Raw genomic sequence first — 115,343 nt, 5'->3', positions numbered from 1 at the left:
TGCTGGAATATCTATTTTTTCTATTTTCTGAAATAATCTATCTGCTTTATTGTTTTTACTTGTTAACTCTTTTTCAAGTTTCTTTATTTTATCTTTATTTTTACCTATTTTGATTTTTGTTTCTATCTCTTCAGCTCTTGACTTGAGTACTTCTGTTGTTTTTTGTGTTGAAGTTAGCTGCCTATACAACTTCTGCAATCGTTCTTTATCTTTTTTACCTGTGGTATCTTTAATAGCCTGTGTTACTTCAGCTAACTTGATTCCTATCATCTCATTAACTCGTGATATATTACTTACCATTCCTGCTACAATTTCAGTACTGCCTTTTTTCGGAGGAACTTCTGATTTAACCTGTGAGCTAGATTGTACTGCCTGTTGTTGCGGGCTGCTACTGCTAAACGATAATCTTCGTGCTGCCTTTGAGTTTGTGTTTATGTTTGGTGGTGTATTAGCTCCTAAACTATCATTTGGTTTAGAATCTGAAGTAGGCTGATACGGAGTCACCGGTGTTGATGATGGAGTACCAGGTGCCGTAGTATAATGTTCAGGTGATGTCAGGGTAGTATTTGGTGTATTAGGTGCAGTGATAAAACTATTTGAAGCTGGGCTAACAGTAGGCGAAGACGCTGTTATTATAATCTCTGGTTTTTGAGGCATTTGTTCTGTCGATTCAGGAGTATAAGTATTTTGACTTTGTTGTGTTTTTTCAATGCCTGCAAATGTTTTGCACCTAGTAATTGGTCGTACTTTTCTTGCTTTCCCGACATCAGACTTACTACGTGCTACCACTTTATAATGATCCTCTATAGGAACATCTTTTAATGGATTAGATGCCTTAGGTTTGTTAGATATTTTCATTTCTCTTATTTCAGATGGAGTATATGTGTTTATTTCTGGTTCCGGTACAATTACTGTTCCTATCTGCTGCGGGGTATTTGTCGTATCTTTGTGTCTGTTTAATTGTGACACGTGATTCAACAATTTATGACTGAGATCGATACGAAATGCTTCTTTACTCATCGCCATACCCTCAAAAGGTATTGCAGCTCCTACTGCAATAGAGGCAAGCAGAGAATATTTTAAAAATCTTGATTTTTTTAGTAAATGTTGTTCTGTTAACTTATTCATTACAAATATCTCAATTTAAATTAAAATTTCATGTACATAACGTAGGACATTATAATAAATAAGTTAATAAAAAGCAATATATTTGTTAATTTATCTTAACTTATAATTACAAGAGAATTTTGTTCTAATGATTGAAAATATAACAGATATAACGTATACTGTATTTTTAACTTTTGATAGGAAACACTGCGATACTTTAAAATAACTTTGGAAACAGAGTATAATAATTTAAATATTTGGTATTTTGTTATTTTTATTTACGGTATTTCGCTTGATTTTGAGCTTTCATTTACAACAAATTTTTCATTTTTTGTGTTTGTTTAATATTAACCTTTACTAGAAATTCTAATATATTTTTACAATTTACTTACTGAATGATTATTGCTTTTATTTTTGGCATATTCATCTCTAAATATCATGTAACAAATTTACATAGCGAAATGCTTTATAAAGCTATCATCACTAAAATTAGCGGTAAAATAGAATCGATAAAACCGACTATTATAGGAGGATAAGTAGTATTAAGTAACATAAAGATAGAAAAAATTAATCGTAACTTACAAAAAGTTAAAAATTAGTATACCGAAAAAATATATACAAGAAATTAGGGTAAATAACCGAATTACTTTGCTTGCTAAGCTCTATAAGCCGCAAAATAGTATACTACCCGGGGGTTATGATTTTGGTTTTTACGCTTATCTATCGGATATTGGAGCAAACGGCTATGCGATGTCTGAGCCGCAAATTATAGAACGTAATGAAACAAATTTTGATAGTTTTATTTATAGAGTGCGTTCCTATATTTATAATAATTTAATAGAAAAGATAAAGGGAATTTTGCAGCTGCAATATTACTTGGCAAGACAAAAGGTTTAAACAGGCAAATAATGCAGGATATGAGGCAAAACGGTATATCACACGTGCTTTGTGTTTCAGGATTACATCTATCTTTAGTTGTGATGATTATTTTCCTTACTACAAGGTTTTTATTAAATCTTTCAAATTATTTGGCATATAATTTCAATATAAAATTAATCTCTGCTTATTGTTCGCTAATAGGAAGCTTTGGTTATTTAGAACTAAGCGGTATGCAAATAGCAACGACTAGAACTTTTATTACTCCTGCAATTTTTATTTACGGTATTATATTTATCGGACGCTCTTGCTTTCCCCTTCATTCACTTGCAATTGCGGCTTTTATAATAATATTATCGTTAAATCCCGAATATATTTTTCATCCAAGTTTCCAATTATCTTTTATCGCCGTATTATCGCTTGTTGCCGGTTATGAATTTTACTTAAAGAATTCATGGTTACTTGGAGAAAAGAAAGGCATTTTTGGAGCAGTAAAATTTTATACAGCCTCAAATATTTATTCAAGCTTCTTAGCAAGCATCATAACGGCACCTGTAGTAATTAATCAATTCTTTATATTTGCTACTTACTCAGTACCAACTAACCTCATTGTCGTTCCGATAACGTCATTTTTTCTTATGCCTCTTGCTTTGTTAGCTCTGCCTTTTACCATGATCGAGTTTGATAACTATATCCTAAAGCTTATGGGATTCTTTATTGATATAATAATAAAATCAGCCGCCTATTTTAATAGTTTACCGGCTGCTGTATAGTATTTCGGTTATATTACCAATTTCAGCATATTACTCTTTTTTATTCGGCTTTTTTGGCTTTGTATATGGAAAACTGCTTGGCGTTTGCTTGGTCTTGCAATCATGGCAATATCTTTTATATTTATGTCCTACTCCCCAAAGCCGAAATTAATATTTGATGCAAATCATATGGCGGTAGGCGTTAAAGATAGAGAAAATAAACTAATACATGCTGATAAAATACCTGCTTTCAATAGAACTTACTGGGCTAATTGGTTTGGACAAAAAGATAGTATGGTGTTACCTTTAGAGAATAATATTTTTTAACCAACTACGGACAAAAAATTGTCATTAATAAAGATAATCATTGTGAGAAAGCTGAAATTCATATTAATCTCAATTATAAATCTAAATGCCGCGGGAGCTTAATAACGATTAATAAAGATTTTAAAAAAAGCCCTATTATACTTATCTTTTGCAATAAAAAGGAATGTACGTAAAATCTTAGTACCGGACTGTTCTTGTTCTATGTCATTCCCACTTGGCATTGTTATGTGGATACTAAGTCGTTATTGCAAGCGACTGTAAGGAGCGTGGCAATCCAGAAAAATAATAAAAAAATGTTAAAACTAGCATTTTTTACTGGATTGCTTTGTCAAAACTTACAGTTTTTCCTCGCAATGACGACTCAGTATCCACATAACAATGCCAAGTGGGAATGACATAAACGAGCCATATAACAAGGTCCAGTTTTTAGCTAGGATGACATCAAAGTCTTTTTAAAAACTATCCAATACTTTAGGTAAAATCGAATAATGCAAGTTACACACAAAATACTAAAAATCCCCTCAAAAGGATATAGAAAAATCTTGAGTCTCTTAAATGAAAAAGGACAAGCAAGACTTATAGGCGGCTGTGTACGTGATGCGTTACTAGATCTCTTGCATAACAAAACTAATAAAGAGGAATTTGAAGGAGACACGGAACGCAGAATCGCAATGTACATAAACGTACGTGAGGATTCGAGTACCGGATCGACGTACAAATTACCTTTAGAAGCAAGTTATCCAAGAGATCGACTTGAGAAAGGTAGCCGCGATATAGATATAGCTACTAATTTGACACCTAGTGAAGTAACAAATATTTTATCTGGAGCTAAAATAAAAACTATTCCGACCGGTTTAAAATTCGGCACGATTACGGCTACTTTAAATAATGAAAAATTTGAGATCACGACTCTTAGGAAAGATATTGAATGTAACGGCAGACATGCCAAAGTAATATTCACCAACGATTTTGCCGAAGATGCCGCAAGACGAGATTTTACTATTAATGCTTTAAGCTATTGTCCCTTTAAGAACGAGATATATGATTATTTTGAAGGGTTTAAGGATTTGCAGCAGGAAAAGGTTGTATTTATAGGGGAAGCTCTAGATAGAATTAAAGAAGATTATTTGCGAATTCTACGCTTTTTTCGGTTTTCTAGCTATTATGCGAATCAGCTTGATGATGGCAGCTTTAAAGCATGTAAAGCTTTAAAAGACGGCTTAAAAACTTTATCACGAGAGCGAATTAAAAGTGAAATGGATAAAATTATTGTTTCAAAAAGAGCAGCACAAATTTTAAAAGCTATGTTTGAAATAGGAATATTAGAACTAATATTCTCTATCCAAAATTATGAAATAAAATTTTTTGAGCAGGCAAATGATTTTAAATTAGAATTAGTTACTCGATATGCACTCTTATTATATTGTCAAAAAGATTTAAATTTAAAGGTCTTTCTAGATTGGAAATTCTCAAAACATGAAGCAATGCAAATATTATCAATAACGAACTTTCTGAATGACGCTAAATTTAACATGAAAAAAATTTGGTTTGAAAAAAAGAATTATAAGGAATATTTATTAGCAGCTAGAATAATCGGTAAATTAAATCATTCACAAGTAAAAGAATTTATTCTTAAATATGATGCGTTATTACGTCCTAAATTCCAAGTAAACGGTAATGATTTGTTAAATATGAATATAGAAAAAAAAAAGATAGGAGCAAAACTAGAATATCTAAAAAATTTTTGGATAGAGCAGGATTTTAAACCTAGTAAATTAGAGTTGTTGGCGAAATTATGAGAGCTAGTACGTCAAACCGTCATTGCGAGGAAAAATTGAAAATTTTGACGAAGCAATCTCGTGCCAAAATCCTGAGATTGCCATGCTCCTTTCAGTCGCTAGCAATGACGATTTGGTATCAATGCAAGCAAACCTTCACAGAGATGACATACCTAGCATTACTATTCCTTACATTCCTCAGCCTTACTAGCTATGCTAAGCCTAAGATAGTTGTAAGTATTACGCCAATCGGCAGTATTGTTTCGATGCTTGTTAAGGATAAAGCGGATATCGAGAGCTTAGCTATTAGTAGTGACTGTCCACATCATTATAATTTAAAACCTAGTGATTTAGTAAAAGTCAAAAATTCTGATATAGCAATTTATATTAATGAACAATTTGACGGTTTTGCCGAGAAATTAATTGATAATCATAGCAAAAACATTATAAAAATCAGTGATATTAAATCTTTAACCACTATAAAAGATAATTGGCATATTTGGCTTGATCTTAATAATGCTGTGATTTTACTACAGGAATTTGCACAAATATTTAGTGAAAAATTTCCTGAGCTACAAGAAGATATTAATAATAACCTTTCAACAGCACTTAAAGAATTAAATAAGCTACAAGAGATTAAAAATAATGAGCTTGCAACGATAAAAGACGTAATTTTATTAAGTGACAGTAGCAAGTATTTTTTTCTTAATACTAATATTAAAACTGCAAAATTATATAGCGAAAGTCAAAAAAGCCTCCGATATATAAGCAAGCTAGAAGATTTAATTAAAGAGTCTAATAACAAATGTCTTGTTTTAAGTAATGAACAAAATTCACGATTATACGACAAATTAAACGCTAAAATAATAATATTAAATAGCGAAAACTGGAATGTGCAGAATATAGGTTCCAACACTTTTCAGAATCAATATTTACAAATGATTTATCAAGTTAAAAAATGCATACACTAAATAGCGAAGAAAAGACAAAGAAGCTTGCAAAACTTCTAGCACAAAGCTTAAAACCAAATGATATAGTTTTACTTAACGGTGACCTTGGAGCAGGTAAAACATTTTTTTGTCGTGAAATTATTAAATATTTTTGCGGTGAAAATACAAGCATTATAAGCCCTACTTTCAACTTACTGCAAACGTATAAAGAATCTAACTTCACTATATATCACTATGACCTGTATCGTCTTAAATCACCTGAAGAAATTTATGAACTTGGATTTGAAGAGGCATTAAACGGCAATTTAATTTTAATAGAATGGTCTGAAATTATTAAGCATTTACTTACTCCGCCTTTAATCGAAGTAAATCTAGAAGTATTAGATAATAATAAACGTTTATGTAGTATAATAACAAATCATAAAGAAAATTCACAAGAATCTTCCCTTATTGATTTTTTACAAGATTCTCCGCTATTCGATACAAAACTTGATATTCAAAGAGATAAAAGCCCTACTAGAAAAGTTAAGTTATAATTATGAACTATTTAATTTTTCTTTTAACTAATTTATAAACTTCTCCATCATTTCTTTTTCCTATAAGAAAGATATTTAATATCTTATTTAAAAAATCCTTACTCTCTTCCTCTAATAAAAAACCACTTTTACTCGCATTTTTTGCTTGCATTGCCCAATACATATCTTCAAGCTGATTAATTTTCTCATATTCTTCATGTGATATAAGAACAACTATGAGCTTACCGTATTATTAATATCTAACTAATCAATTATCATGTAATAAAAACGCCTTTTCAATAGGAAGTAATTTTAATTCCGGTAACATCGGCATAATTAAATCTATTCCGGCTTTTTCGTTACTATTACCGTGTACCAATATAAAAGAACCATTTTGAACTTTTTCGCCTTTAGCAAGCCATGCATTACTCCCAAGCGGAATAAGTCCCAAATCTTTTAATTTTTCTATTAATGTTTGATCGGAAACTAATCCAGGAAAACGAAAGAAAGGTGACGGAGCAATATTATAACTTACTAATATTTTCCCTACTTCTAATACTTCATTTTCAAAATCATCTTTATTGGAAAGAAGGAAATTATCTTCAAGAGGTTTATCTTTAAAATAAGGATGACTAAATGAATGATTAACCCATGTTATTTGTAAATAACCGTTTTCTTGTTGTTTTAATAACCATAAGAATTCTTCTATATGCTTATTAATCCATAATCCTGAAACACATATAGCAATCGGAATAGGTTTATTTAGTTTGATCGATAATTCTACGAGCTTTTTAAAAAAATCTTCTTCAAAGCTTTTGGAAGAAGGACACATGTCAATTGTCAAGAACTGTCCTTTTACTTTATACATGCTACTCGTAGCACCGTAATTTTGTTGTATATAAGGTGTAGAGCTATATTTATTTAAAACTTTAATATACGGAGTTTTACTTAATTTTTTTAGAAGATTTTCTTTTTCTATTTTATTCGTAGGTAAAATTACCAGCTCTTGTAGGGCTATTTCAGTTTTAAAAGAATTCGGATCTACTAAAACGAAATATGATTTTTCATTATTTAAATAAGAACGAATAGCAATTCTTATTTTTTTATTTTCAGCAATTACAGGCAAAAATACCGGTTTATAATCAGTTATAATTACTGCTTTTTCACTTGCATAGCTTAAACTAAAAAACAATATTACAAAAATAAAACTTAAAATTCTTTTAATTTATTCATCTCCATAACGCTCGTATAAAATTCCGCAATTTTCTCTTTTACAGCTAGAGGATCGTTCATTAAATTAACAGCACCTCTAAACTCTGCTGAATTCGGTAAACCGCTACTATACCAGCCAATATGCTTACGTGCAATAGGTACGCCCACAGATTCACCATAATAATCAAGTATTGCCTCATAATGCTCGGTTACGATATCTAGCTGCTCTGCTATAGAGGGAGCAGATTTTTCTTCACCTGTTTTAAGATAATGATCAATTTGTGAAATAAGCCAAGGTTTGCCATATGCTCCTCTACCGACCATAATACCGTCTGCACCGGATTTTTGTAGGGCTTCTTTTGCCTTAGCAAAATTAGTAATATCACCATTAGCAATAACCGGAATCTTTACCGATTCTTTAACTGATCGTATAAAATCCCAATCGGCATTACCGGAATAAAACTGGCATCTAGTTCTACCGTGAACGGTAATCATCTGAACACCTGAGCTTTCAGCAATTTTGGCTAAAGTCGGAGCGTTTTTCGTATTATCATCCCAACCCATACGCATTTTAACGGTTACCGGCAGCTTAACCGCTTCAACGGTAGCTTCAAAAATTTTAGCTGCCAGCTGCTCATCCCTCATTAGAGCCGAGCCTGAATAACCGCCTACTACTTTTTTCGCCGGACAGCCAAAATTAAGATCAATAATTTTTGCCCCCATACCCTCATTCATTTTAGCAGCTTCTGCTATCACATTCGGCTCACAGCCTGCTAGCTGTACGCAAGCACTTGTTGCATCATCACGCATAATGGCACTTTTTTTTAGTGACTGCCTAGATTCCACAATCATTGCTCTACTTGCTACCATTTCAGAAACTACAAGCCCTGCACCAAATCTTTTCACTAATCTTCTAAATTCCAAATCCGTAACACCCGACATTGGAGCTAGTATAATATTTGAAGAAAGCTCAATATTGCCGATTTTGATCATAAAAACCGTTATAAAAATAAACACTCATGATATCATAATTAAGTATTTTTGTCTAATATTACTAATTAAGAATAGACAAAAGCCGATTAATCTATTATAAGCTTAAGTTATATTGCCTTATACCCTAATAAATGAAAGAATAGTATAGACGAAGATCAACTTGGAAAAGATCAAGGAGTCTGTAAGCCGAAGAGCGGAGCGTATACTAATACGTGAGTATCCGAGGACTTACAAAAACGACGAAGCCAAATTTTCAAGTTCATCGAGTATATACGGCCACGTAGCTCAGTCGGTAGAGCAAAGGACTGAAAATCCTTGTGTCGTTGGTTCAATTCCAACCGTGGCCACCACTATTCCTTACTTTAAATCCCGTTACGTTATTTTATGTCTTCAATTAAATTTCTATTGCATCTGTAAACTTATTTTTGTAATTTTAATTAACTTTAGGTTAATAAGGATAAATTATGTTTATACGTATAAAAAAATTTTTGGAATACATAAAGAATCAACACCTGAAGAATCAGATGAAATATTATATAATCAACTAAATATCTTTACTAGAAAAATTAACGTGTGTAATACACGCAAAAGATGAAGATAAAAAAGAAGTTGAAAAATTAATTGATAAAATAAAAAATACTAATTTATTTAATCAATCCGATGAGGATGGTAATACAGCCTTAATTTTAGCTGCTGATGCAGGTTTAGAAGAAGGTTGTTTAAAACTTATTCCCAAGATGTCTGACGAGGCTATATTAATACGATCGAGAATATACGTGGTCAGCCTGCATTAACAAAGGCTATGTGACGTGATTTAGATAATGTTTGTATAGAGCTTATTCCAAGAATGTTTGAGGAAAATATTAACTCTATTGATAAATTCGGAAGGACATTGTTAATGCTTGCATCCAAAAAAGGCATAATAGCAGTTTCTCTAGAGTTTATTAAGCTGCTGCCACCTGAGATGATTATTCGTGCTGATAATAATGGGAATATGGCTGCAAGCTACGCAGATACGGACAAAACATTTGCCGAGGTAAGGGAATTATTGCAAGAAAAACAACAAAACTTATTAAAAAATTTAGCTTCATTTCTAAATAAAACTTTTTTATAACAATAGTTTAGATAATTTTTTTAAAATTGCATATGCTACAAAATTCTATAAAAAAGTGAAAGTAAATAAGGAACTATTAGCATCTTATTTACAAGAACAAAATAATAATCCTGAATCTATTATAATAACGATGAATAATTTTATGAATTATTCCCATTTGCCATTGCAGGAGTATATACAACCGGAAATTCAATCGGATTCTAACCCCCCTTTTTTACATTTATCATGCTTACCAAATTAAGCAATATGTTGTATTATCTCCCACTTAGAAAATGAAAAATGGGGGATAGATGTTGAGTTGTCTGGAAAAAGTAGCGCTACATAGAATTAATAAAAAGGGACAATTTTGCCTTCATCTTTAATTTTTATGATGCTTATAAATTTTGTTATACAAAAAAGTATTACTTAATATACTGTCGCTTAGTGGAGCAAATCGTCTATACTCTTCTGCTTTCAAAAATTGCTCTTTCATTTTATCAAGAATTCGCATCCTCACCCCTCAAAATAAAATTCAATTCTTGAAAGCATTTGAGTATACTTGATGATTATTGATTTCAAAAATTGGTATTGCTCGCATGACTCGTTTTATGTCATTCCCGCTTTCGCGGAAATGACATCGAGTGGGTTTTTCGAGCCATGCAACAAAGCTTACAGTCGTTTGCAATGACGATATCAATTTTATTTTGTAATACCTTTTATGCTATCTGTAAAACAAGATTAAAGCGAATAGCGGGTTATCCACTCGCGTTGTTATAATACAAGGCTATCATTAATCGTTTACTCCTAGTCCTGCAAGCATTATATTCTCTATTCTCATCACATAATCATAAGTTGCAGAATAACCTGAATTTATTAATGCTTCTTTTTGTTCAGCTGTGATATCAAAACTTAAAGCTGATATATTATGATCATCAATAAAAACTGTTCTATCATGATTCTGAAAACAACTTATCAAGTCAAAGCTTGTGAGAACTTCAGCTAATGCATATAGTTGATCCACAACAGTAGTAGTATCCACAGACGGTTTAGGTTCTGTACCATTCTGATAAGCTTCTAATATTTCTTTATTGATTGTTTTAAACCCAAGAGTTTTATAATTTTTATTATCTGTTTGAGGGAGGCTTCGTGCTGCAATTTTATCATCAAACACCTCAACCAGGTAATTATTCGTAACTCCACCATCCACATATGTTGAAACTACTCCTTGAACAGTTTTTTGTACAGGCTGAAAATATATAGGAAAAGCCCCTGAAGCGTATACGAATTTTACGACTTTCTCATCAGGAGCATTTTCATAAGATAGAATTTCCGGAAATTGAGTACTGAGATTAGTACACACTACGTATAAATCTATATTTGTTTTTTGACTGTCATGTAGCTGTTTAAAAGTAATATCGGGGTCAAATCCCTTGTTTTTTAATATTGCCTTAAAAATTCTTCTAGATATTTCTCAGAATTTAACCCTCCGTAGAATACAAGATTATACACTTGGTCCTATTTACTAGTATGATCTGAAAATTTATTAAAATCAATTTTCTTAAGTATATCCTCAATTTCTTCCGGTTGATATCCTAGTGCTATGGAGAAAGCAGCTATTGCACCACCGGAAGCTCCAACTACTTTCTGGATATTTTTTTAAACACTCTTTGTCTTTTAATGCATTTAGAGCCCCTGCATACGCGATGACTTTTACTCCACCACCTGCAAAGGCTAAGTTCTTTATTTCTAACATTTTCAATACCTTGATTTAGTTAATATAATTTAGGCTTTATTAAAAGACATTAGATCATTATTAATATTTTTGTAAAAATTGATAAGATTTGTACTAAAATAGCTACAATACATTAATTTAATTCTTCTTAATAAAACGTAAATTAATATTTGTGACTTTTTATCTATTTTTTTCCTAGATCTTACAATCAAGTAGACGTTGTTGCGTGGATCGGTTTTTCCGTCATTGCGAGGAATTTGCATAGCAATTGACGAAGCAATCTCAGGAGTTTGTTATTATTTCATGAGACTGCCACACAGCCTACGGCTGCTCGCAATGACGACATCATTCTTTAATTAGCAATACCTTTTATTCCACCTGTAAATTTTGTTGCATAATAAAACTATCACTTATATACTGTCGCTAATGATTAATTTGCTTAAAGTTATATGGTAAGTAGTAATTTTTATAAAAATCTAGGGCCACGAAAACTAACAGCAATTATAGATTTTTTACACGATATTATAGCACCTCCTAAGATTGAAGATATAGCTATTCATGATATTAAAATTCTGCAGGAAGCATCACCAAATGATATTAGCTTTTTAAGCAATCCTAAATACTCCGAATTTTTAAAAACTACCAAAGCTGCTGCTTGTATAGTGCCGAAAAATTTTACGGGAGAAGCAAATCCAAATACTGTTTTATTACACGCCCAGAACTCATATTTTGCTTACAGCAAATTAATAGATTTTTTTTATGCTCCTATTAAATCATACCCTACTAAAATAATGAAATCCGCTATTGTTGCAGATTCGGCGACTATCGGAAAAAATTGTTATATAGGTCACAATGTAGTTATTGAAGACGATGTTATTATAGGTGATAATAGTATTATAGAAGCTGGAAGTTTTATAGGTAGAGGAGTAAATATCGGCAGAAACGCTAGAATAGAACAACATGTTTCAATAAATTATGCAATTATAGGCGACGACGTCGTAATACTTGCAGGTGCAAAAATTGGACAGGACGGGTTTGGATTTTCTACCGAAAAAGGCGTACATCACAAAATATTTCATATAGGAATAGTTAAAATCGGCAATAATGTTGAAATTGGTGCAAACACTACTATTGATAGAGGATCACTTCAAGATACAATTATAAAAGATTTATGCCGCATAGATAATTTAGTACAAATAGGGCATGGCGTCAAAATAGGTAAAGGCTCTATTATCGTAGCACAGACAGGTATAGCAGGAAGTAGCACGATCGGTAAATATTGTGCTCTTGGAGGGCAAGTAGGAATCGCCGGACATCTAAATATAGGCGACGGGGCACAGGTAGCGGCACAAGGCGGTGTAGCACAAAATATAGAAGCAGGTAAAATTGTCGGCGGCAGCCCTGCAATTCCTATTATGGATTGGCATAGACAATCTATTATTATGAAACAATTACTAAAGACCTCTAATAGCAAATTAAAAAAGTAGCTTGCTATTGAAAAGAGCTTTGTTGTTTACCTGAGTCGTCATTGTGAGCAGCCATAGGATACGGTGACAATCCAAAAAAATTAGCAAAAAGTGCTGATTTTAGTACTTTTTACTAGGTTGCTTCGTCAATTATTTCATAATTTCCTCGCAATGACGGAAAATTTACATTAAAGAAGAGATCTAAATAAATGATCATAGATATTACCGAAATCATGGATTGGATACCTCATCGCTATCCATTTTTATTAGTAGATAGAGTACTTAAAATCGATCCTAACAAATCAATAACAGGTATTAAAAACGTTACTGTTAACGAACCGCAATTTACAGGACATTTTCCGGCAAGACCTGTTATGCCCGGTGTTCTAATGGTTGAGGCTATGGCACAATTAGCTGCTATATTAGTTGCTAAATCTTTAGGTTCTACTAAGAATAAAGAAGTGTTTTTAATGACTATCGAAAATGCAAAATTTCGTAGAATTGTTCAGCCGGGGGATACTATGCATATCCACGCTGTTATTGATCAGCAAAGAGCTAACGTATGGAAATTTTCAAGTACGGTTACGGTCGAAGGTGAAATAGCTGCAGAAAGTAAGTTTACCGCAATGATTAAAGATAAAACATAGGGACATAGTGTCAAATTCTAATATCCATACTACAGCTGTAATTGCAGAAGGTGCAAAGCTTGGTAAAAACGTAAAAATCGGACCGTATTGTATTATAGGTCCTGAAGTTGTGCTTCATGACAATGTCGAGCTAAAATCCCATGTAGTAATTGAAGGGATTACCGAAATCGGCGAAAATACCGTAATCTATCCTTTTGCATCAATAGGTCAACCTCCACAAATCTTAAAATATGCTAATGAGCGATCAAGCACAATAATTGGCTCTAATAATACTATTAGAGAATATGTTACGGTACAAGCAGGAAGCCAAGGCGGCGGAATGATGACAAGAGTAGGAAATAATAATTTATTTATGGTCGGCGTCCATATAGGTCATGATTGTAAAATCGGCAATAATGTAGTATTTGCTAATTATGTAAGCCTAGCAGGTCATATTGGGGTAGGTGATTATGCAATAATCGGCGGACTGTCTGCCGTACATCAATATGCTAGAATCGGTGAATATTCGATGATTGGCGGGCTATCGCCGGTCGGAGCAGATGTAATACCGTTTGGGCTTGTAAGTAGCAAACGTGCGGTGCTTGAGGGCTTAAATCTAATCGGTATGAATAGAAAAGGGTTTGATAAAGTAAAGTCTTTAAGTGCTTTAAAAGCTATCGAAGAAATCTTCTCAGGTGAAGGTAATTTTGCTGAGCGTATAAAACAAGTTGCTGAGAAATATAACAATAATTCTATAGTAATACAAATTATCGATTTTCTTAATCAAGATAGTAGTAGAGCATTTTGTCGTTTTGAGAAGTAAATTTATTTAACTAGCGATATGTAACACTTTGTGTTACAATATCCTGATGCCAACTTATGGTTAAAACACAATGAAGAAAGTTGGTTAGATGAATGGAAATAATAGAAATTAAAAAAAGATATATTGTTGCTTGGTGTAATATCTGGAGATTATGGTAAACCTCGCCCCGCTGTTGTTGTTCAATCTAATTTATATAAAAATCATCCCAGTATAACAGTTTGCCTTCACAACAGATTTAATAGATGCCCCACAACTTTTCACCTGTTATTGACTCCTACAGAGCTAAATGGTTTTAATTTAGAATCTCATATTATGGTTGATGAAATTAGTGCTATAAGAAGTGATAAAATTCAAAAAAATTGGTGAATTATCACCTGAACAACTAGAAGAGTTAATTGAAGCTATTATATTAAATTATGGATGAATTAGCCACTAATTTTCTCATTTTTTCTTGCAAAGAGTTTTGGCGTAAACGAGTTTTCAAGCTCTTAAAATCAACTATTTCTGCATTTTGATTTTGCTGGCTACATGCAAAAATATATTTCTGCTCTCCTTTAACTTTTTGAATACATTGTCCGCAAATTCCTTTCATCATACATTGCATCGATGAATTAACGCTAACTATTATTTTTGTATTTTCACTGAATATTTCATTTTTTAGACTTTGCAATTCTTCTATTATTTCAGGAGAAGCATTAATTATTACTATATCCACTGAAACTAATTTACGGATTTTTATATCAGGATAGGTAACAAATATAACTTCATTATTATTTTCTTTTAGAACTTTTAATAAGCCTATATTACCGACTTCGAAATCAACAATAACTATTTTTTTATTTTGAGGTATTTCTAGCGGCGAACCTGTCGGTCCCATTAAAACTACTTTCTCATTTTCGGATAATGTTTTACATAAGCTAGTAGATTTACCGACTTCAAAAACTATAAAGCTAATTAAGCCTTTTTCTACATCAATATCGATAGGGCTTAAGGCTACAGGCTCTATTAACTTAGCAGCATCTTCAGAATAATTTTGTAAGCGAAAAAACTGTCCGAACTTAAAATTTTTAGCAGCAAGCGGCGAATGAATTATCAACTCACAAGTTTTATCATCTAAAATATTTATTTTATTAACCCTAGAAGTCAGCAAATAATCAAGCTGCGTACAAAAATCTTTATAACTACCTTTAAAGCTAGGATTATTATTTATAAGCTTTTTGTTAATAGCGTCGTACCCTTCTTTGGTACTAGCAAGAGCCTTCACTACACTACCCGAATATTTAGGATTACAATCACCGAAATAGCTATATTTATCCTCATCGAATTGAGTGTTATTTTCTATACCGATTGCCATAATCACGGTTTTGGTTTTGATGTCATTGCGAGGAAATGCGTAGCATTGACGCGGCAATTTTGTTAAGCCAAACTCCTGAGATTGCCACGCAGTCTTTGACTGCTCGCAATGACGGTTTCGATTCTCAAACTCCACAGATTCCACATGACCGTATTTATCAACATTAATCCTTAAAGGTTGCATATTTTCCTTAAAATCAACACCGAGTGCTAATGCATATATTAGCTCCTCGTGATTTAATTTATATGCCGGCGAATCTTGCAATCTTCCACGATAGTAGACAGTAGCACCCCCAAGCTTATTAAAAACCTTTCTTAATTCTTCATTATTCTTAGCTTCTTTAAACAATTTTGCATGAGCAATAAATTCTTCAGCTATTTCTTTATCTTCCTCTGTTAAATCTTTTTCTATATAATCTTCGGCAAATTCCTCTACTTGTTTTTTATAGTAATATAAACTTTCCGTTGCTGCGTCTAAGGAAGTAAGACCGCCGCCTATTACCGCAATCGGCATCCTAATTACCATATTAGTACTAGAATTTTTCAAAAATGCCCCTCCGTTTTGCAAAGTCATTAAGAAATCAGAAGCCGTTTTTACGCCCTTAGCTTCAAAATTTTCTATATCCAAAACTTTCGGCTGACCTGCTCCAATGCAAAAAGCTATATAATCAAAACCCAAATCGAAAGCTTGTTCTTTCGTTATATTAAAATCTAAAGCTACTCCGTCATAATATTTGAAATTATTATTTCTCTCTAATATTAGCCGCAATATATCGAGATTGTTTTTATCCCACCGAACAGTAATCCCATATTCCGCTACCCCTCCAAATCCTTTTGGCATTCTTTCCGATAACAAATTTTTATATTCATGCCAAAATTTTATAGGCTTATGAACGTCAAAAGGCAGTAGATTAATTCTTAAACCGTCAATAGCCACAACATTATGACCTGACCGTAATAAATAATAGCTAAGACTAAAACCTGCAGGACCAAGACCGGTAACTAAAATATTATAATTAGTAGGTTCTTTCGGAAGCGGTGCATAAATATTAAGTGGATTCCAACGAGTAAGCAGTAAATATATCTCTAAGCCGTAAGGTAATTTAAGTGTTTCTTCTAAAATATTTGATTCTATTAATGGGATATTTACCGAATCTTGCTTTTGGTAAATACAAGCTTTTGAGCAATCATTACAAATTCTATGACCTGTTGCTGCAACCATCGGATTATCAATAACGATAATAGCAAGAGCACTTAGGTTAAAACCTTGTGCCTTAACATAGTTCATTTCAGAAATTTTTTGTTTTAACGGGCAACCTTGTTTTAAATCCGTCATTGCAAGCAACTGCAAGGAGCGTGGCAATCTCGTCAAATCTCCTGAGATTGCCACGTCGCTTTGCTCCTCGCAATGACGATTCTGAGGTTGCAGTAATCCCTTAGAACAGCTATCCTTATCTTGCTTATGGCAATAAATACAATAATGAGAATGGTTTAAAGCTTCATCTAGATTTAAAAAAGAATCTGTATAGTCAAAATCTACTCTCTCATTTTTTTGATATTTTAATATTTTTTTATCGTCTATTAGATTTTCTTTATCTAGTTTTTGTGGGAGGTTGAATAGGATGTTATCCTGTGGCTTGATATTCTCACACAAATAAACCCTATACGCAGCATACCTAGCTGCTATGTCTAATTCTTCTGCAAAACTTTCTTCTGCCTGTTGCCATATAATTATTTGTTTGGCAAATTCTCTAGAAGTAAAATTCGCACCTATTAAATCAGTTAGTTTTAAATACACATCTTCAAAATCAATATCTTTTATTTTTTCCAGTGGATATTTTTTTACGGCAACACGTTGAACAAATTTTCTTTTACATTCATAAATAATATCAAAATCTTTATGTTTTAACCTTGATATCGTTATTTCTTTTGAAATACAAAATAACTCTGCTAAAAAATCGTCTAAATGAGGGGAAATTTTTAGCAAAAATTCGGAATAATCTTTTGGAATAATGGAGATAGGAGTCGATCTAAATAACATTAAATCTTTATGCAAAGATCTATCAGCTTTAAAGAGATAATCTAAAAATATTTGATCTAATTTTTTAAGTCCGGTTAAATCTAATTCATTAAAATCTAGATTAAAACCAAGTTTCATAAATAATAAATAACTCTTTTAGAAAATTGTCTATAAATTAAATAACTGATACAAACAGTAATAAATGCAACTATAATAGACTTAACTATCAGCATCATATCCGGTAATGTTCCGTCAATCACCAACGCTTGTACGGGTCTTATAACTAAAAAGAACGGATTAAATTCAAAATATATCTTTTTAGACTCCGGAATTAGCGAATATGGATAAACTATCGGTATACTCCAATAAATAACTCCAAGAATAACACTCAACATTTGCGGAATATCTCGAATATACGGCGTTAAAAATGCTACTGCGATAGAACCACTAATCACACATATTATTAAGGGCAAAATTAATATCGGCATAAATATTATTTGCCAAGAAAATTTTTCTGGAAATAATAAAATAAAAGCAAAATACATTGCCGAAAATGAGCAAATTAAAGTATATAATTGCCCTAAACTATCCGCAACAGGAAAAAAAGTCTTAGAAATTCTAACTTTTTTTATTATTTGATCACGTGTAACTAAAGAACTTGAACAAATCGTTAAGCTGCTTACTATAAAACTCCACAAAGGAATACCGCCGACTAAGTTCATTACCATAAATTCTCTCGGCTGTCTTAATAAAAAACCGAAAAAATATGAAATTACCATTATGTGAATAAAAGGCTGAATTAAACTCCATAAAGAACCTAAAAAAGAATCTTTATTTTGCCTAATTATAGAAGCTTTAACTAGTAATGCTATTGCCCGCCAGTATTTTTTAGAAAAAAAATACTTTATCATTTATGAATTTCCTTGTTGTTGGTTATAGATTTTAAACATTTCCGATGGTGTACCATCACCTATAATATTGCCGTCTTTTAATAAAATACATCTATCGCAATTATCTTTTATAATTTCTTCTTGATGGCTTACTATTATTGAAATAGGAGTATTTTTAAATTTATTCTTCATTAAACTAAGAGATTTTTCTATAAAATAGCTATCGCCTGCCGCAAAAACTTCATCAAGTAATAGAATCTGCGGATTTTGAAATATCGATACAGAAAAAGCAAGACGTGATAACATACCGGAGCTATAAATTTTTATCGGTAAATCAATTTTACTACCAAGTTCTGAAAAATCTATAATTTCTTTTTCAATTTTTTTGCTATATTTATCCAGCATATTATTATATAGCATTAACATTTTTATATTTTCACGACCAGTTTGCTCAGACTCAAAACCAACTCCCATATCTATAATTGCCGCAATATCTCCATGAACTTTGACTGTACCGGATTTTAACGGATATATTCCGGCGATTAACTTTAGAAACGAACTTTTTCCCGAACCGTTACTCCCTATAAAAGCTATTTTTTCTCCCTCATAACAAGAAAAATTAATATTGTTTAATATAGGTATATTTGGAGAAAGAGAGACTCCTTTTTTCAAGAAGAAATGCTTTAAACCTTGAGCTCTTTTATGAGTATCAATACCTTCAACATAACCATTAGTTATCTCTATAAATACTTTTGGATGGCTAAGTGACATAAATAAATATTAAATAGATTTATTAATCCAATCTAAAAGAGAATTTTTTTGTTGCAAACCTATTTTATTATCTTTTTGTTCACCATTTTTAAATAACATTATTGTTGGAATACTACGAATACCGTATTCTGAAGGAGTGTTAGGATTTTCATCAATATTCATTTTAAGTACTTTTACTTTGCCTTGTAATTCTTTACTGATTTCATCTATTATCGGTGTTAACATTTTACACGGTCCGCACCATTCTGCCCAAAAATCAACCAGTACAGGTAAATCCGATTCTAATACTTCCTTTTTAAAAGAGCTATCCATTACGTTATTTGCCATAAATTCCTCTATGTTTTTGTAGCATTGTCCATATGGCTTTTATGTCATTTCCGCTTTTAACAGCCTTATTGCATGACTCGTTTATGTCATCCCCGCCTACACGCGGGGATGACATTGAGTAGGTTTTTCAATCTATACAACAAAGTCGCTTTTAGCTAGGAATGACATAGTGTTGCTTTCGGATTCATAAGGACAACACCTATATTTATAAATAAAATTATAAAGTACAGGCTTCTACTTGTAAATAATGAAAATCTTTTTATTTATTATATTTATTTTTTCTATTATAATATATTCGCATTATTAAAGCTGCTGTTTCCTCTATTGATCTAGTCGACACATCAATTACCGGCCAATTTCTTTGATCACAAATTTTTCTGACTTCTAGGCACTCTTTTTGTACTATATTAAAATCCGTATAGCTTTTATTTTCGTTAATTTGTAATAGATTTAATCTAGCTTCTCTTATCTCAATTAACCTATTTGGATTAATAACGAGTCCTACTACCAATTGATCTATATCTTTTTCTATAAAATCAGGAAAGGGGCAATTATAAACATAAGGAATATTGGCAGCTTTTAAACCGTTATACGCTAGAAATACGGAAGTCGGTGTCTTAGAAGTTCTAGAAGGACCTATTAATATTATATCAGCCTCTGATAATTCATTAAGCATTTGTCCGTCATCATGTCTTATAGCATAATCTATGGCATTAAGTGTATCAAAATAAGTTTTATCAAATTTATAATTGTAATTCTGTTCTTTTTCTATTTCAATACCTGAAAAAACAGACATTTCTTTAATAATTTTACCTATTACAGAAATACATGGAATTTTTAATTCATAGCAAAATTTCGTTAAAGTTTTTCGGAGTTCTTGATCGGCAATCGTGTATAATACTATCCCATGTTTATATTCTATTTTACTTAATACTTCATTTAGCAATTCCAAATTTCTAATCATTGGCCAATGATATAATTTTGGTTTTACGGAAGTAAATTGTGCAAGGGCAGAATTTGCTGCATATTTTGCAGTTTGCACGGAAGAGTCTGAAACTAAGTGAATAATTAGCTTTGTCATACTTTACATATGTAATTGTGGATAAATTTTTTAATAACTTATTATTTTTCCTATTAAAACCTATTAAAAAATTCCTCAAATCCTTATTAAATCAAGTAAATCTAGTGTATTTTCTTTTAAATAAATAGTTTGTGGATAAAATTGTGAATAAATATCATTTTTCTTTGAAAAAATAGTCTTTTCTAAGCTATAAATGAATTTTACACTTAATTATCCACTTGTATAAATTCATTACAAACTTATGTGAATAATAATTAAAAATACCTATATTTTTAAGAAAATTTTAATGAAAATTTTGTTGATAACTCTGTTTAAAACATTTAATCTACATAATTCTATTTATATAAACAACAAATAATATATTTATTATTTTAATACTTTTAGTAATAGCATGAAGCAAATTATAAATCCATTAAAAGGAAATAATAATAAAGTACCTATTTGGTTTATGCGTCAAGCAGGTAGATATTTGCCGGAATATAAAAAAGTAAGAGAAACAACAAAAAATTTTCTAGATTTTTGTTATGATGTTAGCAAAGCAACAGAAGTAACCTTACAACCGATAAAACGTTATGGATTTGATGCAGCTATTATTTTTTCCGATATATTAGTTTTACCTCATGCTCTTGGATGGGAAGTGGATTTTAAAGAAAATATAGGGCCTATATTAAAGCAATTCAAATCACAAGAAGATTTTAAATATCTGCAAATCAATCCGAATTATAAATTAGAAAAGGTTTATGAAATAATAAAAAAAGTAAAAAAAGAATTACCATCCCCCATTTCTTTAATAGGATTTGCAGGTAGTCCTTGGACAGTGATGAGTTACATGTTAGAAGGAAAAGGAAAACAGGATTTTAAAACGAGCAAAAAATTCATATATGAAAATAAAATACTTGCTGAAGAATTATTAAATTTTATTACGGAAAAAACAGCTGATCATCTTATAAATCAAGCAAAATCTGGAGCAGATGTTTTAAAGCTTTTTGATTCATGGTCAGGAGTACTTGCAGAAGAGGAATTTACCGAATTTGTAATAGAGCCGACAAAAAAGATTATACTAAAAGTAAAAGAAGTTTTTCCAAAAACTCCTATAATTGCTTTTCCTAAAGGAGCAGGATTATTGTACGAAAAATTTATAAAAGAAGTACCGATAGATGTTTTAGCCGTAGATCAAATGGTTCCTCTTGAAAAAATGAAAGAGTGGAGTGATAAAGTAATAGTACAAGGTAATTTAGATCCGGTTGTATTATTAACTAATAAAGAAATTATTAAAGAAAAAACTTATAAAATTCTTCAGGCAATGAAAGGAAAGAATTTTATCTTTAATTTAGGACATGGTATTTTGCCTGAAACACCTACGGAAAATGTAGAATTTTTGACAGAATATGTTAGGTTATATGAAGAAAAGAATAGCAATAGTACTTTTTAATTTAGGCGGTCCAAAAAACCTTAAATCAGTTAAGCCTTTTCTATTTAATCTATTCTATGACAAAGCTATAATTAATCTACCAAATCCTTTGCGTTATATTATCGCTAAAATAATTTCTATTACTAGAGAGAAAAAATCTCAAAAAATTTATTCTTTAATTGGTGGTAAATCTTCTTTACTGCAGGAAACAGAGGAGCAGAAATTAGCACTAACTGAAAAGCTAAAGCAACTTATAAAAGAAGATTTCGCTATTTTTATAAATATGAGATATTCAGCACCGTTTGCTAAAGAAGTAATAGGTCAAATAAAAAAATATAATCCAAGCGAAATAATATTATTGCCTCTATATTCTCAATTTTCAAGTACTACGACAGGATCATCGGTTAAAAATTTTTTACAAAACCTTGATATTGATATTCCAATTAAAACAATTTGCTGTTATCCTCTAGAAAAAGATTTTATAAAAGCTCATGTTTCATTAATTAAAGAAAAACTATATGATAAAAATTTTCGTATATTATTTTCTGCTCACGGGTTACCCGAAAAAATAATAAAAGCAGGTGATCCTTATGGTTTTCAGATAAAAGAAACAGTACAAGCAATAGTTAAAGAATTAAATATAAAAGATCTAGATTATAAGATAACTTATCAAAGTAGAGTAGGACCTATAGAGTGGTTAAAACCTAATACGGAAGACGAAATAGAGCTAGCAGGAAAGTTAAAAAAAGACATAATTATCGTACCTATATCCTTTGTATCCGAGCATGTTGAAACACTAGTAGAGCTTGATATTGAATATAAATTAATCGCAGATAAATATGAAATTCAATATACCCGAATTCCGACACTTGGAACAAATAAAATTTTTATTAATAGTTTGACAAATATATTGCTACGATTTATTAATAAGGTTGATACTAATTTAGTTATGAGTAGCTCTAGTACAAGAATATGTCCAAACGAATTTACTAAATGTTTGTGTAAATTAACAAGTTAATAAGGAAAAGAATGGCAAGTTACTATCTATGGTTTAAGTCAGTCCATCTGATATCTGCTATGTGTTGGATGGCAGGGCTTCTTTATTTACCTAGAATATATGTTTATCATATCAAAGCTAAAATAGGTAGTGAGCTAGATAGTACTTTACAAGTAATGGAGCTAAAATTACTCAGATTCATTATGAATCCAGCAATGATTAGCACATTTATTTTTGGTTTAATAAATGCTCATATTTACGGGTTTGTTGCTCTTGATACTTGGTTTCACATTAAAATGTTTGCAGTATTAGTTTTAGTGATATTTCACGGTTTACTTGCAAGATGGCGAAAAGATTTTGCAAATGGTAAGAATGTCCATTCAGAAAAATTTTATCGCATAGTTAATGAGATTCCGACTATTTGCATGATTGTTGCAGTGATTATGGTTATAGTGAAACCATTTGACTAGTATACTCTTTGTTATTTGAAAAGGGATTGTTAAAGATATATCGTCATTGCGAGCAAGAAATAATAACAAACTCTAAGATTGTGTTTCGTCAATATTTTCTTTTGAAGTAAATTCTGCTACGAGTTCAGGTAGGCTCTTGTTAGTTTTGTTGGATATGTAGTTACTCCCGATTAATTAAACTAAAGCATTGCTTTTAAGCTCTGGACATTCCTATTATAGCTGACTTTTGGTAGAGATTGCTACAACCCCGAAATAGTGTTTTACTATTTCAGTTAAAGCTTATGCCTAACTTCCTTTGGTGGTTTTCAGTAGTCGACGTAGTAGGAGCATTGACTGATAGTAGTGACCCTGGAGCTTATTGAAGAAAACTAAAACAAAGGTTAAACGAAGAAAAAAGTGAGGTCATGACAAACTGTCACGGACTGAAATTAACTGCCACAGATGGAAAAAAATATATAACAGACTGTGCAAATACAGAGTCATTACTTCGTATTATACAATCTATTCCGTCTCCAAAGGCAGAACCATTTAAACAATGGCTTGCAAGTCGGTTATGAGAGGATTCAAGAAATTTCTGATCCGGAAAAGTCAATTGATAGAGCAAGGGATAATTGGAAACGACACGGTCGTAGCGAGAAATGGATTCAACAACGTATGATGGGGCAGGAAACACGAAATAAATTAACTGATTACTGTGGAAAAACCATGAAGTAACAAAAGAGAATGAATTTGCTATATTAACTAATATTATTCATCAAGAATGGGCTGGTATAACTTAAAGAACACAAAAATATTAAGGGCTTAACAAATCAAAATTTACGTGATCACATGAATGAAGCAGAATTAATTTTTACTGCTCTTGCTGAATTATCTACTTCGTCTCAGGTAGTAGAAACCAATAATGTAACAGGAATGGAAAAAAATAAGGTTGCAGGTAAAATAGGAGGAAGTATAGCTAAAAACGCTAAAACAGCCTTGGAAAATAAAACTGGTAAAAAAGTAATCTCAACAGAACATTATTTACTGCCTAAACTTACAAAGTAAAAAATTTTGTTATAGTGAAATGCATTGAATTAGGTGACATTTTTTAATTTTTAAATAATATATCTCATATCGTAAATGGGTTGGCATTCGCTATATCCTTAAAAAAAATTGGTTTTGTGGAAAATACTCTCACTTTTGACAGAAGTTTCAACACACCGAAATAGCATTTTGCCATTCCGGTTATGATTTTAAAAAAGTCAATTAAACTTTACTTCAGGTGGCAATGACATTAATATTGCTTCGACATTTCCATCGGTCATTAAGCCGAATTTAGTACCGCGGTCATATAGCAAATTAAATTCTACATATCTACCTCGCCTTATAAGCTGGTATTCTTTCTGCTCAGCTGTCCAAGGTAAAAATAACTTACTTCTAACGATTTCAGGATATACCGACAACAAAGTCTTACCTACGTCCTGTGTAAAGGCAAAATCCTGTTCAAAATTACCATTATTTAAGTAATCATAGAATATTCCGCCTACTCCTCTCGGCTCTTTTCGATGCTTTAGATAAAAATATTCATCACATTGCTTTTTGAATTTAGGATAATAGCTAGAATCATACTTATCGCACGCTTCTTTAAAAGCTGTATGAAACTTTACAGTTTCGTTTTGTTCCGGATAAAAAGGTGTTAAATCGCTACCGCCGCCAAACCAACTTTTAGAAGTTTCTATATAACGAGTATTAAAATGCATAGCGGGAATTAGCGGCGATTTAAGATGTGCGACTAATGAAATGCCTGTTGCAAAGAATTTCCCGTCTAGCTCTGCTCCTGGAATTTCGTTGCGGAATTCGGGAGAAATTTTACCAAATACGGTAGATATATTAACCCCGACTTTTTCAAATACTGCTCCTTTCATGAGAGACATGACACCGCCACCGCCGCCGTTACGTTGCCAGCTTGAGCGTACAAACTTAGCCGGTTTTAAACCTTTGGTTTGTGCATATTCTTCTTCGATTTTTTCAAATTCTTTGCACAATAAATCACGTAAATTAGTAAACCAACTACTTGTTATTTCTTTATTTTCTATGTTCATAATTATTAAGCAACGATTTAATTACTTTCCTCATCATATACATAATCACTAAAAATACGGCAGCAATGATCATAATATAAAAAGCCGGAGCATAAAATAAGCCTGTGCGCTCTACAAGCCAACGAGAAATAATAGGTGAAGTTCCACCGAATATCGCTATTGCAAAATTGTAGCTGAAAGCAACACCGGTAAACCTTTGTTCTGCCGTAAACAAGGATATAACGAGTATATAAGCTGTACCTGCTATGCTTCCTGCAAGCATACCAAGCATTGTAAGAGCTATAATTTGTTGCCACATCTCTTCTGTCGACATAAGTAACATGGTCGGTAAAATCAATATCAAGATAGCAACACCAACAAGCATTGCCATTTTAAATTTTCCGATAATATCGGCAGTACCGCCGGCAAGCGGCATCGCTATCATCGCAATAAACGAACTATACGCTAAATATGATAAAGCAATAGTATTACTAAGATGCATTACATTATAATAGAAAACATTTATATATGTTTTTACTAAATACATAACGCTGCTAGCGATAGCACCTATACACATAGTTAAAAACATCGATCTCCAAGCAGTTCTAATTACATTGGAAAAAGGTGCTTTAAGAACTTGTTTCTTTTTCTCAAGCATTTTAAAAATCGGTGTTTCCGATACGCGCAATCGCAAGTAAAATCCTGCAAGACCCATAAACCCGCCAAGCAGAAAAGCAAAACGCCAAGCAAAATCTATATGAGAGAAATAACGTTCTATTATAATACCGATAAGTGTTGCAATTAAGGTACCGGCGATATTTGAACCATGTACTAAACCTGCCGTAAAACCCGGTCTTAAATTTTGACGATGTTCAAGGATAAAAATAGCCGCTCCCGTTCCTTCACCGCTAATACATAAACCTTGAATAAGTCGCATTATAACTAGAGTTATAGGGGCATAAATCCCAATACTTGCATATGAGGGTATGAAACCCATAATAAAGGTCGGAATAGTCATACCTAGCATCGAGATTATCAAAGCGATACGTCTACCGTATCTATCACCGATATAACCGAATAATATGCCTCCTATCGGTCTTGTCAGAAAGCCAACCGCAAATACTCCAAGGCTTAGAAGAATTCTAATGAATTCTGATTCGCCTGGAAAAAAAACTTGTCCAATAATCAGCGAAAAAACTGAATATACCGTAAAGTCATAATATTCGAGTACATTACCTGAAATAGCAGATAAAAAAATGAACTTAGACCTATTATTCATCGAGCTTTAAATAACTTAATTACTAATTAGTTATTATAGACAAGTTACATAATTTATAAAGTGTAATTTATAATATTTAATTGTCGGTATTTTAATTCTTGTGGTGATAGTAATATGTTTTTGTGGTTATAAGTTCTTGTTTAATAAACAACCTGAATCAGTTGCAAATGATTTTGAAAAAGAATTAGCAAAATGTGATAAAGCTATAAAACAAAATCCGAATGATGCATATATTGGATATGGATTTAGACTAAGAATACTGGGACTTAGATTTCCTGAAAAATATGAGTTGGCCCTTGAAGTTTATAACAAAGCAATTGCACTAAACCCTAATCATTTTCAGGCTTATCTTAATAAAGGAGCGGTATTAATTCAGTTGGGAAAATACGATTTAGCTTTAGAAGCTTATAATAAGGCAATCGAAGTAGATCCAAGTCATCCTTATGCTTATAACAATAAAGCAGAAATATTAAGAAAGCTTGAAAAATACGATTTATCTCTTGAATCATACAATAAAGCATTAGAATTAGAGCCAAATGACTTTGAGACACAAGCTCAAATACAAGCATTAGACATGCAAAAGGCTAAATAATAGTAATAATTTATTATGACTATTATAACGTACATGATTAATTTGGTCATTATTATTATAATATACACGTTATAATGGTCAAGCACTTATAACCTAGTTATCCTCTAGTGGTACCGGAATTCCTACTTTTGTAAGTTTAGCTCCTTTTGGCTTTTTAATTCCTGCAAATTTCTGTTCTTCTTGTTGTTTTCGTAGTTTTTTTCCTATTTTTGCAGCTTCTCTGCTACCTTTAAGAGCACTTTTTACGGGCTTTGTGTTAATATTCGTAACACCTTTTGAAGTCTTAATACTTCAAATCTTTATCAAAATATTTTACGTTTGTAGCAATACTTAAATGGTAAACTCCGCTACCTTTTTGTATAAACTGATTTTGATTTTGTAAAGCTTTACCTTCTAAATCTAAGAATTTACCATCTTTACCAAAATCACCTACTTCTCCAACTTTTGTACCACTAAGATCATATGCGTAAAGTTTTTCTTCATGGAAATCTAGGTTGTTTAAAAAGTTCTCTATAGAATTCTTATCATTAGTAAAATTGCCTAATTCATGGGTGCCTATAATTTTCTCTTCTTTGCTTACTACTTTTTTCGTATTTTTAATAATTCCAAGATAGGCTAGAGCTTTTTTAAACTTACCCAAATTACGCTTTACCTCAACTTCTACGGGTCTAGAAAATTCTTTTTCTTTTACTTCTTCAACTTCTCCTATAACTAATTGCCCATCTATGGGGCTGTCCAGTTCATCTTTAAAATGAATTAATTTGGCATTTTACTCTATTTAAGTCAGTTTCTTCAGTTTGAAAATGTAGATGTTTTTTTCTGGCATAAATTCCTCCTTGAATAAATTGTGGTTTATTTTAAATGTAAAGGAGTAAATTAAATTTTTGCAAGAAGTTTTTATTGTTAGTTATTTCTCAATAAATAACAAATATTAAGAATTAAAAACTACTGTGCCATCCAGCCGCCATATATCAAGAGTCCACTACCTGTTATTGATGATGCTTTTTTATCACATAAGAATATTACTAAGTTTGCTATTTCATCAGCTTCTACAAATTTTTTCGTAGCTTGAGATTTAAGGATTACATCCCTTAACGCTGATTTTTCACTGATATGTCTAGCTTTAGCAGTATCTGCTATTTGATTCCTTACTAATGGTGTGTTGACGTAACCGGGACAGATAGCATTAACTGTAATATTATTCTCAGCCACTTCTAAAGCAACGGTTTTGGTAAGTCCAAGGATACCGTACTTTACTGCTACATATGCCGACTTGAAAGGTGATGCGACATATGCATGAGCGGAAGCGATATTAACAATTCGCCTGAAGCCGTTTTTTCATAATCTGTATTGCGTATTTTTTAGTATAGAAAGATGCTATTAAATCTATACGCAAAATTTGCTCCCATTTATCTTCAGGAAATTCATCGATAGGAGCAACATGCTGAATACCTGCATTATTTACTAATGTACTGTCATACCGTGGCTTGTACCAGCAAGCTAAATCGTCATTGCAAGCAGAGCCATAGGCTGTGTGGCAATCTCAGAACTTTGGCACTAGATTGCTTTGTCAATTACTTACGTAATTTCCTCGCAATGACAAGAAAATTAGAACCATGCAACAAAGCTGATCAAGTCACGGGATGACATATTTAATCAAGTAATATTTGTCTTTTATTTAAAAGTAACTTATATTAGATTACACTTAAAGAAATAATGTATAAATCTATGGAAATTGTTAATAGCGTTGATGCATCTGTATCTTGCCAGGGCAAAGAACCTCCATATGACCATCCGAAAGTTTATTTAGAGATAGATAAAAAAAAAAAGAAGTTATCTGCCCATATTGTAGTAAGAAATTTAAACTAGTAACAAAATGACTATAAAATTTCTGTCAGAAAGTACTATCAACCGAATTGCTGCCGGTGAGGTTATAGAAAGGCCCGCATCGGTAGTAAAGGAATTAGTTGAAAATGCTGTTGATGCAAGTAGTACTAAAATAGATATTATTTTAGAACGTGCCGGTAAAAATCTAATAATTATTTCCGATGACGGTATCGGTATGACTGATAAGGAATTAGAAATTGCTGTTGAACGTCATACAACTTCTAAGTTTGATGAAAGCGATTTTCTAAATATTAATACTTTTGGTTTTAGGGGTGAAGCACTGCCGTCTATTGCTGCTATTAGCAAAATGCTAATTACTTCTAAAAAACGAGATGCCGACAAAGCATTTCAGATTAAGTTAATCGGCGGCAATGAAAAACAAGTTACTATTTCTGTTCATAATGAAGGTACTAAAATAGAGATACGTGATTTATTTTTTGCAACACCTGCACGTTTAAAATTTCTTAGAGCCGATAAAACAGAGCTTGCAGCAACTGTAGGTGTGGTTAAGAAAATTGCTCTAGCACATCCTAAAATTTCTTTTAGTTTAACACATGACGGCAAGAATTTATTAAAACTAAAGGGACAAAATAAAGATGCTGAAACTAACCTAAAACAGCGTATAATTGATGTAATAGGTGATGATTTTATAAAAAACGCCGCTTATATAGACTTCAAAACACCTGATTTCTCTATTTGCGGCTATACTAGTAGCCCGACATATAATAGAGCTTCAAGTGAAGATCAGTTTTTATTTATTAATAATAGACCAGTAAAAGATAAATTATTACAGGTAGCTTTAAGGGTAGCATATCAAGATTATTTAGCTCGTGATCGTTATCCGATATGTGCTATATTCTTACAAATCAATCCGCAACTTGTTGACGTTAACGTACATCCGGCAAAAGCAGAGGTTAGGTTTCATGACCCGAATTATGTGCGAAACTTATTAATAGAAGCAATTAAAAATGCTTTAACAAATAAAAGCCATGTTACTTCTACTACTATCGCCTCTGATGCTCTTGAGTTATTTAAAAATCCTTTAGTTAACAAACAATCGCCAGTAAGTAAAGTTATAAACGTTAATAGTAAATCGGCAGATTATAGACCTACTACTCATTCTACACTTAATACAGTTCCTCAAAATCATGTTTGTCAAAAATTAATCGATACATTATCACATGCTAAAATAGAACAAGAAGTAGAAAATCGTATAGAACATGAACAGCAAACCCGTAAACAATATAAACTTGGGGCAGCTAAAGCACAACTTCATACGACTTATATTATTTCACAAACCGAAGATAGTATAGTGATTACCGACCAACATGCAGCACACAAACGTTTAGGGTATGAAAAAATAAAAGATTACCTTAAAACGGAAGAGTTAATCAAACAGCGTTTGCTTATCCCTGAGATAGTAGAACTGCCAAATGAAAAAAAAGCAGATTGTTTATATTACCATAGAGAAAAACTATATAAACTTGGTTTAACTCTAGAAAAATTTGGCGAAAAATCTATTATAGTAACTGAAATTCCAAATATCCTTAGAGATTTAAACGTACAAAAGTTAATTCAGGATCTCGCCGATCATTTATCGGATTTTAGCAAGAATATAGCTTTGACAGAGTTAATCGAGCATGTAACGGAAACTTATGCCTGTCATTACTCTATTAGAGCAGGACGAAAATTATCGGCAGATGAAATGAATGCCTTACTGCGTCAAATGGAAAATACGCTGCTTTCAGGTCAATGTAATCATGGCAGACCTACTTATATTGAGTTGAAGCTTAAGGATATCGAACGCTTATTTGGACAGTAACTCGTTTAATTTGAAAAATTGGTGTCATTGCGAACGACTGCAAGGAGTGCGGCAATCTCCGGAAATTAAAACTAGATTGCCACGCTCCTTTTAGTCGTTCGCAATGACGTATCTCTCTTTATTTTGCAATGCCTAGTTTTTACTTGACTATTTTTCAATTTCGTTTTATTCTGCTTTTCTTAGAATAATAAAATAATATCTTGATTTAAGGTGTCAGCTAATGGCAAAGAAAAATAAAAATGTTTTGGTAAGGCTAGTAAGTACTGCCGGCACAGGTGTTTTTTGGGTAAAGAAACGTAATCCGAAGACCCAAACCGAGAAGCTTTCTTTTCGTAAGTATGATAAAGTAGTTAGAAAACATGTTCTTTTTAAAGAAGAAAAAATAAAATAATTGTAAGTAATATAATATGGCAGTAAAAATTCGTTTAGCTAGAGGCGGTGCTAAAAAGCGTCCTTTTTACCGTGTAGTAGTAGCTAACGCAACAGCACCTCGTGACGGTGACTTTTTAGAAAAAGTCGGAACTTATGATCCAATGCTTGCTTCAGATAATAGTGAGCGTGTTGTTTTAAAAAAAGATCGTATAGAATATTGGCTTGGCACCGGTGCTAAACCAACTGAGCGAGTCGCAAAATTTATTGAGCAAGCGGGTGTTATTCTTCCTGAGAAAGTTAAAAAGGAAATGGAAGTGAAAGCAAAAAACCGCAAAGCTAGACTAAGTAAAAAGGAAGCTAAAGAAGCTTAGTTTATAGTGTATTTTCATCATTGCGAGCAGGCATTGACTGTGTGGATCAATTCAGCCCCTGTCATCTCCCGCTATTTGATTGCGGGATTTAGTAAATTTGACTATTACAAGTTATTTTTCTAGATATTGTGGTCAAGCCACGGGTATGACAGCACATATCTCTTCTCTATAATCATATTAATATGCCGGATTAGCTCAGTGGTAGAGCAACCGCCTTGTAAGCGGTAGGTCATCAGTTCAAATCCGATATCCGGCACCATCAAAATTTTTCTTGTCATACTGGGACTATCTTTATATAGATACCAAATCGTCATTGCGAGCAGCCGTAGGCTGCGTGGCAATCTCATGAAATAATAACACACTTACATACAATAGTGACATCCTTTAAAATTTTTATATATGATAGTAATCGATAAAACATCTTATAGAGCTGTGGGATTTGATAAACGTATTAAATTCCTAGTGCTACATTATACACAATGTGATTTTAAGCAGTCTTTAGATTTTCTAACCGGTGAAAAGTTAAGTAGCCATTATTTAATAAACAATGAAAATCCTGAACATATATTTCAATTAGTAGAAGAGCATGATAGAGCATGGCATGCTGGAGTAAGTTACTGGCAAGGTCATGAGCGTATTAATGATACATCAATCGGTATTGAAATCGTAAATCCTGCTTTTGAAGTAAATGCAAAAAACAATGATATAGTTTGGTTACCCTATTCGGAAAGGCAAATTAATAGTGTTATAAGTTTGTGTAAACAGATTATTGCTAGATATGATATTAGACCTACTAGAGTAGTTGGGCATTCTGATATTGCTCCAGGTAGAAAACAGGACCCTGGCCCGCTATTTCCTTGGAAACTATTATATGATAACGATATTGGAGCTTGGTATGATGAACAGGTGTTTAATAATCTATTGCCGCAAGTCGACATAACCGATATTGCAGCAATTCAGCAAAAATTTATTACATACGGTTATAAACTTGAAGTTACCGACATTTTAGACTCTAAAATGAAAGATATTATAATTTCGTTTCAAATGCATTTTCGTCCTAGTAATTTTTCTGGCGATTTGGATGCTGAAACCATAGCAATTTTAGATGCATTAATATTGAAATATAAATCTGAATTAATATGATAAGATTTATAACTATACCGGATTTTGCGGATTATCAAGTTATTTTGAAATTAATGGAAGATTACGTTAACAAAGTAATTAGTGATCATGAGCCGGAAATTATTTATTTAGTTGAACATTCGGAAGTATATACAGCCGGTACTAATTATAAACAAGAAGAATTATTAAATTACGGTGATATTCCGGTAATTTACACAGGACGTGGCGGTAAATTTACTTTTCATGGACCGGGTCAGCGTGTTATTTATCCAATTCTTAATTTAGATTCACCAAATCGACACAAAGATTTAAAGCTATATATAAAAATGCTTGAAGAATGGATTATAAATAGCTTAAATTATTTTGGAATTAAAGCATATCTTATTAAAGATAAAGTAGGAATTTGGGTAAAAGTAAGGAAAGATGAATTTGCTAAAATTGCTGCAATAGGTGTTAGAGTAAGAAAATGGGTTACATATCACGGTGTAGCTATAAATATTTCAACAGATTTAAGTAAGTTTAGTGGGATTATTCCTTGTGGACTTGAAAATTCTTTAGTAACATCTTTAAATCAGTTAGGGATTCATGTTGAAATGTCTGAATTTGATAAAATTATTCAAACTGAATTTAATAAAATATTTAAATGATCAAAAAATTTCTACTCACAATTTTTGCTCTTTGGGTCGGTGGTTTTGGTTATTATTTATATTTAATAAATTCTTATAAGCTTAATAGTAATACCACTAATGCAATAATAGTATTTGTAGGAGGAGGACATAAAATTGAAACCGGTATTGCTTGGCTTAAGGCAGGTTATGCACCTATATTATTTATTACTGGTATAGAATCTACAGAGCAATTAAAAATTTTGTTAAAGGAACGTAATGTTATAGAACAGCAGGTAATATTTGCTCCGAATAAAATAATGTCTGAAGAAGATAATATTAAGAAAGTGGTTGATTTTATTGTAACTTACAATCTTACTTCAATAATTTTAGTAGAGCATAATTATAATATGCCTTTTATGCTAAATAAGCTTGAAAAAGCGATTCCTTCTTCTAATAATATCTATATAGTACCATATCCTGTTTTTTCCAAACAAAAATATGATGTGTTATTAAAATCCTATCATCGTTATTTAATGAGTATACTCGTTTAATTTGCTTCTTTACTCTTTTCCAGTACAATATTTTAGAACGGCTACGTCAAATAATGCAGAAATTAAAGAGCCTATTATTACTGCAGCTCTCATAGAGTTTGAAGGGCAGCTGCTCTCAAACGTAAAATACTACCTATAAATAAACTTAGGGTAAATCCAATCCCTCCAAGTATAGCTATAGAATAAAATTTTAACCATGAAGTATCACTTGGTACATTACAGAGTTTAAATTTTACAAATGGATATGAAAATAGCATAATACCTAATTGCTTACCTACAGATAAACCAAATATTATCCCATAAATTAAAGCAAGTATTGAGTTGGAACAAATGCCTTTAAATGCAAAATATTCTAAAAGGATACCGGAATTCATAAATACAAAAAGCGGTAAAATAAAGTAATTTACAAAAGGACGAATTAAGTTTTCAAGTTTTTTAAAAGAAGTGTTAAATTCTCCTTTTATATTAACAGGTATAAAAAGTGCTATAATGGCTCTGCATAAGGTATCGTGAATACCTGACTCCACCATACTAATCCATAATAATAAACCTATAATTATATAATAAAATAATTGTTTAACTTGTCGATAATTCAATATAAACAAGATGAATATAATTATAGAAGAAATTAATAATGCCAGAGTATTGATTGTTTTAGCATAAAACAAAGCTAGTATAATTAACGCAAAAGCATCGTCAATTAATGAGAAACCTATAATAAAAGCTCGTAATTCTAAAGATATATGTCGGCTGAAAAAAGATAAAATACCAAGGACAAAAGCAGTATCAGTTGCGATAGGAATAGCCCATCCTTTTATTAATCCCGGTTTATCGTAATTAAAAAACATGTATATTAAGACAGGAATTACCACACCTCCAAGGGCTGCCGCTGCAGGTAATATTAGTTTTTTTATTTTTATGTTCACCTTCTACTAGGTGAAATTTCATCTCTAAACCTATTAATAAAAAGAAGAAAGTCATGAGACCGTCATTAACTAACTCTATAAAAAGTTGTTTTTTGTACTTTTATAAGCTTGTATAATTAAGTGTAAGAAGATACAATTATTAATTACAAAAAAATATCTAAGCAATTCTTATGTTAGCAGAACAGCAAACCGAATGGATTATCAGCAATAACCTTGTAAATAAGGGATGGCATATAGATAATGATACTAAAAAGAATGTTTATTTCCAAAAACCAAAATCAAAAACAGAACAGACAAGATTAAACGGAAAAAGACCGGATCATATCTTATATGAAAGTAATAATGATAAACCTATTGCAATAATAGAAGCAAAAAAGCAGGAGTGGATTTAATGCAAGCTTTAGATCAAGCAACGGAATATGCAAAATTGCTTGATGTACCTATAGTGTTCGCAATGAATGGAGCTGGAGCTTACTGCAAAACTCGTTTTTGTTGCTAATAATAAAGAGCTTATATTAAACGGTGATGAAGTAAGGGAATTACTACATGAAAAAGAATTATTATCTGCTTTTTTAGAAGCAAGCAGTAATGAAGTTTGGACTATACCGAAAGAAATTAAAGTATCACGTGAAGAATTAATATAGATATTTGAAAACTTGAATAATCTTTTAAGAAATGAAGGGCTCCGAGCAGAAATAGAAAGATTTAGCGAATTTGCAAATATATTATTCTTAAAATTATTAAGTGAAAACAACGAAAAATCCTGTGGAATAATATCAAAGCACAATCAAACGATGATATTATCGGTTACATTAATAGCTATGTTATAGAACAAATTAAGAATAAATACGGTGGTGATGTTTTTACGCCTATTTCTCTAGGCAATTACATTACTCTCCGCCACATTATCGATGCAATTGATCCTCTTATTTTATCTACGATAGATACAGATATAAAAGGCGACGTATTCGAGTATTTCTTAGAAAAAACTACATCAACGGAAAGTTGATCCTAAATTTAAAGAAACAATTTATGATCCTTTTTCGGTACCGGTGGGTTCTTAACTGAAGCTTTTAATTATATCAAAGAAAATAATATAATTAATACCGATGAAGATTTAGAAAAATTAAGATTTAATACATTATATGGGCGAGAGTTAACCAAAACCGCTAGAATCGCTAAGATGAATATGATTTTGCATGGTGACAGACAGAATTCAGCAAATAAATAGTCTTGAGAACCCTAATGATGTTAAACCCTTAACTGATCAGCAGTTAAAGTTTGATGTAATTGTTACTAATTGCCATTTTTTCTCAAGCTATCACTAAAAAAACTAGCAAAAACGGCAAAATTACAACAGAAAATCATATAACTTCTCTTTTTAATAACGGCATTACAAAAAATAACGGTGATGCTGCTTGTGTTTTGCATTGCCTGCAAAATTTAAAAGAGGGTGGTAGAATGGCATTGGTAGTACCTGAAGGGTTCTTATTCAGAAAAGACACCTCTGCTGTTCGTCAACTTTTACTATCAAAAGCAAAGCTGCAACTCGTTATCTCTCTACCGCAAGGTACTTTTTTACCTTATACAGGAGTAAAAACGTCAATACTTTATTTTATCGATGCACATAAACCGAATAATCAAAAAGAATATTGGTTTTATGAGGTTAAGAATATCGGCGTTACGTCTAGACAATAAAAAAAGAAAAATTGTCGGTATAAATGATTTAAACAGGCGAGGATGGAAAATTAAATTTATCTAAAATTCCTTTTATAGATCTCGATTTTTATCAAATAGCTAAAAAGGATTGGTGAAAAACAATGATATTTTAATGTGTAAAGACGGAGCATTCACGGGTAAAGTGTGTTTTGTATATGATAAAATTTTACCGCAAATAGGAGTAATGGTTAATGAACATGTTTATATTTTTAGAGGGAAACCGAATATTATACATCAATCTTATTTATTTTATTGTTTAAATATAGCGATTAAATCAAATTAATAAGAACTTAGCTTATAATAAAGGTGCTCAGCCTGGTTTAAATAGAGAACATATAAAACTCAATTTTATATTCCTCTTCTGTCTCTAGAAAAAACAACAGAAAATTATTGAAGAATTGAATAGCTATCAAAAGATAATAGAGGGGGCAAAACAGATAATAGATAATTGGCATCCTTATTTTGAAATAAATAAACAATGGGAAATTGTTAAATTTGGCGATATCGTTATCAATAAATTAAAAAGTAATATTTTATCTCTTGAGCATAAGGAGTATACAACATTAATAGTAGGTAAAAAAGGTAAAATGATTAACATTAATACTGCAATTAAGGGGGATATTCCAGTAATAGCATCTGGTCGGGTTAGTCCTTATTCACATAATCAATATAATTTTAACGGTAACATAATCACTATTTCTTCATCGGGAGCATATGCTGGATATATTTGGTATCATAATTCACCAATGTGGACTTCAGATTGTAACGTAATCTATTCAATTAATGAAAAACTATTGTTAACTAAATATCTATATTATATTTTAAAATCTCAGCAAAATATAATATACCAAAAGCAAGCTGGATCAGATCAACCTCACGTTTATTTGAAAGATTTAGAGGATTTACAAATTCCTATCCCGCCTCTTGAAGAACAGCAAAAAATGGTAACAGAGCTTGATAATAATCAAAGTAAGATTGACAACCTTAAAAACTTATATAAAACAATTTGAAAACAAACTAAAAACCACATTAAATTCTCTTTGGCAATAATTGATGTACATTAACTACTTAAAAGATTTGATTAGTTTTAAGTCTGTAACTCCTAAGAGCGATGGGGCTATTGAGTATATTAATGATTTGCTTAAACAGCACGGCTTTAAGACCGAAATAAAAATATTCGGTGATTCTAAAAGTGAGCAAGTCACTAATCTTTATGCTGTTTTCGGTAGCAATGAGCCTAATATTTGCTTTGTTGGTCATGTAGATGTAGTGTTGGCAGGCAATCATGAGCTTTGGCATAATGCGAGTCCATTTAAAGTTATCCAGCAAGATGGTAAGATATATGGCAGAGGTGCGGTGGATATGAAAGGGGCTATAGCGTGCTTTCTAGCTGCCAGTTTAGATTTTATAAAAAATAATACCGATTTTAAAGGTTCCATTAGTTTCTTACTTACTAGTGATGAAGAGGGAAAAGCAAAGCATGGTACTAAAGAAATGCTGCAATATATTTATGATCAAGGATATAAGATAAATTTTGCTATTGTCGGTGAACCTACTTGTGAAAAAGAAATAGGCGATGCAATTAAGATTGGCAGAAGAGGAAGTGTTAACTTTAAATTAAATATAGAAGGCTTAAGCGGGCATGTAGCTTATCCTCATAAAGCAAATAACCCATTGCCTTGCTTAATAATAATATTGAATGAGTTAACAAATATAAAACTTGATGAAGGTACTGAATTTTTTCAACGTTCAAATATTGAAGTAACGAATATCGAGGTCAGTAATAATACTTCAAACGTAATTCCGGCAAGTACGGAAGCGTCTTTCAATATACGTTTTAATAATTTACATAGTGCAGAAACTTTAGCAAAACAGGTAGAAGAAATTATTAAACAGCATTGTAAAGAATATAAAGTAGATTATAAGTTAGAATATAGTAGTTCTGCTGAAAGTTTTATTCAGAACCCTAGCGATAAAATAAAAAAATTTGCTAAAGTAGTAGAGCATACGCTTAAAATAAAGCCTGAATTCTCTACAAGCGGCGGTACATCGGATGCAAGATTCGTCAAAAATTATTGTCCGTTAGTAGAGTTTGGTTTATTATCCGAAACGGCACATAAAATAAACGAATACACAAAAATTAGCGATTTACAAAAATTATATGATGTGTATTATAACTTTTTGATGGAAATACTTTGATGTCATTCCCGCAGAGGCAGGAATGACATAGAATCCATGCAACAAGGCCACCCTTTTACAGGAATGGCATTACCATACGCGGATGTGATGGAACTGGTAGACATGCAAGATTTAGGTTCTTGTGCCGTGAGGCGTGGGGGTTCAAGTCCCTTCATCCGTACCACTTAAATTTTCTCATAAAAAATAACATAAAATTTTTATGCAGCAATTTAGTATTTATCAAACAAGCGATGAATTGCTTCTAAAATCGATATTGCTTCTGATAGAAAAATGCTATCACTCTGATCTTAAAAGCGTGATATTAACTGCAGATGCAGATCAACAAGAAATGCTCAATAAAAATCTTTGGACTTATTCACGTAAGCAATTTATACCTCACGGTAGTAAACTTGATCCGCAGCCTGAAAAACAGCCGATTTATATTACCGATGAATTACAAAATCCTAATAATGCTAGTGTGCTTGTTATTATTTCGCCTACAGATATAGGAAAAATTTTACAAGCAAAAGAGTATATAAGAGTTTTCAAAAGGATAATTATAATAACTGATTTACCCGAAAATTTAAAAGAATTAACAGTTAAAATAAATAAATTTACCGAACAGGAAAACAAAATAGATTGTTTTACTCAAAATCCTCGTGGAGCTTGGAATAAAGTAGTCTAATAAATTTATATTCTTTTACGTACAAATAAATATAATCCGATCGTTAAAGCAATAACCAAATTGAAATAACAAGCAAAAATAAAATCTAGATTTTTTGAAGCAAAATTTTGTAATATAAAATGAATTGAAGTAACTAGCAATACTGTTAAGGCAGAAAATAATACCGGCATAAAAGTTGTTTTTTTGCTATAAGGATATCTCAAAAAAACTGCAAGTGCTACAAAAGGTAATACAAAATTGTATAAAGGCCAAATTATTCTTTGATGTGCTTCAGCAATTAATTTAATTTTTTTAGTAATAGCTAAATCATGAGGAGGGGCAAGTAATTCGCTTATATAATATTCGTTTGCTTCTTTATTATGTTTAGTTCTTTGTGATACTAAAGGATTATCATTTTGCAGTTTTATCATTAAAGAATCGAAAGTTAACTGAGTTAAATTACCGTTTACGTCATATTCTTGTCTTATGCCTTTATTAAGTTCAAAAATCGGGCTATTATCATATATATTAAGAGTACCTGAACCCGCAAATACTACTGATGGGTTATCAGCATTGCGATTATCAAATATTATTACGCCGTTCATAATATTTCCTGCTGATTTTTTATCTATAAAAACAGTGATATCTTTCGTTACTTTATTAAAAGTTTTCTCTTCAATCATACTTGAGATATAATTATTCTTTATAAAGTTTAAACGTGATTTTAAGTTTATATGAGATAACGGCAGGATGTTAGAAGATATATAATAAGCAAGTAGCATAACTATTAATGCGACATATAAAGCAGGCAGTGCTAGCTGTACATTATTAACTCCTGAAGCTTGTAATATAATTAATTGTCGCTCGACTTTTAAATTATTATAGATATAGATCACGGTAATAACCGTTATTACCGGTAACAGAATAAATAATAAAGTAGGAAGTACTAAAACTATTAAACTGAAGAAGTCCATAACTTTTATACCTTTATCAAATAAATATAAAAGTTTTAATATTTGCGTTATCCATACTATACTAGTCACTGAAAAAGTAACGACTATAAGCAGCGGTAAGATATTTTTTATAAAGTATTTTCGGTATAGTAGCATAATGTTTGTTTGGTTTTTTGATGTCATTCTCGTTTTTAGCTAGGAGCGACATCAAACGCTTTTCAAAAACTGTCCAGTACTATGGATGGTTAGATGGTTTTTAGGGGAACTCGTTCCCGGTTCATTTCAAAATAATTAAAAACCAAGTGTACTGTGTGAACCTAATTGTATTAACTCCAATGTGTCTTCTATAAATTAATACTAAATCCGGTTTAATATGACAATCTCTACAATCTTTCCAAGTACCTATAAGGGCATGATCTCTCATATGTATAGGTCATGTTATATCAGCAACCAAGTATCTAACTGCTTTCAGTAAAATATCATCCAAATTTATTCTACGTTTAAACAGTGCAGTACGTTTAATCGTTCTCATTTAAATCAGATAACAAATTATTGATATTACCAACATGAACTAATTTGCCGCTTCTTGCAGCTTTCATAGCTTTAATTGTTTCATCATTTGGGATAAGTGGTTCAAACGGCAATGCTTTTTCACGAGCAACACGAAATAACAGCATACGAACAGCATCAGATAAAGTAAGTCCCATAGCAGCAAGCACTAAAGCTGCTTCTTCTTTCACGTCTTCATTAATACGGGCTCGCACAATAGAATCAGCAGACATAAAAATCTTCTTTCAATAATGTAGCTACATTGTAGCGTGCATATTAAAAACTTTCAAGATAAAAAAACAAGTTTTTTATATGTTTTTTCTTAATTACTGCCTCATTAATAGAAAATCCCCGATCTTTCTTATTATATGATTTGCAAAGATGCGATAAATGAACTTACCTATCAGTATTGTTATAAATGCAATAATAATGCCGTAGATTATATCACTTGGGTAATGCATAGCAAGGCTTATGCGAGATAAAGACACGAGCACAATAACACAAATCATTAAGATTTTTAATGGTAATTTTATATAATTCCAAGCAAAATACGTTACTAACACGCTAAGAGCTGCGTGGCTGCTTGGAAAGCTTGAAAAGCATCTTTCGTTTGCAGTATTTATTATGGTCATGAAACTATCTACAGGAAGACTGCAATAAGGGCGAGGGAAATTAACTGAAAATTTAAGAGCGGTAAAAATTAAACCGAATACCCCGTATATTATACCGATTTCAACTAACTTATTATAATTGTGCCAGAATTTATTTTGCCGCTTCTTATCATTTTTGGTTTTCTTTAATTGAATATAAAAATATATACAGTATAAAATATATATTAAAGCGAAATTAGCGATATTAAAACAAAACGAAATTATTTTAAAAAAATAAGGTATAAAGCCGATATTAGTAATTTTATTCAAAAATAAGAATATTTCTTGATTTAAGCCGCAAAAATTATAAAAAACTTCAAACATTATTTTAAATATTTATGTTACAAGTAACAATACTTGGGTGTGGAGCATCTATAGGCGTACCGGTGATCGGGTGCGATTGTAGTACTTGCACATCTCCTTCAAAGTACAATAAAAGGACTAGATCAGCAATATATATTAACGATGAAAATAGTCAAATATTAGTTGATTTCGGTTTTGATATTAGAAATCAACTATTACGAGAAAAGATAAATAAGCTCGATTGTGCTATATTAACACATTATCATTCCGATCACGTTAACGGCATCGATGATTTACGAGTATTTACTTTTATGCAAGGCAAGCCATTTGAAATCTATACAGATCACGATAGTACGGCAAAGCTCCATACAAAATTTGATTATCTATTTAACAATAAGTTATTTAAGCTTGGGCGACTGTTCACAACTCAATCTGTTAGTTTTTTTGATAAAATTAAGATTAATACTATCGAAATACAATTTTTTAGACAGCATCACGGTCCTATAGATAGCTTGGGCTTACGTATAGGTGATTTCGTTTATTCGCCCGATTTAATCGATTTTCCTCCTGAATCAGATAAATTTTTAAAAGATATAAAAATATGGATATTAGATTGTATGGATTATAAATCAAATCCGAATCATGCAGGGCTTGATAAAGTTCTAGAATGGCGTGAAAAATATAAACCTGAGCAGGTATTATTAACCAATATGAGACACACGATAGATTATCATGAGATTACGAAAATGCTTCCAAATAACGTTAAGCCGCTTTATGACGGTTATAAATTTACGGTCTAGTTTATGATTATTTTAGAAAAAGTTTGTAAGCGTTATGGCAAGAATTACGCAATTAAGAATATTGATTTAAGTTTTACTACTAAGGAAACTACTGTAATAATCGGTCCTTCGGGAAGCGGTAAAACTACTCTGCTTAGAATTTTAAATAATTTAGAAGAACCAAGTAGTGGTACTTTTTTGGTAGACGGGAAGAAGCTACTGCTTAAAAATAGAAGAAAGCTTCTTTTAAAAGTTGGTATGGTTTTTCAAAATTTTAATCTATTCCCGCATTTAACGGTAGGAGAAAACCTAATCTATACGCCGGTAAATGTTTTAAATTTGCCAAAAGAACAGGCAATTTCTATGGCAAAGGAATTGCTTGCAAAATTTAAGATAACGCAAAAATTTGACTCATATCCGGCAAGCCTATCAGGAGGGCAAAAGCAACGCACCGCAATAGCAAGGGCTTTAATGATGAAGCCGAAAATTTTGTTATTCGACGAACCGACTTCGGCACTCGATCCTGAAAATATTAAAGATGTTATAGAGAATATAAATTTATTAAAAGATCAAATGAGCATGGTAGTGGTCACGCACCATTTGAAGTTTGCAAAATTAATAGCGGATCGTGTTATTTTTATGGATCAAGGACAGATTTTAGCAAATCAGCCTGCTGAGGATTTTTTTAATAAACCGGCATCGCATCGAGCTAGGTTGTTTTTAGAGAATATCGGCGATTTAAGGTGATTTTCTTGATAAAGATAAAATGATAGCCTATAATTAGTATTAATTATAGGTATCCTCAATGAACTTAAAAAACTGGCTACGTCGTCTAAATAAGTTCGCAGGTAGCCACGTATTAAGGATACGCTCCGCTCCTAGTCTTGTAGACTCCTTGCTCTTTTCCAAGTTGATCTTCGTATAACTTTCTTCGTTTACTTGGAGTCAATAATGGAACATATTTATGCAAATCTAGCAGTTAGTATATCAGAATTTAAAAAAAGCCCTACTGCATTATTGGATAAGGCAAGTGGTGAGTCTGTTGCCTTATTAAATCATAATAAACCGACTGCTTATCTAATTCCAGCTGAATTATATGAGCAAATTATTGAAGCTTTAGATGACAAATATTTATTAGAGCTTGCTACTATTAGATTAAAAGATAAAGAAAAGGCAATAGCGGTTAATTAGTATATAATTTGTTTAGAAAGCTGGATTCCTGCTTTCGCAGGAATGACATAGAATCAATAAATAATATTGCCATATGAATAAAAAGCTTATCCATTTTTTAGTATAATGTTACTATTATCACATCGTACAGTTTTGGCATAGACATGAGTATAATGACCGCAAAAACTAAAAAACTTGAATTACAAGGAGGAGCAATTGCAATTTTATACAAAGGTGAAGTTATTTATAAAACAACTTTTGGAAATCAGAAAGGTAATAGTGGAGTTATTTATGGATAAAACTTTATTTCCTTTAGCATCGGTTTCAAAAGCTGTTTCAGCAACGGCAATTGCATTAATGGTAGATCAAGAAAGTTGAGATTTTGATGAAAAATTCAAATTACCATACCTAAAAATGCTATTAGTCTTAATAATATTTTAAGCCATACAACAGGTTATCAATTCTCAGGAAATATTGAAATTGAGCAACGTTGCTAAAAAAACAACAAGCTAGTTGTAAACCCGGGCAATGCTATAAGTATAGTAACATATTTTAGTTTACTTGAAGAACCTTTAAATTGTAAAAAATCAAGTTTAAATGCTGCAATAGATAATTTGCGTACAACGCTTAAAACGCAAAATATACAAATATTACCGCTAGGGCCGAATGTACAACTTGCTTATCCGCATTCTAAAGCAATAATAGACGGACAGGAGGTAATAACATTGCTGCCGTTTCCGCCTGATTACCCAAAGACGGTACCTGCATCTTTCGGTATTTTTGCATCGATAGATGGAATGATTGAAATATTCACACTTAGTTTTGGTTATAAACCGAATCTTATTGCTAAAAGTACTTTAGATCGTATGTGTAAAATAGTAAAATCAAACAAAGATGTTTTTGGATTTAAATGGTAACCGATTTGGCCTATTGATCAAAAAATGATTGAGTCATATTATGCTCTTGGATGGCGTATTCTTAAAGTAAAAGGATGCTCAAATAAGGATTTAATTTTTCACTCAGGCTATATAATTAACGGTATTAATTCTTTTATTGGCTTTATACCGTCAGAAGAACTTGGAATTATTATTCTAGTGAACCAAGAAGGTAGTTTTCTACTTAAAAATGGGCTGGGACTTTGGTTTGATTATATAGATTAAAATTTATATACTCAGATAGAACTGCGTATACCTATTCTTTATTTACTTGTAGTATATTATATGAATAAAAAACTCATAAAACTTATTTTTATCATTTGTAGCACCGTAATTGTAACCGGTTTATTATACAAATATATCAATCAACATTATCCAAAATTTTTTAAAGCACCACAAAATATAGGGAGTTTTTGTGCGTCATTATTAATATTATTTAGTATAATTTACAGTACTATTAGCCAAAATGAAATACGCAGATTTTGTTTGCAATTAGCAATGTGGGCAGTAATTTTCTTAGTTATAATAACCGGTTATGCTTTTAGGTTTGAGCTGAACTACGCTTATCATAGAGTAATGTCTGCTTTAATTCCATCATATAAATGGTCTACTGAAGTCGGAGAAATTATTATAGCCCGTAGCAGAGACGGGCATTTTTATATCAATGCTTTTGTAAATAACGTTAAAATAAAATTTATGGTAGATACAGGGGCAAGTGATATAGCTTTAACTAAAGAAGATGCTCAAAAATTAGGCTTTGACTTAACTAAATTAAAATATACTAGAACTTATCTAACAGCTAACGGCGAAAATAAAGCCGCCCCTATAACCTTAAATAGTGTAGTAATCGGTAAGGAATTTAAGAACATCAAAGGACATGTAGGTCTTGGTGACCTTGATATTTCGCTTCTTGGTATGTCGCTACTTGAGCGTTTCAAAGGTTTCAGGATTGATAAGGATTTATTGATCTTGCATTATTAAACTTCTTGCATAACTTGCTTCTAAAGGCAATTTGTACGTCGATCCTAATCCCTAATCTTCACGTATGTCTATATATGCTGCAGCGGCAAGTGCTTCCGTGTATCCTTTAAATTCCTCTCTATAAACTGCTTTGGAAAGATGTCTATTTTTTACAAATTTCCTTTTTATTAAGAAATAGTTAAATTGTTAATTATTTCTTGGCCTTTATATCAAAAAGTGCTAACATGCCTTTTTTAAATAAAAGGGGTTTTGTGTATAAATCTAAATATGACGAAATCAATTTGTTTAATGCTATTTACAATGAAGACATTAAGAAGATCAAAGAACTTGTCAATAATAAGATTATAATATTGATGTTGTTAAACTTTATCTACAAGATGCTTGTAATTTGAAAAATTTTTTAGAAACCGGTAAAAAAGAGCTAACAGAAGAGCAAAAAGAAAAATTAGAGCAAAAGTTAGATAAACTAAACGATATGATTACCCCTTCTCTTAAGGATAAAATAGGGATAAAACGCTATTGAAATATAAAGAAATATATAATGATGACAACAATGAAGAATATCAAATATTAAAAGAGAAACTTAAAGTTTTGTCTGAGATAGTGCAAACAGAGCTTAACGAGATGTTGGGGATAATACATCTTATTGTGATGATATGTTGTGAATAAATATGGATACCAAATCGTCATGAGCTAAGCGACTAAAGACGTTGTTGCGTGGAGCAGTTTTTCCGTCATTGCGAGGAAATTTACAATAGTAAATTGACGAAGCAATGGGAAGAATTCCTGAGATTGCCACGCTCACTAACGTTCGCGTGCAATGACGACTTGTATCCACTCAACACGATCTCTTTGCAAGAATGACATAAGAGCCGTGTTAAAACGGCATTTTAAAGCCTGGTGGTAATCTCATACCGTTTAAAGCTCCTGATAAAGAATTTTGAGAATCTTCATCACATTTTTGTTGAGCATTATTAAAGGCAACTTTAATTAAATCCTCAAGCATTTCTTTTTCTTCTGCTTTTAATAAAGATTCATCAATTGAAATCTTTTCGACTTCGCCTTTACCGGTTGCAATAACCTCAACAAGCCCGCCGCCGGCTTTACCGGTATATCTTGCATTTGCCATTTGCTCTTGAGCTTCTTGCATTTTCTTTTGCATTGATTGGGCTTGCTTTAAAAACTGATTAAAATTTACCATAATTCTATCCTATATATTTTTAGCTTTTAAGTAAAATATCCGAAATTGTTATATTTGGGAAATGTTTTTTAATTAAACCAAAATCGTTACTTGCTTCAATCTTACCAATTAACTGATTCTTTAAGGTTTGCTTGTTCTGCTCTTTTATTATTATTATCTCAAACTTTTCATTAGTAAAAGCAGCTAACAAATCGTCTATTTGTCTTTTTATTTTGCTTGTAACTTCAAGACTTACGAACTCTAATCTATTATTACTGAGATTTTTAAGTTCCGTATGATTGAGCAGGAAATAATATATATCTATCTCATTATTTTTATATAAATATTCAAGAAAATCTACAATTTCAAAATTTTTTTTTATTTCCGGATTAATTGATTGATTTAAATTTTGATTATTACCGTCAAAATCTGTAAGCAAGGGTAGCGACGTCGAATATATAGATTTTATAACTAACATTTCCGTTTCTGTTAGTTGGTTATAGGAAATTTTTATTTCCGCTACTCCCTTATTATATATTTGCCATAAGATTGATAAGTGCGGCAAGCTGGTTTTATCTAATATGTTTTTAGTTCTATCATTAAATGATTCATATATAGGCAAACTATAATTAGGTAACATTTTTACTTTATTAAGATAAGCAATAAAATCTGATGCCGATTCTATAAAAATCTCAAGATTAACCGAAGAACCGTAAAGTTTATTTATTAAATTTATAGCTTTTTCCGTCTCTCTGTGGATAATATATTCGACAAATTCTATTATAACCGAACTATCGACAAGCCCAAGCATTTGATTAATTACTTGAGGACTAATTATATTGTCAGATTTTACCGACATACTAGCTGCTTGATCTAAAATAGAGACTGCATCACGTGCCGACCCTTCCGATTTGTAAGCTATAATTCTTAGTGCTTCTATATCGGTTTTTAAATTTTCTTGCTTAGTTATATATTCAAGTAGCTTAAAAATCTCTTCAAAACTCAACCGCCTTAAATCATAACGTTGACATCTTGAGATAATAGTTGCAGGTATCTTTTGTACTTCCGTCGTTGCAAAGATAAATATTATATGAGGTGGTGGTTCTTCCAGTGTCTTAAGAAGTGCATTAAATGCCCCTTTAGAGAGCATATGCACCTCATCAATAATGAAGATTTTATGCTTACCTTGTAGGGGCTTATATTCGGCGGATTCTATAATTCTACGTATGTCATCTACGCTAGTTTTACTTGCCGCATCAATTTCGATTATATCAGGGTGATTATGATTATTAAAGCTGATGCAATTCGTACATTGCTCGCATGTTTTAATAGTCGTATTTTCGGTAATTAAAGCAGAACAGTTGACGGCTTTAGCAATAATTCGGGCGGAAGTAGTTTTACCGACTCCTCTAATACCTGTTAAAAGATAGCCTCCGGCGAGCCTATCGTTTAAAATAGTATAGCTTAAAACTTTGACTAATACCTCTTGCCCCTGAAGCTCGGCAAAGTTACTAGGACGATATTTCCTTGCAAAAGGAATATATTGATTTGATGAATTTATATCTAGCACGATAGTTATAAGACTTTATAAAAAATTTATTTTGTATATGTTTTACTGAGAATTCCTGCTTTCGCGGGAATGACATAAAACGAGCCGCCTTAATGACATCAAAATTAGAATAATGCTAGTAATGACCCATCGAATCCCACTCTGGCTGCTTCCTTTCAGACCTGACCGACTAAACAGGTACAATGCCCACTACTAGCATAATTAACATAACCTGTTTATTTTTAAGAAACAATATATTTTTTTTCTATTTCCGATTTTGTTAATCTTTTAGGAGGACCGAATATTTCAGGGTTTTTTATTTTAAACAAATCATCGGAAAATTTTTGTACTTTAGCTATTTTATCAAAAGTAATAGTGACTATATTATTATCTTCAAATATTTTTAATGCTTCAATTTGTTGAGTAGCTTTATTAAAAGTAATTTCGCTACGTTTTTCCGTTAGAGTATGATAGATAGTAATTTTAGAAATATTTCTTGCGTTAATTACCGCTTCAAAAACAAAATCCTTGTCCAAATGCTCATTATCTTCTAATAAAAAATTAAATGTATTTTCGCTTCTATTAATACGGCTTACTTGCTCCATATCATAATCATACATCGATACGAAATTTTTAGTACCTATTATAACTAAAGGGAAAGGAGGATAATAATTACATCTAAAATTATAAGGTTTATGGATCAGTAATTTTCCTTTAACTATTTTACCGTACGAATCTTCTTGAGTAAAATCTATCGCAACCGATTTTATCTTACGTAGATAAGTTTTTAGCTCCGAAATAGCTGTTTTATCATCTGCCCCAAATGCTAAGCTTGAATTCACAAAAAGATAAATAATGATTAGAAAAAATATTTTTTTCATTTTCGTTGTTTTATATTTTAAATTATGTTTAAAATACCTTATGTATTCAGTTAATGCAAAATATAATTAGTATTTATGAAAATCGTTGCTTTAAAAGAAAAAGCCAAGCATGAAACACGAGCCGTAATAACTCCTGAAGTAGCAGGATTGCTAGTCAAAAAAGGCTATACGGTTATGGTAGAAAAAGATATAGGGCTTTATGCTGGTTTTCTTGATGAAGAATATGTTGCTCTAGGTGCTAAAATATCTTCGGTACCACTCGAAATTATTTCTGATGCTGATATTATATTAAAGGTGCAACCTTCATCCGTTACGGATAAATATAGTGAGCTTGAGTTTGCAAAAAAAGGAGCAGTTATTGTAGGATTATTATCGCCTTATTTAAATCATGAATATATAAAAGCGGCAGCTAAAAAAAACCTTACGACTTTTGCTATGGAGTTTGTGCCGAGAATTACTAAAGCTCAAAATATGGACGCTTTATCTTCTCAAAGTAACTTAGTAGGCTATAGAGCGGTAATTGAAGCAAGCTATCATTATACAAGGGCTTTTCCTATGATGATGACGGCAGCAGGGACAATTTCACCGTGTAAAACTTTAGTGCTTGGTATCGGTGTTGCCGGTCTTCAAGCTATTGCAACGGCAAAAAGGCTTGGTAGCATTGTTGCAGGATATGATGTAAGAGCTGCTACCAAAGAGCAGGTAGAAAGCTTAGGAGCTAAGTTTGTTTCACCGGAATTACAGGAGGATTTACAAGATAAATCAGGCTATGCTTACGAGAGTTCGGAAGATTATAAAGCTAAACAAGAAGAGTTTTTAGCAAAAATTATTAAAGGATATGATATAGTGATTACTACTGCACAAATTCCAGGAAAAAAAGCACCTCTGCTTGTTACGGAAAAAATGCTAGAATCTATGAAGCGCGGCTCAGTGATTGTTGATATAGCGACTAGTACAGGCGGGAACGTGGAAGATTCAGAACCGGATAAGATCGTTACTAAGCACGGAGTTACCATAATAGGTTTATCAAACCTTGCTACTAAAATTGCTACCGACAGCTCAAAATTATATGCTAAGAATTTGTATAATTTTCTAACCTATGCATTGCAAGACGGTAAGTTTAATATGGATGATGCGTTAGTACGTGAGATGTTGATTACTAAAGACGGAAAAATTGTGAGTGAGAAATTAAATATATGAATCAATTACCGACGATGGCTAAACAGGCTGCTGAAATTGCCCATAATACCCAAGAATTATCAGATAAATTAAAAGATTTGGTAATAGATACTAGTTGGCAAACAAACACAAGTACTATAGATCCGCTAGTATTTGCTATAACTATTTTTGTATTAGCTTCTTTTGTGGGCTATTATGTTGTGTGGAAAGTAACGCCTGCACTCCATACTCCGCTTATGTCTATTACTAACGCTATTTCAGGTATTATAGTTCTTAGTTCTATGATTGCTGCAAGTAGCTCTGCTTTTGGGTTTCCCGGTCTACTAGGGTATTTTGCAACGCTGCTTGCTTCTATAAATATCTTCGGCGGATTTATAGTAACAAAAAGAATGCTCGAGATGTTTAAGAAGAAGTAATTAATAATGTCATACCTGCGTTGTTGATACCCAAATCGTCATTGCAAGGAGCAGGGGTTGTTACATGGATCGAAAAACCTACTCGATGTCGTTCCTGAGTAGGCGGGAATGACATAACAAGCCATACGGTTAACGTTTATAGTGACAAAAAAATCAAATTAAAGTTCTAGTTCTTTATATTCAACGGTAACTACTTCGTATGATTTAGATCCTTTCGGTGTTGTAACTTCTACAAAATCACCTACCGATTTTCCAATCAAAGCTTTTGCTATAGGAGAAGCGATTGAAACTCTTTTTCTAGTTATATCGGCTTCATATTCTCCTACAATAATATATGTTACTTCTTCTTCAGTATCGTCGTCGATCAAAGTAACCGTAGCCCCGAATTTTATGTTATCTCCCGATAATTTACCAATATCAATAATTTCTGCTCTTGCCGTCATATCTTCAAGCTCTTTAATACGCCCTTCTATAAATGCTTGTTTCTCACGTGCCGCTTCATATTCCGCATTCTCGGATAAATCGCCGTGTTCTCGTGCTTCTGCTATATCTGCACTAATTTTTTTACGTTCTACATGTTTTAAATGTTTAAGCTCGTGTTCTAATTTTTCAAAACCTTTAGCGGTGATAGGAAATTTTGTATTCATAATTATATTGTATAGATTTAGTAATTTTAGTATACTATTTTCAATAATATAGATTTCAGCAAGTATATTTGTAATAGTGAAATTTGTCAAATAAGCCTTTTTAATTATTTGGCATTGCCTAAATATTGTCATTGCAAGTGGTCCTTGTCTAAGCGGATTCTGTTATGTCATGCCTGCGAAAGCAGGAATGACATCGAATACTGTTTGCAATGATGTTGGCATTATTTCTCATATAACAATAGCAACAAATTAGTAATCTTATGGAAAATAAAGATTTTGACTTTGAGAAAAAGCGTAAAATTTTCCACCTATTGGCTATAATATTTCCGCTGCTTTATTTATTTATTCCAAGAACCGTTATTACGTTATTATTATTTATAATAACGGCTATTACATTATATTTAGATGTATCACGTCATAATAATGTAAAAATTAGCGAATTTATAACTAGATTTTTTTCAAAAGTTATAAGGCTTGAAGAAAATAACGGTTCTTTTGCTTTAAGCGGCGTTAGCTTTATGATGATCGGTTTTTTCTTAACTGCTCTTCTTTTCCCTAAAAATTTAGTGATTTGTTCGTGGTTGATTTTAATTATTTCAGATTGTTTAGCGGCTCTTGTCGGCGTTAAAATAGGAAATAGCTTAGGTAACGGTAAATCTATAGCCGGTTCTATTACCTTTTTAGTTTCTGCAATTTTTATCAGTATATTAGTGTATTTCTATTTAGGATATAATACAAGTTTTATTAGTATTATTATAAGCTGCATAGGGGCTACAGTAGCTGAATTTTATTCAAAAGATTTAAGAATTAACGATAATTTGTCTATACCGCTTTCTTATTGTCTTTCTACAGCTATTCTTTCCTACATATTGTAATATAATGAGAGTTGCACCAGAATTTTATGAGTTCTTAAGAAACCGTATTAACATATCGGATGTAGTGCGGCAAAAAGTAGCTTTAACTAGAAAATCCGGTAACTATGTAGGTTTATGTCCCTTCCATCAAGAAAAGACCCCATCTTTTACGGTTAGTAATAGTAAGAGATTTTTCTATTGTTTTGGTTGTAAAGCAGCCGGTGACGTTATAAAATTTACTTCTAATATTAGCGGTTTATCTTATAATGAGTCTGCTATAAAGCTTGCAATCGATTACGGTATAGAGATACCGAAATTAACTGCAAGACAGAAAGAATTTTATGAAGAATCCGATGAAATTCTAAATATTTTAGAACTCGCCAATAAGTTTTTCAGGACACAATTAACACCTGAAATATTACATTATCTACACGAAAGGGGTATTACCGAAGAAACAGTAAAAGAGTTTTCAATAGGTTTTGCCCCGAAGAATAATAAATTTGAAAAATTTTTTCACGATAAAAATATAGATATTATAAAACTTGGTAAAGCAGGGCTAATCGGCAAGCGAGAAAACGGTGAAATATATAATTTATTTTCTAACCGTATTACTATTCCAATTAGAAATATTTACAATAAAATTGTAGGCTTTGGCGGTAGAGTACTAGGGGAGGGGCTGCCTAAATACTTAAATTCACCTGAAACTACAGTATTTCAAAAAAGTGAAACTCTATACGGTGAGCATAAAGCGATAAGCAGTAGCTATAAAAAAAATCATTCGATTTTAGTAGAAGGTTATTTTGATGTTATAGCACTACATCAAGCAGGTTTTAGTGAAACGGTTGCGAGTCTCGGTACTAGCGTTACTGAGAATCACTTACATAAATTATGGCGTGCTGGCGATGAAATTATATTATGTCTTGACGGAGATAATGCAGGCATAAAAGCTAGTATAAGAACTATTAACTTAGCATTACCGCTTATTAATAGTGAAAAGAAAATTTCTTTTATTAGGTTACCAAGCGGACTTGATCCCGACGATGCAGTAAATAAAAACGGTGCTGATTTTTTTGCAAAGCTTATAGATAAAAGAATAAGCTTATCAGAAATGATTTGGCATATTGAGTATAGCGGCAAGAGTTTTAAAACTGCGGAAGAAAAAGCTAATTTAGAGAAAAATTTAAAAAATTATTGCAGCAAAATATCGGATAGTGATTTAAAAGTAAGTTATTACAGGTTTTTTAAAGATCAAATATGGCAAAATTTAGTTACAACGCAGAAGAAAGCTACAACTAAAAACTCAAATTTGGCTCCTATAATTTCAAGTCACGGCTATTCGGAGCTTGAAATACTAGAACACGCTTTTTGTGCTTTGTTGGTTAAATTTCCTATAATACTTGAAGAAAAAGATATTAGAGATTTCATCTTAAATTTAAATTTTAATAATAAATCGCTTGAAGAATTCCGTAATTGGTATTTAAACGAGATTATAGATAATAACGTAGAAGCAAGTGAAATTACTGCAATTGTGGAAAAAACTAGCTTTTTTGATATTTTTTTATTATTATCAAAAACGGATAATTTGTTTTTAGATATCTCATGTAATAAAAATAATATCAGACTGGATTTATTATGGCAGTGGCTACATAAGAAATATTATCTAATAAATTTACAACAAGAATACGCTATTACCATAAACAGTACTGACAATCACGACTTTGAAAAAGTTTTACTATATAAAAAAGAAATTCTGAAGATTGCAAATGAACTGCAAGTTTTAAACGAATCTTTTATTAATCACACGATAACTTAATTATTTCAAACTTCTTTTAAAAGAAAAAAGCATATAGGTATTTAATGAGCAATAGCAATATAGACAATGATCTAGATAAAATAGATAGTTTACTTAAAAAAGCTAAATCTAAAAAGATACCGGTCACTTATGATGATATAAACAACGCTCTTCCTCTTAATAAAAATCCTTCAATAAGACAATTAGAGGAAGCTATATTAAAATTTTCCGATGCAGGAGTAGATATTTTAGACTCTAATGAAGATGATGAAATTAAGTTTGATATCGGAATGGATGAAGAATTTAAGCTATCTACCAATGTTGATAATGAACCTGAGGATGAGGTAGAAGAAGAAAATATAGGTACTACCGATGATCCTGTAAGATTATATCTTAAGGATATGGGGGGAGTCGATCTTTTAACTCGTGAACATGAAGTAGAAATAGCAAAAAGGATTGAGGAAGGACATAAAACAATGACTGCTTCCTTATGTAGAAGCCCTATTGCTATGCGTTGTTTTATAGTATGGTATGAAGATTTAGTTAATGAAAAAATGTTACTACGTGATCTGATAGATTTAGAAGCTAACATGTTACATGACGAAACACCCGAAAATGATGAAGAACATAGTAGTGAGACCGAAGGAGAAGAGCATGAGGATAATCACTTATCTATGTCTAGAGTAGAAACGCAGATATTACCTAATATTATAGAGCGTATGAAAAAGATTGCTTTTATCTGCGAAGAGCTCCTCATTGAAGCTAAAAAATGTTATGAGAAATCTTTTGAGCCGAAGGTTTTACAAAATAGCAAAAAATATAATAATTTGGAATTATTAATAAATGAAGTTTCGGAAATACATTTTAATTCTAAAAGAACGGAAGAAATTTTAGGTAAGATGTATGGAATAAATCGTGATTTAATTAATAAAGAAACAGCTTTTTTAAAACTTGCTGAAAAATATGGAGTAACTCGCCAAAATTTCCTTGATGAATATATAGGATCGGTTATCAATGCAGCATGGAAAGAAAAAATGCTGAAAAATAAAAAAGTCGCTTGGAAAGAGTTAATGACTAAAGAATCGGATTATATAGATCAAATGATTGCTGAATTATCGGTTATAGAATCTAAAACCGGTCTTTTAGTTAATGATTTTAAAAAACTAGTGAATACTATACAAAAAAGCGAGAGACAAACGCTACAAGCAAAAAAAGATATGATAGAAGCGAATTTACGTTTAGTTATATCTATTGCTAAAAAATACGCTAATAGAGGATTGCAGTTTTTAGATTTAATTCAAGAAGGTAATATAGGACTTATGAAAGCAGTGGATAAATTTGAATATCGCCGTGGTTATAAATTCTCTACCTATGCTACGTGGTGGATTAGACAAGCTATAACAAGAGCTATTGCCGATCAAGCAAGGACTATACGTATTCCTGTGCATATGATTGAAACAATTAATAAGATATTACGTACTTCAAGACAAATGCTTAATGAACTCGGATACGAACCAACAGCAACGGAAATCGCTAACCGTCTTTCAATGCCGCTTGATAAAGTGCGTAAAGTCATGAAAATAGCTAAAGAACCTATAAGTCTTGAGAATCCCGTAGGTGATGATAGTGACGGCGGTCAATTAGGCGATTTTATCGAAGATAAGAATGCAGTAGCACCGATTGATGCGGCAATTCAGTCAAATTTACGAGAAGTTACCACTAGAGTACTTGCCACCCTTACGCCTCGTGAAGAAAGAGTGCTTAGAATGCGTTTCGGTATAGGTATGAATACTGACCATACATTAGAAGAAGTAGGGCAGCAATTTAAAGTAACTAGAGAACGTATAAGACAAATCGAGTCAAAAGCTTTAAGAAAGTTACAACATCCTATTAGATCCAAAAAACTTAATAGCTTTAGAAGCGGAGGAAAGCGTGGTGATGGTAATCCATCGGATTTACTAGAAGCATGATAATACTTATACTGTCATCCCGTGATTTGGGATCTCAGGACACGGGCTGTGATACAAGATCCCGTGGTCAAGCCACGGGATAACAGTGGGCTATTATGTATCGATATAAAATTACCATTGAATATTTAGGTACGGATCTTGCAGGTTGGCAAAGACAAGCAGGAGTAATGTCGGTACAGCAGATATTAGAAGAAGCGATTTATAAATTTTCCGGTGAACAGGTGATATTGTTTGGGTCAGGAAGGACAGATGCCGGTGTTCATGCTGTAGGTCAAGTAGCACATTTTGATCTTTCAAAATATTTAGAACCTCACAAAATTATTACAGCTATCAACTATTTTGCAAGACCGTATGCCGTAGGAGTATGGAATTGTGAATTAGCCCCCAATAATTTTCATGCTAGGTTTTCGGCTACCTCTCGTTATTATATATATAGAATTATTAATAGACCTTATCCATCGGTAATTGATTTAAATAGAGCATGGTGGATTAGTTCACCTTTAGATGTTCCGGCTATGCAACAAGCTGCCGCCTATCTATTAGGCAAACATGATTTTACTTCATTTAGGGCTAGCTCATGTCAATCAAAATCACCGATTAAAACTTTAACTGAACTTAATATTATTAAAGAAGACGAAGAAATAAAATTATATCTTTCAGCCCCGTCATTTTTGCATCATATGGTACGTAATATTGTTGGCAGTTTAGTACTTGTTGGTAAAAATATTTGGCAGGCAGAACAAATTAAAGATGTTTTAGAAGCCAAAGATAGAAAAGCCGCTGGTCCTACTGCTCCCGCCTCCGGTCTTTATTTTGTGAAAGCAGCGTATTAACAACCATAAATTTTGTCATTACAATGCCTCCCTGCATAGGCATTGTTATGTGGATACCACCTTGTCATTGCGAGGAAATTACGAAGTAATCTCAGGATATTTGACGAGATTGCCACGCAAGTACTATGGTTGCTCACAATGACAACCGGGTATCCATCTACAAAGCACACTCGTAATGACATCCTAAATTAGTACACTACGACACTGTCAATAAACTGTATAATTTTTCATGGATGTTAGTTAGCTTACCTATATCATTTCCACCGGCTTGAGCAAGGCTTGCTTGTCCACCTCCGCCGCTGCCACCTAAGAATAAAGAAAGTTTTTTTGCAATTATATCTGCATTGTATTTGTCTGTTATAGCTTTACTCACCGCAACCGTAATAGATAATTTACCAATTCCCTCGGCAATATATACCATTATCAAATCTTCTACTTTTTTTGTTAAATTTTCGGCAGCTTGACGTAATATTTTATTGTCTATATTTCCTACTTTTTTATATAATAGTTTTATTCCTGTTATTTGTGCAGCTTGCTTTTCAATTTGCTCTATACTTAAATCTAAACTAGCTAAAAGAGTTTTTTCTAACTCTTTCTCAACTTCCTTGTTACGCTCTAAGATATTATTAACCTTAGTAATAAGTTCATTTTTATTAGTTTTGAAACTGCTTTCTATCGATTTAAGTAAACTATCCTTTTCTCTCATTAATGTAATTACGAATTCACCGCAAACTGCTTCAATTCTACGAACACCTGCTGCTATAGCACTTTCGCTTGTGATTTTAAAGCAACCGATGTCACCGGTACGTCTGACATGCGTACCGCCGCATAATTCTAAAGAAGTCTCACCCATCTTAACTACTCTTACTTCAGAGTCGTATTTCTCGCCAAACAGTGCCATAGCTCCTTGTTTAATTGCATCTTCAGTTGCCATTAATGTAGTAGTTACTTCATGATTATCTCTAATAATCTCATTTACCTTATCTTCGATTAAAGTGATTTCTTCATTAGTCACAGCTTTAGAATGGCTAATATCAAAGCGTAAATAAGTCGGAGCGACTAACGAACCTTTTTGAGTAACATGTTTCCCAAGTACCTCATGCAGTACTGCATGTAATATATGCGTTGCCGAATGATGAATTCTTAAATTTTGCCTATATCTTATGTCTATACTAAAATTAGCATTCTCGCCTACGTTAATCTGCCCCTTTTTCAAAATACATTTGTGGACTATAATAGAACCTAAATATTTTAAAGTATCTATTACTTCTACTTCAGAATCTTTTGCAAATATCGTTCCGATGTCACCTATTTGACCGCCTGATTCACCGTAGAAAGGAGTTTGGTTGCTGATTAGTAGGAATTGTGTATCTATTTCTTTTATATCATTAACTAAATTATTATTTTTGATTAATGCAATTATTTTACATTTTGCTTCATTAAGTGTATATCCTAAAAACTCCGTGCTACCATGTTGCTCTTTGATATCAAACCACAACTGATTGGTTTTTGATTCACCGGAGCCAAGCCAAGATTTTCTAGCACGTTCTTTTTGCATAAGCATTTGTTCTTCAAACCCTTTGTGATCAACGGCAATATCACGGTTTTTTAGAATATCTTCGGTTAAATCAAGCGGAAATCCGTAAGTATCGTATAGTTTAAATGCTACTTCTCCTGATAATTCATTACCTTTTGTTAGCGTTTCTGTTTCTTCGGTAAGAAGTTTGAGACCACGTTCTAATGTGGCTTTAAATCTAATTTCTTCTTGTTCTAAGATACTGCTTATAAAGCTTTCTGCTCTTTTAAGTTCAGGATAAACATTCCCCATTAAATCAACAAGTTTTGGCAGTAATTTATACATTAAAGGTTCTTTTGACCCAAGCATATGAGCATGCCTCATGGATCTTCGCATAATGCGGCGAAGTACGTAACCACGCCCCTCATTTGAAGGAATAACGCCGTCAGCTATTAAAAAGCTACTTGCTCGTAAGTGGTCGGCAATAACTCGGTAAGAAAATTTAGCTTCTCCCTCTGCTTTCACTTTTACTATATTTTCGGTAAAATTAATTATTTCCTGAAATAAATCTATATCATAATTGTTGTTAACATGCTGTAATACTGCCGTCATACGCTCAAGACCCATACCGGTATCGATAGATTTTTGCGATAATTCTATGCTAGTATCTTTATCGATTTGTTCATATTGCATAAATACCATATTCCAAATCTCGATAAATCTATCACCGTCTTCATCTTTAGTACCAGGAAGTCCGCCATATATTTGTTCACCGTGGTCGTAAAAAATTTCGGAACAAGGACCGCAAGGGCCAGTATCACCCATTGACCAAAAATTATCGTTTGTTTTGATCTTTATGATGCGATCATCCCCAAAACCTGCTATTTTTTTCCAATAAGCAGCTGCTTCGTCATCAGTATGATAAATTGTTGCATAAAGCTTGTCTTTTGGGAGTTCAAATTCTTTAGTCAATAAATTCCAAGCGTAATATATGGCTTGTTCTTTAAAATAGTCACCGAATGAAAAATTACCTAGCATTTCAAAAAAGGTATGATGTCTTGCCGTATAACCGACATTCTCAAGGTCATTATGCTTGCCGCCGGCTCTAAGAGACTTTTGACTAGTTACCGCTTTGTTATAAGGTCTTTTTCCTTGTCCGGTAAAAACATTTTTAAATTGTACCATTCCGGAATTAACAAACATTAAGCTAGGGTCATTGTGTGGAATTAACGAGCTGGCCGGTACATGTGTATGATTATTTGCTTTAAAGTAAGTTATAAATTTACTTCTAACTTCTTCAGTGGTAAATTTAGTCATGGTAAGATATATTATTTAATGTTATGTCATTCCGGAGAGGATCATTGTTCGTCATGGCGAGGAAAATTACGTAGTAATTGTACGTACGCAATCTCGTGCCAAAGTCCTGAGATTGCCACGCTCCTTTTAGTCGTTCGCAATGACGGTTCGGGTATCCACGCAGAAATGACGTCCAGTATAGTAAAATACACTGAATTATGATTAAAATAAATTTATTTATGAAAAATATTTTTGATTCGATCAAATTACATTTTGTTCAATTTGCTACAAAATTAAAAATATTTTCTTTCAAAAGAAAAAAGATTGTGGTGTTACTAGGTAATAAAGGTGTATTTCTTAGTACTTTTCTCGATAATAAATTATTAGATAAATTATTTATCCCTACTCGGGAACAGATAGACTTAAATCCTTATAAAAACTTTTTTAGTAAATTTCCAAAAAGCGATATTTATTTTTTACTTGACGGCAGTGAATGTAAAACACGGCACGATCAAATACCTATATTACAGTCAATAGTTAAACTTGATCCTATTGAACAATTTATTGAAGGTTATTTTAATAAAGAAGACATTATAGCACATTGTGTTTACGAAATTACTACTACCCCAAGTGAAATTTGGTCGACTTTAATTATGTCGTGTCCATTTGAAACACCTTTAAGTGATATAATTTCATGCATTATAGATAAAAGATCTCTTGATTTAAAAGGAATTTACTTTTTAACGTTAGAGCTAAAAGTTATTATAAATAAAATAGTGCAGAATATAGAAAATGATAAATATAACGATTATTTTCAAATTTGTGTATATGCATCACAAGCTAGCGGTATAAAATTTATTATCAAACATAAAAATAATATAATAACAATTAGAAATCTTGAGTATCCATTTGATAAAACAATCGGCTATGTTCAAGGTATTATAGAACAAGAAATTAATGATTGTTTGATATTATTTAAAAACTATATAAGTAATCTTGACCAAAGAGCCTGTATAATTCTTATAGTAGATGAAGAGTTAAAATCTTTATTAGAATCAACAAACTTTGAAGAACGTCCTGTAATCTTTATACCGGTTGATAATATACTAAATAAGCAAACTCTAGAAAAAGAAAGATTTATAGATACGAATATTAGTAGACTGTTTCTAGAATATAAGAGTTTTCCCGCTTATAATAATAATTTAAAATCAATAAAAAAACTAGTTACTATAAAGGATCTGACATTTAAATTATATAGTGCATTACTTATAATATTAATATTAGTGGTTGGTATTATCAAATATAATACAAAACAAAATTACAAAGACATAAACTCTATTAATGAAAAATATTATGCAACAAATCAAGAATATGATGAGATCAAATATAAATATCCTTATATTAAAAATACTACTAGCCTAGCTGATTTATATGTAATAGAAAAATTACTAGAAGCACCGGTACCACTGCCGTTTGATTTACTTAAAAGGCTAATAATTACTTTAAATCCGGCTTTTAAATTAGAAGAAATTAAATGGGAATTAACAAATATAGATAATATTTTGTTAGTTTCTAAGAGACAATTAATAATCAAGTTAATACTTAAATATCATACTAATAATCTATCGGTATATGAATCTCTAAAGATGCTAGATGATCATATGACAAACGTAAAAAATAAATTATCTAATTTGCAGATAGATTATGTTATATATAAGGATAAAATACTTGATATATTCGGTAAGGTAGTAATTCCTTTATCGGTTAATATAGTTGATAATAAAACGTAATATTCCATGTCATTCCCACGTAGGCGGGAATGACATAAACCATGCAACAGCACTAATAACCCAAGGTAAAAATAATGTTTGAAAAATATATTATGTATTTAAAGAATCTTATATTTTTTCAATTTATTATATATTTCTTCTTTATTTCCTTAACTATTTGGATAATAAAAATTTTCCAGCAAGAATACAGTAAATCTATTCTTGATAAACAAGTTTTACAAGAAAATTTAACAGAGGAAGTTTTAAAGCTTTATTCTGTCATTAACTCTAAAGAAGAAATATTAGAATCGTACAAAAAATATGTAGATTTAAGCGTGCCAAGTAGTGTGAGTTACTTAAATTATCAAGAACTAATTCCTAAAATAAAAAGCTTAAGCAATAAATATGATTTAGTAGAACCTATAGATGTATTTATAAATTCAGTATTTTTTAAAAATAATGTTCAGGCGATTGAAGGAGAAGGTGAATCGATTTATGTAAATAATTATAGCATAAATATAAAATATGCATGTGCAGATTTTTTGACTTTTCTAAAAATATTCTCTGAAATTTATTCTTATATGCCTCCTAATACTCTTATATCTTTTGTACGAGTACGTAATGAAGAAGTATTAACACCTAAGAATATATATAAACTTTCAGTAAATCATGCTCCTAATCTTATTTATGCTAAATTGATATTATATATCAGAGAATTAGCCTCAAAATAAATTACCACAATGAATAATGCAATAGTACTTAATAACGTAAATACTAATTTATTTAAAAAAGATATTATTAATAATTTTGTCAATAATCTTATGAAATCTACTTGCTCTACTATTGCAAATATGCTTGCTATAGATTATACGCTAAGGCTTAATTCTAAACCAGAGGCTGAAAAATATATTAATAAATGTATTTCTAGACTCAAAAATTATTTAGGTATGCGGGTTATTAACGATGATAATTTTTCCGTAGCATTAGAGTTATTTGCAATAATGATTACTTCTGAAGACGAAAATGAGCAAAATAAGAATAATATTTTAGAGCAATCACAAGATATAATAGCAGAAAATCTTGTAGAAGTTTATTTTGGAGATGAAATAAATAGTACCGAAAAAGAAAAAATTAAAAATATATTTAAAACTCTTTTAAAAGAGAAGAATTTTGATAAAATAATAAATTATGCGGAGTCTCACAAAAAATTATTTAAGGCTTCTGTAATGTATGCAATGAAGAAATATAATAATATTGATGAAGCAACCATCTATATAAAGAAAGAATTTAATAAAATATTAGAGATGTCTTTAGTATTTACACAAAAAAGTAATATATTTAAACAAGCAACTGGAAAAATCGCCGGTGCTGTTTGTGCTTTATTAGTCGGAGCAATCAGTGTTGCGACTGCAGGAGCGGCTTTTTCTATCATAGTTGTACCGGCATCAATTTTTGCCGTCAGATATGCACCTGAACTTGGTGAAAAAATTGGAGAATTAATTTTGAATAATGATAATGCAATAAAACTAGAACAAAGCAATATAGATAAGTTTATGAAAACATTACAAAATGATAAAGAAAGTCTTCTATCTCAAGAAAAAACAAAAAACATCAAACAAAATATTAAAGTTTCTCCTTCTCAAATCAATGTTAAATTAACTAAGAAAGTGGTTAATGAAAAACATAGATAGGGTATAGTCATTGCGAGAAGAATTACGCAGTAATTCGACGAAGCAATCCAGTAAAAATTCTGTAAATCAGAATTTTTTTAATTATTTTTCTAGATTGCCACATCTCTACGCTCTTCGCAATGACGACTACGGTATCAACGCAAGCAAAGCTATTCGCATGAAATAAAGCTATTTTTACTTGAGAATATAAAATATTACTCTTATTATCTTTTTTTAAATCAATAAAATAACTTCATGAGAAAAGTAGTAATATCCGGCATGATCGGCAACGCTTTAGAATGGGATTATGCATTATATGCGCAATTTGCTTATATTATAGGGCAGCATTTTTTCCGGATCCAGAAATGCAAGAGACGTTAACTTTTGCGGTATTTGCTGCAGGCTTTGTAGTACGACCGCTCGGCGGTATTATTTTCGGTAATATAGGTGATAGATTCGGTAGACGTACTGCTTTGGTGATGGGTATTATAGCTATGGCAATACCGACGCCGGGATAGGGCTCTTACCAAGTTATAAAACTATTGGAATTGCCGCTCCTATTATTTTAACTATTATCAGACTCATACAAGGTTTTTCTTTAGGAGGGGAATTTAGCGGTTGTATTTCGTATATTGTAGAACATGCTTCGTTCGAGCAGCGAGGACTTGCGGGGAGTAGTTCATTTGTTAGTATGTGCGGCGGTATGCTGTTTGGACTTGGTACAGCAGCCGGTTTTTCTTATTTTATGCCTGCCGATATGCTATTTGAATGGGGTTGGAGGATACCTTTTATTGCCGGTTTATTTATTAGCTCCGTAGGTTTATATATTAGAAAGAACCTAGCAGAAAGTCCTATTTATAAAAAAGCTAAGGGAACAAGGCGTTTAGCACGTTTTCCTTTACGAGAAACATTAACAAAATATCCAAAAGAACTAATTATCGCACTTGGTCTGTATATTACCGTAACTGCTCCTTTTGATATTTCTACGGTTTTTATTGGTAATTTTATGCAAACACTCGGTTATACTAATCAGCAAAGCACAATTGTTAGTAGTATAATATTAATCGTAATGATGATAGTATTTCCTATATCTGCGTATGTTTCGGATAAGGTGGGGCGACGTCCTGTACTAATATGGGGGATTATCTTGTTAATTTTATCAGTCTATCCTATTTTTGTAGTCTTAGGGTCGATGAATTTTACTTTAGCTATAAAATATCTCAAGTAATATTTGCTGGAGTTATTAGCATCTATATGGGGCCTATTCCAATGGTTTTAGTAGAGATATTTCCGACTAGCATAAGATTTACCGGTGTTGCACTTTCATATAACCTTGCAGCTGCTATATTTGGCGGTACTGCTCCAATGTTAGCAATGATGTTAACGAAAGTTACTGGAGACAATTATGCTATTGTATATTATTTAATTGCACTTGCCTTGTTATCTTCTATAATTCTAAAATTCTATAAAGAAACCTATAAAAAGAATCTAGTAAATTAATATGAGCGAAGTTTTTGAAATACCAAACGGTGAAAGCAAGGTTTTACTCCATTGTTGTTGTGCTCCTTGTGTTGGCCCTTTAATGGAAAAAATGATCGATACCGGCATTAAGTTTATGCTTTTTTTCTATAATCCTAATATTCATCCTAAAAAAGAATATGAGCTTCGTAAAAACGAAAATATTAAATTTGCCGAGAAACATAATATAGAATTTATCGATGCAGATTATGATCCACAAAATTGGTTTAGGCGTGCTAAAGGGATGGAGCTTGAGCCTGAGAGAGGTATACGCTGTACAATGTGTTTTGATATGCGTTTCGAGCGTACGGCTTTATATGCTTATGAGAACGGTTTTAAAGTTATAACTAGCTCGCTTGGTATTTCTAGATGGAAAGATATGAACCAAATTAATGAATCAGGAACTAGGGCGGCATCTCATTATGAAGGGGTGACCTATTGGACTTATAATTGGCGTAAAGATGGTGGTGCTAGCAGAATGTACGAAATTGCAAAAGAAGAGAAATTTTATAAACAAGAATTTTGCGGCTGTGTTTATTCTTTCCGTGATACTAACGATTGGCGAGTAGCAAACAATCGTCCTAAAATCGAGATCGGCAAGGAGTATTATTAAGACCTCAAATTAATAAAAAAATATTTTATTTTTTTGCATCTTTATATTATAATAATCTAGACAATCTAGCTATATGAGGATTTTATATGAATAAATGGCAGTTACACGAAGCAAAGAATAAGTTAAGTAATATTATTGATATTGCAATGCATGGTACTCCTCAATGTATTACAAAAAGGGGTAAAGAAGCAGTTGTAATTATTAGTATAAAAGACTATAAACAACTTACTAAACAAAAACCTGATTTCAAAGAATATTTATTGAGCATACCTAAGACAGATAATTTGGATCTTCAGAGAGCAAAAGGATATGCTAGAGATTTTGAATTATGAAATATTTATTAGATACTAATGTTGTATCTGAAATTCAAAAGAAAAAATCCAATTCTCAAGTAGCAGCATGGTTTTCAATTATTCATTCTAGCCAGTTATACTTAAGTTGTATTACTATCGGCGAAATAAGAAAGGGAATATCAAAATTAGCCAAGAAAGATAAAATAGCAAGTTTGAAATTAGAAAAATGGTTAGAAAGAATAATAATAGATTATAATGAAAGAATTCTTAATATTGACAAAGAAATATGTGAGGAGTGGGGTGAATTAATGAGTATTGATAGTACGAATGTAATCGATGCTTTAATAGCTGCACAGGCAAAACAAAGTAATATGATACTAGTTACTAGAAATATTAAACATTATAATATGTTTAATATAAAAATATTTGATCCTTTTAACTGATCAAAATTTTCTTTCCCAATAATAATATCCTATGAAAAAACTATCATTTCAGCAAATTATTCTGACATTACAAAATTATTGGCAGGATTATGGCTGTGCAATATTGCAACCTTACGATGCCCATGTTGGAGCCGGTACGTTTCACCCTGCAACTGTACTTCGCTGCCTTGGTACTAAACCTTGGTCTGTTGCATATGTTCAGCCATCAAGAAGACCAGGAGATAGCAGGTATGGTATGCATCCTAATAGAATGCAGCATTATTATCAGTTTCAAGTTATCTTAAAGCCGTCTCCGGGTAATATTCAAGAGTTATATCTTAAAAGTTTAGAATGTTTAGGCATAGATTTAAAAATTCATGATATCAGATTTGTTGAAGATGATTGGGAGTCGCCAACCTTAGGTGCTGCCGGGCTTGGCTGGGAAGTATGGTGTAACGGTATGGAAGTATCGCAATTTACTTATATGCAGCAAATCGGTGGTATTGAATGCCGTCCCGTTGCCGGTGAAATCACTTATGGACTCGAGAGGCTTGCTTTATATATTCAAGGTGTTGATGAAGTAAGAGAGCTTGATTGGAACGGGCAAGTAGGCGAAAAAGCTTTAAAATACGGTGAAGTGGATTTCGAAGCTGAATGGCAATTTTCAAAATATAATTTAGAGCTTGCCGATAGTGAAATGTTACTGCGACATTTCAAGGATAGCGAAGACCAGTGTGAGAGATTAATCAAAGCTAATTTACCTATGCCGGCTTATGATGAATGCCTTAAGGCAAGTCATGCATTTAATCAACTAAATGCACTTGGAGTAATAAGCGTCACTGAGCGTGCTTCTTATGTTGTAAGAGTGCGTCATTTAGCTAGAATTTGTTGTACAAAATGGTTGGAGATGAACAAGTGAGCGAGTTATTATTAGAACTATTTAGCGAAGAAATTCCGGCTTTTATGCAAAAAAATGCTGAAGAGGGTTATTTAAATATATTCACAAAAATTTTTGAAGAAAACGAAATATTTGCAAAAGTACAAGTATTCGCGGGACCTCGCAGGATAACGCTGCATGCTACCCATTTGCCAAAGATAACTTTGCCAAAAGAGGAAGAAATTAAAGGACCAAGCATAGAAGCTCCAGAAGCCGCTATTAACGGTTTTTGTAAAGCTCATAATGTTAGTAAATTAGAGCTTCCTACTAAATTAATTAGTAATCAGCTATATTATTTCTTTGTCAAAAAAACAGAAGAAAGAGAAATAAAAGAGATTTTGCCGGAGATTATTATAGAGGCTATTAATAAATATAGCTGGGCAAAATCGATGTTTTGGGGTGATTACAAAATAAAATGGATTAGACCTCTGCGCAATATTTTATGTATATTTGACGGCGAAATATTACCGATGCAATTTGGGCATTTAACCGCTAATAATATTACGTATGGGCATCGTCTTACTGATAATAAAAAATTAGAAGTAACAGATTTTGAAGATTATAGAAATAAGCTTTTAGAAAATCATGTTATTTTAGAAAGAGCAAAGCGAGAGGCAATAATTAAAACCGGTTTACTGGAACTAGCAAATTCTCATGAGTTAATTATAAAAGAAGATAATCGTTTAGTAGAAGAAGTAGTAGGGCTTAGCGAATTTCCTGTTGTGCTGCTTGGAAAAATACCGCAAAAATTTTTAGAGTTACCTAAAGAAGTACTTATTTCTTCGATGCGTACGCATCAGAAATATTTTTGTTTATTTGATAAAACAGGAAATTTCACACCGTATTTTCTCTTTGTCAGTAATGGCAGATTTACAAATGCTGAACTAGTTATTCAAGGTAACGAGAAAGTTCTATCGGCACGTCTTTCGGATGCTTTATATTTTTGTAAGCAGGATATAGCTAAAACTTTAGAATCAAGATTAGGCCAATTAGAAGCTGTAACATTTCATGCAAAGCTTGGTAATTTAAGAGAAAAAATTGAACGCATAACCGATATTTGTAATTATATAGCTCCAAATAATAAGGATTTGATTACAGCAGCTAGACTGTGCAAAAGTGATCTTGTTTCTGAGATGGTCAGGGAATTTCCTGATTTACAGGGGATTATGGGTTATTATTATGCAAAACATGAAGGGCTAAATGCAGAAATAGCCGCTGCAATTAAAGACCATTATAAACCGCAAGGTTTGAGCGACAATGTACCAAGTGGAAATGCGGCTTTACTTGCTTTAGCCGATAAGCTAGATAGTTTAGTAGGTTTGATGATAGCAGGGGAAACACCAACAGGCTCAGGTGATCCATATGCCTTAAGACGTCAAGCTCTTGGTATAATAAGAATAATACTTGAAAATAAATTAGAGCTAAATTTTAATGATTTAATTAATTTTTCTATAAACTTATATAAAGATTCATCTAACGAAAATAAGAATTTAATAATATCTTTTTTTGAAGAAAGAGCAAAATTTTACTTTAAAAATGACTATGATGTTGCGTTAATTAATGCAGTTCTTGACTTAAATTTAGTAGATACAAACTTTAAGCTTGATGAGTTAAAAGAATTTTTAATAGAAGACGCAGGCAAGCAATTATTAAATGCTTACAAACGAGCTAGCAATATAATTGGTGATCAGAAAATTACCGGCTTAGTTGATGTGAGTCTCTTTAGTACACAACCTGAAAAAGAATTATTTGAAGTAATCCAAAAAATTTCTCCGCAAATTATAGATAGTATAGCTGATAAAGATTATAAGAAAGCCTTAAATTTATTATCGTCTCTATTAACTCCCATTACTAGCTTTTTTGATAATGTACTCGTTAATGACTCTGATCCAAAGATCGCTCAAAATCGTTTGTCGTTATTACAGAATATTTGTGAATTATTTGATAAAGTAGCTAAGTTTAACCGCTTATGATAAACAAAGCAGTTCAATTTATAAAATCAGGTAAAGTGGTCGTTTTTCCGACTGAAACAGTCTATGGGATTGGTGCGGATGCCACAAATAATGAGGCGTGTTTAAAGATTTTTCAGTTCAAAGAGCGCCCTGCTATCAATCCGCTTATCGTGCATGTCTCCTCCATAGAGCAAGCAAAGGAAATAGGGGAGTTTGACGCTTTAGCTACAAAAATAGCAGAAAAATTTTGGTCTGGACCATTATCTATAGTTGTCCCTTTAAAAGAGAATGCAAATATTGCCCCTAGCGTAACAGCAGGACTAAATACCATAGCACTGCGGATACCATCTTATCCTGTAGCGTTAGAGCTTATCAAACAATCAGGCATACCTATAGCTGCCCCAAGTGCTAACCCTTCAAACTATATTAGTCCGACTAACGCTGAGCATGTCACAAAACATTTTAAGGATAATCAGGAAATTTTTATTTTAGCACCTGAAATCTATCAATCTAAATATGGGCTAGAGTCAACGATCGTTGATACAACAACTGTTACTCCTACTATTCTTAGAGAAGGGTTTATAACTGCTGAAATTTTAGGAGAAATACTAGGGATAGAAGTTTTAAAAGCATCAGAGACAAGTACTATAAAAGCTTCGGGAATGCTTGCAAAACACTATTCACCAAAAGTACCGGTTAGGCTAAATGCTATAAATTTAGAGGATAAAGAAATCGGATTAAATTTTAGCAATAGCAATCTTACAGGAAGATTTTCATTAAACTTAAGTGTAAAAGGTGACTTTATAGAAGCCGCTGCAAATCTTTATGCTTATTTAAGAATACTTGACGATTATGCTGCATCTCATGATGTAAGAGGTATAGCAGTTAGCCCTATACCTCAAGTGAATATAGGGGCTGCAATTAATGATCGCCTAAAACGTGCCGCAAAATCATAAATTTTGGCGTTCTATTCGCCTTAATAGCTTTTTGATGATATTTGGTAATTACATAGTTATCGTGCGGTTTTAAATAATCGTTTTTATTTATAATTTCAAAATTACTGTTCTGTTGTATTAACTCTATTGCTTCATAAAAATAATTTTCGATATCGGAAGCAAATACTAAATTACCATTGTCTTTTAGCTTATCTTGTAAAAGCTTAAGTCGTTCTTTATTGAAAATACGTTTCTTTTTTTGCTTATTTTTTATCCATGGATCGGGAAATAAAATATAAATTCCATCAAGGCTATTACTTGGTATCTCATTTAATATTAAATCCAAATTATTAGGGAATAATAAAAAATTCGTGATATTTTGTTCGCCTGCAAGCTTTAAAACATTTGCAACTCCGTTTAAATATACCTCTATCCCAATAAAAAGTGCATTAGGATTCATTTTAGCTTGATTAATGAAATGCTCACCCATACCAAAGCCTATCTCAAGAAATACTTTACGTTTTTCATTTACAAGCTTTTCTTGAGAAAATAAATATTTTGGTAGTTTGTTATCTAATAAATTCTTTTGTACTCCTGATAAGCTTTTACCGATACGTCTTGCATATGACCGATTGAGATTAATAGGAGACAATAATATTACCCTACTGTGACCTTGTAGATCCTTATAAACGCTTTCAATATTATAACCATGATCTAAGAAAATTTGGGTTACCGCTTCTTCCTGTTTAAATCCTATTTCTAATATAATCTTACCGTTTGGTTTTAAGAATTGTTTGGCATTTTCGGCGATGAGAAAGTAAGCTTGCAGTCCGTCTTTTTCAGCAAATAAAGCAATAGACGGTTCATAATTGATTGTTTCAATTGCCATCTCTGATTTTTCGCTGTGAGCTATATATGGCGGGTTGCTAACGATAAAATCAAATTTCTGAGTTTCAATATTCTCAAACCAATTACTGTGAATAATCTGAATGCGATCCGTTACCTCATATTTTGCCGCATTACTTTTGATAATGTCTATAGCATCAAGACTTATATCGGTTGCAATTACATTAGCATTCGGTAACTCACATAATAGACTGATAGCAATGCAGCCACTACCTGTGCCAAGTTCTAGGATATTTAAGAATTTGTCATTGCAGTTTTCGCTTATGTCATTCCCGCGAAAGCAGGGATCCGGTTGTTTTTTGTCTGGATTCCCGCTTTCGCGGGAATGACATTGAAATACAACATCCACCAAAACTTCAGTATCGCTTCTTGGAATTAATACATGTTTATTAACAATAAATTCACGTGAGTAAAATTCTTTAACACCTGTAATATATACTATCGGTTCATGCTTTAATCTTCTCGCTAACAGTTTTTCAAAAGCTTCTATCTTGGCTTCATTTAACTGTTCATCAAGATTAATAAGTAAATACTCAATAGGTTTATTTATAACATGCTGTAGTAAAATTCGTGCTTCTAATTGCGGCGAACTAATACCTATTTTATTTAATTTATCTGTAGCGTCACTAAGAATTTGCTTTATAGAACATTGCATGGAAAGTTTTATTTTCTGCCAAAATTTTTCATTGCTAAAATCTCATCTACACTACCTAGCGGTGCTCGTTTTTTAAGTTCAGTAAATTCATGAAATATATTATTACCAAATTTATTCTTATAATATTCGGGTGCTAGAGTTATAATATCTATTTTAAGATAATTTTTGGTTTTAGGTATTTTAATTATTTTCATAAACCGTTTTATGTTATTATATCACCAATTATTTCTGAATAATATCTATATAGCTATTTTTAAAGCTAAGATTTGCTAATGTTTCTAAATCACAAGTGATTAAAGGTTCTTGTTCGTGTTGATTTTTAATAAATAAGGACTAGTACAAAACCAAGCGAACTCTCCTTTTATCTGGTCAGCAGTTAGTTTATTTAGTACTTCACCATTTTTCCCATACAAAATCAAGTCAGAAAAAGCACCATATCCTGCTTCAGTAAATTTTATGGGAGCTTTCTTCCCACCTAAAATTTATTTTTTCTCATATTCTTTAATAATAATATGAGTTATATTTTTTGTTGGAACAGTAATCATATATTCTTTTTTGTTAGGATAAATAGTCTCTGCACATTTAGCAATAAAATTATGAAGTTTAAGCGAAAGACTAGAATGTTTTTTAGTATTATTATAGTCATATATTGGAGCTTTAAATAAAATTTCCGTTCTGGAAGTTGCCATAGTTATAATCATTTCTACCGATGGTATATCAATACTACTTTTCTGTTCCCATGCTTTATTATAGGTAAAAACTACATATACATCTGTTAAATCTTGGTCATGATATTCTATGCTAGAGTCAAAAGCATCTAGGCCCATAAAAGCTTTTCTATATTCTTTTTCCCGGACTGATTTATAAACTCCCCCTGTTTCTTTGAGAAATTTTGCCAAGTAGTTACATTTACTCCATTAACTTTTACCATATAAAAATGTAAATCATCTTCTACTTCATAATGATAAATTTCTGATTTTACTTCTTGTGCTTTATATAGCTTTGTAAAAAGATGTTATAAATTAGAATATTTTTCATCTATTTTACTGAAATCAAATTCAGAGAAAATCCGCAGAGCTTGTATATATTGCATGTCTATATTATCAGGTGCTTTTGCTTCTTTGCATGCAACTTTTATAAATTTATTTAATTGTTCTTCTTGCTCATTAAAATCATTTTTTTTAAATTCTTCTAAAAATTTTTTTAATAAAAGTTCTTTCCTATAATTTGCATCATCAATATACGTACTATTATTAATATCTATGCCTGTTTTTAATCTTAGAGAAAGAAGTTCATTGACGAATTCAGAAATTTTAATTTCATGTTCTGTACTATATTGGGAAGAGCTAGCAATTTTCATAGATTGCGGTTTAAAAGATAAATTATTACCTAATTTTAAAATAAAATCTTTTACTTCTGGCCAATCTCTATAATTTGATATATCTAAGGAAATAATTTTGTCCGTGGCGGTACTTAAATTTTGCAGAAAAGTAAAAATCTTTTCTAAGCTCGCTTTTTGTTTTTAAGGTTTAAAATACCCTCTCCCATAGAATATAAGGCTTCTTATAATTTAGCATTAGCTTTTTTCATTTTATAAATAAATATTAATTTTTAATATAATATTAAGGATTAATATTTTGTCAATTATAAACTAATTATCTCTTCCATATCCCTTGGCAACTCACAAGAAAATTCCATAATCTCATTACTAGTCGGATGAGTAAAACTTAAATACCAAGAATGCAGGGCTTGACGTTTAAAATCAATTAATTTTGCTTTTAGTTCAGGGGGAGAATAAGCAATTTTTCGGTCGTTATTGCCGTAAGTTTGGTCGCCGACTACCGAATGCTTTAAATGGCTTAGCTGTACTCTAATTTGGTGAGTTCTACCCGTACTAAGCTTGCACTCCACCATACTAATACTACCTTTATAAAATAATTCTAGAGTCTTATAATGTGTAACGGCTTCTTTGCCGCCATATTTTAATATGGTCATTTTTTGGCGATCGCTTCGGCTGCGACCTATATTATTCTTAATGACTCCTTCTAGCGGATTTATTACTCCCCACACTAACACTTTATATTTCCGTATTACCTGCCTTTGTGCTATCTGATTTGCAAGTAGCATATGTGCTTTATTATTTTTAGCAACTACCATCAAGCCCGTAGTGTCTTTATCTAAACGATGTACTATCCCGGGTCTTTCTGATGAGCCGATATCCGATAAGTTTTTTGTATGATGTAATAAAGCATTAACAAGCGTATCGTCATGATGCCCTGCTCCTGGGTGTACCGTCATACCTGCAGCTTTGTTAATTACTATCAAATCATCGTCTTCATATATTATATCAAGTGTTACATTTGCTGCTGCAATTTTTAGCTCTTCAGGTTCTTTAAAAGAAAATAATATAATATCATTCTCCTTGACCAAAACATCAGGATCAGAAATAATTACATCATTAACTAGTACTTGCGAATCTTTAATAGCTTTTTGGATTTGATTCCTTGAAACATTTTCAAGAAGCGATGATAGAGCTTTATCAAGCCTTATGCCATTTAGTTCGTGTGGTACGGAATATTTTAACATATTTTATTTTAAGATAATGAATAATACGCTTAAATGGTTAAGTGCAATCGGTGTTGAATATTATTGCCATGAACATCCACCGCAATTAAAGGTACGTAATGAACTAACTGAAAAGCCACAAGTAAAACTTATGTCTACAAAAGAAACTGCATTCAATATGAATGATAAAGTTCATGATAATATAACCCTAGCAAGATCTCTTGCCGATAAAGCTAATAATATCGAAGAACTAAAAGAATCTCTACTAAATTTTAATGGTTGTGAACTTAAGAAATTTGCTACTAATACGGTTTTCGGTGACGGTAATTTGGAAGCTAAAATTATGTTAATAGGCGAAGCCCCGGGAAGTACCGAAGATTTGAAAGGAATACCTTTTTACGGCGAAAGTGGCAATTTACTTGATAATATGCTACATGCTATCGGAATTTCACGAAAAAATAACGCTTATATTACTAATACGGTATTTTGGCGTCCTCCTGCTAATAGACAGCCGACGTTCGAAGAAGTCGATATTTGTAGACCTTTTGTTGAGAAGCATATTGCTCTTATTAACCCGCAGCTAATTATTCTAGTCGGTAGCACGGCTGCAACTAGCTTACTTGGAAAAAATTCGGGTATTACTAAAATTAGACAAGAATATTATTTTTATAACAATAAATATCTATCCGCTCCTATTCAAACTACGGCAATCTTCCACCCTGCCTATTTACTCCGCCAACCTATGCAAAAACGCACCTCTTGGTATGATTTACTCAAGATTAAGGAGTATTTAGTCAATAATAGACTTCTTGCATAACTTGTATATTAATCTAGTACTAACAGCTTCACAGATATTCTGCTATTAAATGCAGGTAATAAAGATACTCAAGGCAAAGATATTAAAAAAGCCTTAGAAATAATAGAAGAAGTTTATAAACGAAATTGAGGGTGTTATATGGAAAGTTTACAGATTATTTAAAGGAAAATTACAACATGAGGAAATATTAGTAGGGTATATTAATGAAGCGTTAGAGCAATATTTCGTGGATCATAATAATGAGCTATAATGGCTGTTTTAAAAGAAGCCATTATAGCAAGAGGAGGTATAGAAAAAATCTCTAAAGAAGCTCATATAAATAGGGAACATATATATAGAGAATATTATCTATTACACGCTTTAGGCTTGCAGTTGAAAGTAGCAGCATGTGCGTTTTAAATTTTCATTAACCTTGCAAGTTGAGCAAGATATCAAAGAAAATTTTTAAATCCTAATAAATCATAATTCATTTCTAATTTCATTAAATTAGGGTTATACTTACTGATGTATAAAAATAAGGTATATCCATATGACCAATGAAAATAATAATGATTCAGAATTTGCTGAATTAAAAATCAGAGGAAAAATATTTAAATTACCTATACTTAAAGCAAGTATCGGTGAGGATGTAATCGATATAAGTAGGGTATCTGCGGAAGCCGATTGCTTTACTTACGACCCGGGTTTTATGTCTACTGCTTCTTGTCAGTCTACTATCACCTATATAGACGGTGATAAAGGAATCTTGCGGCATCGAGGATATGATATTAAAGACTTAGCTGAGAAAAGTGATTTTTTAGAAGTGGCATATTTACTGATTTATGGGGAACTACCAAGTGGCGAGCAGTATAATAATTTCACTAAACAGGTTGCTCATCATTCATTAGTGAATGAAAGATTACACTATTTATTTCAGACCTTTTGTAGCTCTTCTCATCCTATGGCTATTATGCTTGCGGCTGTCGGTTCTCTTTCGGCATTTTATCCTGATTTATTGAATTTTAAGGAAGCAGATTACGAACTTACCGCTATTAGAATGATTGCTAAGATACCTACCATCGCTGCAATGTCTTATAAATATTCTATAGGACAACCGTTTATTTATCCTGATAATTCGTTAGATTTTACCGAAAATTTTCTGCATATGATGTTTGCAACGCCTTGTACGCAATATACAGTAAATCCAATAATAAAAAATGCTCTTAATAAGATATTTATCCTACATGCCGATCATGAGCAGAATGCTTCTACTTCAACAGTCCGAATTGCCGGCTCATCCGGAGCTAACCCTTTTGCTTGTATTAGCACGGGTATTGCCTCACTTTGGGGACCTGCTCACGGCGGGGCTAATGAAGCGGTAATAAATATGCTTAAAGAAATCGGTAGTTCTGAGTATATTCCTAAATATATAGCTAAAGCTAAGGATAAAAATGATCCATTTAGATTAATGGGTTTTGGTCATCGTGTATATAAAAACTATGACCCGCGTGCCGTAGTACTTAAAGAAACGTGCAAAGAAGTATTAAAGGAACTCGGGCAGCTAGACAACAATCCGCTCTTACAAATAGCAATAGAACTTGAAGCTATCGCGCTTAAAGATGAATATTTTATTGAGAGAAAATTATATCCAAATGTTGATTTTTATTCGGGTATTATCTATAAAGCTATGGGTATACCGTCGCAAATGTTCACGGTACTTTTTGCAATAGCAAGAACCGTAGGCTGGATGGCACAATGGAAAGAAATGCACGAAGACCCTGAACAAAAAATCAGCAGACCTAGACAGCTTTACACCGGTTATGTACATAGAGAGTATAAGGGTATTCGGGAGAGGTAAACATTTTCGTCATTGCGAGCGACTGCAAGGAGCATAGCAATCTCAAGAGATTTGATGAAGATTGCCACGTCGCTTCGTGCCTCGCAATGACGTTGAAAATATAAATCATATGCATTTTATTGATGAAGTTAAAATATATATAAAAGGTGGGAACGGCGGCAATGGTTGTGTTAGTTTCCATCGTGAGAAATTTATTGACAGAGGCGGACCGGACGGTGGTGATGGTGGACGTGGCGGTAGTGTTATTTTCAGGAGTAATCACCATCTTAATACGCTAGTAAATTATCGATATAAACAGCATTTTACCGCAGAAAACGGCGAAAACGGTAAAGATTCAAATAGAAGCGGTAAATCAGGAAAATCATTAGTGCTTGATGTTCCGATTGGTACTCAAATCTTTTCCGAGGACGGCAATATATTATTTTATGATTTCACTGTGGATGATCAAAGCTTTGAAATAATTAAAGGAGGAAGTGGTGGTCTTGGTAACAGCCATTTCAAATCGTCGGTTAATCAAGCTCCAAGAAAGCGTACGGAAGGAGAAATTGCCGAAGAAATGTGGATTCATTTAAGTTTAAAACTTCTCTCTGATGTTGGGCTTGTGGGGCTTCCAAATGCCGGTAAATCTACTTTTTTATCCGTTGTAACGGCAGCCAAGCCTAAAATTGCCGATTATCCCTTTACTACTTTAGTGCCAAATCTTGGAGTGGTATATGTTGATGACGAAGAGTTTGTCATAGCAGATATTCCTGGTTTAATTGAGGGGGCTCATCAAGGTCACGGACTTGGCGATAAATTCTTAAAGCATATAGAAAGATGTAATGTATTAATACATTTAATAGATGGCTCTAGTAATGATGTAGTTGCAGATTATAATACGGTACGTCTTGAGCTTGAATCATATTCCGATTATCTAAAAAATAAAATCGAAACCATATGTCTTAATAAATGCGATGTTCTCACAGATGAGGAAATACAGGAAAAAATAAATAAGCTGCAGAAAGTTACTAATAAAGAAGTTTTTCCTATCTCTACCTGCACTAATGCTGGAGTAAATAAAATAGTTAAACTTGCTTTAGAGACTATAAAAAATCAGGAGTAATACTACTAGGTATTGCCTGCGTGGATACTGAGGATTGTCATTACGAGGATTCCTGAAATTGCCACGTGTTTACTAACGTTCGCTTGCAATGACAATGAATAAGCTTTAAATTAAAGTAATACGTTGCTCTTCTGCTTCTAGATATTTCTCTAGCTCTTCCTTAGTATATTTCTTTTCTTTAAGCTTTATTTCGTGATTAAATATATATTGTACAGCTTTATCTTCTAAGGCAGGACCTTTAAGTCCTTCAATTGCTCTAGGATTATTTTTATAAAAATCAAATATCATATTTTCCTGCCCAGGAAAATTACGTGCTTGTTGCATAATAACTTTTCTTAAATCATCAGGCTCTAATTGCAAATTTTTAGATTTTGCATATTCAGCAAGTAATAAGCCTATTCGCACACGGCGTAGGGCTAATTTATTATAATATGCTGTTATTTCTTTAGAGGATTTATCTTTCAATAATGATTCATCTTGTTCACTTTTATCGGTTCCGGACTTTAGAATATTTTTTTCTTGCTCTAATAAAGATTCCGGTACATCAAAATCTAACAATTTTTCTAACTTATCAAATAAGTTCATTTTCATTATAGTATTAATAGCTTCTTCCGACTCATTTTCTATTTGTTTAGTAAAATGTGTACGCAATTCTTCAAGGCTATTACTTTGGAATTTTTTAGCAAATTCGTCATCGATAACGGTAGGTTCTGCAGTATGTACTGCTTTAATTTGTACTACAAAACGAGCATCCTTACCTGCTAAATCTTTAGCATGGTAATTTTCAGGAAAAGTAACATTAACATCTACTTTACTACCTGTTTTAGAACCTATTAATTGTTCCTCAAAACCGGGAATAAGTGCATTACTACCTATTATTACCTTAAAATCATTTAATTTACCGTCCTCAAAAGTTTTCTCCTTGATGTACCCGATTGCATCAATCGTAACCTGATCTCCGTCTTTTATTTTTGCTTTACTTTCTTTAGTATAATTTTTTGTTAATGCAGCAAGTTTTTCTAGTTGTTCTTCAACATCTTTAGAGTTTACTTCTAATTTTGGACGATCTAGTGAGATTTTTTTTAAATCCGGAATAGTAATTTTAGGTAATAGCTCTATTTTTACGGTAAATTCTAAAGCTTTATCGGATTCGTTTTGTAATTCTTCAATTTTGGGTCTACCGATTATATTTAGATTATGCTCTTTAATAACGTGATTTACTGAATGGTTAATTCTTCTTTCTATTATATCATTCCTGACGGAAGTACCGTATTTTTTCTTAACAATTGAAACCGGTACTTTACCGGCTCTAAAACCTGCTATTTTAACTTTTTTGGTTAAATTAAGTAATTCTTTTTGAATATCGTCATCTATCTCACTTAAAGGAGTAGAAATTCTTGCATGAAAATCCAATCCTTCGTGTTTTAATACGGTAATTCCCATTTTAATAATCCATTAATTCTGTATATAGTTTGCTAATCAAAATAAACTAAAGAGCTGCAATATGCAATAGTTTTTGTAAAATCCCATTAGGATTAGGCATTGCTAACTGTGAGTTTCGCAGAACTCACCTTTGCTGGCATATAGTCGTCTATTTTTGCAATCACTAACTATTTCGCGTTAGCACTTAACAGCAATTGAGCCATTTCCATAGCAGTAAGCTCCTGCTTCTTATAATTTTCAAGGGCTTTAATAATTTTGGATATATCAAATATCTTATCGCGATTATTAATATAACAATATTTAGCCCGATTTCCCTTTTTTATTGTATTAATGTTCGGTTCGATGTTTGATATAGTAAGTAATAACCTTAATTTATGTCTATAACTCATTATGATAATTTTTTTCTGCTACTTTATTCTTAGTGCTAAGTAATCGTTTGCCGTTGCTTGTTTGTACTTTTCGTTTTGTTTCATCAGGATAAGTATTAAGCAATCCATGTAGGCTATTTGAGCATTACTAAATTCTTTCCCTGGATGAGCTTTAAGGAACTCAATAACTGCATTTTTACGGTCAAGTTTTTTATTATAATATACCTCATTATAATTAACCACTCTATTAGTATTATTAACATAACAATATTTAGTCAAAAGCCCTTTTTTTATTATCTTAATGTTCGGTTTTATTTTTTGTATAGCGTTCAATAGCTTTCATTGCTATAAATCATGATAATAATTTTTCTCTTTCTTACTTTGCTTTTAGCATTAAGTAATCGTTTATCATTGCTTGCTTTCGCTTTTTTCTTTGCTTCTTCAGGATAAGTATCAACTAGCTAGGTTGCTATTTTAGAAGCAGTAAACTCTTTGCCGGCATGAGTTTTAAGAGTTTAATAATTGCAGTTTTGCAGTCAAAAAAAGACATATTCGGTAATTATATTAAGTTAAAATTTAGACATTGCTAAATTAAAGATGGATATTGTCATGAGCTAAGCGACTAGCCGTAGTCGATTTTGTAGAAGTACTTTTTGCTTTTTTGTTATTGCTCGTTTGTTTTTTATCTGAGTTAACTTTAAAAGCTCAATAATTATAGCCTTGTATTGAAATTTTGCAGCAAAAACAAATTATAAATTCTTCAAAGTAAACAAATTAATTATTTAGAAATAAAAAATTAATATTATAGTGGTATAAAAATACAACTATTTTTTAAATTATATAAAGATAAGGTATTTATGGGGTAACCCTTTATTTTTTAAAAAGAATTTAAAGGGTTATATCCTACTTTTTTAGAGTATATTGCAATAAACTAGATGATTTAGGAGCAAAAGCAAGTAAATAAATTGGGTATAAGATTTGTGGCATTGTTAACCAAAGATAGATATCGTTATGAGCTAAATAACTGAAAGTGTTGTTACGTGGAAGCCAAATCGTCATTGCTAGGCACGAAGCGACGTGGTAATCCAAAAAAATAATTAAAAAAAATCTGATTTACAGAATTTTTTACTGAATTGCTTCGTCGAATTACTACGTAATTCTTCTCGCAATGACGGAAAACCAATCCACGCAACAATGCCACGCAGGAATGACATTAAGAGGATTTTTTATTAGACTGCTTAGTCAATTACTATTTAAGCGTACTTTTTCGTTCAGTTCTTTAGCAGAAGATAATTCTATATCAAGTTCGGCAAATATCTGCACTAAAGCTACAGATAAATCATTGATCATTTTGTCGGTATGGGCAGGGGTTGGGATGATGCGGAGGCGTTCCGTACCTCTCGGCACGGTTGGAAAATTGATATGTTGAACGTAAATACCGTATTCATTAAGGAGCATATTTGAGGCTTTCGCCGTTTTAATCGGATCACCAATAATTATCGGCACTATATGACTTTCATTTTTCAAATACGGTATATTAAAACGTTCAAAAGAATTTTTAAGTTTTGTAACTACTTCTTGATGTTTTATTCGTTCTTCATGCGATTCTTTAAGATGTCTAATACTATGCGTTGCAGCGGTAGAAATTACCGGCGGCAATGAAGTAGTGAAAATAAACCCTGGAGCGGTTAGTCTTATAGCGTCAACTAAATTATGGTTGCTAGTGATATAACCGCCGATAGTACCATATGCTTTGGCAAGTGTCCCTTGAATAATATCGATTTGATCACTACAATTAAGAAGCTCGGCAATACCGCCACCCTGTTTACCGTATAAACCGACCGTATGAACTTCATCGATAAAGGTTAAAGCATTATATTTTTTGGCTAAGTTGATTATATCTTTGATAGGTGAGAAAAAACCGTCCATAGAGTAAGCCGATTCAAAAACAACAATTTTCGGTCTATTAATATCGACTGATTGTAAAAGCTCTTCTAGATGCTTAACATCTAAATGTCTATATATATATTTCTCGGCTCTTGAACTTGTAATCCCTGCAATTATTGATGCATGATTTAGCTCATCGGAGAAAAATACTATATCCGGCATGATTTTAGCAAGACTTGCAAGCGTTGTATCATTTGCAACAAAACCGGATGTAAAAACTAAAGCTGCTTGCTTTTTGTGTAAATTTGCAAGTTCTTTTTCAAGCTCAAGAATGGCAATATTATTACCGCCAATATTACGAGTTCCACCTGATCCAACACCGTATTTTAGCAAGGCATCTATAGAAGCGTGCATTACTTTTGCATGTTTACTCATACCCAAATAGTCATTAATGCACCACATAACTATTTGTTTATTAGCGTGTTCTGCAAAAGGAAAATTATCGGCTTGTCTTTTTAAGGCCTTAAATTCTCGATATCTTCCTTCGCTTTTGATCTTATCTATATGTTTGCTAAATATAATATCGTAATAAGACATTTTCTCGATGTCATTCCCACGTAGGCGGGAATCCATTTTATTAATTATAAAATTCTATAATCAGATATTTTGAATGTTCTTTCTAGATTCCCGCCTACGCGGGAATGACATCGAACAGAACAATACTTCCAAACTCACGTTTGCAGCTATTCTACATTAAAATTAAAAAAGTTTAAAGTTATAATATGGCTTTTTGTACAATATCGTTTAATCTCTTTGAAAATGCACCTGTATCAGCAACCGGTTCACCCTCTAAAATACAGGCTTGATCAAATATTAGATTAACCAATTCTTCATTATTTTTATTATTTGCTTTTAAGTCGTTAAAGATTTTCTCTATGATTTTATTTTTAGGGTTTAACTCTAGATTTTTAGCTGAGGCATTAGCTATTTGTTTCTGTTCAATCAAAAATCTCTCCATACGAATATCCATAGCAGCGTCGCTAACGGCAAGACAAGCAGGACTTGAAGTAAGTTTTTTAGAGATCTTAACTTCTTTTACCAACTCCCCCAGTGTCTCTTTAAAATAATCTGTTAGCAATTTATATTCATCATCGGATTTTTTACTATCTGTATTTTTCTCCTCAGATTGTGAAGTAGTTTGCTCTACATCGATATCGCTTCTTGTCGCTGATTTAATAGCATGTTCTTTATATTTGCTATTAACATTTACCCAAAAATCATCCACTGTATCGGTAAAAAGTAATACATCGATTTTTTTACTTAACAACCCTTCGATTTGTGGGCTTGAAAGTAATTTATCGGGGTTATCACCGCTTAAATAATATATAGTACTCTGCCCTTCTTTAAAATTCGCTATATATTCGTCAAGGCTGATCATTTTATTATGCAAGGCACTTCTGAATATGCATACCTCTAATAATTTTTCATGGTTGGTAGTAGCCTCACATAAACCCTCTTTTAAAGCACCGCCGAAATTAGCCCAAAACTTATTATATTCTTCAGGTGATTCCTCTTTCTTTTTTCTAAGCTCGCCAAGCACTCTTTTTGTAATAGCATTTTTGATTTTCTCAAGCACGCTATTATGCTGCAGTGATTCACGGCTAATATTTAGTGGTAAATCTTCTGAATCAACCACGCCTCGTAAAAATCTTAAATATGACGGGATTAAATCTATATTCTCATCAGATATAAATACTCTTTTTATATATAATTTTACTCGCCTTTTGCGATCAGGGTGGAATAAATCAAATGTTTTGCTTGATGGAATGAAAAGTAGGTTAGTAAATTCTATAGCTCCCTCGTTTTTATTATGCATAGTTATCCAAGGGTCATCAATGGCATAAGATAGACTTTTGTAGAATTCTTTATATTGTTCTTCCGTAATTTCCGATTTCGGTCTTGTCCATAATGCAGAAGCTGAATTAAGCTGGATTTCATTATTACCAGCTTCATCAAAGAAATATATTGGTACTGCTATGTGATCGGAATAGCTTTTAACGATGTGTTTTAATCTAAAATGATCAAGGAATGTATCTTCTTCCTTTTTGATATGTAAAACGATTTCCGTGCCTCTTGTGAACTCTTTATCTGAATCTGAGACAGTATATTCACCAAGCCCGTCTGATTCCCAAATATGGACTTTATCTTCCCCAGCTTTTCTTGAGGTTACAGTCACTTTATCGGCTACCATAAAGCTTGAATAAAATCCAACACCAAATTGACCGATTAGCATATTGTCTTTTTTAGAATCACCGGATAGGCTTTTAAGAAAATTTGCCGTACCCGATCTTGCAATAGTACCGAGATTTTCAATTAAATCGTCTTTATTCATGCCGATGCCGTTATCACGGATAATGATTTGTCCGTTATCTTTATCGACTTTAACCGTAATTTTAAAATTGCTATCGCCGGCTACTAATTCACTATTACTTTGAGATAAATAACGTAATTTATCACAAGCATCCGAAGCATTGGAAATTAACTCCCTCATAAAAATCTCTTTATTACTATAAAGAGAGTGAATCATTAAATTTAAAATCTTGCCAACCTCGGCATCAAATTTCTTTTTTTCTTGTATCATAATTATTCCAGTTAATAAATTATTTTTTCGTCATATGACTGCTTATGTCATTCCTGCGAAAACAGGAATCTAGAAAATAATAAATATAAACTGGATTCCCGCCTATGCGGGAATGACATTGGAAGTCTAGCAACAACTGCACCTTATTTAATATAGGAATTAATAATCAAATTTAAATAGTATTCATTAATATTTTTTATCAATATCGTTTTTAAGCTATGAGTATGACCTTTAATAATTTCGATATTACTACGTGATAATTTCCATTCTTTTGCTAAATAATTTATGATTTCTGCATTCGCTTTACCTTGTTCCGGTATTGCTTTTATAGATAATTTTAGATATGGGATATTATTAATAATTACAAAATTGCTAATTAGATTTTGTTTAGAATTAGGCTTTACTTTAAAACTAAGTAAAGCCTGATGTGAAGAAGAATTGTAATTGTAGAATTTATTCATGAATATTTTTTATCATATTTGCTTATTATATAAAAAAAGAATCCTTGAAAAACTTTGCTTAAACTGATATAATGTTTACCATGAATGTTTAGCACCCTTAGCTCAGCTGGATAGAGCAACAGATTTCTAATCTGTGGGTCAGAGGTTCGAATCCTTTAGGGTGCGCCATTCTGCATTTCTCGGTATTTCTACAAACGTATCAAACCGCAGATTCAGCATAAAATCAAGCTTTTGACCGTTTAACTGAATATTAATTGTCTTTCACCAAGTCTCTAAACTAAGCAGCTTTTCTCTTTCTTCTAAATAGTAAATGTATCACCTTATAAAACGAAATATTAAAAATATTTCTCAAGTTTATTAATTAAAGCTTTAATTTCTTTTGTGTTAACTAATATTTAATAATCATGATATCACAAGTATCGTTCCATATGTAGACATAAATATGAAAATTTGCTTAATGGAGCTAATAATGGATTAAAAGAAGAAATGATTATTAATATCCTCACAGAACTACATCAGACCATTCTGGTGTAATGCTTAATTTAAAACCGAGTAATAACGAAAAAGAGTTTAAAGAAAAATTAGAAAAGATTATTAATTCTTATGAAAAATGGAATGAAAATCCTGAAAACAAAAAAGCAATTTCTCAAGAACTCAAAAAAGAATTAGAGAATCTAGATATATGGTGCAAAGAAACAGCTAAAAAAGATAATTCGCATGTTTTTAAAAATATTGGACAAGTTATAAAACATAGTTTTAAAGCTTTGGCTAACATAGGAAATAAAGAAGTTTTCAAAAAAGAACCGAAAGAAGTAGGTATTTTATATGGATGCTATAACACATGCTAATAAAAATACTAAACAAACACTAGAACGCATAAGGGCTACTATTAACAAACATAAATCTCCCCTTCCTCATTTCTTATTACTACTCCCAAGAATATATCGCAAAAAAGCAAGCGAGGATCTGTAGAAAGATAAATAATAATTACTCGAAGCTGGTAAATGTATCGATAATCGTCTACTAGGGTGTGCCATTAACCGAAAACCAACAAGCCGCCTTAATCTTGTTTATTTTCAACTGTGGGGCTAGGGCATTTCAAGCATCAACATTGCAGCAAAAGCTAAACCGAGGGGAATATGCAAATGCTGCTAACGAGTTATTGCAATAGATGTGTGCTAAAGGCAGTCTTAAGCTGCAAGGCTTAGTGAAACGTCGGCAATATTATAGATTATAATTATTACTAATTATTAAAACTTTTGATTATTTCCTGTAATTCTCTAATAATACGCTTAAACTAAGAGATATTATAGAAAACCTGCTATAAATATTTATCAATTAAGCAGACATCACCGGAGAAGGAGCAAAAGATTTTGTCGGATAATTTCCACTTTCTTTCTCCAATTTTTCAAAATGAAATATACCAAATCCAATACTTGTTGGAATCATAATAATTAATACTTCCCAGTTTCTAAAGGTTTTTATTAAATGAGGAAAACCAAAAGAGCTAATAACATACATACAAGCAGTTGATACAGCATATGTAAATGTTACGGAAGTAAAGCGTTTAAAGATTGGAAAATGTCTAAAACAATTTGGTACAGCCGGCATAACATTAAGGGCAAAAGCCATGATAAGTGCTTGAATATAAATTAATAATATTTCCTAATGCCTAATTACAAATCAGAGGAATCTCTAATATATTAGACCAAACTTGATCCCAACCTTTTGTATGAGAAATATTAGGAAAAGTTTGCTTTTTTACACACGGTGAGTTACTTGCTTTTACGTAAAGTGCTGCTATGAAAGGCGGGACTCTTTTGTCATCCATGCCGGAGAGATGTAATTGAGGGATATTATTAACCTGTTTTGCATAATTTATCGGGTTTAAGGATTTAACTAAGTAACCACGATAATTATGATATTTATCAAACTTTTTAGTATCTAAATTACCGGCAATCGTTATAATATCTTTAACATTACTATTTTGAGCGGCAATTAATATTGTAAGCCCGCCGCCACCGGAGAAGCCGACTAAGCTAAATTTTTGTCCGTTATTGATAATATTTATGACATTGTTAATTGAATCTACAATTTCCTGCCCCATTCTTTTATCTAACCAATAATCGCTAATGCATTTTGGGTTCATATCTAAAGGAGTATATTGGCAAGGTCTTGCTATATAAACAATATTCGGTCTTTTATCCATTGTAGCAAGCTTTAAGAGCATCGGATTAACGGGAGTAGGGTTGTCGGAATTAGCAGATCCATCCGCAAGATGTCCATCTCCCTCAATATAGAATACAAAAGGTAGGTTACGGTCGGTAATACGCTGATAAGTCGTAAGAGTAAAATCACCACCGTTTACTAGCCCCATCTGAAAGTTATTTTGAGTTGCTATATCTTGCGAATGCTTTACCCTTCTAGCTACATCATGAGTAGTAGAACACCCTGAAAGAAATATTGGTATTAAAAATATTATTGCCCAAATAAAATTTTTCATAACAATTTTGATTAAAACGGTATTTCGTCGTCTAAGTCGCTATGGTCAAAGGAATGATTTTTAGTTTCAGGATGTTTATATTCGCTATGCCCTGAATCTTGATTATGATTATTAGAGTTTTTACTATCTAATAATATTAATTGTGAATTAAAGTTTTGTAACACAACTTCCGTGGTATATTTTTCTTGACCTGAATTATCATTCCACTTACGGGTTTGCAATGAACCTTCAATATATAATTTGCTACCTTTTGTGACATAGCGTTCTACAACAGATACTAACCCTTCACTAAATATCACTACTCTATGCCATTCAGTGCGTTCTTTTCGTTCGCTGGTAATGCGATCTTTCCAAGTTTCGGTTGTTGCTAAGGAAAGATTAATGATTTTTTTTCCTTCGCCCGTAGTTCTTATTTCCGGATCACGCCCTACATTACCTATTAATATTACTTTATTTAAACTACCTGCCATTACTACCTACTGTAAAATATTACTATTGCAATAATAAAATAAAAGAGCCTATAATACTACAGGTTTTTTAAAAAATATCTCAAAAATTTTGTAGTGAAGTGATTATGAACCAAGAATACATTAAGGTACGCGGTGCTAAAGAGCATAATCTAAAAAATATAAATGTTAATATTCCAAGGAATAAATTTGTTGTTATCACCGGTCTTAGCGGTTCAGGCAAGTCTTCTTTAGCGTTTGATACTATTTATGCAGAAGGTCAAAGGCGATATGTTGAAAGTTTATCTTCATATGCAAGGCAATTCTTACATTTACAAAATAAACCTAATGTAGAATCTATTTCTGGATTATCGCCTGCTATTGCAATTGACCAAAAAACTACTTCCAAAAATCCACGTTCTACGGTTGGAACTATAACGGAAATTTACGATTATCTTAGGTTATTATATGCAAGGGTGGGTATTCCTTACTCTCCGGCAACCGGTCTTCCGATACATAGCCAAACAATTTCCGAGATGGTAGATATAATTAACGAACTACCTAAGGGTACGAAAATATATTTACTCGCTCCTATTGTTAGAGGACATAAGGGTGAGTTCAAGCGTGAAATTATGAATTTGAAAAAGCAAGGCTTTCAGAAATTAATAGTTAACGGGGAAGTTTGCGAAATTGATGATTTACCGAAACTTGATAAAAATAAGAAGCATAATATAGAAGTGATCGTTGATAGAATAGTTCTAGACGAAAGTTTAGGTAATAGACTTGCAGATAGCTTAGAGAGTTCGTTAAATCTTGCCGAGGGTATTACTTATTTGGAAATTGTAGAATTACCGCCGGCAGTTAAGAGCGAGTTTGAAAAAAATCAGCGTATTACTTTTTCCGAGCAATATTCTTGTCCGGTATCGGGTTTTCAGCTTACTGAAATAGAGCCTCGAATCTTTTCTTTTAATAGTCCTTTTGGAGCATGTCCTAAATGTGAAGGGATAGGTAAGGAGTTTTTCTTTGATAGAGATTTAATAGTGCCGGATCAAAGAATTGCTATTAAAGACGGTGCAATAGTGCCTTGGGGTAGTACAGCTTCTAAATTTATCCTAGAGACATTAAAGGCTCTTGCCGATCATTATAAATTTTCTATTGAAGTACCTTTTGTAAGTTTATCACAAAATGTTAAGGATATTTTATTTGAAGGTTCAGGAGAAGAGGCAATAAAGTTTGAATTTCACGATGGTTCTAAAACGCAAATAATAAAACAACCTTTTGCCGGTATAATACCAAGTTTGCAAGAAAAGGACCGTACTATAGAATCGGTTTTAATTAAAGAAGAACTAGCTAAATTTAAGTCAGAGCATAAATGTACTGCTTGTTCAGGGTTTAGATTAAAAGACGAAGCATTATGCGTTAAAATAGCAAATTTTCATATAGGCGAAGTAGCAGGTATGAGTATTGCAGCCTTGCAAAAATGGTTTAGTCACTTAGAAGAAAAATTAAATAAAAAGCAATTATTTATTGCTGAGCGTATACTCAAAGAAATTACCGAGAGATTAAAATTTCTTATGAATGTCGGGCTTGATTATCTAACGTTATCACGAGAAGCAGGTACTTTATCGGGGGGGGAAAGTCAGCGTATTCGTCTTGCATCTCAAATAGGTTCAGGACTGAGCGGTGTTTTATATGTACTTGATGAGCCGTCTATTGGTCTTCATCAACGAGATAATACAAGATTAATTGAGACACTAAAAAGGCTTAGAGATTTGGGTAATACCGTTTTGGTAGTCGAGCATGATGAAGAAACAATATATGAAGCAGACCATATTATTGATATAGGACCGGGAGCCGGTATTCACGGCGGTCGTGTTATTGCGGAAGGAAATGCTGAAGAAATAAAGAATTGTGAAGAAAGTATCACAGGTAGGTATCTAAGTGGTCGTCAAACAATCAAAGTGCCGTCTGAAACAAGAGTAGGGCATGATAATAGAGCAATTGAATTACTTGGGGCGGTTTCCAACAATTTAGATAATGTTGATATCAAAATTCCGCTTGGTACTTTTACTGCTATAACGGGAGTATCGGGAAGCGGTAAATCAAGCTTGATGATTCATACTCTATATAAAGCGGCTCTAAAGCATTTAGAGCCAACTAGCAAAGTATTTCCCGGCAAATATAGAGAGTTAAAAGGACTTGAATATATTGATAAAATTATCGATATTAATCAATCTCCGATAGGTAGAACTCCTCGTTCAAACCCTGCGACTTATACAGGTGCCTTTACCCATATTAGGGATTGGTTTGTGGAGTTACCTGAATCAAAAGCTAGAGGGTATAAAGTAGGCAGGTTTTCGTTTAACGTTAAAGGTGGTAGATGTGAAGCATGCCAAGGTGATGGGCTAATAAAAATAGAGATGCATTTCCTACCTGACGTATATGTAAAGTGTGATATTTGTAACGGTCACAGATATAATAGAGAAACGCTTGAAATAAAATATAAAGGTAAATCTATTGCCGATATTTTGATGATGACTGTAGAAGATGCGATGCAGTTTTTTGAAAAAATACCGTTAATCTATGAAAAATTAATTACCTTAAATGAAGTGGGTCTAGGCTATATTAAAATCGGTCAGTCTGCTACTACTCTTTCAGGTGGTGAAGCACAACGCGTTAAGCTTGCTAAAGAATTATCAAGACGTTCAACCGGTAAAACGCTTTATATACTTGATGAACCGACTACGGGATTACATATCGACGATATTAATAAATTGTTAAAAGTGTTACATAAACTTGTTGATATGGGCAATACCGTTTTAGTTATCGAGCATAATTTAGATGTTATAAAAACTGCAGATTATATTATTGACGTCGGTCCTGAAGGTGGCGACAAAGGCGGTAAGATAGTTGTATGTGGCACCCCTGCCGACATCGCTGCCTGTGAGGAAAGCCATACCGGTAGATATTTAAAGCAATATTTGGTGTGATCTAATATAAATAGTAAGTTACTCTATATAATTTGCTATTTGATGTATTTCTAAATTATCCTTAACACTCATCCCTTGATTTCGTTAAGAAAAATTAATCTAATCCTTGCTATTTTCTAAAAATTATCATATTTTGTGGTTATTACCATGTTTTATGGTTTTTTGTAGAATAATTATAAAAGAAGAAATTAATGAAAGTTACATTTAATAGTATTGAAAAAATTTATAATTTATTAACTACCGAAGAATGGATAGATAAACAAGAGCCAAAGCAACGCTTGGAACAATTAAACAAAAAACTAGCGAAAGCTAGTGATCCAAAAGAAAAAATTAATTTAGAAAAGGCCATAACAACCTTAGAAGAAAATGCTAAAAGTAATCCCATGACTTTAAAAAAAGCTGGAATAAACCAAAATGCACACTTACTGGAAAAAACTGAAAAATTTCAAAAAATTCTTAAAGAAAATAAATTAAATGATTTTCAGCAGATAACTAAAAATGATTTAAAGAATTAGTAAATCAAGTAACTGAAATAGTAATTAAAGAATCTTATAAGTACAACGCAGAAGAATTATCAGAAGAAAATAAATTACATGCAAAAAATTTAACTAATTTTTCTTTAAAAGGAAAACTAGATAATAATAGCTTTCAAAAAGCATTGAACTTTATAAAAGAATATTATATGCCTGATATTAATTTTGATATGGAGGTAACAGGCAAAAAGTATAATTTTCCTAAATTACCTGCCGATGATATGAAAGGTTTTATGCTTGGTAAATTTAGTAATTCTTGCCAATCTATAGGACATAATTCCGAAAGATGTATTTTAGACGGTATGAGTAAAGCAAATGCCGGTTTTTATATAATTACGGATGATAAAGGAAATATAAGAGCTCAGTCATATGCTTGGCTTGCTGGAGAGGGAAAAAAGAATGAAAAAGCCACTTCTATGTATGGTACTAGATTCATTTGAGCATTTAGGGAAAGAAGATAAATTATTATTTGTACCTATAATAAATAAATTGAGAGAAGCATTACAAAAACAAGCATTAAATTTATATGTAGGATGTGGCGGACAAACTCCTAAACTTGATATAAACACTATACTTCATCCAAAACCAATGGAGCAAGATTTATATATGGCGATGCAACAAATGTTTATCCTATTACAAGAGAAGTACCAACAATAGAATTAAACTTAGGAAAAAATGCTAATAACCAGGTTAATCAATATTCTACTATTGAAGAGCTAAAAACTGATAGTAAATTACTACAACAAATTATAATAAGTAAGCAAATTAACCGAGATTTAACAGAAGAGGAAATATCGTTGCTTAACATAGGTTTTACTTTTGCACAAATTTCGAATATAGAAAACAATAAACAAGAATTCTTTGTTGAAAATGACGATAATATAAAAAGTTTGACTGACGCCGGTGTTAGTGTGAAAGAATTACTTGCAATGGAACCAAGTCAGCAGAAACTCTTTATTGAAAATAGTTATAAGGTAAAAAGCTTATCTAAGGTCAGGCTCATTACGAAAGAATTGTTTAATGTGATAACAGGCCAACAAGAATCAGGTAATACAAATGAAAATGATTTAACTCAGTTCGATAATACGGATCACAATGCATTAACAGTAGAGTTATAGGTGGTGCTACAGAACAAGCTTAGGTGAGCGTGGAATACAATTCAAGTATAATAGAATTCTTGCATAACATAGCTAATAAGGAGAGATCCTTTTGGAGACAAATAAGTTATGCAAGAATTCTAATGCTTATGGTCATGGTGGTGAGTATAGAAGCCTAGAGCAGAAAGTGCATTTGAGAATTCAGAGTTAGGAGTTATTGCATTTGGTATTCCGCTGCAACATATGTGACCGTTTAAGCATATCACTTGATCGGAGTTTTTTATTACAGTAAATAAATCATGAGAAATCATAAAAACCGTAATATTGAGCTTTTTACGAATCAAATTAATAAGTTGATAAAATTCTTGTTGGCTTGTTACGTCTAAAGACTGTAACGGTTCATCTAAAATAATTAAGTCGGGATTATTAACTATTGAACATGTAAGAACTACCTTTTGAAACTGCCCTCCTGAGAGCTTAGAAATTTCTTGATCTTTTATATGTTCCAAATCAATAAATGAGTTAATCTCTTTAATATTGTTATTAAAATTACTCGGTGCTAACAACTCTAAAAAATTTTTTACTGTAATAGGTAAATCAGGGGTTAATCCGAACTTCTGCGGTACATATCCAATTTTTAGTTTGGGATCAATTATAATCTCGCCGCTTGTAGGTTTTTCAAGTCCAAGCATTAAGCGTACTATGGTAGTTTTACCTGCACCGTTAGGTCCGATTAAAGTAGTGATATTATTTTTTTTGACAGTGAAACTAACGTTATTTATCGGCAATTTATTACCGAATTTTTTAGATACGTTACGAAACTCGATTATAGGTTTTTGCATGTGTCAGTTCACTTCTGTCATCCCGTAGCTTGACCACGGGATCCAGTAATAAATACTAAAGTTATTAATGTTTTAAGTTATTTTTCTAGATCCCGTGGTTAAGCCACGGGACGACACAGTGGGCAATAAATAGCATTCATTAAATAGAATAAATGCCGATTAGTGCTGCCTCGGCTAAGTAAATGTTTTTGCAGGGCTAATACTAAATCTGGCTTGCTAGCATTCTCATCAAGCTCAAGATAATCATTTAGGGCATATAGTTTAAAAAAATAACGATGAGGTTTGCCGGCAGGTGGACAAGGACCGCCGTATTTTTTTTCTTGCCAGCTATTATTTTAAATTTTAATACTACTATCTATTTGTCCTTCTGAAAGCTTAGTAATAGAAGCAGAAATATTATATATTACCCAATGATCCCATATACCGTGTGGCGGTGCTATTTCTACCGGTGCATCCGGATCATCCATTATAAGTGCAAAAGATTTAGTACCTGAAGGAGCATTACTCCACTCTAGATGCGGTGAAACATTTTGTCCTTTACAAGTAAATTTATCAGGAATGCGATCATTATGTTTAAATGTCGTACTTGTTATTATGAAAGTCATAGGTTGCTCCTTTTGTTATAACGTCATTGCGAGCAGCCATAAGCTGCGTGGCAATCTCATGAAATAATAAAATTCCTGAGATTGCTTCGGCAATTACTTCGTAATTTTCCTCGCAATGACGTTTTGTCTATCAATTCACAACTTGCCATTGTCCGTCAGGTTGGCGGCATGCATTACCGTATGCTTTTTGTTGTTTTCCGCCTATTACAACTGTTTGAGTGTACTCACGGCAATATTGACCAGTGCTATTTCTATAAGTTTTATTAGGTGTTACGTAACCGTAATTGCCGTTATCCGGATTACGCCATTCTACGTTACTACCACTAGGAGCTGTTTCTAAAGCTCTCTGTGAGGTAAGCTCTGCAAGTCTTCTATCCTGTTCATCCATACCTGCACCGATTTGTCCACCAAGAACTGCTCCAAGTAATGCACCTACACCTACTCCAACAAGCTGTCCTTTGCCCTTACCGAATTGAGAACCAAGTAATGCGCCGCCAGCACCGCCAAGAAGTGTTCCTGTACCTTGTTTATTCATACCGCCCGGACCGTTACAGGCTTGTAACATAGCAGTTGCAAGAGCTATAATCATAATTTTAGATAATAGTTTCATATAATTCTCTCTAAATATAATATATAATTAATAAGTATATGGTTTTTAGAATTTTGTAAAGCTAAAACTAGATTCTGTAAACAAAATTTAAATTATTTGTATTTTAAAATATTATTTTTAATTTTGTTCACAGCACCTCATTATAATTGAATTTTATATTTTCTTTGTTAAACTACAAATAAATAAATTGGAAAGATTTGTCATGGATACTAATAGCCGTAATCGGTTAATAAAATCGGCATCTTATTTATCGGTTACTACGGCATTAATTATTTTAAGTATAAAATTATATGCTTGGGTTGTTACCGATTCGCAATCAATCCTTGCTTCTTTAATGGATTCAATGCTTGATATAACTTCCTCCTTTATTAATCTAATAGCTTTAAGATTTGCCCTGCAACCGCCAGATCATCATCATCGATTCGGGTATGAAAAACTGCAGGATTTAACAATTTTTTCTCAATCGATATTTTTCTTTGCTTCAGCTTTTTTTGTAGGCTTTTCTTCGGTTAAATCTTTATTTGAAAAAACAAAACCGGAGAATATTAGCGACGTTACTACTGTAATGTATGTATGTATATTCTTAACAATTATTTTAGTGTTTTACCAAACTTATGTAATTAAAAAAACAGGATCGGAAATAGTAAAAGCCGATAAGCTTCATTATTTCACGGACTTACTCACTAATGTTATAGTAATTATCTCTATAAATTTAAGTGATTATTTTTGGTTTGTTGACCCATTATTTGGTGTAGTTATTTCGTTATATATATTTCACTCTTCTTATTCTTTATTTAAAAAGGCATTTAAAAATTTAGTAGATCATGAATTACCCGAACAAGACAGACAAAAAATTATCTCGATAGTGAATAACCATTTAGGGGCAAAAGGTATGCACGAAATGAAAACTAGATATGCCGGTCAAAAAGCTTTTATCCAGTGCCATCTGGAAATGGACGGCAATATGTCGCTTTATAATGCTCATAAAATTAGCGATGAGATTGCTTTTGAAATATTGCAGGAATTTCCGGAGGCTGAAATAATTATCCACCAAGATCCTTTTGGAATCGAAGAACACGTAAAGTACCGTGAATATATTGTTAGATAAAGAAGCTAATTTTAATAATTTTTTCATGGAGCAAGCTTTAAAACAAGCAAAGATTGCTTTTGATAAAAATGAAGTCCCGGTCGGAGCGGTAGTTGTAGATAGGTTAAATCAGAAAATTATTGCTAGTACCCATAACAATACGGAAGAAAAAAATAACGCTCTTTATCATGCTGAAATTATTGCTATTAATGAAGCATGTAATCTTATATCTTCTAAAAATTTAAATGATTATGATATTTACGTTACTTTAGAACCTTGTGCTATGTGTGCGGCAGCTATAGCTCATAGCAGGTTAAAACGTTTATTTTATGGGGCTTCTGATTCCAAGCACGGAGCAATCGAAAGTAATTTGCGATATTTTAACAGTAGTGCTTGTTTTCATAGACCGGAAATATATAGCGGAATTCTTGCCGAAGGTTCGGGGCTATTAATGAAAGAGTTTTTTAAGAGGATAAGAACTGTTATTTCTAACCACAGAATGACATAAAGAAGTAAGAAAACATGCTAAAACTATTAACCCCCTATTATTTTAATAAATTATCAAAGGTTATAATACCTATATTAGCTATATCTACTTGCGTAATGATGACTATAGGTCTTTATTTAGCCCTCATAGTTTCGCCGGTAGATTATCAGCAAGGTGATTTTGTACGCATTATGTATGTTCATGTCCCTGCCTCTTGGATGGCTCTTGGTGTTTATGTGTTCATGGCAGTATGCAGTTTTAGCTGTTTAGTATGGAAAACTACTATTAGCTATTTGCTAGCCGTAGCTTCTAGTTACGTTGGGGCTACTTTTACTTTGATTAGTTTAGTAACAGGTTCTTTATGGGGAAAACCTATATGGGGGACATGGTGGGTTTGGGATGCAAGACTTACCTCCATGCTTATATTATTTTTATTATATTTAAGCTATATTATTATGGTGAATAGTGCGGATAATATAAGAAAGGCACAAAATCCTTCTTCTATTATTGCTCTTATCGGATTGATTAACATACCGATAGTAAAATTCTCGGTAAATATTTGGTATAGTTTGCATCAGCCTGCTAGTGTTTTAAGGCTAGGGAGTCCAACTATTCACTCTTCAATGCTAAAGCCTTTAATTATCATGTTTATTAGTTTTATATTATATTTTCTATTAGTATTACTTTTAAGAACTGCTATATTAATCGACAAAATCAAAAACAGATAATAAAATGACTTATGTTGTAACCGATGAATGCGTAAAATGTAAATATACCGATTGTGTTGAAGTATGTCCTGTAGATTGTTTTTATGAAGGTGAAAGGGAAGATGATTTTATGTTAGTCATTAATCCCGATGAATGTATAGATTGCGGCGTTTGTGTTCCTGATTGTCCTATAGGTGCTATTAAACCTGAATCACCGGGGTTAATAGAATGGGTAGAACGTGCAAAAGATTTTATAGAAAATAAAGGATGGAAAAATATTACCAAAAAAAAAACTGCTTTGCCTGATGCCGATAAATTTAAAGATGAGAAAGATAAGTTTAATAAATACATAGGTTCTGTGAAGATTTCTAATTGATTTGTTATTTTGAGATATTTTGAAGCGAAAATTATAAGATTTTTGAAGGAATAGTTAATCCTATTCCTTCAAAATATCTCAAAATAACAAATCAATTAGAAATCTTCACAGAACCTAAAATAACATGAATTAACTATATGTGTTTATTTTGTCACAAAACTTAATAAAAGTTTTATTATGTGAATCTAATTGCCGATTAAATATAGAACTAAAAAATATAATATGTTATATATGCCATTAAGATAATGTTTAATTATTTAATTTGAGGTGCTAATCATGAAAAAGTTACTTTTAATAGCTGCTACAAGTGCAACAATTTTGTCTTCTAGCGTATCATTTGCTGAGGGCATGGATCATGAGTGGTATTTAAGAATAGATACCGGTGCAGCAATGTTTAATGAAGAAAAAGATAAGGCAACCGGTGTTAAATTAAAATCTAATACAACTGTTCCAGTTGCTTTAGGTATCGGTTATTATATTTCCGAAAACTTTAGAGCCGATTTAACTTTAGGTACTATAATCGGTGGTAAGTTAAAGAAATCCGGAGCTGCGACTAATGCACCTTTTACCCGTACTAATGTTTCAGTAAGCCATAAACCTACTATTACACGTTTACTTATTAACGGTTATGTAGATTTAACTAATTTTGATATGTTCGATGTTTTTGCTGGTGCCGGTGTTGGTCCTGCATTAGTTAAAGAAAAAATTACATATAATGGGATAACCGGTCTTTCATCTAACACTAAAAACAGAACTAATATTTCTTACAAGCTAACTTTAGGTACTTCTGCACAAATTGCCGACAGTGTTAAAGTAGAACTAGCTTATAGCTGGATAGATGATGGTAGAACAAAAAGTAAGAATGTAATTTACCAAGGAACAAGTGTACCAACCGGTGGTATGCATTATCAAAGCCATAACTTAACAGCTGGTATAAGATTTGATATATAATTAACAAGAATATATTAATAGTTTTAGGTAACCTAACATCATACCGTGGCTTAACCACGGTATCTAGAAATAAAAAAAAAGACTGGATTCCGGCGGTGGTTAAGCCACGGAGTGATATTAGATGACAACTCAGAAATGTCACTTAAAGCTATTTTTTATCGAATTTAGGTAACAATTGTAAAATTATTATCTAATATCGTTTTTACTAACAACTAATAAAATTTAAAGGAAAAATTTAACAATATGAAAAAATTACTTTTAATAGCAGCTGCAAGCACAGCACTTTTAACTTCTGGTCTTTCATTTGCTGATTGCGATATGAATTCTTCTGTAGATTCATCTACTAATTCATCGATGTCATCATCTGTGGAAAATCAATGGTATTTAAAACTTAATGCTGGTGGTGTGATGTTTAACAAAACAAAACCTAAAGGAGCAGATTTTAAGTTAAATAATATAAAGTCTAATACAGGATTTACAGGTGAGATCGGTGCGGGTTACTATATCATGGATAATCTAAGAACCGATTTAACAATTGGAACGGTAGCAAGTAGTCATTTAAAGAAATCAAAAACTTATCCAGACGGTAATTCTTTCTCAGTAAAAAATAAACCTACTATTGTAAGTGTATTACTTAACGGTTATGTTGATTTCGTCGATTTAAGCATGTTTAAAGTATTTGCAGGTGCAGGTGTTGGTGCTGCTTTTGTAAAGGAAAAAATTAACTCTAAAGATATTAAAGGTGGTGTAACTGGCACTTTCAACGGTACTACTAAAAACAAAACTAACTTTGCTTATCAGTTATCTTTAGGAACTTCATTTGAAGTTACACAAGGTGTAAAAGCTGAACTAGTTTATAGCTGGAGAGATTACGGTAAAACAAAAAATACCACCAAAACTATTGACGGGGATAAAGTTAAATTTGGTGGAACCCGTTATAAAGGTCATAACTTAATGGCAGGATTAAGATTTGATATGTAATTAGTCTGAAATCTTTTTACAAGCTATTAACACGAAAAAGGAGTTTTTATTAAAGACTCCTTTTTTTTGTATGTCTTGGTATTGCCTACGTGGATACTGAGACGTCATGAGCTAAGCGACTGCAAGGTATTATCGCATGATTCAGTTTTTTTGTCATTGCGAGGAAAATTACGAAGTAATTGACGAAGCAATCCAGTAAAAAATTCTGATTTACAGTATTTTTATTATTTTTCCTAGATCCTACGGCTGCAGAGTGGTTGTATGGTTAGCGCATACGATGTCATTCCCGCGGAAGTGGGAATCCAGCAAAATAACTTCAATATTGATATACATATTTGGTAAACTAAATTTGGTAAACTAAAAAAACTTGTTTTTTGATGTTTTACTAGATTCCCGCTTCTGCGGGAATGACATAAACTGAGCCAGGCAACAACACCTACAAGCTTGCGGAGTTATAGTAGAGATGGCATTGATATTCATGCCAACAAACTCTTAATCTAAAGACTCTTTTTGCCTTTATAAAACGTTACGTTTATTTGATGTATTGCTGCAAAGCCTAAATAAATTTTAATACGTTCTAGAATAATATCTTGATAATAAGGTAATTCTGCTGCAGTAGCATTATCTTCAGCTTGTATAAACAGTGTATTAATCTTTTGTTTTTTATAAGTATAGGTGGTGATTTTTAAAGGTAATGCTTTAGTGCTGAAGTTAAACCCGACTATTTTATTCCAGTTAATCATGATTTCAGGCAGCAATGGATGTTGTTTAGCAAATATACGCCTAACTATTTTATCGATATCCTCTTTAATTAGTTTCATTTTAATAAACTCTGCACTGTTAAAGTTATGACGGCTAAAGCAAGCATTATAGATATTACGGGAAAATGTAAAGATGTAACCGATATGATCATTAAAAATATATTACAAACTGCTATAATCGATACTACTTGTTTATGAGATTTGCCTTTTTGTACTGCTTTTTGAAAAAAATGTTTTAAATGAGGCTGCCAAATTTTTTCTTTATTGAGTAGCCGAATTAATATGGTTAGCACTGCATCAGTGATGTAATATAAGCTAGCAATAGCACAAGCTATAAATAAATTAGTGCTTGTAAGAGCCAGCAGGAGCAAACAAAGACCCGTTAAGAATCCAAGACTAATACTTCCCACGTCTCCTAAAAATATTTTTGCCGGGTGCCAATTAAATATTAAAAAACCACAAGAACAACCAAGAATAATAACATTTACACTAGCTATAAAATATGGATTATTAATAGTCGGAAATTGTAAAAAACATAATATAAGCATAGTACTAGATAGATGGATAGATTCAACACAACTCATACCGTCTATACCGTCCATAAAATTATATATATTAATAAAACCGCTTAAAGCTATAACTAAAATAGAATATATTAGTATATGTACAGAGTTTAGCTGCGAAAAAAGAAAAATAGCAAAAGCTGCACAAATTAAGTGGACTATTAAACGAATTAGAATAGGTACAGCTTTTAAGTCATCTAAAAAGGAAATCGCAGCAATTGCCAATAATAACGGTAATATTTTTATTGAATTAACAAAGTTATTGCTCGTTATATATTCAAACCCGCTCAAAGCAATCATTACAACAACTACAATAGCAAGACCGCCGCCGCGCGGTGTTATCTTATCATGAGAACGACGGTTACTTGGTATATCAACTAAACCGATAGTAGGAAGATATTTAGTTAATATATATGTTAATATAGCGGTGGATATAAAAGAAAAAATAAATAATGTGCTGTAGCTATTTATATTCATAGGAACATATTAGATTTAAAACTATAATATTTACGGTTTGGCATGTCTCTACTATCTTATTTGTCATATGAATGTTGGCTTTTGAAGGTTCAGGGCTACCGCTTGGATGATGATGCACAAGTATAAGGCTGCTTGCTTCGTTAAATAAAGCTCGTTTAATTATCTCACGTGGATATACCGCAGCTTGGTCTATAGTTCCTTGACTTAAAACCTCATCAGCAATTAAAATATTTTTCTTATTCAAAAATAATATACGAAATTGCTCGAGTCGCATATTGCCCATATTAACTTTTAAATAATCAATCCAAGAACTCCAAGAAGCATTAATATTTTTATTTATTATTTTTTGTTTCAATACTCTAATGTATCAGCTCACGTAGAGCAAAATTGATATATAAATTTTCATTGGTGCCTTTAATACTAAGTAGCCTTTCCTTATCAAGGTTAATTAAATCCGTAATATCAAAATGATCAAGTAATTTTTTAGCAAGAGGTTTTATGTCTTTACGAGGGATAGCCGAAAATAACATTACTTCAAGTAATTCGTAATCAGAAAAATGTTCTGCTCCAGCGGCAACGAAGCGTTCTTTTACTCTTTTACGGTGACCTATATAATGAGGCGTATCTATTATTTCATCATTACTAAATTCTAACAAATTATTTTCTAACATTCTTTATGTTTATTCAAATTATAAATAAAGTAAAATGTTGCTGATATCATTCCTAGCTAAAAGCGGGAATCCAGTAATCTTTAATGTCATCCTAGCTAACTTGATTGCGGGATCTAGTCTTTTTAAATGCTTTTTGGATCCCGTGGTCAAGCCACGGGATGACACTGAGTGCGTTTTTTGATCCACGCAACAATGTCCCGCGGGAATGACATAGATAGCCATACAACAAAATCAATTTTTACCCTACAGTTTAGTATGGAGGATAATCAAGTTTTTTAGGTGATAACGTAAATATTTCAAAACCGTCTTTAGTCACGCCTATAGTATGCTCAAATTGAGCCGATAATGATTTATCACGTGTAGTAACTGTCCATCCATCTAGTTTACTTAATATAGTGTCATAATTACCGGCATTTATCATAGGTTCAACGGTGAAAAACATCCCTTCTTCTAACGTTAGACCCGTGCCGCTGCGACCGTAATTTAATATTGACGGTTCGTCATGAAAAACTCTTCCGATACCGTGACCCGTATAATCTCTAACCACAGAATAATTATGTTTCTCGGCATAGCTTTGAATAGCATGTCCGATATCACCGAGTTTAGCACCGGGTCTAACTACTTCAATCCCTTTCATCATTGCATCATAAGTTACTTGAATAAGACGCTTGGGCTTAATTGCTACGTCACCGACATAATACATACGGCTAGTATCACCGTACCAACCGTCTAAAATTACCGTAACATCAATATTTACTATATCACCGTTTTTTAACGGTTTATCGTTTGGAATGCCGTGACAAACCACATGATTTATAGAAGTACAAATCGATTTCGGAAAGCCTTTGTAATTTAACGGTGCAGGAATGGCATTATGAGAAGTAATAAAATTATGACAAAGGCCATTTAAACTATTAGTGGTGACATTCGGTTTTACGTGATCAGTAATAAAATCGAGCGTCTCTGCAGCTAATTTTCCTGCTGCCCGCATCTTTATGAAATCTTTTCCCGTGTGGATTTTTATGGTCATGAATTTTGGTTACCTTTCCCTCAAAAAAATATATTTTCATAATACAAAATGGCTCTTTTTATGTAAATAACTTATCCTATTATTGTGAGAAGTGCTGCTATGTTACTTGATGTAGGTTTTGGATATTATATAATTGCTAATATAATTATTATTTAACATAATGGGTGTAGTGAGGTTATTATTTGCTCTTTCTGTTGTGGCTGCACATTCAACTTCTCATCCATTGCTTAAATTTATAGGTACAACAATTGCAGTACAATCTTTTTTCATGATTTCCGGCTTTTATATGGCTATGATTCAGAGCAATTATACAAGCAAAATAAAATTTTGGAAACGTAGATATTTAAGGCTTTATCCTACTTATATCTTTTGTATTTTAGTTACTTTCTTCTTGCAGCAAAAATTTTCTTTTTTAAGCAATTGTGTAATCTTTCATTTCCGGCTGGTTTTTTTAATTTTTGTAAACCTAACAATGTTGTTGCAAGATGTAACAATGTTTATTGGAATTAATAATAATACAGTACATTTTACAAAATACTTTATTGACTCCACGCCTCCTCTTTATCAATTTTTGTTGATACCTCCTGGTTGGTCAATTGGGCTAGAAATTTCTTTTTATTTAATGGCACCTTGGATTCTAAAAAAGAAAAATATCTATATTTTATCCATAATTTGTATATCTTTAATTACTAGAATTATTCTTCAGTTTAATGGATTTATAGGAGATTCTTGGTCTTATAGATTCTTTCCTTCTGAACTTGCAGTTTTCTTAATTGGTAGTCAAGCATTTTATATTTATACTAGTCAAGAAATAAACGAAAAAAAGTCTTGGCTTAGTCAATTACTCTATTTATATATTATATTAATAATTATTACTTTTCCGTTTATCCCAATAGAGCCTCAACTAAAAAAATTACTTTTTTATTGTTTATTTGCTCTATCTTTAGGAAAAATATTTGACTTAACCAAAGATAATAAGTTAGACAAATTAATTGCTTTACTCTCTACCCAATATATTGTTGTCATTTAATTGTCTTGTATAATATATTACCTGTATATTGGGCTGATAATGGGACATTTCTTAATACGTTGGTTACTTTTATAACAGTAATAATTATTTCTTTATTGAAAAGCCTATAGAGTATTATAGAAAAAGATATAAAACTCATAATTTAGCTTAATATTTAAAACTATGCTATATTACATAAATAAAATTCTTTCAAACAATAAGGTACAAGCGGTTATCTTAGGGATAATCGGGCTTGGGATTATTACTGTTCTCACGTCATATAATATAGACGATCCGTCGTTTAACTCGGTCACAACAGAGTACCATAGTAATTTAGTAGGAATTTTTGGCTCTTATTTATCGGATTGTTTATATCAATTTTTTGGGTTGGCTGCTTTTATCATACCGCTTGCTTGCTTTGTTTGGGGGAGAAATTGTTGGTATGGAAGATATCGCGGCTCATTTATCCGTATGTTTGTAATGTTGCTTGCTCTCGTTAGCAGTAGCACATTATTATCTAAGATTAAGCTAGAATTCATACCGGCAAATGCAGGTGGAGCTATCGGAATAATAGCTTCTAATTTTTTTGAGCGATTTACAAATCAACTATACTTATTATTAATATTTTTTACCTTTATTATATTAGTTGTTTTATTTGAAATTAAATTTACTTCTTTAAGTAATTTTATTATTAAGCTAGGGAAATTTTTAATCTATCGGATACAATCTTTTTTACATAATGTATTTTCACGATTGTCGTCGATAAGATTATTCCCTACTAAAAACAATGATAAGATAAATATAACTTCTTCTTACCAAAAGCCTGTAAGTGAAAAAGTAAAATTTCCTGAAGAAGCGAGATCCGTACCTGCAAATCCTATAAAATTCTTTAGCAAACCTGTTAGCCCTAAAATATCTCAAAGCGCAATAGCAGAATTGCCGCCTATTTCGTTATTACGTGATCCTGAAAAACATCATGTAAAAGGAGCTTCGTCCTCAGAGCTTAAACAAAAGGCTGAAGAGTTATTAACCGTGCTGAATGATTTTGGAGTTAAAGGGCAGATAATTAATATCAATCAAGGACCGGTGGTAACTCAATATGAATTTGAGCCGGCAGCAGGTACGAAAACATCAAGAGTAGTAGGATTATCTGACGATATAGCACGCTCACTATCTGCTTTATCAACAAGGATAGCAGTCATACCCGGCAAAAATGTACTTGGTATTGAGCTTCCTAATAAGCAGCGTGAATTCTTTTGCTTAAAAGAACTTATAGAGACCCCAGAATACCAAGACAAATCAACTTTATTGCCGTTAGTCTTGGGTAAAGATTTAGCAGGTAAGCCGCTGATTGCCGATCTTGCTAAAATGCCTCATTTATTAGTAGCAGGAACCACCGGCTCGGGTAAATCCGTCGGTATTAATGTGATGATTGTGTCGCTCTTATACCGCTATACTCCCGAAGAATGTCGCTTTATCATGATTGATCCGAAAATGCTTGAATTATCGGCTTATGATGGAATACCGCATTTGCTAACTCCTGTGGTAACCGAGCCTTCTAAAGCGGTAGTTGCTCTTAAATGGGCAGTTAAGGAAATGGAAAACCGTTATAGAATGATGAGCAATATCGGTGTTAAGAATATCGCAGGTTATAATGCAAAAATCTTAGAAGCGGTTAAAGAGAATAGGGTAATTGAGCGTTCGATTCAAACTGGTTTTGACCCTGAAACAGGTAAGCCTATTTACGAAACCGTTACAATGAACATGGAAAAACTGCCTTACATAGTGGTTATTGTTGATGAGATGGCTGATTTAATGTTAGTTGCTGGTAAGGATATTGAAATGCTGATTCAAAGGCTTGCTCAGATGGCAAGAGCGGCAGGCATCCATATTATTATGGCAACGCAAAGACCTTCTGTAGACGTTATTACTGGTGTCATTAAAGCCAATTTTCCAAGTCGTATTAGTTTTAAAGTTACCTCTAAAATCGATAGCCGAACGATTTTAGGAGAGCAAGGCTCCGAGCAGTTACTCGGTATGGGTGATATGTTATTTATGGGGAGTACTTCCAAGATAAGTAGGGTACACGGACCGTTTGTTAATGAAGCCGAAATTGAGCAAATTACGGAATATTTGAAAGAGAGAGGTACGCCTGAATATATCTCTGCCGTTATCGAGCAACCTGAAGAAGACGATAGTAGCATTGATATCGGTGACGGCACCTCTGATGACGTGCTTTACAAAAAAGCTGTGCAGATAGTGCGTGACGAACGCAAATCTTCCATTAGCTATATCCAAAGGTCGCTTAGAATTGGCTATAACAAAGCTGCCAACTTAGTTGAGAAGATGGAGAAAGAGGGAATAGTCTCACCACCGAATCATACAGGTAAAAGAGAGATATTATTGCCTGAGAGGTAGGGTATTTTTTCGTCATGTGCTACGCAGCCGTAGGCGTTGTTGCATGGCTCTTATGTCATTCCTGCAAAAGCAGAAATCCAGCATAAAGCGAGCTTTAAATTTCAAAAATTTGCTGTATCTATAATTTTTTCTTGGATTCCTGCTTTCGCAGGAATGACATAAATATATTTATCATTGACATTCGCATTTGATAAAGTTTTAGGACAAAAGCTTTTACAAAAAGCAATATATGCCGGTGATTTAGAGTTAGTAGAAACTTTATTTATATAGTAAAGGTGTTGATGCCCAGTACAAAGACCAATTAGGACGTATAGCTCTGCATCATGCTATAAAAGCTAATTGCGGTGAAGAATTAATACAGTTTTTAATTGAACACACTGCGTATATAAATCAGGTCTAACACCGCTGGTTATGGTGAAGAGTAATCATTGTGTCCCGGCTACAGAATTATTGCTCAAAACTAATGCTTCTGAATATTATATATATGATGATGTTATTAAGGTGTTAGGAGAATATGGATACTAAATAGTCATTGCGAGCGGGCATTGCCCGCGTGGAGCGATTCCCTCCCTGTCATCCCATGGTTTGTCCACGGGATGACACCAAGCAGATTTCTCGAGCCATGCAACAAGGCCAACACCGCTACGGAATGACATATAATCTATACATAAAAATATCATCTATGTTATTAATTATAATAGACATACTAAAAAAGTTGCGTTATAACACTTTTGAAGTGATTTAATTTTTATTAAGGTTTACATATGGCGAATATTTCTCCAAAATTATTTCAAAAAGCAATACAACAAGGTCTTAAAGCCGCTTTATTCACCACCTCAACCGCAGCGATAATGCTGAGTAGTAGCGGGGCACTCGGTGTTCCTACAGGTGTTATTGCTACTAATAATGCAGCATTTAGTAATAATGTTGGCAATAATAATTGGAATGGGATAACGGCTGCAGGGGTAGCTAATGGTGATCCTACTGGCGGTCCTCAAAACAATTGGGCATTTACTTACGGTGGTGATTATACTGTCACTGCAGATGAAGCCGATCGTATTATTACGGCTATAAATGTTGCGGGTACTACTCCCGTAGGTCTAAATATTACTCAAAATACCGTCGTTGGTTCGATTATAACGAGAGGTAACTTGTTGCCTGTTACTATTACTGCTGGCAAAAGCTTAACTTTAAATGGTAATAATGCTGTTGCTGCAAATCATGGTTTTGATGCGCCTGCCAATAATTATACAGGTTTAGGAAATATAGCTTTAGGGGGAGCGAATGCTGCACTAATTATACAATCTACAGCTCCGGCAAAGATAACACTTGCAGGAAATATAGATGGAGGAGGTATAATAACTGTCAAGACAGATGCTGCCATTAACGGAACAATAGGTAATACAAATGCATTAGCCACGATAAGTGTAGGGGCAGGTACAGCCACGTTAGGGGGAGCGGTTATTAAAGCTACTACGACTAAATTAACGAATGCTGCGTCGGTATTAACCCTTACAAATGCAAATGCAGTATTAACAGGTGCGATTGATAACACCACAGGCGGTGATAATGTAGGTGTCTTAAATTTAAATGGTGCATTAAGTCAAGTAACTGGGAATATAGGTAATACAAATTCATTAGCCACGATAAGTGTAGGAGCAGGTACAGCCACGTTAGGGGGAGCGGTTATTAAAGCTACTACGACTAAGTTGACAGATGCTGCGTCAGCAGTGACATTTACGAATCCTGTAGTGGTGACCGGAGCAATAGATAATACCGGTAATGCAAATAATGGTATAGTAACGTTTACCGGTAATAGTACAGTAACTGGGAATATAGGTAATACAAATTCATTAGCAACAGTGAATGTAGGAGCAGGTTTGCTACAAGTACAAGGTGGAGTGGTAAAAGCAAATACAATAAACTTAACGGATAATGCGTCAGCAGTGACATTTACGAATCCTGTAGTGGTGACCGGAGCAATAGATAATACCGGTAATGCAAATAATGGTATAGTAACGTTTACCGGTAATAGTACAGTAACTGGGAATATAGGTAATACAAATTCATTAGCCACGATAAGTGTAGGGGCAGGTACAGCCACGTTAGGGGGAGCGGTTATTAAAGCTACTACGACTAAATTAACGAATGCTGCGTCGGTATTAACCCTTACAAATGCAAATGCAGTATTAACAGGTGCGATTGATAACACCACAGGCGGTGATAATGTAGGTGTCTTAAATTTAAATGGTGCATTAAGTCAAGTAACTGGGAATATAGGTAATACAAATTCATTAGCCACGATAAGTGTAGGGGCAGGTACAGCCACGTTAGGGGGAGCGGTTATTAAAGCTACTACGACTAAATTAACGAATGCTGCGTCGGTATTAACCCTTACAAATGCAAATGCAGTATTAACAGGTGCGATTGATAACACCACAGGCGGTGATAATGTAGGTGTCTTAAATTTAAATGGTGCATTAAGTCAAGTAACTGGGAATATAGGTAATACAAATGCATTAGCCACGATAAGTGTAGGGGCAGGTACAGCCACGTTAGGGGGAGCGGTTATTAAAGCTACTACGACTAAGTTGACAGATGCTGCGTCGGTATTAACCCTTACAAATGCAAATGCAGTATTAACAGGTGCGATTGATAACACCACAGGCGGTGATAATGTAGGTGTCTTAAATTTAAATGGTGCATTAAGTCAAGTAACTGGGAATATAGGTAATACAAATGCATTAGCCACGATAAGTGTAGGGGCAGGTACAGCCACGTTAGGGGGAGCGGTTATTAAAGCTACTACGACTAAGTTGACAGATGCTGCGTCAGCAGTGAAATTTACGAATCCTGTAGTGGTGACCGGAGCAATAGATAATACCGGTAATGCAAATAATGGTATAGTAACGTTTACCGGTAATAGTACAGTAACTGGGAATATAGGTAATACAAATGCATTAGCCACGATAAGTGTAGGAGCAGGTACAGCCACGTTAGGGGGAGCGGTTATTAAAGCTACTACGACTAAATTAACGAATGCTGCGTCGGTATTAACCCTTACAAATGCAAATGCAGTATTAACAGGTGCGATTGATAACACCACAGGCGGTGATAATGTAGGTGTCTTAAATTTAAATGGTGCATTAAGTCAAGTAACTGGGAATATAGGTAATACAAATGCATTAGCCACGATAAGTGTAGGGGCAGGTACAGCCACGTTAGGGGGAGCGGTTATTAAAGCTACTACGACTAAATTAACGAATGCTGCGTCGGTATTAACCCTTACAGATGCAAATGCAGTATTAACAGGTGCGATTGATAACACCACAGGCGGTGATAATGTAGGTGTCTTAAATTTAAATGGTGCATTAAGTCAAGTAACTGGGAATATAGGTAATACAAATTCATTAGCCACGATAAGTGTAGGAGCAGGTACAGCCACGTTAGGGGGAGCGGTTATTAAAGCTACTACGACTAAATTAACGAATGCTGCGTCGGTATTAACCCTTACAAATGCAAATGCAGTATTAACAGGTGCGATTGATAACACCACAGGCGGTGATAATGTAGGTGTCTTAAATTTAAATGGTGCATTAAGTCAAGTAACTGGGAATATAGGTAATACAAATTCATTAGCCACGATAAGTGTAGGGGCAGGTACAGCCACGTTAGGGGGAGCGGTTATTAAAGCTACTACGACTAAATTAACGAATGCTGCGTCGGTATTAACCCTTACAAATGCAAATGCAGTATTAACAGGTGCGATTGATAACACCACAGGCGGTGATAATGTAGGTGTCTTAAATTTAAATGGTGCATTAAGTCAAGTAACTGGGAATATAGGTAATACAAATGCATTAGCCACGATAAGTGTAGGGGCAGGTACAGCCACGTTAGGGGGAGCGGTTATTAAAGCTACTACGACTAAGTTGACAGATGCTGCGTCGGTATTAACCCTTACAAATGCAAATGCAGTATTAACAGGTGCGATTGATAACACCACAGGCGGTGATAATGTAGGTGTCTTAAATTTAAATGGTGCATTAAGTCAAGTAACTGGGAATATAGGTAATACAAATGCATTAGCCACGATAAGTGTAGGGGCAGGTACAGCCACGTTAGGGGGAGCGGTTATTAAAGCTACTACGACTAAGTTGACAGATGCTGCGTCAGCAGTGACATTTACGAATCCTGTAGTGGTGACCGGAGCAATAGATAATACCGGTAATGCAAATAATGGTATAGTAACGTTTACCGGTAATAGTACAGTAACTGGGAATATAGGTAATACAAATTCATTAGCCACGATAAGTGTAGGGGCAGGTACAGCCACGTTAGGGGGAGCGGTTATTAAAGCTACTACGACTAAATTAACGAATGCTGCGTCGGTATTAACCCTTACAAATGCAAATGCAGTATTAACAGGTGCGATTGATAACACCACAGGCGGTGATAATGTAGGTGTCTTAAATTTAAATGGTGCATTAAGTCAAGTAACTGGGAATATAGGTAATACAAATGCATTAGCCACGATAAGTGTAGGGGCAGGTACAGCCACGTTAGGGGGAGCGGTTATTAAAGCTACTACGACTAAATTAACGAATGCTGCGTCGGTATTAACCCTTACAGATGCAAATGCAGTATTAACAGGTGCGATTGATAACACCACAGGCGGTGATAATGTAGGTGTCTTAAATTTAAATGGTGCATTAAGTCAAGTAACTGGGAATATAGGTAATACAAATTCATTAGCCACGATAAGTGTAGGAGCAGGTACAGCCACGTTAGGGGGAGCGGTTATTAAAGCTACTACGACTAAGTTGACAGATGCTGCGTCAGCAGTGACATTTACGAATCCTGTAGTGGTGACCGGAGCAATAGATAATACCGGTAATGCAAATAATGGTATAGTAACGTTTACCGGTAATAGTACAGTAACTGGGAATATAGGTAATACAAATTCATTAGCAACAGTGAATGTAGGAGCAGGTTTGCTACAAGTACAAGGTGGAGTGGTAAAAGCAAATACAATAAACTTAACGGATAATGCGTCAGCAGTGACATTTACGAATCCTGTAGTGGTGACCGGAGCAATAGATAATACCGGTAATGCAAATAATGGTATAGTAACGTTTACCGGTAATAGTACAGTAACTGGGAATATAGGTAATACAAATTCATTAGCAACAGTGAATGTAGGAGCAGGAATAACATTACAAGCTGGAGGAAGCCTAGCTGCGAATAATATAGATTTTGGAGCCAGGAGTACTTTAGAGTTTAACGGACCTCTTGATGGTGGTGGTAAAGCAATCCCTTATTATTTTAAAGGAGCTATAGCAAACGGCAATAATGCTATATTAAATGTTAATACAAAGTTACTTACGGCATATGATTTAAGTATAGGAACAGTTGCAGAAATCAATATTGGAGCTGGTAATCTTTTTACAATTGATGCAAGTGTTGGTGATGTTACTATATTAAATGCTCAAAATATTAATTTTAGAGCTCGAGATTCTGTTTTAGTACTTTCTAACTTAACCGGAGTCGGAGTAAATAATATATTATTAGCAGCTGATTTAGTAGCTCCCGGTGCTGATGAAGGTACGGTAGTCTTTAATGGTGGGGTTAATGGCCTGAATATTGGGAGTAATGTAGCAGGTACCGCTAGAAATATCGGTGATGGAGGCGGTAATAAATTTAACACTTTACTTATTTATAATGCCGTTACAATAACTGACGATGTAAATTTAGAAGGTATACAGAACGTGCTTATTAACAATAATGCAGATTTTACTAGTAGTACAGCATTTAATGCTGGTGCTATACAAATAAACGATGCTACTTATACGATTGATGCAAATAATGGTAATTTAAATATACCGGCAGGAAATATTCAATTTGCACATGCGGATGCTCAATTAGTATTACAAAATAGTTCAGGAAACGACCGTACGATCACACTAGGTGCGAATATAGACCCTGATAATGACGATGAGGGTATAGTAATATTAAATTCTGTAACTGCAGGAAAAAAATTAACGATAGCCGGAGGCAAGACGTTTGGTGGAGCTCATAAGTTACAAACTATATTGTTCAAAGGAGCGGGAGATTGTAGCACGGCAGGTACCACTTTTAATACAACAAATATAGTGCTTGATATTACAGGTCAATTAGAACTTGGAGCTACTACGGCAAATGTAGTTTTATTTAATGATGCTGTTCAATTAACTCAAACCGGTAATATTGGCGGTTTCTTAGATTTTAATGCAAAAAACGGTACGGTAACATTAAATAACAATGTAAATGTTGCGGGAGCAGTCCAAAATACCGGCGGTACTAATAACGGTACGTTAATAGTTTTAGGTGCAAGTAATCTTAATAGAGTAAACGGGATTGCTATGTTAAAAGTAGGTGCAGGAAATGTAACTATTGCCAAAGGCGGTAAAGTTAAAATCGGCGAAATCCAAGGTGCAGGCACAAATACTTTAACATTACCTGCACACTTTAACTTAACAGGCAGCATAAATAAAACCGGTGGTCAGGCTCTGAAGCTAAACTTCATGAATGGCGGTAGTGTTAGTGGTGTTGTAGGGACTGCGGCTAATTCGGTTGGTGATATCACAACGGCAGGTGCTACAAGTTTTGCAAGCAGTGTTAACGCAAAAGGTACGGCGACACTTGGCGGTACTACAAGTTTTGCCAATACATTCACTAATACAGGTGCGGTTACTTTAGCCAAAGGTTCTATCACTAGTTTTGCTAAAAATGTAACGGCTACCAGCTTTGTAGCTAACAGTGCTACTATTAATTTCGGCAATAGCCTAGCCTTTAATAGTAATATAACAGGTGGCGGTACTACACTTACTTTAGGTGCAAATCAAGTAACATATACTGGCACCGGTAGCTTTACCGATACGCTAACCTTAAATACTACTTTTGACGGAGCAGCTAAGTCAGGTGGTAATATCTTAATTAAATCAGGTAGTACTCTTGATTTATCAGGGGTTTCAACTTTAGCACTTGTTGTTACTGCTACTAATTTCGACATGAATAATATAAGCCCAGATACAAAATATACGGTAATATCTGCAGAAACAGCAGGTGGTTTAAAGCCTACTTCTAAAGAGAATGTTAAAATAACTATTAATAATGACAACCGTTTTGTTGACTTTACTTTTGATGCATCGACTTTAACGTTATTTGCAGAGGATATAGCTGCAGATGTTATAGATAAAGATTTTGCACCGGGTGGACCGCTTGCAAATATCCCAAATGCTGCAAATATAAAGAAATCGCTTGAGTTAATGGAGGATGCTCCTAATGGTTCAGATGCACGTCAAGCTTTCAATAACTTTGGTCTAATGACACCGCTACAGGAAGCAGATGCTACAACTCATCTCATGCAAGATGTTGTAAAACCTAGCGACACTATAGCTGCCGTTAATAATCAAGTTGTAGCGAGTAATATATCAAGTAATATAACTGCTCTAAATGCTAGAATGGATAAAGTACAATCAGGGAATAAAGGTCCTGTTTCTTCTGGTGATGAAGAAATGGATGCTAAGTTTGGTGCGTGGATAAGCCCGTTTATCGGTAATGCAACGCAGAAGATGTGTAACAGTGTAAGTGGTTATAAGTCTGATACAACTGGTGGCACTATAGGTTTTGATGGCTTCGTTAGCGATGATCTAGCACTCGGACTTGCATATACAAGAGCTGATACTGACATTAAGCTAAAAAATAATAAAACTGGCGATAAGAATAAGGTAGAGAGCAATATCTATTCTTTATACGGTTTATATAATGTACCTTATGAAAAGCTCTTCGTTGAAGCTATAGCATCTTACTCAGATAATAAGATAAGAAGCAAATCAAGACGTGTTATTGCAACGACACTAGAGAGTGTCGGTTATCAAACTGCAAACGGTAAGTATAAATCCGAAAGCTATACAGGTCAGTTAATGGCTGGTTATACCTATATGATGCCTGAGAACATTAACTTAACACCGCTAGCTGGGCTTAGATATTCGACTATCAAAGATAAGGGCTATAAGGAAACCGGTACTACTTACCAAAATCTTACCGTTAAAGGCAAGAACTATAATACTTTCGACGGTTTACTCGGTGCTAAAGTATCAAGTAATATCAATGTCAATGAAATAGTGCTAACACCTGAGCTTTACGCAATGGTCGATTATGCATTCAAGAATAAAGTTTCGGCGATTGATGCAAGATTACAAGGTATGACTGCTCCTCTTCCAACCAACAGCTTTAAGCAAAGCAAAACAAGTTTTGATGTCGGTGTCGGTGTTACTGCTAAGCATAAAATGATGGAATACAGGATTAACTACGATACCAATATCGGAAGTAAGTATTTCGCTCAGCAAGGTAGTGTAAAAGTTCGTGTTAATTTTTAATTAACCGTTCTATAATCATAAAAAAAGCCTATATAGTTTGACTATATAGGCTTTTTTACTTTATAATGTAGTTTTGAGAAGCGTCATTGCGAGGAGCGATGCAACGTGGCAATCTCGTCAAATATCCTGAGATTGCTTCGTCACTTACTTCGTAATTTCCTTGCAATGAAGATAAAAACTTAAATAAAAAATTATGTTAAATAATATTAGAAAAACTGCCGATAGTTTTATAATGCGGGTTTTATTCGCAATGATAGCTTTTGCTTTTGTCGGCTTTGGTATTAAAGATGTATTAAATGGAAGAAGAAGCGGCGATATTGTTACTTTTTCTCATGTGAAAAATATCTCCCAGGAAGATTTTTTGAGAGCAAAATCTTTAGAAATTAATGCTATAAGTAAGCAAACGGGAACAAGTTTAACGGATGAAGAAATAGCACAGTTAAATATTGATAACCGGATCCTAAAAAGGCTTGTTTACGATAATGTCTTAGATTATTTAGTGAGTTATTATGACTTAGATCTAAGTGATGATACAGTTAAAATTTTAGTTAAAGAATCACCGGTTTTTAAAAATGAGCAAGGTGTTTTCAATATAAAAATTTTTAAAACTTATTTTAGAAATTCTTATATGGATGAAGAAAAATATTTATTAAACTTCAAAGAAAAAGCTCTAAAAAATATTTTTGTTGGTACTTTTATAGAAAGTTTCTATGTTCCTAAAGCTATGACTGACAATATAGTAGATTATATGGCTGAAAAAAGAGAAGTAGAATTAATACAAATAGATTTACAAAATAAACCGAAAGATTTACAAATCCCTACTCCTACCGGTCA

Annotated in this window: 123 protein-coding genes, 4 tRNA genes, 1 other RNA gene and 7 pseudogenes (2 of these 135 cut by a window edge); 85 read left to right on the top strand and 50 right to left on the bottom strand. The window is 32.7% G+C overall.

The window, feature by feature from the left end; genetic code table 11:
• A protein-coding gene (gene sca1, locus ACHBLB_RS02555) for a surface cell antigen Sca1 (RefSeq protein ID WP_475842407.1) crosses the window boundary here: on the bottom strand, positions 1–1,128 show its 5' end (the start). It extends 4,392 nt beyond the left edge of the window; the window shows 1,128 of its 5,520 coding nt (coding positions 1–1,128); its start codon is at positions 1,126–1,128; its stop codon lies off the left edge, out of view.
• 374 nt (positions 1,129–1,502) lie between these two features.
• On the opposite strand from sca1, the gene ACHBLB_RS02550 reads away from it, so the two are divergent.
• The 7 genes from ACHBLB_RS02550 to tsaE all read left to right on the top strand — a co-directional run bounded on the left by ACHBLB_RS02550 (position 1,503) and on the right by tsaE (position 6,326).
• Positions 1,503–1,643 carry a hypothetical protein gene (locus tag ACHBLB_RS02550; RefSeq protein ID WP_475842405.1) on the top strand — a complete coding sequence of 47 codons (141 nt, stop codon included), beginning with the start codon at positions 1,503–1,505 and terminating at the stop codon, positions 1,641–1,643.
• Positions 1,644–1,755: 112 nt separating this feature from the next.
• Positions 1,756–2,004: a hypothetical protein gene (locus ACHBLB_RS02545; RefSeq protein ID WP_085065593.1), complete on the top strand. Its 249-nt coding sequence runs from the start codon at positions 1,756–1,758 to the stop codon at positions 2,002–2,004.
• A 20-nt stretch (positions 2,005–2,024) separates the two neighbouring features.
• Positions 2,025–2,756 (top strand): ComEC/Rec2 family competence protein, encoded by a 732-nt coding sequence (locus ACHBLB_RS02540; RefSeq protein WP_475842716.1) that lies wholly within the window; start codon positions 2,025–2,027, stop codon positions 2,754–2,756.
• A 102-nt stretch (positions 2,757–2,858) separates the two neighbouring features.
• Positions 2,859–3,062, top strand: a complete 204-nt coding sequence (locus ACHBLB_RS02535) for a hypothetical protein (protein ID WP_475842403.1) — start codon at positions 2,859–2,861, stop codon at positions 3,060–3,062.
• A gap of 488 nt (positions 3,063–3,550) precedes the next feature.
• Positions 3,551–4,861, top strand: a complete 1,311-nt coding sequence (locus ACHBLB_RS02530; protein ID WP_014362674.1) for a palindromic element RPE1 domain-containing protein — start codon at positions 3,551–3,553, stop codon at positions 4,859–4,861.
• Positions 4,858–5,811: a metal ABC transporter solute-binding protein, Zn/Mn family gene (locus tag ACHBLB_RS02525; protein WP_475842401.1), complete on the top strand. Its 954-nt coding sequence runs from the start codon at positions 4,858–4,860 to the stop codon at positions 5,809–5,811. The genes ACHBLB_RS02530 and ACHBLB_RS02525 overlap by 4 nt, the downstream gene beginning before the upstream one ends.
• Entirely contained in the window at positions 5,799–6,326 is a 528-nt protein-coding gene (tsaE, locus tag ACHBLB_RS02520) for a tRNA (adenosine(37)-N6)-threonylcarbamoyltransferase complex ATPase subunit type 1 TsaE (protein WP_475842399.1), read from the top strand. Before ACHBLB_RS02525 ends, tsaE begins: the two co-directional genes overlap by 13 nt.
• 7 nt (positions 6,327–6,333) lie before the next feature.
• Here tsaE and ACHBLB_RS02515 read toward each other — a convergent pair whose 3' ends face one another.
• The 3 genes from ACHBLB_RS02515 to dusB form a co-directional block, all read right to left on the bottom strand.
• Positions 6,334–6,477: a hypothetical protein gene (locus ACHBLB_RS02515; protein ID WP_193385864.1), complete on the bottom strand. Its 144-nt coding sequence runs from the start codon at positions 6,475–6,477 to the stop codon at positions 6,334–6,336.
• Positions 6,478–6,573: 96 nt separating this feature from the next.
• On the bottom strand, positions 6,574–7,530 hold the full coding sequence (locus ACHBLB_RS02510; protein WP_475842714.1) for a polysaccharide deacetylase family protein: 957 nt from the start codon (positions 7,528–7,530) through the stop codon (positions 6,574–6,576).
• A complete protein-coding gene (dusB, locus tag ACHBLB_RS02505; protein WP_475842397.1) occupies positions 7,515–8,510 on the bottom strand; it encodes a tRNA dihydrouridine synthase DusB in 996 nt (331 codons plus the stop codon). The genes ACHBLB_RS02510 and dusB overlap by 16 nt, the downstream gene beginning before the upstream one ends.
• A 274-nt stretch (positions 8,511–8,784) precedes the next feature.
• On the opposite strand from dusB, the gene ACHBLB_RS02500 reads away from it, so the two are divergent.
• The 3 genes from ACHBLB_RS02500 (at position 8,785) to ACHBLB_RS02490 (ending at position 9,865) form a co-directional block, all read left to right on the top strand.
• Positions 8,785–8,860: transfer RNA gene (locus ACHBLB_RS02500), tRNA-Phe, on the top strand.
• A 497-nt stretch (positions 8,861–9,357) separates the two neighbouring features.
• The gene (locus tag ACHBLB_RS02495) at positions 9,358–9,624 is read left to right on the top strand and encodes a hypothetical protein (RefSeq protein ID WP_475842395.1); all 267 of its coding nucleotides are present in this window, start codon (positions 9,358–9,360) and stop codon (positions 9,622–9,624) included.
• A gap of 55 nt (positions 9,625–9,679) precedes the next feature.
• A complete protein-coding gene (locus ACHBLB_RS02490; protein WP_475842393.1) occupies positions 9,680–9,865 on the top strand; it encodes a hypothetical protein in 186 nt (61 codons plus the stop codon).
• Positions 9,866–10,393: 528 nt separating this feature from the next.
• On the opposite strand, the gene ACHBLB_RS02485 is transcribed toward ACHBLB_RS02490, so the two are convergent.
• On the bottom strand, positions 10,394–11,017 hold the full coding sequence (locus ACHBLB_RS02485) for a patatin-like phospholipase family protein (RefSeq protein WP_475842712.1): 624 nt from the start codon (positions 11,015–11,017) through the stop codon (positions 10,394–10,396).
• A 101-nt stretch (positions 11,018–11,118) separates the two neighbouring features.
• Positions 11,119–11,205, bottom strand: a complete 87-nt coding sequence (locus ACHBLB_RS02480) for a hypothetical protein (protein WP_350223204.1) — start codon at positions 11,203–11,205, stop codon at positions 11,119–11,121.
• A gap of 579 nt (positions 11,206–11,784) precedes the next feature.
• On the opposite strand from ACHBLB_RS02480, the gene lpxD reads away from it, so the two are divergent.
• The 4 genes from lpxD to ACHBLB_RS02460 all read left to right on the top strand — a co-directional run bounded on the left by lpxD (position 11,785) and on the right by ACHBLB_RS02460 (position 14,616).
• The gene (gene lpxD, locus ACHBLB_RS02475; protein WP_475842391.1) at positions 11,785–12,822 is read left to right on the top strand and encodes a UDP-3-O-(3-hydroxymyristoyl)glucosamine N-acyltransferase; all 1,038 of its coding nucleotides are present in this window, start codon (positions 11,785–11,787) and stop codon (positions 12,820–12,822) included.
• Between the two features lie 188 nt (positions 12,823–13,010).
• Positions 13,011–13,448, top strand: a complete 438-nt coding sequence (fabZ, locus tag ACHBLB_RS02470) for a 3-hydroxyacyl-ACP dehydratase FabZ (RefSeq protein ID WP_004997000.1) — start codon at positions 13,011–13,013, stop codon at positions 13,446–13,448.
• Positions 13,449–13,455: 7 nt separating this feature from the next.
• Complete coding sequence (gene lpxA / locus ACHBLB_RS02465; protein WP_004997001.1) at positions 13,456–14,250, top strand: acyl-ACP--UDP-N-acetylglucosamine O-acyltransferase; 795 nt, start codon at positions 13,456–13,458, stop codon at positions 14,248–14,250.
• A gap of 126 nt (positions 14,251–14,376) precedes the next feature.
• Positions 14,377–14,616 (top strand): type II toxin-antitoxin system PemK/MazF family toxin, encoded by a 240-nt coding sequence (locus tag ACHBLB_RS02460; protein WP_475842389.1) that lies wholly within the window; start codon positions 14,377–14,379, stop codon positions 14,614–14,616.
• A gap of 43 nt (positions 14,617–14,659) precedes the next feature.
• Here the strand turns inward: ACHBLB_RS02460 and ACHBLB_RS02455 are convergent, their stop codons facing one another.
• From ACHBLB_RS02455 to ACHBLB_RS02435, 5 genes are all read right to left on the bottom strand, one after another.
• A complete protein-coding gene (locus tag ACHBLB_RS02455) occupies positions 14,660–17,761 on the bottom strand; it encodes an FAD-dependent oxidoreductase (protein ID WP_475842386.1) in 3,102 nt (1,033 codons plus the stop codon).
• A complete protein-coding gene (locus ACHBLB_RS02450) occupies positions 17,758–18,534 on the bottom strand; it encodes an ABC transporter permease (protein ID WP_004997009.1) in 777 nt (258 codons plus the stop codon). Before ACHBLB_RS02450 ends, ACHBLB_RS02455 begins: the two co-directional genes overlap by 4 nt.
• Entirely contained in the window at positions 18,535–19,284 is a 750-nt protein-coding gene (locus tag ACHBLB_RS02445; RefSeq protein WP_012150227.1) for an ABC transporter ATP-binding protein, read from the bottom strand.
• 9 nt (positions 19,285–19,293) lie between these two features.
• Entirely contained in the window at positions 19,294–19,611 is a 318-nt protein-coding gene (gene trxA, locus ACHBLB_RS02440) for a thioredoxin (RefSeq protein WP_475842384.1), read from the bottom strand.
• Between the two features lie 259 nt (positions 19,612–19,870).
• Positions 19,871–20,692 carry a pyruvate, water dikinase regulatory protein gene (locus ACHBLB_RS02435; RefSeq protein WP_012150225.1) on the bottom strand — a complete coding sequence of 274 codons (822 nt, stop codon included), beginning with the start codon at positions 20,690–20,692 and terminating at the stop codon, positions 19,871–19,873.
• Between the two features lie 391 nt (positions 20,693–21,083).
• Here ACHBLB_RS02435 and hemE point away from each other — a divergent pair, with 391 nt between their 5' ends.
• The 6 genes from hemE (at position 21,084) to ACHBLB_RS02405 (ending at position 24,614) form a co-directional block, all read left to right on the top strand.
• Positions 21,084–22,124 carry a uroporphyrinogen decarboxylase gene (gene hemE, locus ACHBLB_RS02430; protein WP_475842382.1) on the top strand — a complete coding sequence of 347 codons (1,041 nt, stop codon included), beginning with the start codon at positions 21,084–21,086 and terminating at the stop codon, positions 22,122–22,124.
• Positions 22,081–23,121 (top strand): ferrochelatase, encoded by a 1,041-nt coding sequence (gene hemH, locus ACHBLB_RS02425; RefSeq protein ID WP_012151474.1) that lies wholly within the window; start codon positions 22,081–22,083, stop codon positions 23,119–23,121. The genes hemE and hemH overlap by 44 nt, the downstream gene beginning before the upstream one ends.
• 11 nt (positions 23,122–23,132) lie before the next feature.
• Positions 23,133–23,570 (top strand): protoporphyrinogen oxidase HemJ, encoded by a 438-nt coding sequence (gene hemJ, locus ACHBLB_RS02420; protein WP_475842380.1) that lies wholly within the window; start codon positions 23,133–23,135, stop codon positions 23,568–23,570.
• Between the two features lie 404 nt (positions 23,571–23,974).
• Complete coding sequence (locus ACHBLB_RS02415; protein ID WP_230453563.1) at positions 23,975–24,127, top strand: BRO family protein; 153 nt, start codon at positions 23,975–23,977, stop codon at positions 24,125–24,127.
• Positions 24,111–24,284 carry a hypothetical protein gene (locus tag ACHBLB_RS02410; protein ID WP_475842378.1) on the top strand — a complete coding sequence of 58 codons (174 nt, stop codon included), beginning with the start codon at positions 24,111–24,113 and terminating at the stop codon, positions 24,282–24,284. Before ACHBLB_RS02415 ends, ACHBLB_RS02410 begins: the two co-directional genes overlap by 17 nt.
• A gap of 114 nt (positions 24,285–24,398) precedes the next feature.
• Positions 24,399–24,614, top strand: a complete 216-nt coding sequence (locus ACHBLB_RS02405) for a hypothetical protein (protein ID WP_475842375.1) — start codon at positions 24,399–24,401, stop codon at positions 24,612–24,614.
• 197 nt (positions 24,615–24,811) lie between these two features.
• Here ACHBLB_RS02405 and hemF read toward each other — a convergent pair whose 3' ends face one another.
• Positions 24,812–25,651: an oxygen-dependent coproporphyrinogen oxidase gene (gene hemF, locus ACHBLB_RS02400; protein ID WP_475842373.1), complete on the bottom strand. Its 840-nt coding sequence runs from the start codon at positions 25,649–25,651 to the stop codon at positions 24,812–24,814.
• Entirely contained in the window at positions 25,635–26,909 is a 1,275-nt protein-coding gene (locus ACHBLB_RS02395) for an MFS transporter (protein ID WP_475842371.1), read from the bottom strand. Before ACHBLB_RS02395 ends, hemF begins: the two co-directional genes overlap by 17 nt.
• Positions 26,910–27,045: 136 nt before the next feature.
• On the opposite strand from ACHBLB_RS02395, the gene ACHBLB_RS02390 reads away from it, so the two are divergent.
• Positions 27,046–27,501: a tetratricopeptide repeat protein gene (locus ACHBLB_RS02390; RefSeq protein WP_475842369.1), complete on the top strand. Its 456-nt coding sequence runs from the start codon at positions 27,046–27,048 to the stop codon at positions 27,499–27,501.
• A gap of 283 nt (positions 27,502–27,784) precedes the next feature.
• Here the strand turns inward: ACHBLB_RS02390 and ACHBLB_RS02385 are convergent, their stop codons facing one another.
• The 3 genes from ACHBLB_RS02385 to ACHBLB_RS02375 form a co-directional block, all read right to left on the bottom strand.
• Positions 27,785–28,141 carry a hypothetical protein gene (locus ACHBLB_RS02385; protein ID WP_228368855.1) on the bottom strand — a complete coding sequence of 119 codons (357 nt, stop codon included), beginning with the start codon at positions 28,139–28,141 and terminating at the stop codon, positions 27,785–27,787.
• Between the two features lie 305 nt (positions 28,142–28,446).
• Positions 28,447–28,812 (bottom strand): SDR family oxidoreductase, encoded by a 366-nt coding sequence (locus ACHBLB_RS02380; protein WP_475842709.1) that lies wholly within the window; start codon positions 28,810–28,812, stop codon positions 28,447–28,449.
• A 1-nt stretch (position 28,813) separates the two neighbouring features.
• Positions 28,814–28,933, bottom strand: coding sequence for a hypothetical protein (locus tag ACHBLB_RS02375; protein WP_252081324.1), 120 nt, complete (start codon positions 28,931–28,933; stop codon positions 28,814–28,816).
• A 284-nt stretch (positions 28,934–29,217) separates the two neighbouring features.
• Between ACHBLB_RS02375 and ACHBLB_RS02370 the strand changes: the two are divergent.
• The 8 genes and pseudogenes from ACHBLB_RS02370 (at position 29,218) to ACHBLB_RS02335 (ending at position 34,234) form a co-directional block, all read left to right on the top strand.
• Positions 29,218–29,381, top strand: a pseudogene (locus tag ACHBLB_RS02370) (zinc-finger domain-containing protein).
• Entirely contained in the window at positions 29,378–31,210 is a 1,833-nt protein-coding gene (gene mutL / locus ACHBLB_RS02365) for a DNA mismatch repair endonuclease MutL (protein WP_475842367.1), read from the top strand. The pseudogene ACHBLB_RS02370 and the gene mutL overlap by 4 nt, the downstream one beginning before the upstream one ends.
• Positions 31,211–31,430: 220 nt before the next feature.
• Positions 31,431–31,601, top strand: coding sequence for a 50S ribosomal protein L33 (gene rpmG, locus ACHBLB_RS02360; protein WP_004997072.1), 171 nt, complete (start codon positions 31,431–31,433; stop codon positions 31,599–31,601).
• A gap of 16 nt (positions 31,602–31,617) precedes the next feature.
• On the top strand, positions 31,618–31,953 hold the full coding sequence (gene rpsP, locus ACHBLB_RS02355; protein ID WP_475842365.1) for a 30S ribosomal protein S16: 336 nt from the start codon (positions 31,618–31,620) through the stop codon (positions 31,951–31,953).
• Between the two features lie 184 nt (positions 31,954–32,137).
• Positions 32,138–32,212, top strand: a tRNA-Thr gene (locus ACHBLB_RS02350).
• Positions 32,213–32,352: 140 nt separating this feature from the next.
• On the top strand, positions 32,353–33,096 hold the full coding sequence (locus ACHBLB_RS02345) for an N-acetylmuramoyl-L-alanine amidase (protein WP_475842363.1): 744 nt from the start codon (positions 32,353–32,355) through the stop codon (positions 33,094–33,096).
• The gene (gene lipB, locus ACHBLB_RS02340) at positions 33,093–33,722 is read left to right on the top strand and encodes a lipoyl(octanoyl) transferase LipB (protein ID WP_062811090.1); all 630 of its coding nucleotides are present in this window, start codon (positions 33,093–33,095) and stop codon (positions 33,720–33,722) included. The genes ACHBLB_RS02345 and lipB overlap by 4 nt, the downstream gene beginning before the upstream one ends.
• Complete coding sequence (locus ACHBLB_RS02335) at positions 33,719–34,234, top strand: YdcF family protein (protein WP_475842361.1); 516 nt, start codon at positions 33,719–33,721, stop codon at positions 34,232–34,234. The genes lipB and ACHBLB_RS02335 overlap by 4 nt, the downstream gene beginning before the upstream one ends.
• An 89-nt stretch (positions 34,235–34,323) precedes the next feature.
• Here the strand turns inward: ACHBLB_RS02335 and nhaA are convergent.
• Positions 34,324–35,182, bottom strand: a pseudogene (gene nhaA, locus ACHBLB_RS02330) (Na+/H+ antiporter NhaA).
• A gap of 148 nt (positions 35,183–35,330) precedes the next feature.
• Between nhaA and ACHBLB_RS02325 the strand changes: the two are divergent.
• The 9 genes from ACHBLB_RS02325 (at position 35,331) to ACHBLB_RS02285 (ending at position 39,742) form a co-directional block, all read left to right on the top strand.
• The gene (locus ACHBLB_RS02325) at positions 35,331–35,552 is read left to right on the top strand and encodes a hypothetical protein (RefSeq protein WP_014273881.1); all 222 of its coding nucleotides are present in this window, start codon (positions 35,331–35,333) and stop codon (positions 35,550–35,552) included.
• 66 nt (positions 35,553–35,618) lie between these two features.
• Positions 35,619–35,804 (top strand): type I restriction endonuclease subunit M, encoded by a 186-nt coding sequence (locus ACHBLB_RS02320; RefSeq protein WP_475842359.1) that lies wholly within the window; start codon positions 35,619–35,621, stop codon positions 35,802–35,804.
• Between the two features lie 437 nt (positions 35,805–36,241).
• Entirely contained in the window at positions 36,242–36,391 is a 150-nt protein-coding gene (locus tag ACHBLB_RS02315) for a hypothetical protein (RefSeq protein WP_475842708.1), read from the top strand.
• A 59-nt stretch (positions 36,392–36,450) separates the two neighbouring features.
• Positions 36,451–36,858, top strand: a complete 408-nt coding sequence (locus ACHBLB_RS02310) for an HsdM family class I SAM-dependent methyltransferase (protein ID WP_475842357.1) — start codon at positions 36,451–36,453, stop codon at positions 36,856–36,858.
• A 112-nt stretch (positions 36,859–36,970) separates the two neighbouring features.
• Complete coding sequence (locus ACHBLB_RS02305) at positions 36,971–37,162, top strand: restriction endonuclease subunit S domain-containing protein (RefSeq protein WP_475842355.1); 192 nt, start codon at positions 36,971–36,973, stop codon at positions 37,160–37,162.
• 115 nt (positions 37,163–37,277) lie between these two features.
• Positions 37,278–37,889: a restriction endonuclease subunit S gene (locus tag ACHBLB_RS02300; RefSeq protein ID WP_475842353.1), complete on the top strand. Its 612-nt coding sequence runs from the start codon at positions 37,278–37,280 to the stop codon at positions 37,887–37,889.
• A 43-nt stretch (positions 37,890–37,932) separates the two neighbouring features.
• Complete coding sequence (dapE, locus tag ACHBLB_RS02295; protein WP_475842351.1) at positions 37,933–39,078, top strand: succinyl-diaminopimelate desuccinylase; 1,146 nt, start codon at positions 37,933–37,935, stop codon at positions 39,076–39,078.
• A 78-nt stretch (positions 39,079–39,156) separates the two neighbouring features.
• Positions 39,157–39,241 (top strand) — tRNA-Leu (locus ACHBLB_RS02290).
• Positions 39,242–39,277: 36 nt separating this feature from the next.
• Positions 39,278–39,742, top strand: a complete 465-nt coding sequence (locus ACHBLB_RS02285) for a DNA polymerase III subunit chi (protein ID WP_475842349.1) — start codon at positions 39,278–39,280, stop codon at positions 39,740–39,742.
• Positions 39,743–39,747: 5 nt separating this feature from the next.
• On the opposite strand, the gene ACHBLB_RS02280 is transcribed toward ACHBLB_RS02285, so the two are convergent.
• From ACHBLB_RS02280 to ACHBLB_RS02265, 4 genes are all read right to left on the bottom strand, one after another.
• A complete protein-coding gene (locus tag ACHBLB_RS02280; protein ID WP_475842706.1) occupies positions 39,748–40,830 on the bottom strand; it encodes an LptF/LptG family permease in 1,083 nt (360 codons plus the stop codon).
• Between the two features lie 121 nt (positions 40,831–40,951).
• Positions 40,952–41,098: a type II toxin-antitoxin system mRNA interferase toxin, RelE/StbE family gene (locus ACHBLB_RS02275; protein ID WP_475842347.1), complete on the bottom strand. Its 147-nt coding sequence runs from the start codon at positions 41,096–41,098 to the stop codon at positions 40,952–40,954.
• 94 nt (positions 41,099–41,192) lie between these two features.
• Positions 41,193–41,456, bottom strand: a complete 264-nt coding sequence (locus tag ACHBLB_RS02270; RefSeq protein WP_012151450.1) for a type II toxin-antitoxin system RelB/DinJ family antitoxin — start codon at positions 41,454–41,456, stop codon at positions 41,193–41,195.
• A gap of 93 nt (positions 41,457–41,549) precedes the next feature.
• Positions 41,550–42,197, bottom strand: a complete 648-nt coding sequence (locus ACHBLB_RS02265; RefSeq protein ID WP_475842345.1) for a phosphatase PAP2 family protein — start codon at positions 42,195–42,197, stop codon at positions 41,550–41,552.
• A gap of 14 nt (positions 42,198–42,211) precedes the next feature.
• Between ACHBLB_RS02265 and ACHBLB_RS02260 the strand changes: the two genes are divergently transcribed.
• The 7 genes from ACHBLB_RS02260 to ACHBLB_RS02230 all read left to right on the top strand — a co-directional run bounded on the left by ACHBLB_RS02260 (position 42,212) and on the right by ACHBLB_RS02230 (position 46,041).
• Positions 42,212–42,976: an MBL fold metallo-hydrolase gene (locus ACHBLB_RS02260; RefSeq protein ID WP_475842343.1), complete on the top strand. Its 765-nt coding sequence runs from the start codon at positions 42,212–42,214 to the stop codon at positions 42,974–42,976.
• A 3-nt stretch (positions 42,977–42,979) separates the two neighbouring features.
• Positions 42,980–43,702, top strand: a complete 723-nt coding sequence (locus ACHBLB_RS02255; protein WP_475842341.1) for an amino acid ABC transporter ATP-binding protein — start codon at positions 42,980–42,982, stop codon at positions 43,700–43,702.
• 204 nt (positions 43,703–43,906) lie between these two features.
• Positions 43,907–44,146: a type II toxin-antitoxin system Phd/YefM family antitoxin gene (locus ACHBLB_RS02250; RefSeq protein ID WP_475842339.1), complete on the top strand. Its 240-nt coding sequence runs from the start codon at positions 43,907–43,909 to the stop codon at positions 44,144–44,146.
• Between the two features lie 195 nt (positions 44,147–44,341).
• Positions 44,342–44,503, top strand: coding sequence for a serine hydrolase (locus ACHBLB_RS02245; protein ID WP_012262644.1), 162 nt, complete (start codon positions 44,342–44,344; stop codon positions 44,501–44,503).
• Between the two features lie 236 nt (positions 44,504–44,739).
• Positions 44,740–45,042, top strand: coding sequence for a hypothetical protein (locus ACHBLB_RS02240; RefSeq protein ID WP_475842337.1), 303 nt, complete (start codon positions 44,740–44,742; stop codon positions 45,040–45,042).
• Positions 45,043–45,066: 24 nt separating this feature from the next.
• Complete coding sequence (locus tag ACHBLB_RS02235) at positions 45,067–45,285, top strand: serine hydrolase (RefSeq protein WP_475842336.1); 219 nt, start codon at positions 45,067–45,069, stop codon at positions 45,283–45,285.
• Between the two features lie 60 nt (positions 45,286–45,345).
• The gene (locus ACHBLB_RS02230; protein ID WP_475842334.1) at positions 45,346–46,041 is read left to right on the top strand and encodes an aspartic protease APRc; all 696 of its coding nucleotides are present in this window, start codon (positions 45,346–45,348) and stop codon (positions 46,039–46,041) included.
• Between the two features lie 54 nt (positions 46,042–46,095).
• Here the strand turns inward: ACHBLB_RS02230 and ACHBLB_RS02225 are convergent.
• Positions 46,096–46,209: pseudogene (locus ACHBLB_RS02225) on the bottom strand (palindromic element RPE1 domain-containing protein); the annotation flags it as partial.
• Positions 46,210–46,429: 220 nt separating this feature from the next.
• Between ACHBLB_RS02225 and ACHBLB_RS02220 the strand changes: the two are divergent.
• The gene (locus tag ACHBLB_RS02220; protein WP_014365091.1) at positions 46,430–46,564 is read left to right on the top strand and encodes a hypothetical protein; all 135 of its coding nucleotides are present in this window, start codon (positions 46,430–46,432) and stop codon (positions 46,562–46,564) included.
• A 354-nt stretch (positions 46,565–46,918) separates the two neighbouring features.
• Here ACHBLB_RS02220 and ACHBLB_RS02215 read toward each other — a convergent pair whose 3' ends face one another.
• From ACHBLB_RS02215 to ACHBLB_RS02200, 4 genes are all read right to left on the bottom strand, one after another.
• On the bottom strand, positions 46,919–47,242 hold the full coding sequence (locus ACHBLB_RS02215; protein WP_012151438.1) for a YbaB/EbfC family nucleoid-associated protein: 324 nt from the start codon (positions 47,240–47,242) through the stop codon (positions 46,919–46,921).
• A 19-nt stretch (positions 47,243–47,261) separates the two neighbouring features.
• Positions 47,262–48,791, bottom strand: coding sequence for a DNA polymerase III subunit gamma/tau (dnaX, locus tag ACHBLB_RS02210; RefSeq protein WP_475842332.1), 1,530 nt, complete (start codon positions 48,789–48,791; stop codon positions 47,262–47,264).
• A 107-nt stretch (positions 48,792–48,898) separates the two neighbouring features.
• Positions 48,899–48,992, bottom strand: an RNA gene (gene ffs, locus ACHBLB_RS02205) — signal recognition particle sRNA small type.
• A 20-nt stretch (positions 48,993–49,012) separates the two neighbouring features.
• Complete coding sequence (locus ACHBLB_RS02200; protein ID WP_010977889.1) at positions 49,013–49,651, bottom strand: outer-membrane lipoprotein carrier protein LolA; 639 nt, start codon at positions 49,649–49,651, stop codon at positions 49,013–49,015.
• Positions 49,652–49,726: 75 nt separating this feature from the next.
• Here ACHBLB_RS02200 and ACHBLB_RS02195 point away from each other — a divergent pair, with 75 nt between their 5' ends.
• Positions 49,727–50,851: an NAD(P) transhydrogenase subunit alpha gene (locus ACHBLB_RS02195; RefSeq protein WP_475842330.1), complete on the top strand. Its 1,125-nt coding sequence runs from the start codon at positions 49,727–49,729 to the stop codon at positions 50,849–50,851.
• Complete coding sequence (locus ACHBLB_RS02190) at positions 50,848–51,246, top strand: NAD(P) transhydrogenase subunit alpha part 2 (protein ID WP_010977888.1); 399 nt, start codon at positions 50,848–50,850, stop codon at positions 51,244–51,246. The genes ACHBLB_RS02195 and ACHBLB_RS02190 overlap by 4 nt, the downstream gene beginning before the upstream one ends.
• Positions 51,247–51,404: 158 nt before the next feature.
• On the opposite strand, the gene greA is transcribed toward ACHBLB_RS02190, so the two are convergent.
• On the bottom strand, positions 51,405–51,893 hold the full coding sequence (greA, locus tag ACHBLB_RS02185; RefSeq protein WP_004997127.1) for a transcription elongation factor GreA: 489 nt from the start codon (positions 51,891–51,893) through the stop codon (positions 51,405–51,407).
• Positions 51,894–52,153: 260 nt separating this feature from the next.
• Here greA and ACHBLB_RS02180 point away from each other — a divergent pair, with 260 nt between their 5' ends.
• From ACHBLB_RS02180 to truA, 4 genes are all read left to right on the top strand, one after another.
• Positions 52,154–52,768, top strand: a complete 615-nt coding sequence (locus tag ACHBLB_RS02180; RefSeq protein WP_475842328.1) for a diacylglycerol/polyprenol kinase family protein — start codon at positions 52,154–52,156, stop codon at positions 52,766–52,768.
• Positions 52,769–52,772: 4 nt separating this feature from the next.
• Positions 52,773–54,560 (top strand): DNA primase, encoded by a 1,788-nt coding sequence (dnaG, locus tag ACHBLB_RS02175; protein WP_475842325.1) that lies wholly within the window; start codon positions 52,773–52,775, stop codon positions 54,558–54,560.
• Positions 54,561–54,604: 44 nt separating this feature from the next.
• Positions 54,605–56,509: an RNA polymerase sigma factor RpoD gene (gene rpoD / locus ACHBLB_RS02170; RefSeq protein WP_475842322.1), complete on the top strand. Its 1,905-nt coding sequence runs from the start codon at positions 54,605–54,607 to the stop codon at positions 56,507–56,509.
• A gap of 95 nt (positions 56,510–56,604) precedes the next feature.
• Positions 56,605–57,342 carry a tRNA pseudouridine(38-40) synthase TruA gene (truA, locus tag ACHBLB_RS02165; RefSeq protein ID WP_475842320.1) on the top strand — a complete coding sequence of 246 codons (738 nt, stop codon included), beginning with the start codon at positions 56,605–56,607 and terminating at the stop codon, positions 57,340–57,342.
• 196 nt (positions 57,343–57,538) lie between these two features.
• On the opposite strand, the gene alaS is transcribed toward truA, so the two are convergent.
• Complete coding sequence (gene alaS / locus ACHBLB_RS02160) at positions 57,539–60,175, bottom strand: alanine--tRNA ligase (RefSeq protein ID WP_475842318.1); 2,637 nt, start codon at positions 60,173–60,175, stop codon at positions 57,539–57,541.
• 197 nt (positions 60,176–60,372) lie between these two features.
• Between alaS and ACHBLB_RS02155 the strand changes: the two genes are divergently transcribed.
• The 10 genes and pseudogenes from ACHBLB_RS02155 to ACHBLB_RS02110 all read left to right on the top strand — a co-directional run bounded on the left by ACHBLB_RS02155 (position 60,373) and on the right by ACHBLB_RS02110 (position 70,284).
• Entirely contained in the window at positions 60,373–61,944 is a 1,572-nt protein-coding gene (locus tag ACHBLB_RS02155) for a hypothetical protein (protein WP_475842315.1), read from the top strand.
• 74 nt (positions 61,945–62,018) lie between these two features.
• Entirely contained in the window at positions 62,019–62,654 is a 636-nt protein-coding gene (locus tag ACHBLB_RS02150; protein ID WP_012151428.1) for a hypothetical protein, read from the top strand.
• Between the two features lie 9 nt (positions 62,655–62,663).
• Positions 62,664–63,614 carry an RP853 family protein gene (locus ACHBLB_RS02145; RefSeq protein WP_475842312.1) on the top strand — a complete coding sequence of 317 codons (951 nt, stop codon included), beginning with the start codon at positions 62,664–62,666 and terminating at the stop codon, positions 63,612–63,614.
• A 234-nt stretch (positions 63,615–63,848) separates the two neighbouring features.
• Positions 63,849–65,093, top strand: a pseudogene (locus ACHBLB_RS02140) (MFS transporter).
• Between the two features lies 1 nt (position 65,094).
• Positions 65,095–65,724, top strand: a complete 630-nt coding sequence (locus ACHBLB_RS02135) for an epoxyqueuosine reductase QueH (protein WP_475842310.1) — start codon at positions 65,095–65,097, stop codon at positions 65,722–65,724.
• A gap of 86 nt (positions 65,725–65,810) precedes the next feature.
• Positions 65,811–66,056 carry a type II toxin-antitoxin system Phd/YefM family antitoxin gene (locus tag ACHBLB_RS02130; RefSeq protein ID WP_475842308.1) on the top strand — a complete coding sequence of 82 codons (246 nt, stop codon included), beginning with the start codon at positions 65,811–65,813 and terminating at the stop codon, positions 66,054–66,056.
• Positions 66,053–66,460 (top strand): type II toxin-antitoxin system VapC family toxin, encoded by a 408-nt coding sequence (locus ACHBLB_RS02125; RefSeq protein WP_014365081.1) that lies wholly within the window; start codon positions 66,053–66,055, stop codon positions 66,458–66,460. The genes ACHBLB_RS02130 and ACHBLB_RS02125 overlap by 4 nt, the downstream gene beginning before the upstream one ends.
• A 31-nt stretch (positions 66,461–66,491) precedes the next feature.
• Entirely contained in the window at positions 66,492–67,358 is an 867-nt protein-coding gene (locus ACHBLB_RS02120; RefSeq protein ID WP_475842306.1) for a glycine--tRNA ligase subunit alpha, read from the top strand.
• The gene (gene glyS / locus ACHBLB_RS02115; protein WP_475842304.1) at positions 67,355–69,349 is read left to right on the top strand and encodes a glycine--tRNA ligase subunit beta; all 1,995 of its coding nucleotides are present in this window, start codon (positions 67,355–67,357) and stop codon (positions 69,347–69,349) included. Before ACHBLB_RS02120 ends, glyS begins: the two co-directional genes overlap by 4 nt.
• The gene (locus ACHBLB_RS02110) at positions 69,346–70,284 is read left to right on the top strand and encodes an L-threonylcarbamoyladenylate synthase (RefSeq protein WP_475842302.1); all 939 of its coding nucleotides are present in this window, start codon (positions 69,346–69,348) and stop codon (positions 70,282–70,284) included. The genes glyS and ACHBLB_RS02110 overlap by 4 nt, the downstream gene beginning before the upstream one ends.
• On the opposite strand, the gene trmB is transcribed toward ACHBLB_RS02110, so the two are convergent.
• The 5 genes from trmB to ACHBLB_RS02085 form a co-directional block, all read right to left on the bottom strand.
• A complete protein-coding gene (gene trmB, locus ACHBLB_RS02105) occupies positions 70,250–71,824 on the bottom strand; it encodes a bifunctional peptide chain release factor N(5)-glutamine methyltransferase PrmC/tRNA (guanosine(46)-N7)-methyltransferase TrmB (protein WP_475842300.1) in 1,575 nt (524 codons plus the stop codon). The two genes, ACHBLB_RS02110 and trmB, sit on opposite strands and share 35 nt — an antisense overlap.
• A gap of 8 nt (positions 71,825–71,832) precedes the next feature.
• Positions 71,833–72,018, bottom strand: a complete 186-nt coding sequence (locus ACHBLB_RS02100) for a hypothetical protein (protein ID WP_475842297.1) — start codon at positions 72,016–72,018, stop codon at positions 71,833–71,835.
• A 288-nt stretch (positions 72,019–72,306) separates the two neighbouring features.
• The gene (locus ACHBLB_RS02095) at positions 72,307–72,723 is read right to left on the bottom strand and encodes a hypothetical protein (RefSeq protein ID WP_475842295.1); all 417 of its coding nucleotides are present in this window, start codon (positions 72,721–72,723) and stop codon (positions 72,307–72,309) included.
• Positions 72,724–72,839: 116 nt separating this feature from the next.
• On the bottom strand, positions 72,840–73,184 hold the full coding sequence (locus ACHBLB_RS02090) for a hypothetical protein (RefSeq protein ID WP_475842293.1): 345 nt from the start codon (positions 73,182–73,184) through the stop codon (positions 72,840–72,842).
• Positions 73,185–73,468: 284 nt separating this feature from the next.
• Positions 73,469–74,410, bottom strand: coding sequence for an RluA family pseudouridine synthase (locus ACHBLB_RS02085; RefSeq protein ID WP_475842291.1), 942 nt, complete (start codon positions 74,408–74,410; stop codon positions 73,469–73,471).
• Between the two features lie 16 nt (positions 74,411–74,426).
• On the opposite strand from ACHBLB_RS02085, the gene ACHBLB_RS02080 reads away from it, so the two are divergent.
• The 4 genes from ACHBLB_RS02080 (at position 74,427) to obgE (ending at position 78,145) form a co-directional block, all read left to right on the top strand.
• Positions 74,427–75,206 (top strand): uracil-DNA glycosylase family protein, encoded by a 780-nt coding sequence (locus tag ACHBLB_RS02080; RefSeq protein WP_475842289.1) that lies wholly within the window; start codon positions 74,427–74,429, stop codon positions 75,204–75,206.
• A 249-nt stretch (positions 75,207–75,455) separates the two neighbouring features.
• Positions 75,456–75,605: a transcriptional regulator gene (locus ACHBLB_RS02075; protein WP_475842286.1), complete on the top strand. Its 150-nt coding sequence runs from the start codon at positions 75,456–75,458 to the stop codon at positions 75,603–75,605.
• 130 nt (positions 75,606–75,735) lie between these two features.
• Positions 75,736–77,043 (top strand): citrate synthase, encoded by a 1,308-nt coding sequence (locus ACHBLB_RS02070; RefSeq protein WP_475842284.1) that lies wholly within the window; start codon positions 75,736–75,738, stop codon positions 77,041–77,043.
• Between the two features lie 109 nt (positions 77,044–77,152).
• A complete protein-coding gene (gene obgE / locus ACHBLB_RS02065) occupies positions 77,153–78,145 on the top strand; it encodes a GTPase ObgE (RefSeq protein WP_012737046.1) in 993 nt (330 codons plus the stop codon).
• A gap of 105 nt (positions 78,146–78,250) precedes the next feature.
• Here obgE and tig read toward each other — a convergent pair whose 3' ends face one another.
• The 6 genes from tig to ACHBLB_RS02035 form a co-directional block, all read right to left on the bottom strand.
• Positions 78,251–79,588, bottom strand: coding sequence for a trigger factor (gene tig / locus ACHBLB_RS02060; RefSeq protein ID WP_475842282.1), 1,338 nt, complete (start codon positions 79,586–79,588; stop codon positions 78,251–78,253).
• 167 nt (positions 79,589–79,755) lie between these two features.
• Positions 79,756–79,977 (bottom strand): hypothetical protein, encoded by a 222-nt coding sequence (locus tag ACHBLB_RS02055; protein WP_475842280.1) that lies wholly within the window; start codon positions 79,975–79,977, stop codon positions 79,756–79,758.
• Between the two features lie 18 nt (positions 79,978–79,995).
• On the bottom strand, positions 79,996–80,289 hold the full coding sequence (locus tag ACHBLB_RS02050; RefSeq protein ID WP_475842278.1) for a hypothetical protein: 294 nt from the start codon (positions 80,287–80,289) through the stop codon (positions 79,996–79,998).
• A 909-nt stretch (positions 80,290–81,198) separates the two neighbouring features.
• Positions 81,199–82,440, bottom strand: coding sequence for a 5-aminolevulinate synthase (gene hemA / locus ACHBLB_RS02045; RefSeq protein ID WP_475842275.1), 1,242 nt, complete (start codon positions 82,438–82,440; stop codon positions 81,199–81,201).
• A 178-nt stretch (positions 82,441–82,618) separates the two neighbouring features.
• Complete coding sequence (gene htpG, locus ACHBLB_RS02040; protein WP_062811123.1) at positions 82,619–84,484, bottom strand: molecular chaperone HtpG; 1,866 nt, start codon at positions 84,482–84,484, stop codon at positions 82,619–82,621.
• Between the two features lie 143 nt (positions 84,485–84,627).
• Positions 84,628–84,945: an A1G_07140 family DUF167 domain protein gene (locus ACHBLB_RS02035; RefSeq protein WP_475842273.1), complete on the bottom strand. Its 318-nt coding sequence runs from the start codon at positions 84,943–84,945 to the stop codon at positions 84,628–84,630.
• 91 nt (positions 84,946–85,036) lie between these two features.
• Here ACHBLB_RS02035 and ACHBLB_RS02030 point away from each other — a divergent pair.
• The 3 genes and pseudogenes from ACHBLB_RS02030 (at position 85,037) to ACHBLB_RS02020 (ending at position 86,182) form a co-directional block, all read left to right on the top strand.
• Positions 85,037–85,113: transfer RNA gene (locus ACHBLB_RS02030), tRNA-Arg, on the top strand.
• A 365-nt stretch (positions 85,114–85,478) separates the two neighbouring features.
• Positions 85,479–85,793 (top strand): hypothetical protein, encoded by a 315-nt coding sequence (locus ACHBLB_RS02025; protein WP_475842271.1) that lies wholly within the window; start codon positions 85,479–85,481, stop codon positions 85,791–85,793.
• A 182-nt stretch (positions 85,794–85,975) separates the two neighbouring features.
• Positions 85,976–86,182: pseudogene (locus ACHBLB_RS02020) on the top strand (glycoside hydrolase family protein).
• A gap of 101 nt (positions 86,183–86,283) precedes the next feature.
• On the opposite strand, the gene ACHBLB_RS02015 reads toward ACHBLB_RS02020, so the two are convergent.
• The 3 genes from ACHBLB_RS02015 to ACHBLB_RS02005 are packed head-to-tail and all read right to left on the bottom strand — an operon-like array spanning position 86,284 to position 87,918.
• Positions 86,284–86,577 (bottom strand): hypothetical protein, encoded by a 294-nt coding sequence (locus ACHBLB_RS02015; protein WP_475842269.1) that lies wholly within the window; start codon positions 86,575–86,577, stop codon positions 86,284–86,286.
• 40 nt (positions 86,578–86,617) lie between these two features.
• Positions 86,618–87,448: an alpha/beta hydrolase family protein gene (locus ACHBLB_RS02010; protein ID WP_475842267.1), complete on the bottom strand. Its 831-nt coding sequence runs from the start codon at positions 87,446–87,448 to the stop codon at positions 86,618–86,620.
• 11 nt (positions 87,449–87,459) lie between these two features.
• Complete coding sequence (locus ACHBLB_RS02005; RefSeq protein ID WP_475842265.1) at positions 87,460–87,918, bottom strand: single-stranded DNA-binding protein; 459 nt, start codon at positions 87,916–87,918, stop codon at positions 87,460–87,462.
• Between the two features lie 104 nt (positions 87,919–88,022).
• Here ACHBLB_RS02005 and uvrA point away from each other — a divergent pair, with 104 nt between their 5' ends.
• From uvrA to ACHBLB_RS01980, 5 genes are all read left to right on the top strand, one after another.
• The gene (gene uvrA, locus ACHBLB_RS02000) at positions 88,023–90,884 is read left to right on the top strand and encodes an excinuclease ABC subunit UvrA (protein ID WP_475842263.1); all 2,862 of its coding nucleotides are present in this window, start codon (positions 88,023–88,025) and stop codon (positions 90,882–90,884) included.
• Between the two features lie 191 nt (positions 90,885–91,075).
• Positions 91,076–91,399, top strand: a complete 324-nt coding sequence (locus ACHBLB_RS01995) for a hypothetical protein (RefSeq protein ID WP_475842261.1) — start codon at positions 91,076–91,078, stop codon at positions 91,397–91,399.
• Positions 91,400–91,566: 167 nt separating this feature from the next.
• Positions 91,567–91,857, top strand: a complete 291-nt coding sequence (locus ACHBLB_RS01990) for a hypothetical protein (protein WP_475842259.1) — start codon at positions 91,567–91,569, stop codon at positions 91,855–91,857.
• Complete coding sequence (locus tag ACHBLB_RS01985; protein WP_016830557.1) at positions 91,838–92,074, top strand: hypothetical protein; 237 nt, start codon at positions 91,838–91,840, stop codon at positions 92,072–92,074. Before ACHBLB_RS01990 ends, ACHBLB_RS01985 begins: the two co-directional genes overlap by 20 nt.
• Before the next feature lie 140 nt (positions 92,075–92,214).
• Positions 92,215–92,535 carry a hypothetical protein gene (locus ACHBLB_RS01980; protein ID WP_475842257.1) on the top strand — a complete coding sequence of 107 codons (321 nt, stop codon included), beginning with the start codon at positions 92,215–92,217 and terminating at the stop codon, positions 92,533–92,535.
• 119 nt (positions 92,536–92,654) lie between these two features.
• Here ACHBLB_RS01980 and ACHBLB_RS01975 read toward each other — a convergent pair whose 3' ends face one another.
• Complete coding sequence (locus ACHBLB_RS01975) at positions 92,655–93,356, bottom strand: ATP-binding cassette domain-containing protein (RefSeq protein ID WP_475842255.1); 702 nt, start codon at positions 93,354–93,356, stop codon at positions 92,655–92,657.
• A 139-nt stretch (positions 93,357–93,495) separates the two neighbouring features.
• Positions 93,496–93,961, bottom strand: a pseudogene (locus ACHBLB_RS01970) (YbhB/YbcL family Raf kinase inhibitor-like protein).
• Between the two features lie 45 nt (positions 93,962–94,006).
• On the opposite strand from ACHBLB_RS01970, the pseudogene ACHBLB_RS01965 reads away from it, so the two are divergent.
• A pseudogene (locus ACHBLB_RS01965) lies at positions 94,007–94,093 on the top strand (lytic transglycosylase domain-containing protein); the annotation flags it as partial.
• On the opposite strand, the gene ACHBLB_RS01960 reads toward ACHBLB_RS01965, so the two are convergent.
• Positions 94,092–94,571, bottom strand: a complete 480-nt coding sequence (locus ACHBLB_RS01960) for an RT0821/Lpp0805 family surface protein (RefSeq protein ID WP_475842253.1) — start codon at positions 94,569–94,571, stop codon at positions 94,092–94,094. The pseudogene ACHBLB_RS01965 and the gene ACHBLB_RS01960 overlap by 2 nt on opposite strands.
• Positions 94,572–94,773: 202 nt before the next feature.
• On the opposite strand from ACHBLB_RS01960, the gene ACHBLB_RS01955 reads away from it, so the two are divergent.
• From ACHBLB_RS01955 to ACHBLB_RS01930, 6 genes are all read left to right on the top strand, one after another.
• Positions 94,774–95,679 carry a cation diffusion facilitator family transporter gene (locus tag ACHBLB_RS01955; RefSeq protein ID WP_475842704.1) on the top strand — a complete coding sequence of 302 codons (906 nt, stop codon included), beginning with the start codon at positions 94,774–94,776 and terminating at the stop codon, positions 95,677–95,679.
• A complete protein-coding gene (locus ACHBLB_RS01950; RefSeq protein WP_475842251.1) occupies positions 95,660–96,166 on the top strand; it encodes a nucleoside deaminase in 507 nt (168 codons plus the stop codon). The genes ACHBLB_RS01955 and ACHBLB_RS01950 overlap by 20 nt, the downstream gene beginning before the upstream one ends.
• 14 nt (positions 96,167–96,180) lie before the next feature.
• The gene (gene ccmC, locus ACHBLB_RS01945) at positions 96,181–96,873 is read left to right on the top strand and encodes a heme ABC transporter permease CcmC (RefSeq protein ID WP_475842248.1); all 693 of its coding nucleotides are present in this window, start codon (positions 96,181–96,183) and stop codon (positions 96,871–96,873) included.
• 4 nt (positions 96,874–96,877) lie between these two features.
• Positions 96,878–97,228, top strand: coding sequence for a ferredoxin family protein (locus tag ACHBLB_RS01940; RefSeq protein WP_012151392.1), 351 nt, complete (start codon positions 96,878–96,880; stop codon positions 97,226–97,228).
• A 276-nt stretch (positions 97,229–97,504) separates the two neighbouring features.
• Positions 97,505–98,179 (top strand): adhesin Adr, encoded by a 675-nt coding sequence (gene adr, locus ACHBLB_RS01935; protein WP_475842246.1) that lies wholly within the window; start codon positions 97,505–97,507, stop codon positions 98,177–98,179.
• 243 nt (positions 98,180–98,422) lie between these two features.
• Positions 98,423–99,160 carry an outer membrane protein gene (locus ACHBLB_RS01930; protein WP_475842244.1) on the top strand — a complete coding sequence of 246 codons (738 nt, stop codon included), beginning with the start codon at positions 98,423–98,425 and terminating at the stop codon, positions 99,158–99,160.
• A gap of 497 nt (positions 99,161–99,657) precedes the next feature.
• On the opposite strand, the gene ACHBLB_RS01925 is transcribed toward ACHBLB_RS01930, so the two are convergent.
• The 5 genes from ACHBLB_RS01925 to map all read right to left on the bottom strand — a co-directional run bounded on the left by ACHBLB_RS01925 (position 99,658) and on the right by map (position 102,662).
• A complete protein-coding gene (locus ACHBLB_RS01925) occupies positions 99,658–99,981 on the bottom strand; it encodes a DciA family protein (RefSeq protein WP_014365060.1) in 324 nt (107 codons plus the stop codon).
• Positions 99,978–100,961, bottom strand: coding sequence for an MraY family glycosyltransferase (locus ACHBLB_RS01920; protein WP_475842242.1), 984 nt, complete (start codon positions 100,959–100,961; stop codon positions 99,978–99,980). The genes ACHBLB_RS01925 and ACHBLB_RS01920 overlap by 4 nt, the downstream gene beginning before the upstream one ends.
• Positions 100,948–101,316 (bottom strand): JAB domain-containing protein, encoded by a 369-nt coding sequence (locus tag ACHBLB_RS01915; protein WP_014411119.1) that lies wholly within the window; start codon positions 101,314–101,316, stop codon positions 100,948–100,950. The genes ACHBLB_RS01920 and ACHBLB_RS01915 overlap by 14 nt, the downstream gene beginning before the upstream one ends.
• Positions 101,317–101,320: 4 nt before the next feature.
• A complete protein-coding gene (locus ACHBLB_RS01910; RefSeq protein WP_014365057.1) occupies positions 101,321–101,632 on the bottom strand; it encodes a UPF0758 domain-containing protein in 312 nt (103 codons plus the stop codon).
• A gap of 250 nt (positions 101,633–101,882) precedes the next feature.
• Positions 101,883–102,662 carry a type I methionyl aminopeptidase gene (map, locus tag ACHBLB_RS01905; protein WP_012151385.1) on the bottom strand — a complete coding sequence of 260 codons (780 nt, stop codon included), beginning with the start codon at positions 102,660–102,662 and terminating at the stop codon, positions 101,883–101,885.
• Positions 102,663–102,822: 160 nt separating this feature from the next.
• Here map and ACHBLB_RS01900 point away from each other — a divergent pair, with 160 nt between their 5' ends.
• The 4 genes from ACHBLB_RS01900 to ACHBLB_RS01885 form a co-directional block, all read left to right on the top strand.
• Entirely contained in the window at positions 102,823–103,692 is an 870-nt protein-coding gene (locus tag ACHBLB_RS01900) for an acyltransferase family protein (RefSeq protein ID WP_475842240.1), read from the top strand.
• A 162-nt stretch (positions 103,693–103,854) separates the two neighbouring features.
• Positions 103,855–106,089, top strand: a complete 2,235-nt coding sequence (locus ACHBLB_RS01895; protein WP_475842237.1) for a DNA translocase FtsK — start codon at positions 103,855–103,857, stop codon at positions 106,087–106,089.
• Between the two features lie 764 nt (positions 106,090–106,853).
• Positions 106,854–114,509 carry an autotransporter outer membrane beta-barrel domain-containing protein gene (locus tag ACHBLB_RS01890; protein WP_475842234.1) on the top strand — a complete coding sequence of 2,552 codons (7,656 nt, stop codon included), beginning with the start codon at positions 106,854–106,856 and terminating at the stop codon, positions 114,507–114,509.
• Between the two features lie 193 nt (positions 114,510–114,702).
• Positions 114,703–115,343: the start of a SurA N-terminal domain-containing protein gene (locus tag ACHBLB_RS01885; protein WP_475842232.1), read on the top strand. 934 nt of this gene lie beyond the right edge of the window; 641 of the gene's 1,575 nt are visible here — the first part of the coding sequence; the start codon lies at positions 114,703–114,705; the stop codon falls past the right edge of the window.

Source organism: Rickettsia lanei (genome assembly GCF_056242675.1).
The sequence above is the reverse complement of the archived record's forward strand: the minus strand, read 5'-3'. Positions and strand labels throughout refer to the sequence as shown.

What these genes read in the sequence shown, in the direction of transcription:
- ACHBLB_RS02550 (WP_475842405.1), top strand. Translation starts at nt 1,503, where the DNA reads ATGATTATTGCTTTTATTTTTGGCATATTCATCTCTAAATATCATGTA.
- ACHBLB_RS02540 (WP_475842716.1), top strand. Translation starts at nt 2,025, where the DNA reads ATGAGGCAAAACGGTATATCACACGTGCTTTGTGTTTCAGGATTACAT.
- ACHBLB_RS02535 (WP_475842403.1), top strand. Translation starts at nt 2,859, where the DNA reads ATGGCAATATCTTTTATATTTATGTCCTACTCCCCAAAGCCGAAATTA.
- ACHBLB_RS02530 (WP_014362674.1), top strand. Translation starts at nt 3,551, where the DNA reads ATGCAAGTTACACACAAAATACTAAAAATCCCCTCAAAAGGATATAGA.
- ACHBLB_RS02525 (WP_475842401.1), top strand. Translation starts at nt 4,858, where the DNA reads ATGAGAGCTAGTACGTCAAACCGTCATTGCGAGGAAAAATTGAAAATT.
- tsaE (WP_475842399.1), top strand. Translation starts at nt 5,799, where the DNA reads ATGCATACACTAAATAGCGAAGAAAAGACAAAGAAGCTTGCAAAACTT.
- ACHBLB_RS02515 (WP_193385864.1), bottom strand. Translation starts at nt 6,477, where the DNA reads ATGCAAGCAAAAAATGCGAGTAAAAGTGGTTTTTTATTAGAGGAAGAG.
- dusB (WP_475842397.1), bottom strand. Translation starts at nt 8,510, where the DNA reads ATGATCAAAATCGGCAATATTGAGCTTTCTTCAAATATTATACTAGCT.
- ACHBLB_RS02495 (WP_475842395.1), top strand. Translation starts at nt 9,358, where the DNA reads ATGTTTGAGGAAAATATTAACTCTATTGATAAATTCGGAAGGACATTG.
- lpxD (WP_475842391.1), top strand. Translation starts at nt 11,785, where the DNA reads ATGGTAAGTAGTAATTTTTATAAAAATCTAGGGCCACGAAAACTAACA.
- fabZ (WP_004997000.1), top strand. Translation starts at nt 13,011, where the DNA reads ATGATCATAGATATTACCGAAATCATGGATTGGATACCTCATCGCTAT.
- ACHBLB_RS02455 (WP_475842386.1), bottom strand. Translation starts at nt 17,761, where the DNA reads ATGAAACTTGGTTTTAATCTAGATTTTAATGAATTAGATTTAACCGGA.
- ACHBLB_RS02450 (WP_004997009.1), bottom strand. Translation starts at nt 18,534, where the DNA reads ATGATAAAGTATTTTTTTTCTAAAAAATACTGGCGGGCAATAGCATTA.
- ACHBLB_RS02445 (WP_012150227.1), bottom strand. Translation starts at nt 19,284, where the DNA reads ATGTCACTTAGCCATCCAAAAGTATTTATAGAGATAACTAATGGTTAT.
- trxA (WP_475842384.1), bottom strand. Translation starts at nt 19,611, where the DNA reads ATGGCAAATAACGTAATGGATAGCTCTTTTAAAAAGGAAGTATTAGAA.
- ACHBLB_RS02435 (WP_012150225.1), bottom strand. Translation starts at nt 20,692, where the DNA reads ATGACAAAGCTAATTATTCACTTAGTTTCAGACTCTTCCGTGCAAACT.
- hemE (WP_475842382.1), top strand. Translation starts at nt 21,084, where the DNA reads ATGAAGCAAATTATAAATCCATTAAAAGGAAATAATAATAAAGTACCT.
- hemH (WP_012151474.1), top strand. Translation starts at nt 22,081, where the DNA reads ATGTTAGGTTATATGAAGAAAAGAATAGCAATAGTACTTTTTAATTTA.
- hemJ (WP_475842380.1), top strand. Translation starts at nt 23,133, where the DNA reads ATGGCAAGTTACTATCTATGGTTTAAGTCAGTCCATCTGATATCTGCT.
- ACHBLB_RS02415 (WP_230453563.1), top strand. Translation starts at nt 23,975, where the DNA reads ATGACAAACTGTCACGGACTGAAATTAACTGCCACAGATGGAAAAAAA.
- ACHBLB_RS02405 (WP_475842375.1), top strand. Translation starts at nt 24,399, where the DNA reads ATGAATGAAGCAGAATTAATTTTTACTGCTCTTGCTGAATTATCTACT.
- hemF (WP_475842373.1), bottom strand. Translation starts at nt 25,651, where the DNA reads ATGAACATAGAAAATAAAGAAATAACAAGTAGTTGGTTTACTAATTTA.
- ACHBLB_RS02395 (WP_475842371.1), bottom strand. Translation starts at nt 26,909, where the DNA reads ATGAATAATAGGTCTAAGTTCATTTTTTTATCTGCTATTTCAGGTAAT.
- mutL (WP_475842367.1), top strand. Translation starts at nt 29,378, where the DNA reads ATGACTATAAAATTTCTGTCAGAAAGTACTATCAACCGAATTGCTGCC.
- rpmG (WP_004997072.1), top strand. Translation starts at nt 31,431, where the DNA reads ATGGCAAAGAAAAATAAAAATGTTTTGGTAAGGCTAGTAAGTACTGCC.
- rpsP (WP_475842365.1), top strand. Translation starts at nt 31,618, where the DNA reads ATGGCAGTAAAAATTCGTTTAGCTAGAGGCGGTGCTAAAAAGCGTCCT.
- ACHBLB_RS02345 (WP_475842363.1), top strand. Translation starts at nt 32,353, where the DNA reads ATGATAGTAATCGATAAAACATCTTATAGAGCTGTGGGATTTGATAAA.
- lipB (WP_062811090.1), top strand. Translation starts at nt 33,093, where the DNA reads ATGATAAGATTTATAACTATACCGGATTTTGCGGATTATCAAGTTATT.
- ACHBLB_RS02335 (WP_475842361.1), top strand. Translation starts at nt 33,719, where the DNA reads ATGATCAAAAAATTTCTACTCACAATTTTTGCTCTTTGGGTCGGTGGT.
- ACHBLB_RS02325 (WP_014273881.1), top strand. Translation starts at nt 35,331, where the DNA reads ATGTTAGCAGAACAGCAAACCGAATGGATTATCAGCAATAACCTTGTA.
- ACHBLB_RS02320 (WP_475842359.1), top strand. Translation starts at nt 35,619, where the DNA reads ATGGAGCTGGAGCTTACTGCAAAACTCGTTTTTGTTGCTAATAATAAA.
- dapE (WP_475842351.1), top strand. Translation starts at nt 37,933, where the DNA reads ATGTACATTAACTACTTAAAAGATTTGATTAGTTTTAAGTCTGTAACT.
- ACHBLB_RS02285 (WP_475842349.1), top strand. Translation starts at nt 39,278, where the DNA reads ATGCAGCAATTTAGTATTTATCAAACAAGCGATGAATTGCTTCTAAAA.
- ACHBLB_RS02280 (WP_475842706.1), bottom strand. Translation starts at nt 40,830, where the DNA reads ATGCTACTATACCGAAAATACTTTATAAAAAATATCTTACCGCTGCTT.
- ACHBLB_RS02275 (WP_475842347.1), bottom strand. Translation starts at nt 41,098, where the DNA reads ATGAGAGATCATGCCCTTATAGGTACTTGGAAAGATTGTAGAGATTGT.
- ACHBLB_RS02270 (WP_012151450.1), bottom strand. Translation starts at nt 41,456, where the DNA reads ATGTCTGCTGATTCTATTGTGCGAGCCCGTATTAATGAAGACGTGAAA.
- ACHBLB_RS02265 (WP_475842345.1), bottom strand. Translation starts at nt 42,197, where the DNA reads ATGTTTGAAGTTTTTTATAATTTTTGCGGCTTAAATCAAGAAATATTC.
- ACHBLB_RS02260 (WP_475842343.1), top strand. Translation starts at nt 42,212, where the DNA reads ATGTTACAAGTAACAATACTTGGGTGTGGAGCATCTATAGGCGTACCG.
- ACHBLB_RS02255 (WP_475842341.1), top strand. Translation starts at nt 42,980, where the DNA reads ATGATTATTTTAGAAAAAGTTTGTAAGCGTTATGGCAAGAATTACGCA.
- ACHBLB_RS02250 (WP_475842339.1), top strand. Translation starts at nt 43,907, where the DNA reads ATGGAACATATTTATGCAAATCTAGCAGTTAGTATATCAGAATTTAAA.
- ACHBLB_RS02235 (WP_475842336.1), top strand. Translation starts at nt 45,067, where the DNA reads ATGATTGAGTCATATTATGCTCTTGGATGGCGTATTCTTAAAGTAAAA.
- ACHBLB_RS02230 (WP_475842334.1), top strand. Translation starts at nt 45,346, where the DNA reads ATGAATAAAAAACTCATAAAACTTATTTTTATCATTTGTAGCACCGTA.
- ACHBLB_RS02215 (WP_012151438.1), bottom strand. Translation starts at nt 47,242, where the DNA reads ATGGTAAATTTTAATCAGTTTTTAAAGCAAGCCCAATCAATGCAAAAG.
- ACHBLB_RS02200 (WP_010977889.1), bottom strand. Translation starts at nt 49,651, where the DNA reads ATGAAAAAAATATTTTTTCTAATCATTATTTATCTTTTTGTGAATTCA.
- ACHBLB_RS02195 (WP_475842330.1), top strand. Translation starts at nt 49,727, where the DNA reads ATGAAAATCGTTGCTTTAAAAGAAAAAGCCAAGCATGAAACACGAGCC.
- ACHBLB_RS02190 (WP_010977888.1), top strand. Translation starts at nt 50,848, where the DNA reads ATGAATCAATTACCGACGATGGCTAAACAGGCTGCTGAAATTGCCCAT.
- greA (WP_004997127.1), bottom strand. Translation starts at nt 51,893, where the DNA reads ATGAATACAAAATTTCCTATCACCGCTAAAGGTTTTGAAAAATTAGAA.
- ACHBLB_RS02180 (WP_475842328.1), top strand. Translation starts at nt 52,154, where the DNA reads ATGGAAAATAAAGATTTTGACTTTGAGAAAAAGCGTAAAATTTTCCAC.
- dnaG (WP_475842325.1), top strand. Translation starts at nt 52,773, where the DNA reads ATGAGAGTTGCACCAGAATTTTATGAGTTCTTAAGAAACCGTATTAAC.
- rpoD (WP_475842322.1), top strand. Translation starts at nt 54,605, where the DNA reads ATGAGCAATAGCAATATAGACAATGATCTAGATAAAATAGATAGTTTA.
- truA (WP_475842320.1), top strand. Translation starts at nt 56,605, where the DNA reads ATGTATCGATATAAAATTACCATTGAATATTTAGGTACGGATCTTGCA.
- alaS (WP_475842318.1), bottom strand. Translation starts at nt 60,175, where the DNA reads ATGACTAAATTTACCACTGAAGAAGTTAGAAGTAAATTTATAACTTAC.
- ACHBLB_RS02155 (WP_475842315.1), top strand. Translation starts at nt 60,373, where the DNA reads ATGATTAAAATAAATTTATTTATGAAAAATATTTTTGATTCGATCAAA.
- ACHBLB_RS02150 (WP_012151428.1), top strand. Translation starts at nt 62,019, where the DNA reads ATGTTTGAAAAATATATTATGTATTTAAAGAATCTTATATTTTTTCAA.
- ACHBLB_RS02145 (WP_475842312.1), top strand. Translation starts at nt 62,664, where the DNA reads ATGAATAATGCAATAGTACTTAATAACGTAAATACTAATTTATTTAAA.
- ACHBLB_RS02135 (WP_475842310.1), top strand. Translation starts at nt 65,095, where the DNA reads ATGAGCGAAGTTTTTGAAATACCAAACGGTGAAAGCAAGGTTTTACTC.
- ACHBLB_RS02130 (WP_475842308.1), top strand. Translation starts at nt 65,811, where the DNA reads ATGAATAAATGGCAGTTACACGAAGCAAAGAATAAGTTAAGTAATATT.
- ACHBLB_RS02125 (WP_014365081.1), top strand. Translation starts at nt 66,053, where the DNA reads ATGAAATATTTATTAGATACTAATGTTGTATCTGAAATTCAAAAGAAA.
- ACHBLB_RS02120 (WP_475842306.1), top strand. Translation starts at nt 66,492, where the DNA reads ATGAAAAAACTATCATTTCAGCAAATTATTCTGACATTACAAAATTAT.
- ACHBLB_RS02110 (WP_475842302.1), top strand. Translation starts at nt 69,346, where the DNA reads ATGATAAACAAAGCAGTTCAATTTATAAAATCAGGTAAAGTGGTCGTT.
- trmB (WP_475842300.1), bottom strand. Translation starts at nt 71,824, where the DNA reads ATGCAATGTTCTATAAAGCAAATTCTTAGTGACGCTACAGATAAATTA.
- ACHBLB_RS02100 (WP_475842297.1), bottom strand. Translation starts at nt 72,018, where the DNA reads ATGAAAATAATTAAAATACCTAAAACCAAAAATTATCTTAAAATAGAT.
- ACHBLB_RS02090 (WP_475842293.1), bottom strand. Translation starts at nt 73,184, where the DNA reads ATGAAAATTGCTAGCTCTTCCCAATATAGTACAGAACATGAAATTAAA.
- ACHBLB_RS02085 (WP_475842291.1), bottom strand. Translation starts at nt 74,410, where the DNA reads ATGTTAAAATATTCCGTACCACACGAACTAAATGGCATAAGGCTTGAT.
- ACHBLB_RS02080 (WP_475842289.1), top strand. Translation starts at nt 74,427, where the DNA reads ATGAATAATACGCTTAAATGGTTAAGTGCAATCGGTGTTGAATATTAT.
- ACHBLB_RS02075 (WP_475842286.1), top strand. Translation starts at nt 75,456, where the DNA reads ATGGCTGTTTTAAAAGAAGCCATTATAGCAAGAGGAGGTATAGAAAAA.
- ACHBLB_RS02070 (WP_475842284.1), top strand. Translation starts at nt 75,736, where the DNA reads ATGACCAATGAAAATAATAATGATTCAGAATTTGCTGAATTAAAAATC.
- obgE (WP_012737046.1), top strand. Translation starts at nt 77,153, where the DNA reads ATGCATTTTATTGATGAAGTTAAAATATATATAAAAGGTGGGAACGGC.
- tig (WP_475842282.1), bottom strand. Translation starts at nt 79,588, where the DNA reads ATGGGAATTACCGTATTAAAACACGAAGGATTGGATTTTCATGCAAGA.
- ACHBLB_RS02055 (WP_475842280.1), bottom strand. Translation starts at nt 79,977, where the DNA reads ATGAGTTATAGACATAAATTAAGGTTATTACTTACTATATCAAACATC.
- hemA (WP_475842275.1), bottom strand. Translation starts at nt 82,440, where the DNA reads ATGTCTTATTACGATATTATATTTAGCAAACATATAGATAAGATCAAA.
- htpG (WP_062811123.1), bottom strand. Translation starts at nt 84,484, where the DNA reads ATGATACAAGAAAAAAAGAAATTTGATGCCGAGGTTGGCAAGATTTTA.
- ACHBLB_RS02035 (WP_475842273.1), bottom strand. Translation starts at nt 84,945, where the DNA reads ATGAATAAATTCTACAATTACAATTCTTCTTCACATCAGGCTTTACTT.
- ACHBLB_RS02025 (WP_475842271.1), top strand. Translation starts at nt 85,479, where the DNA reads ATGCTTAATTTAAAACCGAGTAATAACGAAAAAGAGTTTAAAGAAAAA.
- ACHBLB_RS02015 (WP_475842269.1), bottom strand. Translation starts at nt 86,577, where the DNA reads ATGGCTTTTGCCCTTAATGTTATGCCGGCTGTACCAAATTGTTTTAGA.
- ACHBLB_RS02010 (WP_475842267.1), bottom strand. Translation starts at nt 87,448, where the DNA reads ATGAAAAATTTTATTTGGGCAATAATATTTTTAATACCAATATTTCTT.
- ACHBLB_RS02005 (WP_475842265.1), bottom strand. Translation starts at nt 87,918, where the DNA reads ATGGCAGGTAGTTTAAATAAAGTAATATTAATAGGTAATGTAGGGCGT.
- uvrA (WP_475842263.1), top strand. Translation starts at nt 88,023, where the DNA reads ATGAACCAAGAATACATTAAGGTACGCGGTGCTAAAGAGCATAATCTA.
- ACHBLB_RS01995 (WP_475842261.1), top strand. Translation starts at nt 91,076, where the DNA reads ATGAAAGTTACATTTAATAGTATTGAAAAAATTTATAATTTATTAACT.
- ACHBLB_RS01990 (WP_475842259.1), top strand. Translation starts at nt 91,567, where the DNA reads ATGCCTGATATTAATTTTGATATGGAGGTAACAGGCAAAAAGTATAAT.
- ACHBLB_RS01985 (WP_016830557.1), top strand. Translation starts at nt 91,838, where the DNA reads ATGGTACTAGATTCATTTGAGCATTTAGGGAAAGAAGATAAATTATTA.
- ACHBLB_RS01975 (WP_475842255.1), bottom strand. Translation starts at nt 93,356, where the DNA reads ATGCAAAAACCTATAATCGAGTTTCGTAACGTATCTAAAAAATTCGGT.
- ACHBLB_RS01960 (WP_475842253.1), bottom strand. Translation starts at nt 94,571, where the DNA reads ATGAAACTATTATCTAAAATTATGATTATAGCTCTTGCAACTGCTATG.
- ACHBLB_RS01955 (WP_475842704.1), top strand. Translation starts at nt 94,774, where the DNA reads ATGGATACTAATAGCCGTAATCGGTTAATAAAATCGGCATCTTATTTA.
- ccmC (WP_475842248.1), top strand. Translation starts at nt 96,181, where the DNA reads ATGCTAAAACTATTAACCCCCTATTATTTTAATAAATTATCAAAGGTT.
- ACHBLB_RS01940 (WP_012151392.1), top strand. Translation starts at nt 96,878, where the DNA reads ATGACTTATGTTGTAACCGATGAATGCGTAAAATGTAAATATACCGAT.
- adr (WP_475842246.1), top strand. Translation starts at nt 97,505, where the DNA reads ATGAAAAAGTTACTTTTAATAGCTGCTACAAGTGCAACAATTTTGTCT.
- ACHBLB_RS01930 (WP_475842244.1), top strand. Translation starts at nt 98,423, where the DNA reads ATGAAAAAATTACTTTTAATAGCAGCTGCAAGCACAGCACTTTTAACT.
- ACHBLB_RS01925 (WP_014365060.1), bottom strand. Translation starts at nt 99,981, where the DNA reads ATGAAACTAATTAAAGAGGATATCGATAAAATAGTTAGGCGTATATTT.
- ACHBLB_RS01920 (WP_475842242.1), bottom strand. Translation starts at nt 100,961, where the DNA reads ATGAATATAAATAGCTACAGCACATTATTTATTTTTTCTTTTATATCC.
- ACHBLB_RS01910 (WP_014365057.1), bottom strand. Translation starts at nt 101,632, where the DNA reads ATGTTAGAAAATAATTTGTTAGAATTTAGTAATGATGAAATAATAGAT.
- map (WP_012151385.1), bottom strand. Translation starts at nt 102,662, where the DNA reads ATGACCATAAAAATCCACACGGGAAAAGATTTCATAAAGATGCGGGCA.
- ACHBLB_RS01900 (WP_475842240.1), top strand. Translation starts at nt 102,823, where the DNA reads ATGGGTGTAGTGAGGTTATTATTTGCTCTTTCTGTTGTGGCTGCACAT.
- ACHBLB_RS01895 (WP_475842237.1), top strand. Translation starts at nt 103,855, where the DNA reads ATGCTATATTACATAAATAAAATTCTTTCAAACAATAAGGTACAAGCG.
- ACHBLB_RS01890 (WP_475842234.1), top strand. Translation starts at nt 106,854, where the DNA reads ATGGCGAATATTTCTCCAAAATTATTTCAAAAAGCAATACAACAAGGT.